The organism is Flavobacterium sp., from assembly GCF_044357305.1.
Taxonomy (GTDB): Bacteria; Bacteroidota; Bacteroidia; order Flavobacteriales; family Flavobacteriaceae; genus Flavobacterium.
The window spans coordinates 1-93,295 of record NZ_JBIKPS010000010.1 but is presented as its reverse complement, the minus strand read 5'-3'; the positions used below and the strand labels follow the sequence as shown (position 1 = coordinate 93,295).

Annotated in this window: 77 protein-coding genes, 1 tRNA gene and 1 riboswitch; of the genes, 40 read left to right on the top strand and 38 right to left on the bottom strand. The window is 33.4% G+C overall.

Annotation, left to right across the window (positions count from 1 at the left end; genetic code table 11):
- Positions 1-2,665: choice-of-anchor L domain-containing protein (locus ACIQ2J_RS08490; RefSeq protein ID WP_396168558.1), on the bottom strand; the 2,665-nt coding region annotated here is incomplete at its 3' end.
- Positions 2,666-3,364: 699 nt separating this feature from the next.
- On the opposite strand from ACIQ2J_RS08490, the gene ACIQ2J_RS08485 reads away from it, so the two are divergent.
- The 3 genes from ACIQ2J_RS08485 to ACIQ2J_RS08475 all read left to right on the top strand — a co-directional run bounded on the left by ACIQ2J_RS08485 (position 3,365) and on the right by ACIQ2J_RS08475 (position 11,394).
- The gene (locus tag ACIQ2J_RS08485; RefSeq protein ID WP_396168556.1) at positions 3,365-4,855 is read left to right on the top strand and encodes a hypothetical protein; all 1,491 of its coding nucleotides are present in this window, start codon (positions 3,365-3,367) and stop codon (positions 4,853-4,855) included.
- 776 nt (positions 4,856-5,631) lie between these two features.
- Positions 5,632-11,151, top strand: a complete 5,520-nt coding sequence (locus ACIQ2J_RS08480) for an HYR domain-containing protein (protein ID WP_396168554.1) — start codon at positions 5,632-5,634, stop codon at positions 11,149-11,151.
- Positions 11,152-11,154: 3 nt separating this feature from the next.
- Entirely contained in the window at positions 11,155-11,394 is a 240-nt protein-coding gene (locus ACIQ2J_RS08475; RefSeq protein ID WP_396168552.1) for a hypothetical protein, read from the top strand.
- Positions 11,395-11,740: 346 nt separating this feature from the next.
- On the opposite strand, the gene ACIQ2J_RS08470 is transcribed toward ACIQ2J_RS08475, so the two are convergent.
- Entirely contained in the window at positions 11,741-12,667 is a 927-nt protein-coding gene (locus ACIQ2J_RS08470) for a bifunctional riboflavin kinase/FAD synthetase (RefSeq protein ID WP_396168550.1), read from the bottom strand.
- A 150-nt stretch (positions 12,668-12,817) separates the two neighbouring features.
- Here ACIQ2J_RS08470 and ACIQ2J_RS08465 point away from each other — a divergent pair, with 150 nt between their 5' ends.
- Entirely contained in the window at positions 12,818-15,154 is a 2,337-nt protein-coding gene (locus tag ACIQ2J_RS08465) for a reprolysin-like metallopeptidase (protein ID WP_396168548.1), read from the top strand.
- Positions 15,155-15,468: 314 nt separating this feature from the next.
- Here the strand turns inward: ACIQ2J_RS08465 and ACIQ2J_RS08460 are convergent, their stop codons facing one another.
- The 4 genes from ACIQ2J_RS08460 to ACIQ2J_RS08445 all read right to left on the bottom strand — a co-directional run bounded on the left by ACIQ2J_RS08460 (position 15,469) and on the right by ACIQ2J_RS08445 (position 17,807).
- Positions 15,469-16,221, bottom strand: coding sequence for a UDP-2,3-diacylglucosamine diphosphatase (locus ACIQ2J_RS08460; RefSeq protein WP_396168545.1), 753 nt, complete (start codon positions 16,219-16,221; stop codon positions 15,469-15,471).
- 17 nt (positions 16,222-16,238) lie between these two features.
- On the bottom strand, positions 16,239-16,691 hold the full coding sequence (locus ACIQ2J_RS08455; protein ID WP_396168543.1) for a 6-pyruvoyl trahydropterin synthase family protein: 453 nt from the start codon (positions 16,689-16,691) through the stop codon (positions 16,239-16,241).
- Between the two features lie 33 nt (positions 16,692-16,724).
- Positions 16,725-16,898, bottom strand: a complete 174-nt coding sequence (locus tag ACIQ2J_RS08450) for a hypothetical protein (RefSeq protein WP_396168541.1) — start codon at positions 16,896-16,898, stop codon at positions 16,725-16,727.
- An 81-nt stretch (positions 16,899-16,979) separates the two neighbouring features.
- A complete protein-coding gene (locus ACIQ2J_RS08445) occupies positions 16,980-17,807 on the bottom strand; it encodes an Omp28-related outer membrane protein (RefSeq protein WP_396168539.1) in 828 nt (275 codons plus the stop codon).
- Between the two features lie 98 nt (positions 17,808-17,905).
- On the opposite strand from ACIQ2J_RS08445, the gene ACIQ2J_RS08440 reads away from it, so the two are divergent.
- Positions 17,906-18,382 (top strand): TlpA family protein disulfide reductase, encoded by a 477-nt coding sequence (locus ACIQ2J_RS08440; protein ID WP_396168537.1) that lies wholly within the window; start codon positions 17,906-17,908, stop codon positions 18,380-18,382.
- Between the two features lie 98 nt (positions 18,383-18,480).
- Positions 18,481-20,157 (top strand): DUF6029 family protein, encoded by a 1,677-nt coding sequence (locus ACIQ2J_RS08435; RefSeq protein WP_396168535.1) that lies wholly within the window; start codon positions 18,481-18,483, stop codon positions 20,155-20,157.
- A gap of 91 nt (positions 20,158-20,248) precedes the next feature.
- On the opposite strand, the gene mgtE is transcribed toward ACIQ2J_RS08435, so the two are convergent.
- The 7 genes from mgtE to serS form a co-directional block, all read right to left on the bottom strand.
- Complete coding sequence (gene mgtE / locus ACIQ2J_RS08430; RefSeq protein WP_396168533.1) at positions 20,249-21,601, bottom strand: magnesium transporter; 1,353 nt, start codon at positions 21,599-21,601, stop codon at positions 20,249-20,251.
- Positions 21,591-22,370, bottom strand: coding sequence for a 16S rRNA (adenine(1518)-N(6)/adenine(1519)-N(6))-dimethyltransferase RsmA (gene rsmA, locus ACIQ2J_RS08425; RefSeq protein ID WP_396168531.1), 780 nt, complete (start codon positions 22,368-22,370; stop codon positions 21,591-21,593). Before rsmA ends, mgtE begins: the two co-directional genes overlap by 11 nt.
- An 84-nt stretch (positions 22,371-22,454) precedes the next feature.
- Positions 22,455-22,775 (bottom strand): hypothetical protein, encoded by a 321-nt coding sequence (locus ACIQ2J_RS08420; protein ID WP_396168529.1) that lies wholly within the window; start codon positions 22,773-22,775, stop codon positions 22,455-22,457.
- A 16-nt stretch (positions 22,776-22,791) separates the two neighbouring features.
- The gene (locus tag ACIQ2J_RS08415) at positions 22,792-22,983 is read right to left on the bottom strand and encodes a hypothetical protein (protein ID WP_396168527.1); all 192 of its coding nucleotides are present in this window, start codon (positions 22,981-22,983) and stop codon (positions 22,792-22,794) included.
- A gap of 6 nt (positions 22,984-22,989) precedes the next feature.
- Positions 22,990-23,313, bottom strand: coding sequence for a DUF4286 family protein (locus ACIQ2J_RS08410; RefSeq protein ID WP_396168525.1), 324 nt, complete (start codon positions 23,311-23,313; stop codon positions 22,990-22,992).
- A 66-nt stretch (positions 23,314-23,379) separates the two neighbouring features.
- Positions 23,380-25,158 carry a tetratricopeptide repeat protein gene (locus ACIQ2J_RS08405; protein WP_396168523.1) on the bottom strand — a complete coding sequence of 593 codons (1,779 nt, stop codon included), beginning with the start codon at positions 25,156-25,158 and terminating at the stop codon, positions 23,380-23,382.
- A 76-nt stretch (positions 25,159-25,234) separates the two neighbouring features.
- Positions 25,235-26,506: a serine--tRNA ligase gene (gene serS, locus ACIQ2J_RS08400; RefSeq protein ID WP_396168521.1), complete on the bottom strand. Its 1,272-nt coding sequence runs from the start codon at positions 26,504-26,506 to the stop codon at positions 25,235-25,237.
- A gap of 179 nt (positions 26,507-26,685) precedes the next feature.
- On the opposite strand from serS, the gene ACIQ2J_RS08395 reads away from it, so the two are divergent.
- From ACIQ2J_RS08395 to ACIQ2J_RS08385, 3 genes are all read left to right on the top strand, one after another.
- Positions 26,686-28,605 (top strand): M1 family aminopeptidase, encoded by a 1,920-nt coding sequence (locus ACIQ2J_RS08395; RefSeq protein WP_396168518.1) that lies wholly within the window; start codon positions 26,686-26,688, stop codon positions 28,603-28,605.
- 77 nt (positions 28,606-28,682) lie between these two features.
- Entirely contained in the window at positions 28,683-30,026 is a 1,344-nt protein-coding gene (rseP, locus tag ACIQ2J_RS08390; RefSeq protein ID WP_396168515.1) for an RIP metalloprotease RseP, read from the top strand.
- A 141-nt stretch (positions 30,027-30,167) separates the two neighbouring features.
- A tRNA-Asn gene (locus ACIQ2J_RS08385) sits at positions 30,168-30,241 on the top strand.
- Positions 30,242-30,302: 61 nt separating this feature from the next.
- Here the strand turns inward: ACIQ2J_RS08385 and ACIQ2J_RS08380 are convergent.
- Positions 30,303-31,247, bottom strand: a complete 945-nt coding sequence (locus ACIQ2J_RS08380) for an alpha/beta hydrolase family esterase (protein WP_396168513.1) — start codon at positions 31,245-31,247, stop codon at positions 30,303-30,305.
- 400 nt (positions 31,248-31,647) lie between these two features.
- Between ACIQ2J_RS08380 and ACIQ2J_RS08375 the strand changes: the two genes are divergently transcribed.
- Together ACIQ2J_RS08375 and ACIQ2J_RS08370 are read left to right on the top strand one after the other, a co-directional pair.
- Positions 31,648-32,007, top strand: a complete 360-nt coding sequence (locus ACIQ2J_RS08375; RefSeq protein WP_396168511.1) for a BlaI/MecI/CopY family transcriptional regulator — start codon at positions 31,648-31,650, stop codon at positions 32,005-32,007.
- A 61-nt stretch (positions 32,008-32,068) separates the two neighbouring features.
- The gene (locus ACIQ2J_RS08370; RefSeq protein ID WP_396168509.1) at positions 32,069-33,739 is read left to right on the top strand and encodes a M56 family metallopeptidase; all 1,671 of its coding nucleotides are present in this window, start codon (positions 32,069-32,071) and stop codon (positions 33,737-33,739) included.
- 299 nt (positions 33,740-34,038) lie between these two features.
- Here ACIQ2J_RS08370 and ACIQ2J_RS08365 read toward each other — a convergent pair whose 3' ends face one another.
- Entirely contained in the window at positions 34,039-35,106 is a 1,068-nt protein-coding gene (locus tag ACIQ2J_RS08365) for a nucleotidyl transferase AbiEii/AbiGii toxin family protein (RefSeq protein WP_396168507.1), read from the bottom strand.
- Positions 35,107-35,130: 24 nt separating this feature from the next.
- Positions 35,131-35,778 carry a DUF6577 family protein gene (locus ACIQ2J_RS08360; protein WP_396168505.1) on the bottom strand — a complete coding sequence of 216 codons (648 nt, stop codon included), beginning with the start codon at positions 35,776-35,778 and terminating at the stop codon, positions 35,131-35,133.
- A 515-nt stretch (positions 35,779-36,293) separates the two neighbouring features.
- Here ACIQ2J_RS08360 and ACIQ2J_RS08355 point away from each other — a divergent pair.
- A complete protein-coding gene (locus tag ACIQ2J_RS08355) occupies positions 36,294-36,887 on the top strand; it encodes an SOUL family heme-binding protein (RefSeq protein ID WP_396168502.1) in 594 nt (197 codons plus the stop codon).
- Between the two features lie 205 nt (positions 36,888-37,092).
- Here ACIQ2J_RS08355 and ACIQ2J_RS08350 read toward each other — a convergent pair whose 3' ends face one another.
- Positions 37,093-37,269 carry a hypothetical protein gene (locus ACIQ2J_RS08350; RefSeq protein ID WP_396168500.1) on the bottom strand — a complete coding sequence of 59 codons (177 nt, stop codon included), beginning with the start codon at positions 37,267-37,269 and terminating at the stop codon, positions 37,093-37,095.
- Positions 37,270-37,552: 283 nt separating this feature from the next.
- Here ACIQ2J_RS08350 and ACIQ2J_RS08345 point away from each other — a divergent pair, with 283 nt between their 5' ends.
- From ACIQ2J_RS08345 to ACIQ2J_RS08300, 10 genes are all read left to right on the top strand, one after another.
- Positions 37,553-40,870, top strand: a complete 3,318-nt coding sequence (locus tag ACIQ2J_RS08345; RefSeq protein WP_396168498.1) for a T9SS type A sorting domain-containing protein — start codon at positions 37,553-37,555, stop codon at positions 40,868-40,870.
- Positions 40,871-41,036: 166 nt separating this feature from the next.
- On the top strand, positions 41,037-41,666 hold the full coding sequence (locus ACIQ2J_RS08340; RefSeq protein WP_396168496.1) for a Crp/Fnr family transcriptional regulator: 630 nt from the start codon (positions 41,037-41,039) through the stop codon (positions 41,664-41,666).
- Positions 41,667-41,764: 98 nt separating this feature from the next.
- A complete protein-coding gene (locus tag ACIQ2J_RS08335; protein WP_396168494.1) occupies positions 41,765-42,340 on the top strand; it encodes a hypothetical protein in 576 nt (191 codons plus the stop codon).
- 56 nt (positions 42,341-42,396) lie between these two features.
- Positions 42,397-42,597 (top strand): hypothetical protein, encoded by a 201-nt coding sequence (locus tag ACIQ2J_RS08330; RefSeq protein ID WP_396168492.1) that lies wholly within the window; start codon positions 42,397-42,399, stop codon positions 42,595-42,597.
- Positions 42,598-42,678: 81 nt separating this feature from the next.
- A complete protein-coding gene (locus ACIQ2J_RS08325) occupies positions 42,679-44,277 on the top strand; it encodes a hypothetical protein (RefSeq protein ID WP_396168490.1) in 1,599 nt (532 codons plus the stop codon).
- 201 nt (positions 44,278-44,478) lie between these two features.
- Entirely contained in the window at positions 44,479-45,789 is a 1,311-nt protein-coding gene (locus ACIQ2J_RS08320; RefSeq protein WP_396168487.1) for a TolC family protein, read from the top strand.
- A 155-nt stretch (positions 45,790-45,944) separates the two neighbouring features.
- On the top strand, positions 45,945-47,033 hold the full coding sequence (locus ACIQ2J_RS08315) for an efflux RND transporter periplasmic adaptor subunit (RefSeq protein ID WP_396168560.1): 1,089 nt from the start codon (positions 45,945-45,947) through the stop codon (positions 47,031-47,033).
- Positions 47,034-47,082: 49 nt separating this feature from the next.
- Entirely contained in the window at positions 47,083-50,316 is a 3,234-nt protein-coding gene (locus ACIQ2J_RS08310; RefSeq protein ID WP_396168485.1) for an efflux RND transporter permease subunit, read from the top strand.
- Positions 50,317-50,320: 4 nt separating this feature from the next.
- Positions 50,321-50,626, top strand: a complete 306-nt coding sequence (locus tag ACIQ2J_RS08305) for a hypothetical protein (RefSeq protein WP_396168482.1) — start codon at positions 50,321-50,323, stop codon at positions 50,624-50,626.
- A gap of 49 nt (positions 50,627-50,675) precedes the next feature.
- Positions 50,676-50,861: a DUF2892 domain-containing protein gene (locus tag ACIQ2J_RS08300; protein ID WP_396168480.1), complete on the top strand. Its 186-nt coding sequence runs from the start codon at positions 50,676-50,678 to the stop codon at positions 50,859-50,861.
- 58 nt (positions 50,862-50,919) lie between these two features.
- On the opposite strand, the gene ACIQ2J_RS08295 is transcribed toward ACIQ2J_RS08300, so the two are convergent.
- The gene (locus tag ACIQ2J_RS08295) at positions 50,920-51,399 is read right to left on the bottom strand and encodes a winged helix-turn-helix transcriptional regulator (protein WP_396168478.1); all 480 of its coding nucleotides are present in this window, start codon (positions 51,397-51,399) and stop codon (positions 50,920-50,922) included.
- Between the two features lie 164 nt (positions 51,400-51,563).
- On the opposite strand from ACIQ2J_RS08295, the gene ACIQ2J_RS08290 reads away from it, so the two are divergent.
- The 4 genes from ACIQ2J_RS08290 (at position 51,564) to ACIQ2J_RS08275 (ending at position 54,601) form a co-directional block, all read left to right on the top strand.
- Positions 51,564-52,034, top strand: a complete 471-nt coding sequence (locus ACIQ2J_RS08290; protein ID WP_396168476.1) for a YybH family protein — start codon at positions 51,564-51,566, stop codon at positions 52,032-52,034.
- A 42-nt stretch (positions 52,035-52,076) separates the two neighbouring features.
- On the top strand, positions 52,077-52,595 hold the full coding sequence (locus ACIQ2J_RS08285) for a nuclear transport factor 2 family protein (RefSeq protein ID WP_396168474.1): 519 nt from the start codon (positions 52,077-52,079) through the stop codon (positions 52,593-52,595).
- 47 nt (positions 52,596-52,642) lie between these two features.
- On the top strand, positions 52,643-53,128 hold the full coding sequence (locus tag ACIQ2J_RS08280) for an ester cyclase (RefSeq protein ID WP_396168472.1): 486 nt from the start codon (positions 52,643-52,645) through the stop codon (positions 53,126-53,128).
- 240 nt (positions 53,129-53,368) lie between these two features.
- A complete protein-coding gene (locus ACIQ2J_RS08275; protein WP_396168470.1) occupies positions 53,369-54,601 on the top strand; it encodes a GDSL-type esterase/lipase family protein in 1,233 nt (410 codons plus the stop codon).
- Positions 54,602-54,766: 165 nt separating this feature from the next.
- Here the strand turns inward: ACIQ2J_RS08275 and ACIQ2J_RS08270 are convergent, their stop codons facing one another.
- From ACIQ2J_RS08270 to ACIQ2J_RS08255, 4 genes are all read right to left on the bottom strand, one after another.
- Complete coding sequence (locus ACIQ2J_RS08270; protein WP_396168468.1) at positions 54,767-55,102, bottom strand: helix-turn-helix transcriptional regulator; 336 nt, start codon at positions 55,100-55,102, stop codon at positions 54,767-54,769.
- A gap of 62 nt (positions 55,103-55,164) precedes the next feature.
- The gene (locus tag ACIQ2J_RS08265) at positions 55,165-55,443 is read right to left on the bottom strand and encodes a type II toxin-antitoxin system RelE/ParE family toxin (protein ID WP_396168465.1); all 279 of its coding nucleotides are present in this window, start codon (positions 55,441-55,443) and stop codon (positions 55,165-55,167) included.
- Between the two features lie 84 nt (positions 55,444-55,527).
- A complete protein-coding gene (locus ACIQ2J_RS08260; RefSeq protein ID WP_396168463.1) occupies positions 55,528-57,006 on the bottom strand; it encodes an MBOAT family O-acyltransferase in 1,479 nt (492 codons plus the stop codon).
- Complete coding sequence (locus ACIQ2J_RS08255) at positions 57,003-58,544, bottom strand: hypothetical protein (protein ID WP_396168461.1); 1,542 nt, start codon at positions 58,542-58,544, stop codon at positions 57,003-57,005. The genes ACIQ2J_RS08260 and ACIQ2J_RS08255 overlap by 4 nt, the downstream gene beginning before the upstream one ends.
- 91 nt (positions 58,545-58,635) lie before the next feature.
- On the opposite strand from ACIQ2J_RS08255, the gene ACIQ2J_RS08250 reads away from it, so the two are divergent.
- The gene (locus ACIQ2J_RS08250) at positions 58,636-58,953 is read left to right on the top strand and encodes a hypothetical protein (RefSeq protein ID WP_396168459.1); all 318 of its coding nucleotides are present in this window, start codon (positions 58,636-58,638) and stop codon (positions 58,951-58,953) included.
- Between the two features lie 317 nt (positions 58,954-59,270).
- Here ACIQ2J_RS08250 and mscL read toward each other — a convergent pair whose 3' ends face one another.
- From mscL to ACIQ2J_RS08225, 5 genes are all read right to left on the bottom strand, one after another.
- The gene (gene mscL, locus ACIQ2J_RS08245; RefSeq protein WP_396168457.1) at positions 59,271-59,669 is read right to left on the bottom strand and encodes a large conductance mechanosensitive channel protein MscL; all 399 of its coding nucleotides are present in this window, start codon (positions 59,667-59,669) and stop codon (positions 59,271-59,273) included.
- An 83-nt stretch (positions 59,670-59,752) separates the two neighbouring features.
- A complete protein-coding gene (locus tag ACIQ2J_RS08240; RefSeq protein WP_396168455.1) occupies positions 59,753-62,197 on the bottom strand; it encodes a bifunctional UDP-N-acetylmuramoyl-tripeptide:D-alanyl-D-alanine ligase/alanine racemase in 2,445 nt (814 codons plus the stop codon).
- A complete protein-coding gene (locus ACIQ2J_RS08235) occupies positions 62,194-62,619 on the bottom strand; it encodes a type II toxin-antitoxin system VapC family toxin (RefSeq protein WP_396168453.1) in 426 nt (141 codons plus the stop codon). The genes ACIQ2J_RS08240 and ACIQ2J_RS08235 overlap by 4 nt, the downstream gene beginning before the upstream one ends.
- Positions 62,619-62,879 (bottom strand): DUF6364 family protein, encoded by a 261-nt coding sequence (locus ACIQ2J_RS08230; RefSeq protein ID WP_396168451.1) that lies wholly within the window; start codon positions 62,877-62,879, stop codon positions 62,619-62,621. The genes ACIQ2J_RS08235 and ACIQ2J_RS08230 overlap by 1 nt, the downstream gene beginning before the upstream one ends.
- A gap of 65 nt (positions 62,880-62,944) precedes the next feature.
- Positions 62,945-63,571, bottom strand: a complete 627-nt coding sequence (locus ACIQ2J_RS08225; RefSeq protein ID WP_396168449.1) for a thymidine kinase — start codon at positions 63,569-63,571, stop codon at positions 62,945-62,947.
- A gap of 246 nt (positions 63,572-63,817) precedes the next feature.
- On the opposite strand from ACIQ2J_RS08225, the gene ACIQ2J_RS08220 reads away from it, so the two are divergent.
- From ACIQ2J_RS08220 to recJ, 3 genes are all read left to right on the top strand, one after another.
- Complete coding sequence (locus ACIQ2J_RS08220; protein ID WP_396168447.1) at positions 63,818-64,732, top strand: hypothetical protein; 915 nt, start codon at positions 63,818-63,820, stop codon at positions 64,730-64,732.
- Positions 64,733-65,434 (top strand): 16S rRNA (cytidine(1402)-2'-O)-methyltransferase, encoded by a 702-nt coding sequence (gene rsmI / locus ACIQ2J_RS08215; RefSeq protein WP_396168445.1) that lies wholly within the window; start codon positions 64,733-64,735, stop codon positions 65,432-65,434.
- A gap of 65 nt (positions 65,435-65,499) precedes the next feature.
- The gene (gene recJ / locus ACIQ2J_RS08210; protein WP_396168442.1) at positions 65,500-67,188 is read left to right on the top strand and encodes a single-stranded-DNA-specific exonuclease RecJ; all 1,689 of its coding nucleotides are present in this window, start codon (positions 65,500-65,502) and stop codon (positions 67,186-67,188) included.
- Between the two features lie 510 nt (positions 67,189-67,698).
- On the opposite strand, the gene pyk is transcribed toward recJ, so the two are convergent.
- The 5 genes from pyk to ACIQ2J_RS08185 all read right to left on the bottom strand — a co-directional run bounded on the left by pyk (position 67,699) and on the right by ACIQ2J_RS08185 (position 72,152).
- Positions 67,699-69,129, bottom strand: a complete 1,431-nt coding sequence (pyk, locus tag ACIQ2J_RS08205) for a pyruvate kinase (RefSeq protein ID WP_396168441.1) — start codon at positions 69,127-69,129, stop codon at positions 67,699-67,701.
- A gap of 5 nt (positions 69,130-69,134) precedes the next feature.
- Positions 69,135-69,623, bottom strand: coding sequence for an IPExxxVDY family protein (locus ACIQ2J_RS08200; RefSeq protein ID WP_396168439.1), 489 nt, complete (start codon positions 69,621-69,623; stop codon positions 69,135-69,137).
- 114 nt (positions 69,624-69,737) lie between these two features.
- The gene (locus ACIQ2J_RS08195) at positions 69,738-70,484 is read right to left on the bottom strand and encodes a ribonuclease III family protein (RefSeq protein ID WP_396168437.1); all 747 of its coding nucleotides are present in this window, start codon (positions 70,482-70,484) and stop codon (positions 69,738-69,740) included.
- A gap of 3 nt (positions 70,485-70,487) precedes the next feature.
- Complete coding sequence (fabF, locus tag ACIQ2J_RS08190; protein WP_396168435.1) at positions 70,488-71,741, bottom strand: beta-ketoacyl-ACP synthase II; 1,254 nt, start codon at positions 71,739-71,741, stop codon at positions 70,488-70,490.
- A 174-nt stretch (positions 71,742-71,915) separates the two neighbouring features.
- A complete protein-coding gene (locus tag ACIQ2J_RS08185; protein WP_007137004.1) occupies positions 71,916-72,152 on the bottom strand; it encodes an acyl carrier protein in 237 nt (78 codons plus the stop codon).
- A 251-nt stretch (positions 72,153-72,403) separates the two neighbouring features.
- Between ACIQ2J_RS08185 and purN the strand changes: the two genes are divergently transcribed.
- Together purN and rnhA are read left to right on the top strand one after the other, a co-directional pair.
- On the top strand, positions 72,404-72,970 hold the full coding sequence (gene purN, locus ACIQ2J_RS08180) for a phosphoribosylglycinamide formyltransferase (RefSeq protein ID WP_396168433.1): 567 nt from the start codon (positions 72,404-72,406) through the stop codon (positions 72,968-72,970).
- A gap of 38 nt (positions 72,971-73,008) precedes the next feature.
- Complete coding sequence (gene rnhA, locus ACIQ2J_RS08175; RefSeq protein ID WP_396168431.1) at positions 73,009-73,488, top strand: ribonuclease HI; 480 nt, start codon at positions 73,009-73,011, stop codon at positions 73,486-73,488.
- Positions 73,489-73,508: 20 nt separating this feature from the next.
- On the opposite strand, the gene ACIQ2J_RS08170 is transcribed toward rnhA, so the two are convergent.
- Positions 73,509-73,838 (bottom strand): hypothetical protein, encoded by a 330-nt coding sequence (locus tag ACIQ2J_RS08170; protein WP_396168429.1) that lies wholly within the window; start codon positions 73,836-73,838, stop codon positions 73,509-73,511.
- Positions 73,839-74,100: 262 nt separating this feature from the next.
- Here ACIQ2J_RS08170 and ACIQ2J_RS08165 point away from each other — a divergent pair, with 262 nt between their 5' ends.
- Both ACIQ2J_RS08165 and ACIQ2J_RS08160 read left to right on the top strand, forming a co-directional pair.
- Positions 74,101-75,024 carry a PfkB family carbohydrate kinase gene (locus tag ACIQ2J_RS08165; protein WP_396168427.1) on the top strand — a complete coding sequence of 308 codons (924 nt, stop codon included), beginning with the start codon at positions 74,101-74,103 and terminating at the stop codon, positions 75,022-75,024.
- 128 nt (positions 75,025-75,152) lie between these two features.
- Entirely contained in the window at positions 75,153-77,051 is a 1,899-nt protein-coding gene (locus tag ACIQ2J_RS08160; protein ID WP_396168425.1) for an amidophosphoribosyltransferase, read from the top strand.
- Between the two features lie 610 nt (positions 77,052-77,661).
- Here the strand turns inward: ACIQ2J_RS08160 and ACIQ2J_RS08155 are convergent.
- Entirely contained in the window at positions 77,662-78,165 is a 504-nt protein-coding gene (locus ACIQ2J_RS08155; RefSeq protein ID WP_396168423.1) for a nuclear transport factor 2 family protein, read from the bottom strand.
- Between the two features lie 75 nt (positions 78,166-78,240).
- Between ACIQ2J_RS08155 and ACIQ2J_RS08150 the strand changes: the two genes are divergently transcribed.
- The gene (locus ACIQ2J_RS08150; RefSeq protein WP_396168422.1) at positions 78,241-79,830 is read left to right on the top strand and encodes a murein L,D-transpeptidase; all 1,590 of its coding nucleotides are present in this window, start codon (positions 78,241-78,243) and stop codon (positions 79,828-79,830) included.
- A gap of 46 nt (positions 79,831-79,876) precedes the next feature.
- Here the strand turns inward: ACIQ2J_RS08150 and ACIQ2J_RS08145 are convergent, their stop codons facing one another.
- The gene (locus ACIQ2J_RS08145; RefSeq protein ID WP_396168420.1) at positions 79,877-80,884 is read right to left on the bottom strand and encodes a serine hydrolase; all 1,008 of its coding nucleotides are present in this window, start codon (positions 80,882-80,884) and stop codon (positions 79,877-79,879) included.
- 231 nt (positions 80,885-81,115) lie between these two features.
- Here ACIQ2J_RS08145 and ACIQ2J_RS08140 point away from each other — a divergent pair, with 231 nt between their 5' ends.
- On the top strand, positions 81,116-81,709 hold the full coding sequence (locus tag ACIQ2J_RS08140) for a 2OG-Fe(II) oxygenase (protein ID WP_396168419.1): 594 nt from the start codon (positions 81,116-81,118) through the stop codon (positions 81,707-81,709).
- A gap of 2 nt (positions 81,710-81,711) precedes the next feature.
- Here the strand turns inward: ACIQ2J_RS08140 and ACIQ2J_RS08135 are convergent, their stop codons facing one another.
- Complete coding sequence (locus ACIQ2J_RS08135) at positions 81,712-82,731, bottom strand: LacI family DNA-binding transcriptional regulator (protein ID WP_396168418.1); 1,020 nt, start codon at positions 82,729-82,731, stop codon at positions 81,712-81,714.
- Positions 82,732-82,919: 188 nt separating this feature from the next.
- Between ACIQ2J_RS08135 and ACIQ2J_RS08130 the strand changes: the two genes are divergently transcribed.
- The 4 genes from ACIQ2J_RS08130 to ACIQ2J_RS08115 all read left to right on the top strand — a co-directional run bounded on the left by ACIQ2J_RS08130 (position 82,920) and on the right by ACIQ2J_RS08115 (position 89,014).
- On the top strand, positions 82,920-85,508 hold the full coding sequence (locus ACIQ2J_RS08130; protein ID WP_396168416.1) for a TonB-dependent receptor domain-containing protein: 2,589 nt from the start codon (positions 82,920-82,922) through the stop codon (positions 85,506-85,508).
- A gap of 89 nt (positions 85,509-85,597) precedes the next feature.
- Positions 85,598-86,911: an MFS transporter gene (locus tag ACIQ2J_RS08125; protein ID WP_396168414.1), complete on the top strand. Its 1,314-nt coding sequence runs from the start codon at positions 85,598-85,600 to the stop codon at positions 86,909-86,911.
- Positions 86,904-88,079, top strand: coding sequence for a glycoside hydrolase 100 family protein (locus ACIQ2J_RS08120; RefSeq protein ID WP_396168411.1), 1,176 nt, complete (start codon positions 86,904-86,906; stop codon positions 88,077-88,079). Before ACIQ2J_RS08125 ends, ACIQ2J_RS08120 begins: the two co-directional genes overlap by 8 nt.
- 2 nt (positions 88,080-88,081) lie before the next feature.
- Entirely contained in the window at positions 88,082-89,014 is a 933-nt protein-coding gene (locus ACIQ2J_RS08115) for a carbohydrate kinase family protein (RefSeq protein WP_396168409.1), read from the top strand.
- A gap of 639 nt (positions 89,015-89,653) precedes the next feature.
- Here ACIQ2J_RS08115 and ACIQ2J_RS08110 read toward each other — a convergent pair.
- Both ACIQ2J_RS08110 and arfB read right to left on the bottom strand, forming a co-directional pair.
- The gene (locus ACIQ2J_RS08110; protein WP_396168407.1) at positions 89,654-91,819 is read right to left on the bottom strand and encodes a TonB-dependent receptor; all 2,166 of its coding nucleotides are present in this window, start codon (positions 91,817-91,819) and stop codon (positions 89,654-89,656) included.
- Positions 91,820-91,904: 85 nt separating this feature from the next.
- Positions 91,905-91,999, bottom strand: a riboswitch (TPP riboswitch).
- Between the two features lie 124 nt (positions 92,000-92,123).
- The gene (gene arfB / locus ACIQ2J_RS08105) at positions 92,124-92,525 is read right to left on the bottom strand and encodes an alternative ribosome rescue aminoacyl-tRNA hydrolase ArfB (RefSeq protein ID WP_396168405.1); all 402 of its coding nucleotides are present in this window, start codon (positions 92,523-92,525) and stop codon (positions 92,124-92,126) included.
- Positions 92,526-93,295 lie beyond the last annotated feature (770 nt).

Genomic DNA, 93,295 nt, shown 5'->3' with positions numbered 1-93,295 from the left:
TAGGTTGTGCTAAAATAGTTGCACTTCCAGAGGCTGCAGAAGTACAACCATTGGAATTAGTAACTGTGAATGTATACGTATTTGGCGCAAGCCCAGAGAAAACAGCGGTTGTTCCAGAATTGGAAATCGTAGCCCCACCCGGAGTTGCAGTTACTGTCCAAATTCCCGAAGCAGGCAAGCCACTTAAGGTGACACTTCCTGTTGCAGTGCTACAAGTAGGTTGGGAAATAGTTCCCACAATAGGAGCAGAAGGCGTAATAGGTTGTGCTAAAATAGTTGCACTTCCAGAGGCTGCAGAAGTACAACCATTGGAATTAGTAACTGTGAATGTATACGTATTTGGCGCAAGCCCAGAGAAAACAGCGGTTGTTCCAGAATTGGAAATCGTAGCCCCACCCGGAGTTGCAGTTACTGTCCAAGTTCCCGAAGTAGGCAAGCCACTTAAGGTGACACTTCCTGTAGCTACATTACATGTTGGTTGGGTTATGGTATTAATTATAAGAGGATTAGGTGTATCGTTAATCGTTACTGTAATAGCAGCTCTAGGGCCTTCACATCCTAAAAGAGTTTGGGAAACATAGTAATTTGTAGAGCCAGCAACTGAAGTACTAGGAGTTGGAGTCGAAGCAGAACCTATACCGCCAGTTACAGTAGTATACCAAAGTAAATTAGAACCCGTAGCAAATAAAGCTGATGCGGTAGCATTCTGACAATACGTAACAGGAGTTACCACGGTAGGAGCTACAGGAGCAGCGTTAATCGTTACTGTAATAGCTGCTCTAGTGCCTTCACATCCTAAAATAGTTTGGGAAACAAAGTAAATTGTAGAGCCAGCAACTGAAGTACTAGGAGTTGGAGCCGAAGCAGAACCCATACCTCCAGTTGCAGCAGTATACCAAAGTAAATTAGAACCCGTAGCAAATAAAGCTGATGCGGTAGCATTCTGACAATACGTAACAGGAGTTACCACGGTAGGAGCTACAGGAGCAGCGTTAATCGTTACTGTAATAGCTGCTCTAGTGCCTTCACATCCTAAAAGAGTTTGGGAGACATAGTAATTTGTAGATCCAGCAACTGAAGTACTTGGAGTTGGAGCCGAAGTAGAACCCATACCTCCAGTTGCAGCAGTATACCAAAGTAAATTAGAACCCGTAGCAAATAAAGCTGATGCGGTAGCATTCTGACAATAAATGACTGGAGAAACAACGATAGGTGCTAAAGGCGTGGCTAGTTGAGCATCATTTGTGAAAGTATTTGATGGGAGTGAAGTGCAAAAAGTATTAGAAGAAGTAATAGTGTAAGATGTGCCAATGGTGGCTCCATTAACTATTCCAGTAGGGCCGATAGTAGGGCCTACAGGGTTAAAAGCATAGGTGTTTGCACCATCATAATTTAAAATTGTTGTTATCCCTGTTGAGGAGCAAGTAGGAGCAAGTGTGCTTAGAATAGGTTTTGGAGCTGTGTCATTTACCGTTATTGTTACTTCAGCATAGCAAGATAAATCAATTGCAGTCCATCTTAGCACATTAATTCCGTTGGATAAGCCTGTAACTCCAGAAGTAGGACTATTACTATTAGAAAATATTGCAGTTCCACTAGTTACTGACCAAGTTCCCGTTAATGGTGAAGTTGCGGCTAGAGTTGTTGAAGTAGTTGAACATAAAGTTTGGTTTGCACCAGCAGAACAATTTTCAGCAGTTGTAAAACTACCGGCTTCTAAATAAACAACACTATCGTATGTAGCATCGTTTACATCGGTAACTATAAGTTTTATATGGTAAGTTTGCCCTGGAATCAATCCAGATTGTGAAGCAGTTAGAATTTTTGTGTTTCCATTTAATTGGGTTCCATCAATATGACCATTATTTAATCCAAATTCTGGAGTTGGGGTGTTTTGTGTCCAATCTCCATTAGCAGCTGTACAATAAGTAGCATTTTGTGAAGAGGCACTTGAGCCAACAACGCCATTATTTACCGAATTAATACTTACTTCAGAACCATTTGCAAGTCTGGCAATATTTTTAGCATTATTACTAAATCCTTGTCCGCCTGTAATACCAGGACCACTAATTAAAAATCCAAATTTATCATTATAAGAGGAACATTGATAATTAATGGCGCCTCCTTGGTCACTATATTCTTCTGAACCGAAAACATATCTAAATTGGACTTTTGTATTTACTGGCACAAAATCAAACTCTAAGATTGCACCGTTGAAATAATTAAAAGCACCGGCTAAAACATCTAAATCTTGTATTATTGTAGGTGGTGGTGAGCCTGTTTGTCTAAGTTCTCCAGGTGTTCCCGAAAGGTAGGCAGTTCCCATTTGTGCCACACTTCCTGGATTTGTACCCAATGTTAAAGGAATTGTTGAGGTGTTTCCTGATGTTATTACTACTCCCGACGTAAATCCCATTTGACTTAAAGTGTTTCCTGCACTACTAAAATACCCAACTTGATAACGATTAGAATTATTATATACTCCTCTAAAAACTACATTTGAAATTGTTGTGCCGCTTCCGGAAGGAACTAAAACTCCATTAACAAGTTGGTTAACAGTATTGCTAGTATTATTAATTGTTATTTGAGCAATTAATTCATTTTGGGAAAGCAACAAGAATTGCATTAAAATTAAACTAAATTTATATATTGTGTTTTTTTTCATAATTATTGGGTAATTTTGACTAAGTTTTATGTTTTTACATCATGTAGATTACATAAATCTAAAAATTAAACTGTATGATAAAATTGATATTAATTTCATAAATCAATGATATAGGATTAACAGGACGGAAGTCTGAGGGATAACAGCCCAATATTAGTCTCCTTCAATAACATTTCTCGTCCCGTTTTTCCATTTTTTTATTTATATTTTTTTTAGTAATTCAAGTAACTAAAACATTTCAATAGGTTTAATTATCCACAAAACACAATTGGAACCTATTAGTAATTTTAATGTTTGTTATTTATCAAAAGCTTTAACGAAATTGTGTCAATTCTCTGGGGGGTTTAAATTATCAGAATCCTATTTTTGAATAATTTTCGGTCTAATAATAAACTTCTCAAGTCCACATAACGTTATGTTGCTTGGAGCAGATAAAATCCGATAAGAACTATAAATTCTTTTTGCAATAATATTAGTAAACGATCATATGTATATTCCTATTTAAAATGACAAAATAGAAATTAAAATTAAATCTAATAAGCATTGATTTTATGCTTAATAATCGTTTTTAAAGGATAAAAAGGTAATTTTTACTCATAAATCATTTAATATTAATAATTATTGATTCCCAAAAGTAAATTTTAAAACCTTTGTTTTTTTATATAAAAAATCGTAATTTTGATTAATCAGAACTAAAAAGTGAAAAACGACAAACTACTATTTGAAGTCATTAAGTCAATGACTATGAATGAGAAGAGGTATTTTAAAGTCTTTTGTAATAGACATATTATAGGAGGTCAGAATAAATACGTCTTATTATTTAACATATTTCAAAAAATCAAATCATTTAATGATAAGTCAATAGTTGAAACCCTAACGGAACATAATTATTCTTTAAAGTTTATCTCATCCGACATGAATTATTTAAAGAAGATGCTTTTGAAATCTTTAAATGAATTTCATTCGGAAAAAACGTTTGATATTAAAATCAAACAACAATTAATATCCATAGAAATTCTTTTTTACAAAGGACTATATCAAGAATGTTTAGAATTAATAAATAAAGCAAAAAAAATAAAATTGTTTAATGAAAGCAATTATCTTATGCTTGAATTGTTAAATTGGGAGAAAAAATGTACTGGATATTCATTAGGATTAATAAAGGCAATAGATGTTAATTGTAGTATTGAAAATTGTTTTAATCAAATAAAAAGCGAAAAAGAAATTACAGATATTTATTATAATAGTTATTTACTCAAAAATAATTTAGGTAAAACAAACAAAGAAAAAATAATTTTTGAATTTGAAAACTTACTAAAAAATAATGTCCTGCTAAAAAATAATCATTTTGATTCAGTTAGGTTAAATGTTTATTGCCAACTTATTTATTCCAATTATTACCATGTTAAGAAAGATTATTTAAGTGAATTAAATTACCTTTATAAGGCTTTATCCTTTTTTGATTTCAATGAAGACTATAAATTTGAGAATCCTTTAGATTATATTTCCATTTCTATTAGAGTTATAGATATAAAAAAAACAGGGTCTAGCGATGAGTTCTATTCCGAACTGAAAAAGCTTAGAGATTTTGACAATATTTTGGATCTTCAAAAAGAGGTTATACAGGAAAGAATTTTTTTATTTACTAATCAAGCCGAGTTAGAACATTTACTTTATGTAAATCAATTTGACGATGCGGCCATTGTGCTAGAAAACATTCTACAGGCAATAAAAACATCCAAATATAATATTGAACCCTATTATTTCATTAAAATTTACTACTTAATTGCTTCTATAAATTGTGTTTTTGGAAATTTCTCAAATGGGTTAAAATATATTAATAAAGTTATTAATGTATTTAAATTTTCCGACAGGCCCAATGTCTTTGTAAGAGCTGAATTCCTAAATATTATAATTCATTATGAATTAAAAAATTACGATTTAGTTCTTAGGGCAATTGGGAACGTTAAACTGAAATACAAAGCTAAATATGAATTTAATTATTTCGAAATAAAAATATTAGAAACAATATATAAAATTTCCGAAAACGCTCATATAATTAAGGAGAAAACAGAATTTCAAAATTTATATTATAGTATAAAAAAGAAGTTTTCTCAAGACGAGGTTGATTTATTAAAGAACAATTATATTAAATACATAATTACTAAGACTAATAACAGTAAGCGGTAAAATACTATATAATCCAACTGAAATTAGTAAATTCTATTTTTAGAAATCCTCACTTCTAAATTAAATCAAGAAGGTTATTTCCAAAATTTCCAAAATATTATCAAAGGCGTAAGGTTATAGTACGTTATTTTTTAATCTGACCTATTATATTTTAGTTATAAATTTACTCAATTGCCAACTATCTATTATTTAATGTTTAAGTATTTTTAAATCTGACACCATATAATTATATTTTTTTTAGATTTTTTTATTGAACTATAATTTTATTTTTGTAAATTATTATTTAAAAATACCCCCACCTACTAATCAAGAATTTAATTAATAAATAAAAAAGACAAAAAATGTTCTTTTTATTTATTAATTATTTACTTGATTTTTTTATATAAATGAAGTTTTAATTCACCATAGAAACCATTTTTTTAAATAATTGCTATTATATGCAGATGCTTCAGTGAAATATTTTTTAGAAAATCTAATAATTATTATATATGAAATTAATTTTACTAACAAAAAAACAATGTTTGAATCTTTTTTGTCCTTTTGGGAATAAATGAAAAAGAAGTAACTAAACAAGGGTATCAGGCACTACTTGGTTAACTTCTACCTGGAGTCTAAAAAGGACCAAGTTTGCTGGTGATAACTTGTTTTTTTAACCTTATTGATCTACTGCTCTTTAAATAGATACAATACCTGCTATGTCATTGATAATAGATATTGTTAATTAGGCAAGACATCAAGAATATAAATTATTATTAAAAAAATTAATACAAAAAATCATGAAAAAAAACTTATTTAAAAATTTAAAACTATTAAGCATTTTGCTTATTGTGTTTTGCTGTACCAATAGTTGGGCAAAAAACATTTATGTAAATAATAATGCAATTGCTGGCGATGTTTATTGTACAGCAATTGGAAACGATTCCAACTCGGGTTTAACACCTGCTTTACCAAAAGCAACACTTAGTGCAGCAATAGGTATTGCTGTAAATGGAGATGTTATTTATATAGATAAAGGGACTTATGCTCAAAATACTATTGCAATAAACAAACAAATTACGATTATTGGAGCCGGAACCGGAAATACTATTTTCGACAATGGAAATGCAGCCCAATTATGGGCAGAAATTACTTCTAGTAATGTTTCTGTAAAAAATTTAACTTTAACAAAGTTTTTCAATGCTAACGGAGCAAAAGGCCAAGTAATAAATATAAACGGTGCATTTACAAATGTAACATTGGATGGAATTTTAATTACTGCTTGTTTAGGAGCTTCTGCAACATTACCTAATATTCATATTGCAGGTGGCGCCAACGTTACTATAAAAAATTCTTTTCTAAAATGCTCTGGCTACAATGGATCAATGGGGGGGGGTATATTAGTTAATAGTGCTACTGTTCTTATAGACAACACCGTGTTTTATCAGAATGAAAGCGCAACAGCAACTGAAAATGGTGGCGGCTTACAAGTAAAAGGGGCTACGGCAAATGTAACTGTAACCAATTGTACTTTTAATGGATGTGTTTCTCTTAAAGGTGGTGCTATAGGTCAAAATGCAGGTACACTTTCTGTTTCTGGTTCTTGTTTTTCTAATAATATTTCAGAAACTGATGACAATACTTCTGGAGGTGGCGCTATTTTTGTTAATGGCACTTCAAACACTACAATTTCTAATTGTAATTTTGATACCAATGCTGCAACAGCTCAAGCAAAAGGAACTACTTCTATAGTTGTTGGAACAGCTACTTCAGCAGATGGAGCTGCAATATGCTTTAAATCCGTAACTGGAACGGCATCCATAACCAACTGTTCTTTTTCAAATAACGGAAAATTATTACAAACTGATGGACAAACACTTGTAAACCCATTTGATGATGGTCAGGATATTTATTATTCGGGTGCTTCATTAAATATTACTATAAGTAATAACACTTTTTCTACTGCAACCACTGGTGAAGTAAATATTTTTGAAGATGCTTCAGGTAACCAAACCATGTCTAACAATGGGATATATACACAAACAGGATCTACGTCAGCAACAACAAACGCTGTTCCAACAAGAACGGATGTGGCTGGTTTTGGCACTTGGACAGACACAAATGTTACAGGCACTACAGTTTTAAATATGCTAAGTGGAATTGTAGCTTTTACACCTACTAGAACTGCGCAAAATGGTTTTACAACATGGACTGATACACAGATAGGAGGAACTACTTCCAATATTAGTATGATTAATAATGCTACAACAAATTATACTCCTACTAGGACTGATGTCTATTCAACTTGTTCAACCGTAGTTTTTGCAGGTTGGGCAGATACTAATATTGGGCAAGGTGGAACTTGTGCAACCGCTATTAACACATCAGGTTGTTTAACACTATTAACTCCAACTTCTTCAACAATTTCACCAACAATTAATTTATCAGCAGGAAGAAGTAAATTTTTATCATTTAGAGCAAGAACTTTTAATGGGACAAATACTACAAAAAATACTATTACGGTTTCAATATCTACCGATAATGGGGCAACATGGTCTGTTTTAGGGACTAGAGTACATATAAATACTACCTTAACCACAATGGCTGAATTTGATTTATCAGCATATAATAGTAATACAGTAAAAATAAAATTTGAGTCATTAGCAGCTGATGGCAGTATTGGTGTCGGAATTGATGATATAACTATTGCAGAGAGAACTATCTCAACTGTTGTTACTCCTACATTAGATTTTACTGGATTTAATACAAAAACATTAAACTTTAAAGCAGCAATAATTTCAAGTGCCGTTGAGGCTAAAAATACGATTACTGTTTCAGCATCTTCTGATAATGGAGTTACTTGGACAGTAGTAGGGACAAGATTTCATACGACCATTACTTCTACAGCAATGGCAGCAATAGATTTATCTGCTTATACTGGTAATACAATAAAATTGAAGTTTGAAACTTTAGCTGCAGATGGAACTATAGGTGCTGCAATTGACGACATTGCGATTACAGGTGAAGCAAAAATTTCTACCACCGTATCGCCTTTAATGGACTTAACAGGTAATGCCGCCCAAGTAGTTTATACACATGCTAATATAGGAACTAATGCAGCCAAAAATACTATTACGGTTTCTGTTTCTACAAATGGTGGTACAACTTGGAGCATATTGGGGACATCAAATACAACCGGAATAAAAACTTTTAGTTTGGATGGGTATATAAGTAATCAAGTGAAAGTAAAGTTTGAAGCACTTTCTGCAGACGGAACAATCGGAGCAAGTATAGACGCTATTGATATTTTAAAAGCTGCTTCAGCTAATGCATTACCTATAGTTTCTTGTGTTTCTCCAAGCTCCATCTCTTCCTGTTCAGTTACCATTAACTGCACAACAGAAAGTATTGCACCGGTAATCATTAGTTGCGTGCCAAATAAAACTTTGCCTTGTCCTGCAACTTTACCCGATTATACTTCAGAAGTAAATGCTTATGATGATTGTTCCTTTACAGTAATACAATCTCCTTTAGCAGGAACATCTTTGCCTTTTGGGAATACTACAGTAACAATGACAGTTACTGATTTAAAAGGTAATTTTAGTACTTGTACTTTTACTGTAACCGTTTCTAGCGGAACTCCAGCAACTAATTTTGGAGATTTTGCTTCTGCAGTTGGGATTTCAACAAATGGTGGAACCTCTGCTTCTTTTTATAACACTTCGGGTTCGGCTGCTAATTTAATTGGCTCTTCTACTTTTACAGCTGCCAATCTAGGTTCTTATAGTCCAAGTTCAGGAACATTAAAATTAACAGGTGCTGAATTAAAAACTTTTAAATCAGGTACAGGGAATGTATGTGGTGGAACTTTATTTTATGTTGTATATACAACTGGTTCTAGACCTGCAGTACCAGTATTCCAAAGTTTTGCTATTCCATTCGCTAATGATTGTTCAGGAGGTACTTTCCCTTCTGGAGGCCCATGTACTACTGGAGATCAAAAATGGAGCACTAGTTTACAATCTATTGATTTGACTGCTTATGCAGCAGGAAGCTACACTATAGAAGCTTATTATGCCTATACTGGTTCAGATACTGGAGGTTGTGGAACAACACAATATTTAAATAATTCATGTAGTAATTATACCGCTACTTTTACCTTGAGCACTTTTTCTCCAATTGATGCTGTTGTAGATACGCCAAGTGTTTTAGCAGGCGGAAGCACACCATCGGTATTAAATAATGACACCTTTAACGGAGTTGCTGCTACAACCTCTAATGTTACCTTATCTGTAGTTACAATTGATTCCCATTTAACATTAAACACAGATGGAACAGTAACCGTAGCTCCTGGAACGCCAGCAGGAAATTATACATTAACGTATTCTATTTGTGATAAAGTAAATCCTTCTAATTGTGATACAGTACAGTCTACTGTAACAGTAACTGACCTGCAAACTGTTGCAGGAACAATTACAGCAGATCAAAATATTTGTAAAGATTCAAATCCTAATGATTTGCTACTTACTGGAAATACAGGAAGTGTAATCAAATGGCAAAAATCTGCGGATTTTGCATTTACAACTCCAATAGATATTCCAAGTACATCAACAACTTTATCTGGATCTTTAATCGGTAGTTTAGCAACTACAACTTATTTTAGAGCAGTAGTTCAAAATGGCACTTCAACAATCGAATATTCAAACGTTGTTACTATTACAGTTCCATCAACAACTTGGAATGGTACTTCTTGGAGTAATGGCGAACCAACTATTACTACTACTGCATATATGACCGGTAACTATTCGCTTTCAACCGATATATTTGCTTGTACACTAACTGTTTCTAATAATGCAATCGTATCTATTCCTTCAGGTTATGATGTTACTTTATATGGTAAATTGACTGTTAATACTGGAAGTAGTTTTACATTAAATAACAATTCTAATTTAATACAACAAACTAATGTAAGTAACACTGGAGATATTACGGTAAAACGAATGACCTCTCCTATTTATAGATTAGATTATACTTTGTGGTCTTCTCCTGTTATTGGTTCGCAAACATTATTTAATTTTTCACCATTAACTTCTAATATAGCACCAACTAATATTCGTTTTTATATTTATAATACATTAACAAATCAATATAATTCAGTGAATCCAGTAACTACAACTTTTAATACTGCAAAAGGTTACTTGATACGAAGCCCAAATAATTGGCTTTCTTATAATTCTAGTTTGTCCCCTGCTCCACAAAAATGGACTGGATCATTTACCGGAGTTCCTAGAAATGGCGATGTAAATTTCACTATGGTAAACACAGGAACCAATACTGCTATTAATGCTACGGGGAATCCATATCCATCTGCAATTTTGTTAGATAATTTTATTAATGACAATAGTAGTAACATAGAAGGTACTTTATGGTTTTGGAGAAAATACAATGATAATGACAATTTGGTTTCCTATTCCACTTGCTCAACTATAGGTTGCGCATTAACAAACAATGCTACTTATACGGATAGTAATCTTATTTCAATAGGCCAAGGATTTATGGTGAAAGCTAAGACAGGACAAACAAATTTAAATTTCACAAATTCTATGCGATCTAGCGAAAATGTTAATCAATTCTTCAAATCATCACCTACTCAAATGGATCGTTATTGGATAAAAATGACAAATTCTACTAATGTAAGCGCAGGTCAAAATTTAATTGCTTATGTGCCAAATGCCACTAATGATTATAATAGCGGATTAGACGGATTGTATTCTAACGATTCTTCTGTAGCGTTTTATTCAAAAGCTGGAACGCAAGATGTGGTTATTAACGCGAGACCTAGTTTTGTAGTTAGTGATGTGCTTCCGTTGATATTTAAAACTAATGTTTCCGACACTTATACCTTTTCATTAAACCAAAGAGAAGGGATATTTAACGGAACCCAAGATGTTTTATTGAGAGATAATTATACTAATTTTGTACAAAATTTATCTCAAGGGGATTATAGTTTTACATCAGCAATAGGCACTTTTAGCAATAGATTTGATATTATTTATCAAAACACTTTAGGTGTTAATAATTCGGAATTTAATTCTAATCAAGTTGTGATTTACAATCAAGATAACATTACACATATTAATTCGGGAAACATAAAAATGAATTCGCTGAAAATATTTGATGTTCAAGGTAGATTATTATTTAATAAATCGGGAATAAATGATACTAAAACTAGTTTAAAACTAGGTTTTGAAAGTCAAATGTTGTTATTCCAAATTACCTCTCAAGACGGAGAGACAGTTACTAAAAAAGTTATAAATTAAAATATGAAAAAGTTATTTAAAATTTTAATATTAATATATTTTCTATTTACAGATTTTATATTATTTGCTCAAATAGGAGGTGGTCCTGGAGACGAGGATGATAATGGAAGTACTGGCTTAGAAGGAGGGGATCCTCCGGCAGCGCCAATTAATGTTAGACTTTGGATTTTTATTATTATAGGAATTGCTTACGCTTTTTTATTATTCAAAAGGATAAATAAAATAAACAAACCAAGGGGATAAAAAAGATAATTAGATTTAATCGATTTTGTTGTTCTCGATAATAATTGATTTCTTTGCGATTCTAAAAATTTATTCTTTGAAAAACAAAGGGTTCTACTTTAATAAATAAGTAGAACCCTTTCCTAATGATTATTGAAGATCTTAAAATTAGTTTTCTTGTTTCTAATACAAATTAAAAAAAGTAGTTTGGTGCTTTCAGTGTTTTTACAAATAGTAATAATTCTAGAATCTATTTGACAAAAACATACTTTATATACTTTTGTAGATTCTTTGGTTGTGGAGTTAAAACAAGATTCAGATCTTCTAAAATTTCGTATTTTTTTCAAACAATAATCTATCATTTACCTTACTTTAAAATAAAAGTAAGTGATTTTTCTTTGTCTTTTTGTATTTGATTTTTTAGAATTTCTAAAGAATCAAATTTTTGCTCTGCTCTAATAAATTCTAGAACTTCTATAGTTAATTGTTGTTCGTAAAGGTCTTCGTTAAAGTCTAAATAATGTACTTCAATGGTTTGGTTTGTACCATTAAGAGTAGGTCGAATACCAATATTCATTATGCCGTAAACAAGATCCCCTTTTATAATGCTCTTAACTAAGTAGACTCCTTTCATCGGTATTAATTTATAATCCTCTTTTGTCAGTATATTTGCAGTAGGAAATCCTATGGTTCTGCCAAGTTGATTTCCTTTAACCACTATGCCAGAAAAACAATAATTATACCCTAGATATTCATTTGCTAAAGAAATAATTCCTTCTGCTAGGGCATTCCTAATTTTTGTGGAACTAACTGCAATATCATCTATTTCTTGTGCCGAAATTTGTTCTACTTCAAATCTATATTTTTTTCCAAAATGTATTAAATCATTAATATCGGCAGTTCTATTTTGCCCAAATCGGTGATCATAACCAATGATTATTTTTTGAATTTGTAGTTTATCTACTAAGATGTTTTTTACAAATTTTTCTGCTGTAAGTTGAGAAAACTCTTTATCAAATGGATGAATAATAAGGTTGTCAATGCCAATTTCTTTCAATAAGCCAATCTTTTCGTCCATGGTATTTAGTAGCTTTACAGTAGAATCTTCTTGCAAAATCATTCGTGGATGCGGAAAAAAAGTTAGCACAAGACTCTCGCAATCGACCTCATGAGCACTTTGTATTATTTTATCCAATATTTTTCTATGTCCAATATGGATACCGTCAAATGTACCGATAGTGATAATTGTTTTTTTTGAACTTAAATAATTATTTATGGAGTGGAATAATTTCACTTAGTTTTTTGGGCAAATTTACTTAAAGAGTAATTAATATAATAATAAAACTTTATTAATATTCTTAAGATTATAGTAGTTAATGTTAATTGTTTTTTAGGATTAAATAAATAATTATATATTTGAAGTCTTAAATAAACAATTACTATAATGAAAAAATCAATACTATTTTTAGCAATTTTATTATCATTTGGTCAAATGATTGCACAAAAAAATTCTGTGTGGAATGCTGTTGGCCAAGACCAAATTTCTAAACTTTTAAAAGTTAGAACTGATTTAAATGAAGAAGGGGGAAAATATTTTTCTTTGAATTTTACTGCATTTAAGCAAACTTTGGTTAATGCTAAAAATAAATTTTCTAAACAACCAGGAGTTGAGGTTGAATTTCCTAATAAAAATGGAGAAATTGAAAAGTTTCTTGTTTGGGAAAATTCCAATATGGAACCTGATTTTCAAGCAAAATTCCCACAAGTTAGGGCGTATGTTGGAAAAAGTATTTCAGATGGTTCCATAATTAACTTTAGTCTTTCACCACAAGGGGTCCAAACAACACTTTTTAGAGCTAACAGCGCAACAGAATTTATTGAGGCTTATGACAAAGAAGCTACAACTTACCTTATTTTCGATTCTTCAAATAGAACAAAAAGCACTTTAAATTGCACTACTACGGATACTCAGTTAAATATAGATGTATTAGACAATAATAATAGCAGCAATAAATCAAATAATTTAAAATATAAGACTATGCAATTGGCTTTGTCATGTACTGCAGAATATTCAAATTATTTTGGAGCTTATAGTAGTGCTGATGTAGCACTTGTTATTGCGGCCATGAATGCAACAATGACTCGTGTAAATGGTATATTTGAAAAGGATTTAGCTGTTCATTTGAACTTGATTGATAATACAAGTGTAATTTATTACAATTCATCAACCGATCCTTATGATTCTTCTGTCACTGGAGCTGCATCGCCGGGCGCTACATGGAATGCTCAATTAATGAATAATTTGCATAATACATTAGGAGATTCAGCATTTGATATTGGTCATTTGTTTGGAGGTGACGGAGGTGGTGGAAATGCAGGGTGTATTGGTTGTGTTTGTACTAATGTTCTGTCTACAGGTGGATCAGCTACTAATAGTTATAAAGGTTCCGGCTTTACCTCACCATCAAATGGAATTCCAGCAGGGGATAGTTTTGATGTGGACTATGTGGCTCATGAAATGGGGCATCAAATGGGAGGAAACCATACTTTTACCCATGGATATGAGGGATCAATTGCTCAAACCGAGCCAGGAAGTGGTTCAACAATTATGGGATATGCAGGAGTTACTAATTATAACGTGCAAGCGCATTCGGATCCTATTTTTTCTTATAAAAGTATTTTGCAAATACAGACTAATTTAAACACTAAATCTTGTCCTATATCTACCACGATGACAGATAACAGACCTGTTGTATCTGCTGGTTTAGATTATACTATTCCTATTGGAACCGCATTTATGCTAACAGGGACAGCTACAGATGCAGATGCTAGTGATGTATTAACTTATCTTTGGGAGCAAAATGATCTTGGAACTAATGCTACAACAAATGCAAATAGTGAAGTAATACAGACCAAAACAGTAGGGCCAAACTTTAGAACCTTTAAACCAAGTACAAATATTTTTAGATATTTTCCTCAAATGGGTAAAATATTAGCTGGCACAATTGCAATAACAACTGCTACTGTGACTAATTGGGAATCTGTATCTTCTGTAGCTAGACCATTAAATTTTACTTTTACAGCTAGAGACAATCAAGCAGGAGCAGGTCAAACAAATACAGATGCTTCTATTATTACTGTTAATGCAACTGGAGGAGCTTTTTCAGTTTCTTCTCAAAGCACTACCGGTCTTTCGTATGCTGGAAATTCTTCTCAAACGGTAACTTGGGTTCCAGGAAGCACTGCATTAACTCCTTTTAACTCTCCTACAGTAGATATTTTAGTTTCTACAAATGTTTCAACAGCTCTTGAAGGATATGTTGCTACGACTCCATCTGTTCCAAATACCACAACTTGGACAACAATAGCTTCTGGGGTGCCAAATAATGGTTCTTACACAGTAACTTTACCAAATGTCCCAGCAACAAAAACAGCTTGTAGATTTATGGTTAAAGCTGTTGGAAATGTTTTTTTAGCAGTAAATTCTAAAAATTTCACTATTACACCTTCATTAGCAAATGAAGAATTTGGATTTACTAATTTCAGTATTTATCCAAATCCTAATAAAGGAAATTTCAATGTGAAGTTTGACTCTTCTACTAGCAATAATATTAGTATTATGGTACACGATATAAGAGGAAGAAATATTTTTGACAAACAATTTTCTAATACTGGAATCTTTTCTCAAAACCTTCAGTTAGAAAATGTTGAATCAGGGGTTTATTTAGTAACCGTAAAAGACGGGGATAAAAAAATTGTAAAAAGAATAGTTATTGAATAAAAACTGATAATCTTATTACTTGGGTATGTCTCCAAATAGTTTATAACTATTGGAGGCATTTCTTTTTTAAACTATTTATAGTATCCAATTAATTGGTCTAAATAACCATCGTTTTTTGCTACATATCAAAAACAGCATTTTATATTTTATACCATTGCAAAGAGAGAACCCTTGATTTAAATGAAAATCTTGACAATTCGATACCGAATAAGTGTGTTGAATAGATTCGTTCCAAGCTATGACAGATTGCTACGTAAAGAGGGAAAGAAGTTTGCTGAAATGCCGAATACTTTCACTATTAAAAATAGAATTTCTTAATCTTTAGAAAAGGTCTTAATTTCAAATTTTTCACCGTCGAAAACGCCATAGGTGAAATACCCAATCCAGTCTCCTAGATTAACGTACTCGGAGTTTTCTCCAACTTTGACTATCATAGGAAGGTGACGGTGGCCAAAAACAAAGTAATTGTAGTGATTCGTTTGTAATTTTCGTTTGGTGTATTGAATCAACCATTCTTTGTCTTCTCCTAAAAAAATGACGTCTTCGGCGCCTGAAATTAATTTGTTTTTTACCGAAAGGTGTTGCGCTAATTTCATGCCAATATCGGGATGCAACCATCTGTAAAGCCATTTTGAGAATGGGTGTACAAAAACTTTTTTCATTCGTTTATAGCCTTTGTCGCCGGGACCTTTGCCGTCGCCATGCCCTATTAAAAAGGTTTTATCGTTGAAGTTAAATTCTTTATTGTCGTGGTAGACTGGGATATTCAATTCTTTTTGGAAATAGTCGTTCATCCACAAATCGTGGTTGCCAACGAAAAAATAAATTGGGATACCGCTATCTTTAATTTCGGCTAATTTCCCGAGAACTCTAACGAATCCTTTGGGAACTACGGTTTTATATTCGAACCAAAAATCGAATAAATCACCTAACAGAAATATGGCTTCGGCATCTTTTTTAACCTCATCCAACCATGCAACAAACTTTTGCTCACGCGGAAAACTTGCTTCTGGTGTAGGAGCTCCAAAATGTTGGTCGGATGCGAAGTAGATTTTTTTGTTGGACATTGGGTAAAAGTACTAAATTACAAATTATCGGAAGCATACCATTCGGCAAAAGAGCTTTCAGTTTCTTGTAATTTTAAAGAATGTAAAAGAATTTCTTTTGGCAATCTATCGCTAATTTTCTTAGCAAAATCTACAACCATGTTTTCACTTGTAGGCTGGTAATCCACTAAAATAACATGATGGCCACGTTTTTTTAATTCTTCGGCCAATTCTACGTGAGGGGTGTTTTTGTTAAAAACAGTTGCATGATCAAATAGATCAACAATTTCTTCTCGAACAATTTTCTTTAAATCGGAGAAATCTATTACCATACCAAACTTCACATTCGATTGGTCTAAAATTGGAGTACCAATAACGGTCACCGAAAGTTTATAACTATGTCCGTGAACATTTTTGCATTTTCCATCATAGCCATAAAGCGCATGACCGGTTTCAAAAGAAAATTGCTTGGTAATTCTGATTTTACTCATGGAAAAATTATTTGATTACAAATTTAGTGAAATTTACTCGTTATCGTTTCTGTTTTTAGCACGATAATACATCCAATAGGCAATTCCTACTAAAATCACAAAAGGCAAGAAGGTTCCAATTACAATTCCTATCTGGTAGGATCCATCTGGCGCATGTTTTACTTTATCAGTAATATTCACTTGTTGAATTAGGGTGTAGATAGTCATCGTATTCAAATTTAAATTAAACTATTACAAAAAAAATAAGGTCTACTGTGAAGTGACCTTATTTATTGTAGTGTTTTCTGCTTATGGATTTAGCTCAAATATTTGATTTTCATTAGCAATAGATGCTCTTGCATTTAAAACTACATTGTCACTTCCTACCAAAAATGCCGCAAAACTTATGTTTGCCGAATTGGCAATGTTTGCAGGTATTGGAATTGTAAAATTTTTTGTAACAGTACTTCCATTCGTGGTTCCAAAAACAACATCACCTAATATGTTAGTTATAGAAGTTCGCAATACATGGTTGTGTTCAAAATTTATTATTGGATTTTCTCCATTAAAATAATTAGTGTAATTGCGTTGGTCGTAAATTAGTTTGTCTTCAAGCAAATAAACTACCAATTTCAAATTTGTATAATCTTGTAAAAATTTCATTTTTACATCTAAATTTATTGTTCCGTTTACTACAGTTGAAGTTAAGGCCAACCCTAAAGAAGTATTATTGCCTGTTAAATCTAAAGCTTGTTGGGTATTAGTAGGTTCTGGAAACGTCCACACAATCATTCTGTTTAATCTAGAGATAGGTAATGAAAGGGCATTATTAGGCAATATCAAATCTTTTAATGGAGCAATTCCATTAAAATGATAAGGATCGTTACCATTATGAATAGCAACAGTTACTGCTTTATCCGTTTGCAGTTTTACTTGATCAATTGCATAAGCAACTCTGGCACAATTACCACACCAAGTACCTGTGTAATCTTCAATCAGTACTCTTTTTTTAAAGTATCCAGAAATAGCAGGAGCATTAGCGCTTTCATCGGGCCTGTTCTCAATGACAACAGTGTCTGCGCAAGAGGAGAACAAAAAAGCTCCAAACAAAAAACTCAGTAAATAAACTTTCTTCATAATAAGTAAATATAATATTCTAACCTAATACAAATTAAACTAAATATATTTTAATCTTATGCTTTTTATTCATTTATTTGTATAACAAATTAAATTTTATGAAAAAATTACTCCTTTTATTGCTTTTTGTAGGATTGCATTCCTTTTCTCAAAAGAATTTACCCGATTTAAATCTTTCAACCTTAGATGGTAAGAAAGTTTCTTTAAAAAATGATTTTGCCGAAAAAGATAAATTATATGTGTTTTCATTTTGGGCTAGTTGGTGTGGACCCTGCATCAATGAATTGGACGAAATGAACGAATTACAAGCAGAATGGAAAAAAACCATAAGCTTTGAAGTTATTGCAGTGGCGACGGATGATTCTAGAACTCAAAAAAGAGTAAAACCATTAGTTAATGGGAAAGAATGGGAATACACTATATTATTAGATACCAATCAAGATTTTAAAAGAGCACTTTCTATAGTTAATATCCCATATACTATTGTGGTGAAAAACAACAAGATTGTACATATTCAAAATGGCTATGTACCTGGTAACGAAGTGGATTTATTTGAAAAATTGAAGACATTATAAGATATGAAATCGCTACAAACAAAAAGTTTGCGTAAGCAAACACCAATAATTAGAAAAGCGATAACATATATGACCACTAAAAAATAACATATACTTATATGAAACTATACCAATTACTTTTAATACTACTTCCTTTTACTGTTACATCTCAGGAAAAAGAAAAAGCCAATGTATTTGGAGGATTTGAATCCAATTCACAATGGTACCTTAACGATACTGGTTTGAAGGACGAATTCAACAACCCAACAGTACATCCTCAAGACCCTATACGCTCTACAAATTATCTTTTTTTAAATTATAAATACAAAAATTGGACGGCTGGAATTCAAGGGGAAGCTTACGAAAAAAATGCTTTATTGAATATGAATCCGAAATATGTAGGAAGAAATGTTGCTACTTATTTTGTGCAATATAAAACCGAAAAAATTGATCTTACCGCAGGTTATTTCTACGAACAATTTGGTAGTGGCTTACTTTACCGCAGTTGGGAAGATAGAGCCTTGGGAATCAACAATGCTTTGCGTGGTGGAAGGGTAATTTTCAAACCAACTAAATACCTAACATTCAAATCTATTTATGGCCAACAACGAACTGGTTTTGATGTGGCAAATAGCAAGATTTATGGCATGGATGCCGAAGTAACGCTTTCGGATTTATTGAAATACAAAACCACCAATGTTACTCTAGGTTTTACTTACGTAGGGAGAGATGAAAAAACGGAAATTGTAAACCCTAAATTCAATAATTTAACCAATGGATTTGCAGGAAGATTAAGTCTTTCACACCATTCTTTTTATCTTTCTACCGAATACGATTACAAATCAAAAGATGCGGTGGTTCAAGTTACCGATCAAATTGACAATAACCTTATTAAACCAGGAAGTGCCGTATTGCTTAACCTTGGATATTCTAAAAAAGGATTTGGTATAGATGGAACTTTTAGAAGATTAGAAAACATGAGTTTCTTCTCAGAACGAGGTGCAAAAGGGAATTCGTATAACGACCGAATTATGAATTTTATTCCTAGTTTAACCAAACAAAACCACTATAACTTAGCCAATATTTATGTGTATCAAGCACAACCTAATATTATTCTTGCCGATAAAGATTTGGTGAAAGCAGGTGAAATTGGCGGACAATTTGACGTTTTTTATGATGTAAAAAAGGGATCTTCTCTTGGAGGTAAAAACGGAATGAAATTGGCATTTAATTTTTCTAATTGGAATGCTTTAGGCGGCACTTTTTACATCTACAATCCACAAGATTATAAAGCTGATTTTCTAGGTTTTGGGAAAAGATATTTTACCGATTATAATTTTGAAGTAACAAAAAAATGGAATTCCAAATGGCAATCAATATTTAGTTATGTCAACCAATATTATAATAAGAAAATGATTCAAGAAACTTACGGAGAAGTAAATACCAATATTTTGGCTGCAGAAGCAACCTATAAATTTGCGACATCCCGTTCTATTAGAGTAGTTGGAGAGCATTTATGGGCAGATCATGATAAGAAAAATTGGGCTAGCGCAACTGCTGAATTGAATTTAAATTCTAAATTGTCATTTTATTTATCCGATATGTATAATTATGGTAATGATGTAGATTATTTGCGAAATCACTATTATAGTGCAGGAGGTTCTTACAGATGGAAAGCCACTAGAATAGCATTAAACTATGGAAGACAAAGAGGCGGTTTAGTATGTGTAGGTGGCGTATGTAGATTCGTTCCTGAAAGTTCGGGATTGTCTTTATCTTTAAACACTTCGTTCTAAACGAAAAGAAACAACTAAAAAAACCGTAGGTATCTAAATCTAGACATCTACGGTTTTATTAATTTAGTAATTAGTAACGGTTTTTTTTTAATTAAAATCCTAGGATTAATTTAGCGATTGAAAAATAAATTAAAATACCACAAATATCGTTACTTGTTGTAATAAATGGTCCAGTTGCAAGAGCTGGATCAATTCCGAATTTATCTAAAATAAGCGGAATGAAGGTACCAATTAATGACGCAATAATTATTACAGAAATTAGTGCTATAGTAACGGTTATTCCAATTTTGATATCGGCATTTAATAAAAAATGACTCCCGAAAAAAAGAATTGTTGCAAGAATGGCGCCGTTTAATAAACTTAATGAAATTTCTTTTAAAAGTCTATTAATAATAGATCCACTGATAGTGTGATTTGCCAATCCCTGCACAATAATTGCGGAAGATTGTACCCCAACATTACCAGCCATTGCGGCAATTAATGGTGTAAAAAAGAAAAGAGAACCATGTTCTTTCATTGCTGGCTCAAAAAGTCCTAACAATTTCACACTAACAAATCCACCAAGAAGTGCTAAAACAAGCCATGGCAAACGTGCCTTTGTAAGTTCAAGGATGCTGTCATCTGCTTCAACATCTTGAGAGATACCTGCTGCTAACTGGTAATCCTTATCGGCTTCTTCTTTTATAACGTCAACAATATCGTCAATGGTAATTCTGCCTACCAATCGTCCCATTTCATCCACTACCGGAATGGCTTCAAGATCGTATTTTTGCATAATTCTTGCCACCTCAACATTAGATGCTGAAACTCTTACCGAATCTACTTTTTTAATATAAACCTCACTTATTGGTGTTTTAGTAGAAGTCGTCAATAAATCTTTAAGAGAAAGTCGGCCTTTTAAACGATTTTCATCGTCTACTACATATATTGAATGAACACGCGTTACATGTTCTGCTTGAATGCGCATTTCTTTAACACACGTTAAAACACTCCAGTTTTCATTTACTTTAACCAACTCTTTTCCCATTAAACCACCTGCCGAATCCTCATCGTAACGTAATAAATCTACAATGTCTTTAGCGTGTTCTAAATCCTCAAGTTCTGAGATAACTTGCTCTTTTTTACTCTGAGAAAGTTCCGAGATAATATCGGCGGCATCATCGGTATCTAATTCATCTATTTCTTCTGCAATTTCCTTGGCAGAAAGTCCGTTTAGAATTTTCTCCCGAACATCCTCTTCTAATTCGGTTAATATTTCGGCAGTGATTTCGCTATCTAATATTTTGAAAATATAAATAGCCTCTTCAATTTCTAGTTCATCAAAAATCTCGGCAATATCAGCATGGTGCAGGTCATTCAATAAAACTTCCAATTCCTGGTCGTTTTTTTGATGAATGAGTTGCTCTATTTGAACTAAAAGTTCTTTGCTGATTTTAAACTGCATTGGCCTCTATTTTTAGGGTGAGTTCTATAAATTGTTCTACCGACAATTGTTCTGGTCGGAGGTCAAAGATAGTGTCTTCTCTTAAATTATCCGACAAATTTAAGGATTTTAAACTATTTCGCATGGTTTTTCTGCGCTGTTGAAAAGCCATTTTTACCACGGTATAAAGCATTTTTTCATTGCAAGGCAACGTGTAATTTTCTTTTCTTCGCATTCGCATCACCCCCGATTTTACTCTTGGTGGTGGAATGAAAACCGTTTCATCTACCGTGAATAAATATTCAACATCGTAAAATGCTTGGGCTAAAACCGAAAGAATTCCGTACACTTTACTTCCTTTTTTGGAGCAAATTCGTTCGGCAACTTCTTTTTGGAACATACCCGAAAATTCCGGAATTTGCGAACGAAATTCTAATGCTCTAAACACAATTTGAGTAGAAATATTATACGGAAAATTGCCTATTATAGCAAATTGTTTTCCTTCAAAAACTTCGTTGATATTGAATCGCAAGAAATCTTTAGAGATAATCTTGTCTTGTAGTTGCGGATAATTTTCGTTCAAATACGTAACCGATTCGGTATCGATTTCAATGGCATAGGTCGTAACTGGTTTTTCCAGAAGGTATTTTGTTAACACTCCCATTCCGGGTCCGATTTCTAATACCGTGTCGTATCCCTCAAGATTTAGTGTGTCGGCAATTGCTTTGGCGATTGATTCGTCTTTTAAGAAATGTTGTCCGAGGTGTTTTTTGGCTTTTACTTTTTCCATATTTTTTGCCGCGAAGGCACTAAGTCACAAAGTTTTTATTTTTTCTCGCGAAGGCGCAAAGGCGCAAAATGAAAATTATTTGTTTTATATCCAAGGATATTTATTATGTTTGGTAACCGTTTCAATAGTATGAATGGACCAAACTAATAATCCTGGCTTACCTATTTTTAACAATCTTTCATCAGAAACATCATTCTTTTTTGCCCATTCAATCCATTTTTTCACAAGAAATCCCCAAGAAATCCATCCAATAACAAAGGAAATTAATATATTCCTAAAGAATGGAAAATCTGTAAATTCGCCTAAACCTCCAAAAACCAAAATCATTATTGTGATGATAGGTAGGTTGACTGTAAGTTGACCTTTTATTAAAATATCAAAATCTGTAAGAATTTTCTTTTCCATAAAACACTCTGTATATTTACTTTTTTCTTTCTGGAATAACTATCCAAAAATTATCTTTCTTACTTTCTATTTTATTTTTTACTGGAAAATGACTCATTCGTTCCATCAATCTCCAAAAACTATATACGCGCTCCACTTTAGACAATTTCAAAAAATCCTCTTGTTGCTGCTTATTGCTTTCTTCTTTGGTTTGAAACCGTACTTCCATGAGTTATTAATTTGATTGAAAAAACTCCGAAACAAATTCCAATTCGGTTCTAAATGCTAATGCTTTATCTCCAAAAAGGGATAATCCTTCGGCTCTAAACTTGGGTGCATCCTCATCATAATAACGCTGCAGGGTTTCCTTGCTATCAGTGGTATATTGCACAGCATAGGTCATTCCGCCCATTTCTTCTTCCACCAAAACTCGAACTAATCGAGCAGAAGTGAATTTACCTGTTGCCAAAATTTCAGGAATGTGTTTTTCTTGCATCCATTGCAACCATTGGTCTTGGATACTTGAATCTATATTGCTAGTAACGTTATATAAAATCATAGTTATGGGGTTTGTGAAATTAATTATAGCACTTAGTTGGTGCTTCTTTTGTAAGAAATTTAACTATTAAATTTCTTTATCGCCACGTAACTTCCTGTACTTTTTCTGAGCAATTACATAGTAAATACTGTCTTCGTGCTTAGTTATCAGTTCTTCGTACAGCGGTTTTGCTTTTTCAATTTCGTTATTTTGGCTATAAATTTCTGCAGAATAAAATAAGGCCTCATCGATGTAAATGCACTCTTTGAAATTGTCCAAAATTAGTTTGTAATTGGCTAATGCCGAAGCCATATTACCTAAACTTTCGTAGATTTTTCCTGTTCGTAAAAGGGTTACAGGTTCAATAGCATCGCCTTTGTTTTCTTTCAAAATTGCTTGAAAGGCAGCCAAAGCATCTTGTTTTTTATCTTGAAACAATAAGAAATCGGCATGCGAAAATTTCTTTAATGCTACTTGGGTAGAATCTTCAACGGTGTTATCCGAAATCAGCAAAAAAAGATCCAAGGCATCATTAGCAATTAATTGTGTGGAAGCCGATTTTAGAACTTCTAACTGGTGGTTTGCCCATTTGAAATCGCCTTTGTAGTAACTCGTTTTGGCTATTTTTAAATTGGCTTCTTGTCCAACAGGGCTATTATTTGCGTCGGATTCTATTTGAGAATAATAAATTAATGCTTGGTTAAATTTTTCTTCAAATAATAAAATGTCGGCCAATTCCATTTTTATTGAAGCAATTTGCTCTCGATTGATGGGCATTTCCAAGGCATTTTTTAAAATAGATTTTCCAGCTTCGGAATCTTTCAAATTAAAAGTAACGAAATGGGCTTTTAATTTCAATAAGGACAAAGTAAAAGGGCTTTCGCCAAATTGTTTCAGCAAGGCATCCAATTCTTGACGGATTGCAAGGTAGTCTTGCGGCGTTGCCTTTTTGATTTTCATTTCCATCAAATAAGCATTCGATTGGATCTTTAAATCTAAATCTTGTGTGTTTTCAAGAACAAAGCCTAAAATTTCCTTAGCAGCTTCGTCGTCATTTTCTTCAATTGCCAATTGCCCAAGGTTTACAATATTAGCAAACGATTCGGGGTTGCGTTTGTAAATTGCTTTTTGTTGGATAAAGGCTTTCCCGTATTCTTTCATTTGCACATAAAACCAACTTAAATACTCATTCCAAAACAAATCTTGTGTTTTTTGAATTCGAATTAAGATTGCTTTTTTCAAAGCCTCATTAAAATTTTCTTTACTGTCTTCGGTTAGAAAACGGGTAAATTGGTTTTGAATTGGAATTAAATTTTGAGGCGTTTTATACGATTCCGTTAAGAACATTTCAATCATATTATCGGTATCGCCTTTTTGCCCATACAGCAACGCCATTTGAAAATTAAAATTGTTTTTAGGCTCTAATGCCACCGCAATTTGATAGGCTTGAAGCGCATAATCTACTAATGATTTTTTTTCAAAAGTAGTTGCAATGGTATAAACTTCGTTAGTGTTTTTTCTAATTTTATCTAAAGCTTGCTCGTAGTATTTTTTGGCTTTATCAGTATTTTTTTGCAACTGAAAATTATACCCTAATTCTACCAATAAATTACCTTGTTTGAATTTGTCTAACCGATCTTCTATTGCTTTGTTGGCTTTTTCAAATTGTTGTAATTGTTGGTAACACACAACTGTTTGCTGGAAGTAATTAGAATTACTGGGTTGCGATTTCAACAATTCTTCATAGGCTATTTGCGCTTTTTCAAACTCTCCTCTATCCATATAATTTTGTGCCAATTGTTCGGATTGCGCCGATACAAAAAGCGTAAATGCTAGAGAGAATAATAAGAAAAGCGTTTTTTTCATCTATTGGTTTTAAATAACAATGTACCAAAGTAGCACATTTTGTGTTAGTTTAGTACATTGTTTGTAAGATTAACTTTTAGTTAATAATATCAAATCCTGTATACTTGCGTAACACTTCTGGAATAACGATTCCTTCTGGCGTTTGATAATTTTCTAAAATTCCGGCAAGAACCCTTGGCAATGCTAACGAACTTCCGTTAAGGGTATGCGCCAATTGGTTTTTCCCGTCTTTATCTTTATAGCGCAATTTTAAACGATTGGCTTGGTAGGTTTCAAAATTAGATACAGAAGATATTTCCAACCAACGATCTTGTGCAGTAGAAAATACTTCAAAATCATAAGTTAAAGCCGAAGCAAAACCCATATCGCCACCACAAAGACGCAATACTCTATAAGGCAATTGCAATTCTCTTAGGATGTCTTTCACGTGTTCTACCATTTCATCCAATGCTTCATACGACTTGTCTGGATGCTCCACGCGCACGATTTCTACTTTATCAAATTGGTGTAAACGATTCAATCCACGAACGTGAGCACCATAAGAACCAGCTTCTCTTCGGAAACATGGTGTGTATCCGGTGCATTTTACTGGCAAATCATTTTCAGTGAATAGCACATCCCGGAAAATATTAGTTACCGGAACTTCTGCTGTCGGAATTAAATATAAATCATCCGTAGCATCGTGGTACATTTGCCCTTCTTTGTCTGGCAATTGTCCAGTTCCATAGGCCGAAGCCTCGTTTACCAAATGAGGAACTTGGTATTCAAGATAACCAGCATCGGTATTTTTATCTAAAAAATAAGTAATTAAAGCACGTTGCAATTTGGCACCTTTCCCTTTATAAACTGGAAATCCTGCACCTGTGATTTTAACTCCTAATTCAAAATCTATAATGTCGTATTTTTTTACCAATTCCCAATGCGGTAAAGCTCCTTCGTGTAGTTTTGGAACATCTCCTTCTTCAAACACATTTAGGTTTTCTTCTGGGGTTTTTCCAACAGGAACAATATCTGCTGGTAAATTAGGAAGCAAATACATTTTTTGCAATAAATCGGCAGCAAGAATTTCTATTTTCTCTGAAATAGCTTTTCCTTGCTCTCGCAAAAGAAGGGTTTTTTGTTTTAAAATTTCCGCTTTTGCTTTTTCTCCATTCTTCATCATTTCCCCAATATCTTTGGATAGCTTGTTGGATTCCGATAAAGTGTTGTCAAGTTCTACTTGGGCAGTTCTGCGATTTTCATCGAGTTGCACAATTTCTTCCACAATGGCTTTAGCATCCATATTTTTTTTGGCTAAAGCAGCAATCACTTTCTCTTGATTTTCCCTAATAACAGCTATTTGTAACATGACTTGATTTTTAATGAGAATGCAAATTTAAGAAATTGCTTTCTATTTAAAGAATAATATAAAAAAGATTGTATTACATGTAACGAATTAAAATACAGTTATTTGAATAAATTTTAACAGAAACCATTTAGTAACCAAAAATATTTGTTTGTACATTAGCAAAAAATTGTATCCTAATTATGAAAATAACTTACTTTGCACTATTACTTTTTACTGTTACTTTTACTTTTGCACAAAAGGAACAAGAAGCATTTAATGAACTTGTAAATTCTGAAATGAAATCTGCATCCAATTTAATGGCAGTTGCGGTAAATCCGAATACTTTAAATTATGATGTAACCTATCATAAATTAGAATTTACTATAAATCCAGCTGCTTATTTTGTGTCGGGCAAAGTGACAACTACCTATACTGCTTTGGCAAATATGAATTCGGTTACTTTCGATTTAGTAACCCAAATGGTAGTGACTTCTGTAAAAAAAGACAACATCAATTTGACATTTGCTCAAAATGCTTCCAACGAATTGGTAATTACGCTTCCTGTAACGCAAGCCATTGGCACATCTGCAACAGTTGAAATAATATATTCTGGCGCCCCTCCAAGTGGTGGATTTGGATCATTTGCTGCAACAACACATAATGGATCTCCTGTTTTATGGACATTATCAGAGCCTTTTGGAGCCAGAGATTGGTGGCCTTGTAAACAAGATCTAAACGACAAAATAAATTCTATTGACGTCTATATTACCGCTCCCTCCCAATACATAGCAGTATCTAATGGATTAGAGCAATCTCAAGTTGTAAATGGCGCAAATAAAACTACTCATTTTCATCATGGTTATCCAATTCCCGCTTATCTAATTTGCATGGCAGCAACTAATTATACTGTTTATACTCAAACTGCTGGAACTGCCCCTAATACGTATCCAATTGTAAATTATGTTTATCCCGAGAACTTCACTAGTACTGTACAAACACAATTAGATCAAACTCCTTTAATCTTAGATTTGTTTAGCAATTTATTTGAGATTTATCCATTTCACAATGAAAAATATGGTCATGCCCAGTTTGGATGGGGTGGAGGAATGGAACACACTACGGTTTCTTTTATGAATAATTTTAGCCGTAGTTTAATTGCACATGAAATGGGGCACCAATGGTTTGGAGATAAAATCACTTGTGGCACATGGAAAGACATTTGGCTTAATGAAGGATTTGCTACTTATTTAGCTTCTTTAGTTATAGAAAATTTTGATGGAAATGCAGCGTTTGTTTTAGACAAAACCAATATGATAAACAGCATTACTTCGCAAACTGGAGGTGCTGTTTACTTAACGGATACAGAAGCGACTAATGTTGGACGAATTTTTAGTTCAAGGTTGACCTACAATAAAGGCGCCATGGTTTTAGAAATGCTTCGTTTTAAAATGGGAGATACTGCGTTTTTTCAAGCTTTAAAAAATTATCTTGCCGACACTTCTTTAGCATTTAAATATGCACTTACGGCTAACTTACAATCGCATTTAGAAACTGTTTATGGCAGTAGTTTAAACGAGTTTTTTAGCGATTGGATTTATAATCAAGGATATCCAAGCTATACCATAACCGCACAAAATTGGGGTACTGGACAAGGTCGTTTTACGATAAATCAAACCCAATCCAATAGTTCGGTGAGTTATTTTGAAATGCCGGTTCCTGTAAGAATATTTGGCAGTAATGGAGAACAGCAGGACTTAGTATTGAACAATACCGTTAACGGCGAAGTTTTTATTCAGCCAGTAAATTTTTCCATTGCAAGCGTTGTATTTGACCCCGATAAACATTTGATTTCCAAAAACAATAACATCTCTTTGGCAAATGAAATTTTTGATTTAGAAAAAGCGATTAGCCTATACCCTAATCCGGCAACCGACTTGCTACACATTCAGTTACCTACTTCTATAATTCTAGAAAAAGTAACAATTTTCAATAATCTCGGACAAGTAGTTTTAGAAAATAATGCTATAGATTTTTCACTATCCTCAATTTCTACGGGGGTTTACGCCGTTCAACTACAAACTTCGGAGGGAATTTTTCATAAAAAAATTATAAAAAATTAGTCCTAATCAATATTATTAGTAAAAAGTAAGGTGAAAACCTTACTTTTGCTTTTTTATAACAATACAGAATCACAAAAATGGAATTTGCAATTAAACTTTCTCAGTTCTTACTGAGCTTATCAATACTTATTGTTCTTCACGAATTAGGCCATTTCATACCAGCCAAATTATTCAAAACTAGAGTAGAAAAATTTTATCTTTTCTTCGATATCAAATATTCTTTATTCAAAAAGAAAATTGGTGGAACCGAATACGGTATCGGATGGTTACCTCTTGGTGGTTATGTAAAAATATCGGGGATGATAGACGAAAGTATGGACAAAGAACAAATGGCATTGCCTGCACAACCATGGGAATTTCGTTCTAAACCAACTTGGCAACGTTTAATCATCATGTTAGGTGGTGTTACTGTAAATTTCATCTTAGCTTTCATTATCTATATTGGGATGACATTTTACTATGGTGAGCAATATATTGCTAACGAAAACGTAAAAGACGGTATTTGGGTAAGCAACCCTATAGTAGAAAAATTAGGTTTTAAAACTGGAGATAAAATTGTTTCGATTGATGGCGTTAAAGTGCAAAAATTTGACGACATCAACAAAGAAATGTTTCTTGCAAAAGAAGTAGCTCTAAACCGGGATGGTAATGAAATCAAAATAAAATTACCCGTGAATTTTATTGATCAATTAATGAAATCGGAAAGAGGAAATATAATAAATCTTCGTATGCCTTTTGTAATTGGTGCTGTCCCGAAAGAATCTCCAAACAAAAACATATTAAAACCAAAAGACATAATCACGAGTTGCAACGGACAAACAGTAACTTATGCGGATGAACTGATAGTATTATTTCAAAATTTGAAAGGAAAAACGGTTCCTGCAATTATCAAAAGAGATGGTAAAGATGTAGCTCTAAATTTATCTATTAATGAAAGTGGCAAGTTGGGAGTGCTTCAAGCATCGCTCCCTTATGATAATTTAGAAAAGTTAGGTTTATATAAAATCAACAAACAAGAATATGGTTTTTTCCAATCGATTCCTGTTGGAATTACAAGAGGATTTAACGAACTTGCTAGCTACGGAAAGCAACTAAAAGCCATCTTTTCGCCTAGTACAGGTGCTTATAAAGGCGTGGGCGGATTTGGAGCTATTTTCAATATTTTCCCATCTACTTGGAGCTGGTTTGTATTCTGGAATATCACCGCTTTACTGTCTATTATGCTTGGTGTTATGAATCTTTTGCCAATTCCTGCCCTAGATGGAGGTCATGTAATCTTTTTATTATACGAAATGGTGTCGGGTAAAAAACCTACCGATAAGTTTTTAGAGAGAGCTCAAATGGTTGGTTTTGTATTACTTATCACGTTGCTTTTATTTGCAAACGGAAACGATATCTACAAAGCAATTGTAGGGAAATAAAAAAAATAAAAAAATTATCGATTTTTGTTTGCAAAAAATAAAAATCGCTTTATATTTGCAACCGCTTAGCCAGTTAACGAGATCCTTGCTAAAAGAGCAAAAGCAACAAAAACGTTCTTAAATAAAGTTACTTATACAGTTTCCTTCTTAGCTCAGTTGGTTAGAGCATCTGACTGTTAATCAGAGGGTCCTTGGTTCGAGCCCAAGAGAGGGAGCAAATGAAAAAGAGGTCTATTAAGACCTCTTTTTTTATGGAATATATCAAAGCTTAATTTCTTATAGTCTTCTAAATCTTTTGAAAAAAGACCAAATTACTTCACAAGCATTCATATCCTGACTCGTCTTGCCAATAATTAATTCATTTAGATACTGATACCCTTGTGGCCAAGTATGTCCACCATTTGTTATAACATAACTTACTACTTCACTTCCGTTTGTAGAATTTGAATATACTCTTTGTTTTATTGTTGTGCCATCGTTTGCAATATCAGGTAAATCTGTTATTACAGGAGTGCTAGAACAACCATTAATAGTTATCCATTTGTCAACTGCTTGAAAATGCGATAAAACCGTTCCTCCTGCAGTTCCACCAGCCGTCATTTGTCCACCAGTAAATGGAACTAAAGGGTCGGAAGTTCCGTGAATATAAATTGCAGGGACTGGTCTGCCGGGATTACAACTTGAAGCAATTGTTGTAGCTTCTATTGTTGCAGCATCTACAGCAATTGCGGCAATTCTATTACTTAATTCACAGCCCAATCGCGAAGACATAAATCCACCATTTGAGATTCCAGTTGCATAAATTTTGGTGCCATCAACAGATAAATTTGCAATCGCATAGTCACACATTTGATTGAAAAAACTAACATCATTAATTCCCAATTGATTTGGAGTAGTTGGTCGTCCATCATTCCAATTATTCTGTATTCCTGCAGGATAAATTAACACTACTTTTTCTCTATCTGAAATAGGTTTGAAATTGGCAATGTTAATCATTCCTTCAGGCGTTCCGCTTCCGCCGTGAATTGCGAAGATTAAAGGCATTTTTCCTGCGTTGTTATAACCAGTGGGTAAATAAACAATAAAACTTCTTGCATTTCCGTCAACTGTTAAATTGATTGTTTTTTGTTCACTTGGTTTGTCAGGGGTTATTGAATTATCTTCTTTGTTACAAGACAATAATGTAATAAAAAGAAGAGAAAAAATTAGCTTGTTTTTCATAACTTATCATTTAATAAATAAGGCATTCATTTTTTTGCTAAAATACAAAAAAATTCAAGACTGGTATTTTCTATAGTTTTAACTATTTGTTTTTCTAATAGTTAAGTAAATTACCATCGCTTTAAAATTGTAACTTTCTCCAAGAGGGGGAGCAAAACAAAGCCCGATACGAAAGTGTCGGATTTTTTGTGTTTAAATGGTTTGCACATAGTTTGTACAAAATTACTTTCAAAGACCATAATTAACCTTATGACAAACATAAAACGATCAAAAACCTTCGTCGATTGATTGTATCAACCCAGTAAAATAAGTTAAAAACTAAAAAAATAGTTAAATAACTATAAAAATAGTTGTATAACTAAAATAATAGTTTTAAGTTTGCCTTATAAAATTTAAAGTCATGATAAAACTAACCAACAAAGAAGAAGAAATAATGCACATCTTATGGAAGCTAAAGAAAGCTTTTGTAAAAGACATTATGGAAAAAATTGTAGAGGAAAAACCTCATTACAATACCCTTTCTACAATTGTAAGAAATCTTGAAGAAAAAGGGTATGTAGGATACAATGCCTATGGAAAAACACACCAATACTTCCCTATTGTATCAATAGAAGATTATCGAAAAGCATTTATGAATACTGCTATTAACCATTATTTTAATAGTTCGTACAAAAATTTAGTTTCCTATTTTGCTGAAGAAGAAAAAATATCAGCTGAGGAACTCCGTGAAATTTTAGCTTTAATCGAAAAAAAGAAATAGTATGGAAAATTTCCTTCTCTATTTTGCAAAGGTGAATGGACTAATTATTCTATTCTATTTATTGTATTTGGTTTTGCTGCGTAAAGAAACTTTTTACGTTTCAAATCGCTGGTATTTATTAATGGGGTTAGTAACTTCAATCATTTTGCCATTAATCACATTTACAAAAACCATATGGATTAATCCTGAACCGATTTCTAAATTCATCGAAGTAGTTCCAATAACTAACGATAAAACAATTAGAACTGTTTCGGAAGCTCCTACAGATTGGTCGCTAATTTTAAGTACAGCCTACGGTTTAATTACCATTGTAATATTACTAAAAGTGGGATTCGAAATTGCCTCATTCTTCTATAAGATAGTCAAATTAAAAAAGGAAAAAAATACAAATTATACTTTGATTTATGCTAACTCGACAGAAAACCCTTTTTCGTTCTTTAAGTACATCGTTATTAATCCTTCTCTTTTTTCAAAAGAGGAATACGAACACATTATAACGCACGAACGCATTCACGCAAAACAATGGCATTCCTTAGATGTATTGTTATCAAAGATATTCGGCGCATTGTTTTGGATTAATCCAATTAGTTGGTTGTATCGAAAAGCCATGTTACAGAATTTAGAATTCATAGCCGATAATCAATCATTGGAACAAATTGAAAGTAAATATGAATATCAAAAAACACTATTAAAGGTAGTTGTTCATCAACAAATAGTAGGAATAACCAATCCATTTTATCAATCATTAATTAAAAAAAGAATCATTATGTTACACAAAAATCAATCACACAAAAGAAACGCTTGGAAGTATGCCGCCATTCTTCCTGCATTAGTTGGCTTTATGTTATTATTTCAAATTGAAACTATTGCACAAGTAAAGGAAGGTAAAATTGAAGAATCAAACTATATAAGTTCTTCTAGTTTTTCTTCTATTTTAACCAAAAACAGTACAGATGATGAGCTAAATAAACTGCAAAAAATCTTTTCTATTAAAAAATACAAACTAAAAATTTCAAAAGTTAAGCGAAATAAAAAAGGAGAAATAATTGAAATAAAACTTGATTTTGACTCAGGGAAAACCTACAATCGAATTCTTGAAAGAAAGTCAACTGACCCAATTAACAACATCAAAATTTTTATTAATTCTGATAAATATGATGATACTACTTGCGGTTTTGAAGAAATTAACGATGCTATTGCAGTTGAAGCAGTTGAAGTAGAAAAGGATACAAATAACTATTCAATTGATAACTTAGTCGAAAATGGCAAAAAGGTGAATTTAATTGTAAACGGAAAGCTCCAAACAGCCACTATTAAAAGTAAAATTCCACTAGACCAAGAAATTGATATATTTGAAGAATTGGACGAAAAACAATTAAAATCCAAATACAACATCGATAAAAAAGAAGGTGAAAAGTATTATGAAATAACTACGAAAAGTGAAAGTGAAAAGCCGAATTCTGAAGCCGCGCATGCAGTATTAGTAGCGGCTGAATATTCTGATGATGAAACTTTTAGCCGCGTAGATAAAATTAAGCATAACAAAACAGTTGATGCTAAAAGAGCTTTAATTATTTTAGATGGAAAAGAAATTGACTATCAAGATTTAGATAAAATTGACCCAAAAACAATTAGTACATATGGAAATATTATAGGTTCTCATGCACAGAAAAAATACGGTAAAAAAGGCGAAAATGGAGTTATCGTCATTAATACCAAAAAAAATGATTAAGATAAAGCAAAAGCTGAAATTGAAAAACTAAAATCAAACAGCAAACAGTAATAAATGTAACGATAAAATCAAATTCTTTATTTTAATTTAGTTAGTTCAGCTCCCTGATTTCTGATTGTTAAATAAATTACCATCGCATTAAATTTGTAACTTTCTCCAAGAGGGGGAGCAACATTGAAAAGACTTCACAGAAATGTGAGGTCTTTTTTGTTTTTGATTTGCATCCAATTTGCATCTGTGTAAGCAATATTTTTTTTAAATCTATAATTTTTCAAACAAACTATTAGATTAGGATAAGATTAAATATTATAAAGAGAGTAAATATGATACCAATAGAAAAATGCTTCTGGATTGGATTTTTTAAGTTTATTCAATTTATTATTTAATGGTTCACCGATAGACCAATCTTTAATTTGAACAGGACTTTCAAATTTCTGTATTACTGAAAGATTATGTTTTAACAAAGTAGCTAGATATGCTGCTTTTGAAGCATGTGTAATTGCTTTTTCAATATGATAATTTTCCGAGAAAATGAAACTACCAATTCTTTGAATTCCATTTTGCAATTCCACAAAGTTACCTTTCCCATCAATTCCCCTAGTTACTATACAAAGTGATGTTTGATAAATATCTTCTAGTACATCTGCTTCATTCATACTATCTGAATTTCGATATGCTAATTCTGTTTTAGCAAAACGAAAAAATGTGCTTCTGATGACACTTAGTTCATTAACAACATCAAAAAGATTTCCAATATCATATAACTGTTTGATAATTTCCATACTCATACTATCTTCTTTTTTAAAGTATGGTATTCCAGTTGTGTTTGGAGCAAAGGCGGTTAATTTATCCCCTAAAATGTCTTCTAAAATAGGAACATTAACCGTTAGAGGTTCATCTATAATTGGAACAAATGTTGATTGAATAGGTAACATAATTATTTTAGAATAATTTGCTTCCTCATATAATATGTCCAGAAGAACGTATTCTTCCACTTTATTAGTTTTATGTAATGGAGTATAGAAAAATTTATAATGTTCTTTTTTAATTTTCGATTTAGCATCCCTATATTGCAACTCTTTCCGTAAAAACCCTTGTTCTAAAGTTAATAAATCTAGGGTTTGTTCTAAATTTTCAATTTCTTGTGGCAATATAATATCAATATCTATTGACAATCGTCTGGTTGAGTTGAAATGTAGCATCAAAGCAGTACCTCCCTTAAATATGAAAGGCACCTTCTGTTTTACTAATCCTTCGAGTAAAAGTAAAGCACGTACAACCTTTTCTACTAGAATTTTGTCAGCATTTTTGTTTTCTTTTGAAACCTTACTGAGCCATTCATTTGTTATTTCTTTTTGATTTATCATACACTATAAATTGGCAGCAAAAAGCTATTGCTGCCGTAAATTTGAAATTGTGTTTGTAAATTCAATTAAATTTTCTTTTTTCCTTCTCCTGTTTGCATAGCGTAGTATTTTACTTTGGTTTACAGTGTATTTAGTAAATGCAGTTTCAAAGATTGTTCGCATTTCAGAACCTTGCTGAGCAGAGAATGTTATTGAATCGCAAAATATATCAACCAGTATTTTTTCAATTGAAGCAGTTGTTATTCCGTTAACTTTAATAAGTGGAGCTTCGGAAATCAAAGGTTTTATTATAATGATTTGTTTATTATCAGGAGTGTATTTTTCAAGTATATCTGTAGTTGGTTCAAGAAAGACTGAAAAATTCAAATCTTTTAAAAAATAGAATATTGAATTCATTGCTTCTTTTTCTATTTCAAGTATATAATAAAACTTGAACGGTTGATGAATCATAAACTCATTAAGCGAAGCCGTATTCCAAATACAAATATCGGTGTAAGGATATTCCTTTTTAACTTTTGAATAAATTGATTTCATAAAAGGTGAAATTTCGGGAAGATAATTTCGTTCTTTACCAAATTTGAACTTTCCTCTACCAACCCGTTGAAGTATTCCATTTTGAATCATAGTATGTATTCGCCAATTGATAGTAGAGAGTTTTAACTCTTTCTCCATTTCATGGAAAAAAAATGCTATTTCTTTAGTTTCAAAAACATTTTTATCTTTGAACTGACTTTTAAATTTGTCAATATTTAATTTTTCTGTAGCGATAATAATTTTATTTTATGCAAATATACTAAAAACTATAATACGGCAGCAAACATAAAAAAGTGCCAATAATTAGTTTTATAAGTAATCCAATTTAAAGTACACTTATTGAGTGGCAAAATGACAATAAATGCTCGTTTTTGCAACAATCCTTAATATCTAAAGTGCTGTAAATCAGTATTAAGGCATGTTCATTTTCACACTGTTAATCAGAGGGTCCTTGGTTCGAGCCCAAGAGAGGGAGCAAAACAAAACCCGATACGAAAGTGTCGGGTTTTTATGTGTGTAAAAGGTTGTGCATAGTTTGTACAAAAAACTAAAAGGTACTAGTCAGAAACTTTGGAAGTATAAATTAAAATAAAAAAATAATCATTCCATGTAAGTTGGTTACATTTGCTAATTATCTTAAAATTTTATTCCAAATGAAAGCAGTAATTATCATTATTATTTCAATTTTTGTATTAATTGCAATAGCGCAAATTTATTTATCAAGAAGCACGAAACAAACAGAACAACACAGTTACAAGGTAATTAAGAAGTTTGACAAATTTGAGATAAGAAAATATGACCCCGCCTTGTTTTCGAGTGTAAAACTCAGCAAGAAAGGCTATAAAGAGAGCTCAAGTGAAGGTTTTGGTATATTGGCTGGGTATATTTTTGGTGATAATGAAGCCAACGAAAAAATCGCTATGACATCACCTGTAGTTATGGAATTAGGAGATACTACTAAAATGATGTTTATGGTTCCAAAAAATTATAATTTGAAAAATTTACCAAACCCAAAAAATAGTAAAATAGTTTTTGAAAAAGAGGAAGAAAAAATTATTGCCGCTATTCGCTTTGATGGATGGGCAGATGATGAAAAGATTGAAAAATATAAGACTATTTTAATGAATGAATTAGTCAAAGAAAAATTAAATTATATCAATAAAATTTCTTTTTTAGGTTACAACCCCCCATATGAAGTTATGAATAGACGAAATGAAGTTGTAGTTGAGTTAATTAACTATAAATAGTAACTCAACAATAATCATTTAAATGTAATAAACCTTTACTTCTTTGATTTTAAGAGAATTGAATAGGCAATCATCGCATCAAATTTGTAACTTTCTCCAATAGGGGGAGCAAAACAAAACCCGATACGAAAGTGTCGGGTTTTTTTGTTTATACACAATTCGAAATTAGCAAAATTTTTTATTGTTAATTTAAAACAAAGGTGTTTTATTTTCTATTTTTAAAGTCGAAAATTGCTCCGATAAAAACACCTATAGCTAATCCCAAACCCGAACCTGCTGCAATATTCCCAGAAATAATTCCATAGGCTGCTCCAAAAACTACTCCAAAACAAGAACCAAGAGCTATCCCGATTCCAGAATTTTTATTCCTATTTTTCTCCATAGTAAATTTTGAATTTAATAGATTTACAAATCTATTAAATGTGGCAATAGAATCAAACTCATTTAAATAAGTTAGTACAATATTTTTCTTAAAGTTAAGTAAATATTCATTTCACTAAAATTGTAACTTTCTCCAATAAGGGGAGCAAAGAAAATCCGACACGAAAGTGTCGATTTTTTTATACATTATATTGGATACACATGATTTTGTTTTGTAAACTACTGAATTGTCGTATATTGCAGCCGTTATTGTTTTAATTTCCCCCAATCTAACTACCATTATCATGAAGAAAATTTTACTTTTTTTATTTTTTATTGGTTTGCAAACGGCTTATGCACAGCCCCAAATTAATACCCCAACCAATTATAACTTATGTGATATAGACAATAATGGTTCGGAAGTTTTTTATTTGACCACCAAAAATTCTGAGATTTTAGGAAACTTATCCCAAAATGTTTATTCGGTAACGTACCATCTTAGTCAAGTAGATGCTGTTACAAATACCAATGCTTTATCAAGTCCGTATTTGTGTTTTTTTTCCGGACAAATAGTATTTGTTAGGGTTACACAAATTACAGATCAAACAAATTTTTCAACTACAACCCTAGGGTTGTATTTTAACCCTGCGCCAATTGCCAATACAATAACAACCACTTTTTGTTACAATCAGCAATGTTGGGATTTAACGCAACTAATTCCAGTTATTACTAATTCAGATCCTAGCTTGTCTGTTACTTTTTATACTATGCAAGCCGATGCGGAGTCTAACTCCAATCCAATAATGAATCCTAGTTGTTTTTTTAGTGCAACAACAATTCCAAATATTAATTTTTATTATTTAGTAACTAATACTCTTTCCAATTGTTCCGCAGTAGGAACTATAAACGCACAAATAATAACAAGTTGTCCTCCTGTAGATTGTATTCCTCCAGTTTTAACAGTAGGAAATGCCACTCAAACTAGTGTTAATGTAACTTACGTCCCTTCAGACCCAAATACAATTACAGAAATTGAAATTGCTGTTTATCCTATGGGAGCTCCAATTCCTACTCAAGGAGTTTTTTATGCTTCTAACAATATTGTTATAATAGGTTTAGATTGCGGTATCGATTTTCAAATAATTGCTAGAAAAATTTGTATTATTAATGGCATGACTGCAATGAGTTCTTGGTCTAATCCTATTGTTTTTACTACTCCTTCTTGCATTCCGCAATTTGGTCAACCTCAAAGTTTTACTACCTGTACCGACACCAACCAGTCTTGTTTTAATTTAACGGATAACAATGACGACATTATTGGAACTATGAATCCGAGTGATTATACTATAACCTATCATAATTCAGGTACGGAAGCAGAGTTCAATATTAATCCATTAAGTTCTCCTTATTGTGCCAATATTGGAAATACACCAATTTACGGCAGAATATCTTATAACAATAATCCAGGGCAATATTTTACCACCGTGTTTTATTTAAATGTAAGTGCTTATGGCTACAATCAAACGCCAATTCAACCACTAGAGCAGTGTGATGATGATGCTAATGGAATGATTACTTTTAATTTAACTTCTGTTCAATCCCAAATCAATACTTCCAACTCATTACAATATTACACTTCATCACAAGATGCAGAAGCTTCACAAAATGCTATTTTTAATCCAAGTGTTTATACTGTAAATGTGCAAGGAAATATAATTCCAATTTTTATTAGAGAAACAATTGTTAATGCTTGCGATTCTATTTATTCTTTTAATTTAAGAACTTTCGCTAATTGCAACAACGCATCGGTTTGTAGTCAGGCAAATTCTTTATGTTCTTCCTTAGGAGTTCCGTTTCCTAATACTACTAATTTGCCTTCAACAGGCACTATGGGTTGTTTAAGCACTACTCCAAACCCTACTTGGTTTGTAATGCCAATTAGCCAAGCTGGGAATATCAATTTAATGATCCAACAAAGTACAGATGTTAATTTTAGCATGTCTAACTTAGATGTAGATTATGTGGTTTTTGGGCCATATTCTAATCCAACAACTCCCTGTAATGGTCAGTTAACTCCAAACTACATTGCAAGTTGCAGTTACTCTCCTAATAATGTGGAGTATCCTATAATTCAAAATGTACAACCTGGACAGTTTTATCTTATTATGGTTACAAATTATAGTAACTCCTCAGGGTATATCAAAATTACGGATTTAGGTGGTACTTCTACCGGAGGAATTAACTGCAGTGGATTGCGTTTAAATGCCTTTTTAGATAGCAACAGTAATGGCGTTAAAGATGGGGGAGAGCAAAATTTTCCTTTAGGACAATTCCATTATGAAATGAATAATAACGGAACGGTTCACAATATTTCAAGCCCTGCTGGAGTTTATAATTTGTATGATATTAATACCAATAATTCCTACAATCTTAGTTATACTATAAATTCTGATTACTTGTCTAATTACAATTTAACAACGGCAACTTACAATACTATTCATGTTACCAACGGAGCAGGAATGTTACTTTATAACTTTCCAATTACCGTTTCACAAAACTATAATGACCTATTAACAGCTATTATTCCAATGAATGCTCCAAGACCAGGATTTATTTATGAAAATAAAATAGTTTACACTAATCTAGGAAGTCAAACAGTAGCGTCAGGAATCCTAACCTTTGTTATGGATAGCAATGTTAGTATTACTAGTGTATCGCAATCTGGAGTAACACTATTGGCAAACGGATTTACCTATAACTTTACCAATCTTGCGCCGTTTGAATCTCGCACTATTTCGGTATGGATGCAGGTGCCAACTATTCCAACAGTTATTGCAGGGCAATTATTAACGAATACTGCTGCTATTACTCCTATAGCTGGGGATATTGTTCCAGCAAATAACAACAGTAGTTTAACACAAATTATAGTAAATTCGTATGATCCAAACGACAAAATGGAATCGCATGGAGAGAAAATAGTATTCAATTCCTTTTCTTCAAATGATTATTTAACGTACACCATTAGATTTGAAAACACAGGATCAGCAAGTGCTTTAAATGTTAGAATAAATGATATTTTAGATGCAAAACTAGATGAAACCTCCTTGAGAACCATTAGTTCAAGTCATCCTTATGTACTAGACAGAATTGACAATAAATTAAATTGGAAATTTGATAATATTCAACTTCCGGTATCTATTGCTAATACATCTACAGGAAAAGGATATGTTACCTTCCAAGTTAAACCAAAACCAGGATATTCCGTAGGCGATAGTATTCCAAATACCGGTTTTATCTATTTTGATTTTAATCCGGCAATTATCACAAACACTTTTAATACAGAGTTTATTGCACTATTAGCAATGCAAGAATTTGCAAACAATAATTTGATTGTTTATCCAAATCCTGCCAAAGAAAAGATAACAATACAAATGACAACTTCTAATTTTATTAAGGACATTAAATTAATTGATATGCTTGGAAGAACCATTAAAGAGGAGCATTTCACTTCTTCTAATTTATCAGAAACACTTCAATTAAAAGAAGTTACTAATGGAACTTATTTTATTGAAGTTACTACCGATTCAAACAAAAAAGAAATTAAGAAAATCATAGTGAATTAGAACTGTTTAAAGCAACGGAGTGGGTCCAATATATTAAGAGCTTTTACAGAAATGTGAAGGCTCTTTTTTTAATAAATTTCGTCCTTTGCATAGGGATTCCAAAATTAAAAAGGAATTAAATACATTTTGGCTTACCTTTATAAATTAGAAAATTAATTATAAACCCATGAAAGACTTACTCCACCAAATCTACGGAACCATATTAGAAGAAGCGCTTCTTAACGAAATTCAACAAGTAGCAATGCTAAAAGAATTCAAAGAAGGAGATGTGATTATTGACTTTGGGGATTATATCAAAAAAATGCCACTCCTTCTTTCAGGAGCCATAAAAATTTTACGCGAAGATTTTGACGAAGGAGAACTGCTACTTTATTTTATTGAAAAAGGAGATACGTGTTCCATGTCGATGGCCTGTTGCCTTGGCGATACTAAAAGCGAAATAAGAGCCGTGGCAGAAACCAATGGTCAAGTGGTCATGATTCCAGTAATGTACATGGAATTATGGCTAGGAAAATATAAATCTTGGCGCAACTACGTCTTTGCTAGTTACAACAATCGTTTAAAGGAAATGCTTACTGCAATTGATAATTTAGCATTCATGAATATGGATAAACGTTTGCTGAATTACCTTTTAGAAAAGTCTAAAATCAACACCACAAAAGAAATTAACACTACCCATCAAGAAATTGCCTACGATTTAAATACGTCTCGAGTAGTTATTTCTAGATTATTGAAAGCCCTAGAAAAAAACGGAAAAATTAAATTACACCGCGCTTATATTGAACTTATAAGTTAAATTCCATTTCTGTTTTTAATTCATTTTCTTCTCTGTAATAGTGTTCCTGTAAAAGGAATTCTACCAACTTATTTTTGTTTCACAATCAGAACTAAATTATGAAGAAGAAAAAACTCTTTTATACCAACGAAACACTTTTGGCTTCCTTTTTAGTCCTAGCCAGGACACCTCTTGTATTTCTAAAAGTAATTGTTGCAAAAAGTATCCGAGAAGAATTTGCAAATAAAAATCGCAGAGAAAACCTACCTCTCTGCCAAAGCAGATTACCAAAATCCTATTTTCCATTTTTTGTAACAAATGTCACATACCATATAAATAATGCCTTGTATTTTTGTAAAATGAAATACTTTGCAATTTTACTGTGTTTTTATTTCAATGCACTTACCATTCTTCCATCGGTTAAGGTACTAAAAATGCAATTTGCTGAAAAACAGCAATCTTCATGCACAAGTTCTACTTCTGATTGTGAACCAACAAAAGGATGTGAAAAAGAAAAATGTTTGTTAAACTACAGTTTGAATAACCCAACTTTTTTAGTTTTTACTTCCACTTATGTTTTCCTGAATAATAGTGTTTTTATTCCTAAAAAAGAACCTGTTTTTTATCACAAAAATTTCATTTCTAATTATATTGTAGCTATTTGGCAACCGCCAGAATCATTTTTTATTTCTTAAATCAATGTAATTTAATAATTACAAAATCACAGTTTAAAAATTTAAAATATACAAAAATGAATAAATTAGTTTCAACATTAGCAACACTAGCTTTATTATTTTCAATGAATGTAAACGCCCAACAAGAGCCAAAACAAAAAAAGAAAAAAGCTAAAACCGAAAAATCTTGCTCAACAGATGAAAAAAAATCTTGTGGAACAGGAGAGAAAAAAGGTGGCTGTTGTGCTTCTAAAAAAGTAGAAGAGAAAAAATCATAAATTTCTATTATAATAGTTAAGTATAGTGTCAGTTTTTAATTGACACTATACAACTATTGTATAATCTTAAAAATAATTAAAATGAAATCACTTTATAAAATTGTATTTCTTTTAATCTCAAGTTTGGCTTTTTCGCAAAATACTTTTGATTATCAAGTACAATTAAATCCGATAACTATTCCTAATTTTCCTGGAATACATTCTTACGCATTTGCACAACACGACGGAAAATGGCTGCTAATTGGTGGAAGAATTGACGGAATTCATGCCCGCCAACCCTTTAACGCATTTCCTGTATCCAGTAATAACACCAACCTCTACGTTGTTGATATTGCCACGAATCAGTTTTGGTCTGCATCGGTAAATTCGCTTTCAACGGCTTTAAAAGAACAACTTCAAGCAACTAATTTCAATTTCTTTCAAGACGACACTACGTTGTATGTAGTTGGTGGTTATGCTTTTTCGGCAACGGCAAACGACCATATTACATTTAATAAATTGACTTCGGTTGATGTCCCTAATTTAATCAATGCGGTAATAAGTGGCGCACCAATTACTAGTTTTTTTAAACAAATGACCGATGAGAATTTAGCAGTAAATGGCGGACATTTAGCTAAAATTGGCAGTACTTTTTATCTAGTTGGTGGACATCGTTTTGACGGAAGATACAACCCAATGAACAACCCAACTTTTGTACAAACCTATACTAACAGTATCAAACAATTTACTATTGATAATTCCGGCACTCAATTGAGTATTTCTAATTATCAAGTCGTTACCGATGCCGTTCATTTACACCGAAGAGATTATAATTTGTTACCGCAAGTTTTCCCAAATGGTGAATTAGGATATACCATTTCATCAGGCGTTTTTCAAATAAATGTCGATTTACCATTTCTATATCCTGTCGATATTAAAGCGTCTGGTTATTTCCCTCAAACTTCTTTTAATCAATATTTGAGCAATTACCACAGTGCGATATCTTGTTTGTATGATGTAACAGATAACAGAATGCACAATTTATTTTTTGGTGGAATTAGCCAATATTACTATAATGGAACAACATTAATTCAAGATATTACCGTTCCATTTGTAAATACAATTAGTAGAACTACTCGCTTTGCCGATGGATCCTTACAAGAATACCAATTGCCAGAAACAATGCCTGCTTTGAAAGGTGCTAGTGCCGAATTCATCCCAAATAAAACGTTACCACATTACTCTAATGAAGTTATAAAGCTTAGTGAAATAACTGCAAACGAGTTTGTTATTGGTCACATAGTTGGTGGTTTGTCTAGTCCTACAACTAGTCCTTTTACTAATAATCAAACCAGTACAACTTCTGCTAATGCAACAATTTATGAAGTAAAATTAATTAGAAATCAACCTTTAGGGGTTCAAGAAATTGATGGGAAAAACCCTTTTTCAATGACCGTTTCGCCAAATCCAACTCAAAACGGCATGGTAAAAATTAATTTCAAAATGGCTTATACAACTTCCATTGATTATTTTGTAACCTCGTCGGATGGTAAAATAATTACCGATGGCGAAATTACCGATGCCAAACAAGGAGATAACGCAATGAATTTTGAACTGGATTCTGTTTCCAATCAAACCATTATAATCACTTTTATTTTTGATAATAAATTCTATGTTTCCCAAAAAGTAATGGTAAAATAAGCATAATTTTTTTGATAAAATAATAGTTAAACATTTAAAGGCTTAATGAAACTTAATGCCTTAATGGTTCAAATTTAAATTAAGTAACTAAAGCATCCAATTTCTTGGATGCTTTTTTTGTGTCAAAATTCACTCTGTAACACTTGTTACTGTGGGAGCAAAAGTAACGTTCTACTTTTGCTTCATAATCAGAACTATATTATGAAAAAACAACTCATTTATATCACCGGAACACTTTTGGTTTCCTTTTTCGGCTTTAGCCAAGACACCTTGTCTATTTCGAAAAGTGAACTATTGCAAAAAATTTCTGAAAAGAATTTGCAAATTAAAATTGCCGAAAAAAACTACCAATCTGCAAAAGCAGATTACAACCAATCGCGCGCTTTGTTTTTACCTAACATTGCCGTTTCCCATACCGGGATTTCAACAACTAATCCCTTGATGGCTTTTGGTTCTAAATTGAATCAAGAAATTTTATCGGCATCCGATTTTAATCCTGCCTTGTTAAATGATCCTACTAAAACTCAAAATTTTGCAACCAAATTTGAAATCCAACAACCATTAATTAATATGGATGGAATATATGGAAGACAAGCTGCTAAAACTAAAATGGAAGCCTTTCAATTGCAAACAGAACGAACCAAAGAATATCTAGAATTAGAAGTTTTTAAATCCTACATGCAATTGCAATTGGCATACAAAGCAGTGAAAGTTTTAGAAAAAGCGAACACCACTGGGAAAGCCAATTTGAAATTAGTTCAGAATTATTTCCAACAAGGATTATTGCAAAAAACCGACTTGTTAAACGTTCAAGTTCGAGTGAATGAAATTGCGAATCAATTGCAATATGCTAAAAGTAATGTTCAAAATGCATCCGATTATTTAGCGTTTCTATTGAATGAGGTCACCAAAGATAAAATATACAAACCTTCCGAAGCTTTAGAGAATACTATTGCAATTGAAACCATCAATGTTTCCTTGTCAGAAAACAGAAAAGACATTCAAGCCATGAATAAATCGACTACTGCTTACCAAAAAATGTATATGTCTAGCAAAATGAACTTTCTACCAAGATTAAACGCTTTTGGAAGTTATGAAATGTACGACAAGAATTTCTTAGGCACTTCTGCCAAAGGCTATTTAGTTGGAGCACAATTGTCTTGGAATGTTTTTGATGGTTATAAAACGATTGGAAAAATGGAAAAAGCCAAAGCTGATTTTCAAAAAGCCGAAGTGGAAACCGAGCAGTACAAAAAACAAAGCCAATTGGAATTAAACAAAACCAATCGCCAGTTGCAAGATTCCGAAAACAAAGTGAATCTTACCCAATTAGCTTTTCAACAATCGCAAGAAGCCTACAGAATTCGACAAAATCGTTTCACACAAGGTCTTGAAAAAACGACTGATTTACTACAATCCGAAACCCAAATGATCCAAAAAGAATTAGAACATTTACAAGCCATTTTCGAATATAATTTCACCAAACAGTATTTACAGTTTTTAACCAGATAAGTGACTAGTGATAAGTCATTAGTAATTAGAAAAAATCAGCATCAACTATTCACGTCTCGGCTCCCCTCTCCTTTGGTGAGGGGCCGGGGGTGAGGAAAAAAAACAAAACCATGAAATCAAAGATTCACGAAATCCAATTATTAAAAAATAGTAACATGAGTAAAATAACACTAATCCTCCTTTCAATTTCAACATTCTTATTTCTATCCTGCGGAAAAGAAACGAAAGAAACAACTACTAATGAACCTGCAATTGCTGTAAAAGTAAGCGGAATTTCTGCAGATACCAATGGCGAATTCGTAACCGCAAGCGGAAAAATTGAAGCCGAAAACAGCGCCAACGTTTCCACCAGAATGATGGGCTACGTAACCAAAGTCCATGTGAAAGTGGGACAAAAAGTTAGTGCTGGGCAATTATTAGTAAGCATCAACAACACCGATTTGCAAGCCAAAAAAGCACAAGTAGATGCCTCTATTTTACAAGCAACCTCTGGATACAATAATGCCAAAAAAGACTACGAAAGATTTACCGCATTATTCAATCAGCAAAGTGCTTCCCAAAAAGAATTAGACGACATGACTTCGCGCTACGAAATGGCAAAAGCCGGTTTGGAAGGTGCTAAACAAATGCGAAATGAAGTAATGGCGCAGTTTTCTTATTCTAATATTACGGCTCCTTTTTCGGGTGAAGTCACGAATACTTTTGTAAAAGAAGGCGACATGGCCAACCCAGGAATGCCTTTAGTAAGTATAGAAGGTGCATCACATTTGCAAGTAACTGCAATGGTTTCAGAAAGCGACATTACTTCCATAAAAAATGGAATGAACGTAAAAGTTTTGGTAAAATCTACCAACCAAGAGTTAGCAGGTAAAGTATCCGAAGTAAGTGGTTCGGCTAAAAATACTGGCGGACAATTTTTAGTAAAAATCAATTTGATAAACGCTGGAAGTAAAGTCCTTTCAGGAATGTTTGCCAATGTTCAATTTCCTATTGCAAATAAACCGCAAACCGCATTAGTTTCTTCTGATAAAGTAGTAGTTCCTGAAACTGCTTTGGTACGCCAAGGACAACTCACCGGAATTTACACCATCGGAAACGGAAACACCGCCATATTAAGATGGTTGCGCATCGGGAAATCCTTCGGAAATCAAGTAGAAGTGCTTTCTGGTTTATCTGCCAACGAGCAATACATCGTTTCAGCAGACGGGAAATTATATAATGGCGCTAAAGTGTCAATTAATTAGATTTTAATAATAAGAATTCTAAAAATCTAACAATCTAAAAATCTAAAAAATGCAAGAAGGTATATCCGGTAAAATAGCACACTTTTTCATCAACTCTAAATTGACCATTCTGTTAATGGTTGGTTTGATGATTATTGGTGTTTACAGTTCGTTTTTAATCCCAAGGGAAGAAGAACCACAAATTAATGTTCCAATGGCCGACGTAATGGTGGGTTATCCTGGTGCAAGTCCGAGTGAAGTGGAAAGTCGCGTGGTAAAACCATTAGAAAAAATACTTTCCAACATCAAAGGCGTAGAACACGTGCACAGTATGGCCATGAACGGCCAAGCGATGTTGATTGTACAATTTTATGTAGGACAAGATGTAGAACGTTCTTATGTAAAATTGTACGACGAGTTGGCGAAACACGAAAATATGTTTCCGCAAGGCGTTTACAAACCCATGGTGAAAACCCGTTCTATTGACGATGTTCCTATGTTGGGATTGACCATTTGGAGTGAAAAATTGAATGATTATGAAATTCGTCAAATTGCTGAAGAAGTTACCTCGGAAGTAGAAAAAGTAAAAGACGTTGCTATTACCCGCGAAATTGGTGGACGAAATCGCCAAGTAAAAGTGGTTTTAGATAAAGATAAAATGGCCGAAAACGGTGTGGACGCTTTAGGAATTATGCAAATGATTCAAGCCAATAACGGCAGTTCACAATCGGGAAGTTTTGTCAATAACGATCAAGAATATTTGGTTACAACCGGACAATTTTTAAAATCATCCGAAGATATTGAGAATTTAGTGGTGGGTGTCAATGCAAATTTGCCAGTGTATTTAAAACAAGTGGCTAAAGTAGAAGACGGACCTTCCACACCAAGCAGTTATGTTTCTTTTGGATATGGCAAAACCAACGAAAAATTCAAAACAGCAAAATCCGAATACCCTGCCGTAACTATTTCTATCGGAAAAGTAAAAGGTGCCGATGCCATGAAAATATCCGAGAAGATATTGGAACGCGTAGAGCAATTGAAGAAAACAATAATTACCAACGATGTTCATGTAGAAGTTACTCGTAATTATGGAGAAACAGCATCGGATAAAGTTGGCGAATTGTTGCTTCACTTAGGAATAGCCATTATCGCCGTTACCTTTTTAGTAATATTAGCCATGGGATGGCGCGGTGGATTGGTAGTGTTTTTCTCCGTTCCGTTAACCTTTGCCTTGACCTTGTTTGCCTATTATTTATTAGGATATACCTTAAATAGAATTACGCTTTTTGCCCTAGTTTTCGTGGTCGGAATTGTGGTAGACGATAGTATTATCATTGCCGAAAACATGCACCGCCATTTCAAAATGAAGCGATTGCCGTTCCAACAAGCAGCGATTTACGCCATTAACGAAGTAGGAAATCCAACCATTCTAGCCACATTTACGGTTATTGCGGCTATTCTTCCTATGGCATTTGTGTCCGGAATGATGGGCCCTTACATGAGTCCGATGCCAATTGGAGCTTCTATTGCGATGTTACTTTCCTTGTTTGTTGCGTTAACGGTAACTCCCTATTTAGGATACCATTTGTTACAAGAAAAAGAAGAACAAAAACACAAAGAAGAACAAGGTTTAGAATCCAATTGGATTTATAAAATTTATAACAAACTGGAACGTCCATTACTAGAAAGCAGTAAAAAACGTCGTCTTTTAGTTGGACTAACTGTAGTGTTATTAATAGGTTCTGTAATGATGTTTTTTACCAAATCGGTAATTGTAAAAATGTTACCTTTTGATAATAAAAACGAATTTCAAGTAGTGGTAGATATGCCCGAAGGAACTACTTTAGAACGCACTGCAGCAGTGACTCAAGAAATTGCGCAATACCTTTCTACCGTTCCAGAAGTGGTGAATTATCAAAACTATATCGGAACATCTGCCCCAATTACCTTCAACGGATTGGTTCGTCATTACGACATGCGTGGCGGTAGCAATATGGCCGATATTCAAGTAAATTTATTACACAAAGAAGAACGCGATATTCAAAGTCACGGAATTGCAAAAGAAGTGCGCCCTGAAATTCAGAAAATTGCTAAAAAATATGGTGCTAATGTAAAAATCATCGAAGTTCCGCCTGGGCCTCCCGTTTTATCAACTTTGGTAGCCGAAATTTATGGACCTAATTATAAAGACCAAATCAAAGTAGCCAATCAGGTGAAAACAATTTTGGAAACTACTTCGGATATTGTGGATGTCGATTGGATGACGGAAGATAATCAAACGGAATACAAACTAGAAGTGGATAAAGAAAAAGCGATGCTCAACGGAATTGCTCCGCAACAAGTGGTTGGAAATTTGACTTATTTGTTAAAAGAATATCCAATTTCTAATTTGTACGATGAAAATTCCAATGACAATGTTGGGATTGTCCTTTCGCTTGACGATAAAGATAAAACGAGTTTGCAAGACATTCAAAATTTGAAAATAAAAGGAAGTCGTGGTACTGTAGTTCCTGTTAGTGATTTGGTTAAAGTGGTTAAAGACACTTTGCAAAAAACCATTTACAGAAAAGACCAAAAACGTGTGGTGTATGTTACGGCAGATATGGCTGGAGCATTAGAAAGTCCGGTGTATGCTATTTTGGGGATGAATGAAAAACTCCAGAAAATGCACTTGCCAAAAGGCTATAAAGTAAACGAATTGTATATGGATCAACCCACAGATGAAAGTGATTTTACCGTAAAATGGGATGGCGAATGGCAAATTACCTTAGAAGTTTTCCGCGATTTGGGAGTGGCATTTATGGTAGTAATTGTAATTATTTACATGCTGATTGTAGGTTGGTTTCAAAATTTCAAAACGCCAATGGTAATGATGATGGCAATTCCACTTTCATTAATCGGAATTGTTTTCGGACACTGGTTATTAGGAGCATTTTTCACTGCAACTTCCTTTATCGGAATGATTGCTTTAGCCGGTGTGATGGTCCGGAACTCGGTATTGCTTATCGACTTTATCGAAATCCGATTGAACGATGGCATTCCATTAAAACAAGCCATTATTGAAGCAGGAGCCGTTCGAACAACGCCAATATTATTAACCACAGGAGCCGTAGTTATTGGAGCCTCCATCATATTATTTGATCCAATATTTCAAGGATTGGCCATCTCGTTAGTATTTGGAGCCATTGTATCCACCGTACTTACTTTATTGGTTGTTCCGATAATTTATTATGTTACCGAAAGAAAAAAATGGGAAACTACCCAAGATTCTGAGGAAAACCAAGACCAAGAACCTAATATTTAATATCATGAAATTACTACTAATAACCGCGATTGAATCCTTTGAAAAGGAAATCAAAATAATGCTTAAAAAAGCAAACGTTACAACCTATAGTTATAAAAAAGTAACTGGTTTTAAAGATATTTCGGAAGAAGCAATTGAAAATAATTGGTTTGCCACAGAAATTAATGAAACCGAATCTATTTTATTTTATGCCTTCGTGCCCAAAGAAAATGTGGATTTATGTTTTGATTTTGTAACCAATTTCAACGCCAAACAGGAAACGTTATCACATATTCATGTGGCAGTTTTAAACATTGAAAAATCAAATTAATAATTAATGCTTTGCGCCTTTGCGTCTTAGCGAGAAATAAAAAAACATTATGAAAAACAGAATCGTAAGAGCAATAGCAGGAACTTTTATCCTAATAAGTGTAATTTTATCTATTTATATAAATCAAAATTGGCTTTGGTTCACCGCATTTGTGGGGGCGAATTTACTACAATCTTCCATAACTAAATGGTGTTTGATGGATGATATTTTGACTAAACTTGGAGTGAAAGACTAAGAAGAATTTAGAAAACTATTTTCAAAACAGCAGTAAGCAATAGTTTACTGCTGTTTTTTCATGCTTTAACAGTTTTCTTTGTTTTGAGATTTTCAACAACTGGTGATTGAAATACATTCAGAAATTCAATATATTTTTCACGTCTAGAATTTATAAATGCTTCTCGATCTTGAAATATTTCAGCCTTTATGGCCATTTGAGACTCATTTAAAATAGCTTCAGAAAGCGATTCTATAGAAAACAAATACAGCTCTACAAGAAGCGGCAGCACACAAATTCCTTTTCGAGTAGCAATAAATGTGGCGCTTTTTTTAGTGCCTTTGGGGTTGAATTTAGAAATGAATCCTGCTTCTTCTAAATAAACCAATCGGTTGGTAAGAATGTTACTTGCAATTTTTTCTTTAGAATTTGAAAATTCTTTAAAAGTAGATTTTCGATGCAACAACATATCACGCAAAATCAACAACGACCATTTATCGCCAAATAAATCAACAGAAACGGCAATTGCGCAGGTAGATCTAAAATTATTGTTTGTCATGAGTTTATTAAAGAAATCGAATCTTTTTCAAAAGTAAATTATGGTGCAAAATTACTTATTAAAAAGTTTTAAAAAGCAAAATTAACAATTTATTAGTTTGTTGCTTGCAAATTAAAAGTAATTGTATATGTTTGCAATGCTATTAATCTTATAATTAAACTACTATGAAAAAAATTATCCTAACTGCACTAGTTGCAACTACTCTTTTTGCTTGCAAGGAAACAGCAACTACAAAACCCGACTTTGATTTAGCAAATGCTAAAAAAGAAATTGAAGCAGCTAACAACGATTTATCTGCTGCAATTGCAAAAGGAGATACTGTTGCTGTTGGAAATTCCTATACAATGGATGCAAAATTTTTAGAATCTAACATTCCAGCCGTTGTAGGACGTGCTAAAATCCAAAACCTTTGGGCAGGATATATCAATATGGGAGCCACCAAATTAAAATTAACTACTTTAGAAGTTTGGGGAAATGAAAATTTAATTACCGAAGAAGGAACTTATGATTTCAAATCTAAAGAAGATAAACCTATTGGAGTAGGAAAATATTTGGTCGTTTGGAAAAAAGAAGATGGGAAATGGAAACTTTATAGAGACATGGCAAATTCTGACTTACCGATATTAAAAGAATAATTCAATTATTAATTCAAATTCAATAACCTAAATCAAACTAAAATGAAAAAAACAATTGCCCTTATCGCCTTAACAGGCCTATTATTTATCTCTTGCAAGAAAGAAAAATCTGCAGCGCCTGACCAAGCAAAAAATCCAGATCAATTTGGAGTAATGGTGGGTAAGTCAGCCAATATTGATATGGTTAAAAAATTAACAGCAATGGCTACTAGTTCTGATTTTGAAAATTTTAAAGCCAACTTTGCCCCAAATGCTGTTATTCATGACAATTTACATGAAATTACTATTGAAGAAAATATTACTATTTTAAAAGACATTAAATCAAAAGGCATGACATTAACATTAGGTAAAGACCCCCTTATTTGGGAAAATATCAATAATGAAGTGGACAAAAAAACGGGTGTAAAAAATTACGTTTTTTCCTATTATTATGCAACATTTACTAGAGGAGGTAAATCGGTTAAAATCAACTACAATATGATTTTTGCAATAAAAGATGGTAAAGTTGTTGAAGAATGGGACATCTATGATTCTGCGCCAATAATGGATCTTTTAAAATAATTAATTTTTAGTTGCAATGCCCTAATTTACAATAAATTTAAATAACCATGAAAACAACAATTGCCCTTATCGCATTAACCTGTACTCTTTTTGTAGGATGCAAAAATGAAAGTGCCGATAAAGAAAAAATTGCTCAAGACAACATTAAATCCTATTCCAAAACTTGGGATTTAGTTATTAATGAAGGAAAAGTGGATGTTTTAGATACCGCTTATGCTGCCGATATCGTATTACACACTAACCCTGAAATTAAAGGTATAGCAAAATCTAAAGCCTATTATGCGAATTTTGTTACTGGATTTTCTAACAGACAATTTATCGTAAAAGATATGTTTGCTCAAGGAGATAAACTAACTAAATACTGGGAGTTCAAAGGAACACATACCGGAGATTTTATGGGGATTCCTGCAACAGGAAAAACCATTGATGTAGAAGGATGTACCATTGCCCGAATGGTAAACGGAAAAATTGTGGAAGAAAGAGATTTCATGGATAATATGGATTTCCTAAAACAATTGGGCTTAATGAAATAAAAGATTATACTAGCCAAAAACCATTAAAGACTGTCCCATAAGACAGTCTTTTTTTGCTTTGAAATGTACAAAGAATTACTAATAATCCGATTCTGCCAATTTTAAAATCACCTGAAAAACCCTGGTTAAATTATAAAAATTATAAAAATTGAGTTTTAACTAACGAGTAATAAATTATATTTGCTATCCTGTAGTGCTTTTGGGTAGTATATTTGGTATCGAATAAGAAAATCTCTTTACATGTTTTCGATTAAATCTTTTTTTGCTTTTGTTTTTGTAGCGCTTTTGGCGGTCCCTTTGCAAGCACAAAAAACAGACGATTGGTCGTTTAAAAAGATAGATTCCTCCGCTTTAAATTGTATCGATTATTCTAAAAACAACCTCGAGAATACCAATTCGATGTTTCCGTTGTTGGCTAAATTGTATAAGATTAAACATTTTAGCAAAGAAAATGCAGTCTTTGTTCATATTGGAGATTCCCACATTCAAGCGGATGTTGCCACTTCGGTAATCCGAAATGAATTGCAAAATTATTTTGGTAACGCTGGCCGCGGATTGGTTTTTCCGTACCAAGTAGGAAAATCGAATGCGCCTTATGATATTGTTTCGAGTTCTAAAAGCAGTTGGAAAAGCAACCGATTGGCGCGAATAGATACGCTTATTACATGTGGTGTTTCGGCATTTGGTTTGCAATCGCAAAGTGTTAATCCGGAATTCAATTTGGAATTGCGATCTATTAACGGAGTTCGGGATAGTTTTGATAAAGTACATTTGTTTATGGGTGGCCCGATATCCGAATTGTATATGGAATACAACGATACCCAAGCCGAAAATGGCTGTTTCCCGTTGGCTCCTGATTATACGGTTTTTAATTTAAAATCGCCTACTTATGGCTTCCGATTGACGTTCCCAACTACCGATTCCATTCGTTTTTATGGGGCATCCCTTGAAAAAAAGGATGCTTGCGGAATTATCTACCACAGTATCGGTGCCAATGGCGCTAAATATTCGGATTATAACAAAACCAAACAGTTTTGGAAACAAATCAACAAGTTGCGTGCCGATTGCTACATTGTTTCCCTAGGAACCAATGAAGCACAAGATCCAAATTTAACTGCCGATGGTTTTCTTAAGGAGGTGAAAATTATGGTTTCTAAATTGCGATTGGTTTCTCCCGAAGCTTCTATTATTCTTACAACGCCTCCAGTTTCGTATTATAAAAAACGGAATCCTAATTTTTCGTTAGAAGTTATTACGAGTGCCTTAATAGAGTATTGCAACGCCAATAATTTGGTCTATTGGGATTTGTTTAATGTCTCTAAAGGATTGGAAGGCGCTAAAATTTGGAAGAAAAAACAACTCCTCCGACAAGATTTAGTGCATTTCTCTAGAGAAGGGTATGTCTTACAAGGAAACCTATTTGTAGATGCTTTCGCAAAAGTGTGGAACGAATTTTTGTGTAAGAATTATTGAGGTTTTCAAATAACAAAAAGTAATTTTATTAGGCTCGAAGTCCTGCAAGATTTTATAAAACCTTGTAGGTATTTATTTCAAGTGTTTTATACCTACAAGGTCAAAAAAGACCTTGCAGGACAAACCTAAAAACAATTGAGTGAATTAAGTTCTGGCTATAAATAGTTATCCCGCAATTTTCACAACACTGTCTAAAAGTTCTACATTAAAATTTACTTTCGCATTTAATGCTTTAAAAACTTTAAGGATGGTTTCGAGAGTAACATTTGTAGTGTTGTTTTCCAGTTTTGAGATTTGCGCTCTTTGAACTCCAATCAGTTTTCCTAAATCTTCTTGCGTCATATTCTTTCCTAAACGCACTTTTTTTATTAGATTTCCTAAGAGTTCCATTTGAAGTTCTTGTTCGTAAAAGGTTCTTTTTACCGTGCCAATTTCCCCAATAAATTCATCTTTGATTTCATCAAAAGAGAATATTTCCAAGTCTGTATCTTTATTTTTCATTTCTCTTATCTTTAAGTTCAAAGTATCTCAATCTAATATTTTCGGCTTTTTCTATTTCTTTTTCAGGAGTTTTTCCAGTTTTTTTTAATTATTCCATGAGTTGCTAGAACCAACGTATTAATTTTCTCTGTTTTGTCCCAAAATGCAAAAATTCGAAAGTAAGTTTTATTGTAGAAAGTTCGAAACTCCCAAATTTCCCCTTTTAATTTTTTGAACAAATCAGTATCATTTTTAATTTTCGATTTGTCAACATTAAAAATAATCTTTTCCCGACTTTTCTCGTCTAATCCAAGAAGAAATTCCCTAGCCTCCGTTAAAAAAAGTACTTTAAATTTATCCATTCAAATACAATTGTTTCCATACAAAGATACAAACAAAATGAAAAGAGGTGAATATTTTATTAAAATATTTTAAGAAACGAAACTCTAAAACTGCAAATAAATTGGCATTACCGGTTGTGCGCTTTTAAAGAACGAGTACAACGCAATGAATACAAACATTCCCACAACGTAGTACACCATAGGAAAACGTTTTTGTCTTTCTATTATATTATCTTGGAAACTGTCTGGAATAAGGTGAAATATATAACCAATTACAATTAGTATAATAACGTATTTGTAATTTTCAACATATTCATAAGCACCATCAAAAGTAAATTGGTACACTATCTGATGGAGGAATTGCAGAGCATTATCCAAATTGCTCGCTTTGAAGAAAATCCAACAAAAACATACAAAATGAAAGGTAATAATAGCAAAGAAAAAATTGCTAACTGCCGATGGGAAAATTTTAATTCTTCCGAAAAGGAACGTCCAAAGTTTGTTAAGCATCAAACCCGTTCCGTGCAGTGCTCCCCAAATGATGAAGTTCCAACTAGCACCATGCCAAAAACCACCAATTAGCATCGTTAAAAATAAATTCAAATTGGTTCTAAATGTACCTTTTCTATTACCTCCCATAGAAATGTACAAATAATCGCGCAACCAACTAGACAACGATATGTGCCATCTGCGCCAAAATTCACTCACCGATTTACTTTGATAAGGCGATAAAAAGTTGGTTGGAATAGTAATCCCCATCCATTTAGAAATTCCTATTGCCACATCGCTATAACCACTAAAGTCACAGTAAATAACAATAGCATAGCCGTACAACGCCACTAAACATTCCAAGCCATTGTGCAGGTGTGGCCCATCAAAAACATAGTTTACTAAGTTCACCGAAATATAATCGGATATGATTAATTTCTTGGTTAATCCAGTAATTATAAGATAAAATCCTTTCGAGAAATCGGTGTCGCTTACAAAATAATCTTTCTTTAACTGCGGAATAAAATCTTTAGCACGAACAATAGGTCCCATTACCAATTTCGGAAAGAACGAAAGAAACAGCATATAATTCACGATTCCTTTTTCGGGTTCTATTTCCCCACGGTAAACATCTATAGTGTAACTTAGATTTTCGAAAGTAAAAAACGAAATCCCTATTGGCAATAAAATATGTAAAGCATCCAATTTTAAGGTGGAAAAATCATTCAAAACCTCTAAAAAGAAATTGGTGTATTTGAAATAAAACAACAACCCGAGATTGAGAAGAACACTTAAAAACAATAAAAATTGTTTGCCGCCTTTCTTCTTCACCTTGAAAATCCAATTGGAAATACCATAGTTAAAAAAGGCTGAAAGAATTACAATTAGCACAAAGCCACCGCTGGCTTTATAGAAAAAATACAACGAAAACAAGGTAAGAACCATTGCTCTGTGCTTGTAGTTTTTTCTGAAAAGATAATAAAACACGATAAACGCCGATAAAAAATACACGAAGAACCCATTGTTAAACAACAACGGACTATGAGCATCATACAGCAACTGCTCTTTTACGCTATTCCAATCTATTTGTATCATATAGAATCGCCTTTTATAACAGGAGGTTTCGGAATTACTTCTTTCGGAACTATTTCTTTTACCACTTTGGGTTTTAGTACTTCCACTTTCGGGGATGCCGGTTTTGGAGTATCTTTTTTAACCTGAATAGTTTCTTTTATAATCGTTTTAGGGACCACCACCGCAGGAACAACAATTGGTTTGCCACCTTTTTTAAGCAGCACTCCTTTTTGGTAATCGTGCAATAGTGCTTTAAAAATGATTTTACTTACTGCTTTAGCCCCTCTAAAATTAAAATGGATATAATCCTTATTAGCATATTGAACGGTGCTATCCGCCCATTTTACAATCGTGCCGCTTCCGCCAATAGATTTGTAGAAATTATAAAAAGGGGTATTAGTATCATACGCCAATCTTGCTTGCGTACGAATCAACGAATCAATACCCACCGCAGTTTTCCATTCGCCATCATAATTAAACGCCCTATCCGAACAACTAAACAATAAAAACTCGGTATTAGGCATGTTGTTCTGAAATTTTTTAAGCACTGGTCGCATACCGCGATAGTAGTAATCGTAGTTAGTGTCGTTGGGTTGGAACATCAAGTTCACCCCATATTGAAACACTATCAAATCATAATAGCCAGACCGGCTAATTTCTGCCAATAAATCACTGTTTATTTTCTTCAATTCCACACCAGAAATCCCTCTAAACGAATAATTATCCAATACAATTCCAGATTGTGGTTCTGAACTTACTCCAAATATCGGAGTTCGCTTTGCCGAAACCGTAAACTTCGCTTTGTTAGAAACTCCACTTCCTACTAATACTCGGTTGAACTCCGAATTGGCCGGGTATTTCCGAACCGAATCGTTTATCTTCACCGAAATAGAATCGCCTTTGCCATAAAGCAACCATTTTTGGGTAATTTGGGAGCTACTTTTCTTCACATTATCCCTAAAATCAACCTCTAAGTTGTTACTATAAAAAGAATATCCCGATAAGAATATCCCGCCATTATGTTCCTGTTTCTTAAAGTTATCCACGTTCACCTCGCCAGTAGTAAAAACTTTGGCAGTTCTTCTAAAGTCCGATGAAACACAAGAAATAGGAACATAACCAACCCCTTTTTGTTGACCAAAATAATTCTGAAGTTGTTCCCTAACGTCTTGCGTAATAAAATCGCCTTCAATCTGGCTATCGCCAAACCAAGCAATTCGTATTTTTACCTTTTTACCTTCGGTTAAAGCAATTAATTTCTCAGTAAGTTTGGGCAGGGCAGGCGCCACGGTATCGGCATTAAAACGAATAAGAGCGTCTTTCTTTTCGTAAGTCTCAAATTCATTTTTAGGCAAACTATCCTCGGATATAGCATTCCCAATTCCTTTCGTTTTAGCAACCCCTTTTTTGGCTTTTTCCTTCACCAAAATATCCGAAAGCAAATTCACATTTTTAAAATACGGATACTGACCAATAAACTCTTTCGAGAATACCGACAACAGCAACTGAATGCTAGAAACTAGTAAAATTAAGGTAATTACTTTTTTGCTCTGGTTCATTAACCTTCGTTTGGGTATAAAGTCCGCGAAACCATTTTTTTATAGTGTTAAGCGAATGTAAAATTCACGGCAAAAGTAAAAAAAAGGAAGCGTGTTTTACACTTTAAACAAAAATAATTTTTTAACACAATTAGAAGCGAAACTTTGGGGCATTTTAGTAAGTGTCTTTCCCGCTTTTCGCACCGCACGGCGGATTGCTTCAATCGGGGCTAAACAGGTTATGTCTTTTGTGAAAATAAAATTTCAAAAGAAACCTTTGCGTAAAGTTGACCTTCTGACCAAAGGAAGAATCCCAATTTTAATCCGCGTTGCTTGCATCCGTTTTATCTGCGTCCAATTTGATCTTGCAATCGTGATGACACGCGGATTTTACGGATATTCTAACGCGGATTATTACGGATTGTTTTAGATGTCATCGACCTATAAAATTATGCCGAAAATTGTATAATTTTTTATAGAATTATGAAAGGTCAGCTTTGTGCAGAGGGGTTTATTTTGAAATTTTATTTTCACAAAAGACATAACCTGTTTAGCCCCGATTGAAGTGAAAATCCTGGCATTGCGCTACCGACAGGTGTTATTTGAATGCTATGTTCCGCGCAAGGACAGATTGTAACGAAAAGCGGGAATGACGTTTACTACAATGTGCAAGCCATTCGCTTCTAAAAAAAACCGCCTCCAAAAGGAAGCGGTTTCTAGTAGGTTATATTTATGGTAGTAGATTGATTATTTTTTTAATAAATCTCTAATTTGAGTAAGCAATTCTTCCTGAGATGGTCCAGATGGTGCAGGAGCTTCAACAGGTTTTCTGATTTTGTTGTAGGATTTTACGATGATAAACATCACAAATCCAACCACTAGTAAACTAATGATAGTGTTAATCCATTTACCAATTGCGATAACGTTCGCTGGAACTTCAGTACCATCGGCTTTTTTGGTAGCTTCGTCTAGCGTGATTGCAATGGAAGAAAAATCCATTCCGCCAGAGAAATGCCCTACGATTGGCATAATAATGTCGCTAACAAAACCAGTAACTACTGCTCCAATTGCGCCGGCCATGATTACCGCAACTGCAAATTCCACAACATTACCCGTCATGATAAAATTCTTGAATTCTTTTAACATACACTTTGTTTTTTTAAGATTAATACTATTTGAATATCAAAGTTAAAAAAATATTTATTAAAATAATAATAATAGGAAAAATATTACTCTCTGTAGAAAACTCTTTTTACGCGTTGGGAGATACTCGTCATTATTTCATAAGGGATGGTTTCTAGTCTTTTAGCCATGTAGGAAACGCTTGGAGATTCTCCGAAAACAATAACTTCGGTGCCTTCTTTGCATTCTATTTCGGTGGTATCTACCATTAGCATGTCCATGCAGATGCTTCCTACAATGGGAGCTTTTTTGTTTTTTATGACTACATAACCTAATTCATTGCCCCAATGGCGGGAAATTCCGTCGGCATAACCTATTGGAATAGTGGCAATTTTGGTAGGTTTATCGGCCACGAATTTTCTTCCGTAACCTACACTTTCGCCAGCATCAATAATGCGTATTTGCGAAATGATGGATTTTAGAGTTCCTACATTTTCTAATAACTTTTGTTCTTCCTCGTCGTTAGAAACACCGTAAAGTCCTATTCCTAAACGAACCATGTCGTATTGTGCTTGATGGAAATTAGAAATTCCAGAGGTGTTAAGTAAGTGTCGAATTGGGTTTATTTGTAATTCTTCCATTACTGTAGAGGACATTTTTTCAAATAGTTTTATTTGCGAAAGCGTGAAATCGATAAACTTCATCTCGTCGCTTGTTGCCAAATGCGATAGAATACTTTTTATTTGTACCGTTTTATTGTCTTTTAGTTTGGCAATTAATTCGGGTAAATTTTCTTCTTCAAATCCCAATCGGTGCATTCCTGTATCCAATTTTATATGGATGGGGAAGTTTTTTAATTTCTTTTGTTCGGCAAGTTTCAAGAAGGAAGTTAATCCTTTCATTGAGTAAATTTCGGGCTCTAGTTGGTGTTGAATTATAGCTGTAAAACTAGTGCTTTCGGGATTCAAAACCATAATTGGCAAATCAATCCCTGCCAATCGAAGGGAGATTCCTTCATCGGCGAAAGCCACACCTAGATAATCTACTTTATGGTGCGAAAGTAATTTGGCTACTTCAAAACCGCCGTTGCCATAGCTAAATGCTTTTACCATTACCATCAATTTGGTGTCTGGGTTCAACTTGGATTTGAAGAAATTCAAATTATGACTGATGGCATTCAGATTGATTTCTAAAACCGTTTCGTGCGTTTTTTCTTCTAAAAGAGAAACGATTTCTTCAAAATGAAAATGTCGTGCTCCTTTTACTAATATGGTTTCGTTTTCAAATGGAATTGTATCGAAACCTTCTAGAAATTTTTCAGTGCTTTCAAATGCTAAGCAATTTGGAAACTTACTTTTGAATCCAGCAATAGTTTTTCCGATGGCAATCACTCGGTTGATTTTATTGGAAACAATTAAATGGGAAACTTTAGAATACAACTCTTCGGTAACTAAACCGGATTGAAAAATATCCGAAAGAATTAAGGTTTTCTTTTTGAATTGTTTTTGACTTTCTAGAAAATCTAAAGCAATTTTTAACGACTGAAAATCGGAACTATAACTGTCATCGATTATGGTTGTGTTGTTGCTTCCGTTTTTAACTTTCAGGCGCATTTCAACCGGATACAACAGCAACATGCGTTGGCGGATAATATCTTGGTCGTATCTAAAATACAACATCACCATCAAGCATTGCAAGGCGTTTTCTATAGACGCTTGATCGGAAAACGGAATGGCAATTGTAAAACAAAGTTTTTGATAGGTGATTTTAAACTCCGTTTTATCAAGGCTTTCTTTTGCAATTACAAAAACATCGGCTTTTCCGTCGTCGGAACTCCAAGTGAAGGTTTTTATTTTCGGATTTAAAAAGGCTTCAACGGTTTGGTTTTTATTCATAATTAAAACTTCTACCGAACTGAAAAGTTTTAATTTTTCTTTAATTTTTTCTCCAGCATCGTGAAAACCTTCATCGTGAGCCGATCCTATGTTGGATAAAATCCCGATTGTTGGTTGGATGATTCTTTGGAGATTAGCCATTTCATTAACCGTTGAAATTCCGGCTTCAAAAATTCCGAGGTTGTGTTTTTCGTTGATTCCTAAAACGGAAAGCGGCACACCCACTTGGGAGTTGTAACTTTTGGGAGATCGAATGATATTATAATCGGGGCTTAACAAGAAATTCAACCATTCTTTGATGATGGTTTTTCCGTTGCTTCCGGTAATTCCGATAACAGGAAAATCAAAATCACTTCGGTAGGCTGCTGCAAAGGTTTGAAGGGCTTGCAAAGTATTTTCTACTACTAAAAAATTGGCTTTGCCTTGTAAGTTGGATGGAACGTAACTCACTACAAAATTCAGTACGCCTTGTTCCAACAATTCGGCAACATAGTGGTGTCCGTCATGATTGGGGCCAAGAAGTGCAAAATACAACGTGCTGCTAGTATTTTGCAACGAACGGCTATCAATAGAGATCGAATCAATAATGGCTATGTCGTTTTTCCCAACAAATTTGGCTTTTAAAATTGGGATTATATTTCGGATGGAGAGTGTCAAGACTTATTTTTTTTATACGAAACAAGAAATTCATTAGGGGTCATCACAGGAATTTTTGAATTTTTAAAATCTTTTTCGTTTCTTGTAATAAGGATATCACATTTAGCATGAATAGCACTATAATACTGAACAGCATCTTCAAAATCATTAAAATCTGAAAATAAACTTTTATCAATTACAAGATCGTCAATAGAAGAAACTTGACAAATTACACGGAATCTTTTTAATGATTCTATTACAAGTTTATTTTCGTTTTTTTTTCTTAGAACATAAAACGCATTAACAAATGAAATAGAAGAAGCAACCAACTTAAATTGATTATCTTCTACCAAAGTAGAAATTTTAGCGATATCATTAAAAAATGGTTTTCTTTTATCAAGGAAATCGATAAGTACGTTGGTGTCAATAAATAACTTTTTCATTATTTATATTTTTCAACTAAATAATTTTGCCGATCTTTTTTATAATCAAAATCTGCAGGGATTTCGCCATTACCAACGGATATACTTTTCACAAATTCTGAAATTTCAATATCGTCAATGGCTTCTTTTTTCTTAACGGAAGTAATTGCTTTCAAATAATTTTCTACAATAAAAGACACGCTAATCTTTTGCTTTGCAGCATATATTTTAGCCTTTTCAATTACGTCTTTGTCCAATTTTAAAGTGAGTTTGGTATCCATAAAAATTAGAATTTAATTGTTATACGTACAAATTTATAAAAAGTTTCCGTACAAATACTTTTTATCTATTTTTTAACATCGCCTTTTAAATGCTCGGCATCTTTAACTTCCAAGTTTTCTCGCATTGCTCTATAATAAGCGGCACGACTTAATGGCTCGTATTCTTCGGTTTCTCCTAATAAAACCAAATTAGTACTATCTGCTTTTCTAAAACTGTAATTGGCTAAATTTCCAGTGCGGGTGCAAACGGCATGCACTTTAGTCACGTATTCGGCAGTAGCCATAAGTGCTGGCATCGGGCCAAAGGGATTTCCTTTAAAGTCCATATCCAATCCTGCAACAATTACTCGAATTCCAGAATTGGCCAAATCGTTACAAATTTTCACTATTTCATCGTCAAAAAACTGTGCTTCGTCAATACCAACCACGTCACAGCCTTGCGCCAAAATTGCAATATTGGCAGCAGCAGGTACTGGTGTAGAACGGATCTCGTTTTTGTTGTGAGAAACCACCATTTCTTCATCGTAACGGGTGTCAATGGCTGGTTTAAAGATTTCTACTTTTTGTTTAGCAAATTGTGCTCGGCGTAACCTACGAATGAGTTCTTCGGTCTTTCCCGAAAACATCGAGCCACAGATTACTTCAATCCAACCAAATTGTTCTTTATGATTTACAGTATTTTCGAGAAACATTTTGTATTTTTAGACCTTTAAAAAGGATTTGTTTTTATTACTTTGTATCGATACAAACCGACATAAATATTTTATACATTTACATCGATTCAAATGTAGAAAAAAATTATCAAATCGAAGATTCAAGAACACTTAATTGCAAAAATAATAACATTGTGAGTATAAGAGTTCCTGGTTTAGTAATTAAAAATTCAAAGAAAAACATTTTTATAAATAAGATAAGTTAGTCACTATAATTTTAAAGTTATGAAAAAAAGATTGGAAGCCGAATTAATAAGCCTTGCGCACCGGGTTTTAAAACTAAAAAATAAATCGGAAATAGATCAATTGTATCTAGAATCTAGAAAATTATACGAAACTTTATCTGTTTTAAAATTCTATGGCGATAATTACGAGCAAGTTAAATCGGAAATTACTCAAGAGGATTTAGAGGAAAAATTATCTGCTATCTCAGAAGATCAAGAAAAAACTCCTAAAGGTATAGAAATAGAACCTGTTGAAGTAATTAGTGAGGAACCTATTTTAGAAGCAACTCCCGAAATAGAAGTTATAGATGAAACCGATTCAGAAACCGAAGAAAATGAAATTGAGGAAGAGGAAGAAATAATTGAAGAAGAGGAAACTGCTGAAGAAGAAGAGGAATTTGTTTCAGAAATTGCAAATGTAGAAGAAGAAGGACTGCCTGAATCTGAACCAGAAACCGAAATAAATTTTGAGCCTTTCTTTGAATTGGCTGCTGAGGCTCCAAAAGAAGTTGTTGTTGAAGAAAAAGTAGAAGATAAAAAACCCGAGGCAAAACAAATTTCTTTTGAAGATTTACTTGGCGCAAATTATAACGAACCCGTTTTTGTAAAACCTAACGACGTGGTTATTCCGCCATCTTTAAAAAGTGTTTTGGACGAAAAACCGATGTCACTTAACGACCAACATTCTAAAGCAATTAATATTGGAATGAACGACAGAATTGCTTTTGTAAAGCATTTGTTTGCCGATAGCGATGAAGATTACAACCGAGTTTTATCGCAATTAAATACCTTCAGTACTCAAGAAGAAGCACTCGATTTTATTGAAGAAATCATCAAGCCCGACTATAATAACTGGAAAGGAAGTGAAGAATATGCAGAGCGATTTATGGAAATTGTAGAGAATAAATTTAATTAAATGTCGAAACTGTATATCGTTCCTACGCCAATTGGAAACTTAGAAGACATGACTTTTAGAGCCATTAGAGTTCTAAAAGAAGCCGATTTAATCTTGGCAGAAGACACACGCACTAGTGGGAAATTGTTGAAACATTACGAAATTTCTACCCACATGCACAGCCACCACATGCATAACGAACACAAAACGGTAGAAAATTTAATCTCCCGATTGAAGGGAGGCGAAACCATTGCTTTAATTAGCGATGCAGGAACCCCAGCCATCTCTGACCCTGGGTTTTTACTCACCCGCGCATGTGTAGAAAACAATATTGAAGTAGATTGTTTACCCGGTGCAACTGCCTTTGTGCCTGCTCTTGTAAACAGCGGTTTGCCTAACGACCGATTTATTTTTGAAGGTTTCTTACCCGAGAAAAAAGGAAGGCAAACCCGTTATTTGTTTCTAGCCGAAGAAACGCGCACGATTATTTTTTATGTATCCCCACATAAATTAGTAAAAACCTTAGCCGAATTTGTACAGTATTTTGGTGCCGATAGACCTGTTTCTATCTCCAGAGAATTATCCAAATTGCATGAAGAAACCATTCGTGGTACTGCAGAAGAAGTCCTTAAACATTACGAAGCAAAATCTCCAAAAGGAGAAATTGTTGCAGTTGTTGGCGGGAAAATCATTAGTAAAGAATTGAGAAAAGAACAGGAATAACATTCAAAAGTTCGCCAAAATACAAGCCAAAAAACATAATTCGTAATTTTTAATTCCTAATTAAAATGCGTTGGACTATAAAAACAAAGCCCGAAAAAGAGAAAGTTCAAAAACTACAAAGTGAACTTCAAATAGACGAACTTATTGCTACCCTATTGCTACAACGTGGGGTAGAAAATTACGACCAAGCCAAAACATTTTTCCGACCATCTCTAGATGATTTGCACAATCCGTATCTGATGAAAGATATGGACAAAGCAGTTGCACGCATTGAAACTGCAATTGAAAAGGGTGAAAATATATTAGTTTTTGGCGATTATGATGTAGACGGAACCACTGCTGTTTCGTTAGTTTCGAGTTATTTAAGAAGTTATTATCCCAATGTTGCCACCTACATTCCCGATAGATACGACGAGGGTTATGGAATTTCCTATAAAGGAATTGACTTTGCCGAAGACAATGAATTTACCTTAATTATCGCTTTAGATTGTGGAATAAAATCCATCGATCATGTTGCTTACGCAAATGCTAGAAACATCGATTTTATCATTTGCGATCACCATAGACCAGGGGATGCATTGCCGAATGCTGTTGCCGTTTTAGATCCAAAACGCGAGGATTGTTTTTACCCTTACGATGAGCTTTGCGGTTGTGGGGTTGGTTTTAAATTAGTGCAAGCCCTTGCCGAACATCGAGGGCAAACTATAGAAGATTTAGTGCTTTATTTGGATTTGGTTGCCACTGCAATAGCTGCGGATATTGTTCCTATAACTGGGGAAAATAGGGTTTTAGCCAAATTTGGTTTGGAAGTTATCAATGCTAATCCTCGGCCTGGAATAAAGGCTTTGATTCAGAATGTAAAAAAACAAGTATTAACAATAACTGATGTCGTTTTTATTATTGCGCCAAGAATTAATGCGGCAGGAAGAATAAAACATGGCAATGAAGCGGTTGCTCTTTTAACCGAATACGATTTAGATCAAGCTGAACAATTTGCTTCAGAAATTGAACAACACAATACTGACCGAAAAGATTTAGACAAACAAATTACAGTGGAAGCCTTAGCCCAAATAGAAGCCAACAACGAAAAAGAAAATTTTACGACAGTTTTATACCAAGAAAACTGGCACAAAGGTGTCATCGGAATTGTGGCTTCCCGATTGACTGAAACCTACTACCGTCCCACGATTGTATTTACTAAAAGTGGCAACAAACTTGCTGCTTCGGCACGATCGGTAAAAGACTTTGACGTGTATAATGCTTTAGAAGCTTGTTCTGAACATTTGGAGCAATTTGGAGGACATAGGTATGCCGCAGGTATGACTTTGAAAGAAGAAAATTATTTGGCCTTCAAAGCAGCATTTGAAAAAGAAGTGCAAGCAACCATTCCGCCCGAATTATTAATTCCAGAAGTAGCGGTAGATGCTGAGATCAACTTTAGTGATATTAATCCGAGGTTTATTAGATTGTTGAGTCAATTTGAGCCTTTTGGACCAGAGAATATGACGCCAACTTTCGTTACCAAAAACATAAAGGATACTGGCTATGCCAAGCCACTTGGGAAAGAGGACGAACATTTAAAATTATTTGTAAAACAAAATAACTCCGAAGGTTTTGGCGCCATTGCTTTTAATCTTGGCACTAAACTAGAAATGGTTACAAACCAAAAAACTTTTGAAGCCGTTTATTGTATCGACGAAAATGAATTTAATGGAAAAGTAACGTTACAATTAAGGGTTAAAGATTTGAAGTAGTAATCAAATAAAATAGCACCAACTATTTTTTATTAGAAGCGAATGTCTTGCGCATTTTAGCAAACATCTTTCCCGCTTTTCGTTACAATCTGCCATTGCGAGGAAAAAGCAATCACACAACACTATTCATTCATCGCAATGCCAGGATTTTCACTTCACTCGGGGCTAGCAAGTAATGGTCTGGAATAGATATAAAATTTCTAAGATACCTTTTCCAAATTGTCATTCTGACGCAGGAAGAATCCCAAACGAACCATAACAAAAACCCACCAAAATCACTTTTGATGACTTCTATTATTTTAATAAGTAAAAACTTCCAAAACTTCCAAAACTTTTGTGCTTTTTGTGGTAAAAAACCTTACTAATCCGCGTTCTACCCAAAGCGAAGCGTTTGTCTTTAATTTACGGAAACTCCAAAGTGATCGACCGAACCCCAATAAAATAAGAAAAAACAAAAAACCTCGTTCCAATTAAGAAACGAGGTTTTGTATATAAAAACAAGTAGTTAAACTATTCTATTTCTGAAATTCTTAAGGTATTTACCATTCCTTTATCTACTACTGGCATTGCTGCAAGATTAATAAGGATATCGCCTTTTTTTACATAACCATTTTCTTTAGCTATGTGGTTGATGTCTTCTACAGTGTCGTCGGTACTTACAAATTTATCGTAGAAAAAAGCATTCACTCCCCAAAGTAAATTCAGTTGGGTTAAAATTCTTTTATTGGAAGTATAAACCAAAATATGTGCTGCTGGTCTCCATGCCGAAATTTGAAAAGCAGTGTAACCACTATTAGTTAAAGTAGAAATTGCTTTGGCTTTTATATCATTAGCCATAGTAGCCGCGTGGTAACAAATGGATTTCGTAATGAAACGTTTGGTACGCACGTGAGGTGGGTTTTGAGGTACTGTAATTAGCGGTGAATCTTCCACAGCTTCAATAATTTGAGTCATTTTTTCAATAACTTGAACTGGATAATTTCCAACAGAAGTTTCTCCTGAAAGCATCACAGCATCTGCACCGTCCATTACCGAGTTGGCAACGTCGTTTACTTCAGCACGTGTTGGTGTTAAGCTAGTAATCATTGTTTCCATCATTTGTGTTGCCACAATTACAGGAATACGAGCCGTTTTAGCTCGGTGTATTAATTTCTTTTGAATTAACGGTACTTCGTGAGCTGGAATTTCAACTCCAAGATCGCCACGAGCCACCATCAAACCATCGCAAAAAGCAACAATTTTATCAATGTTTTCTACTGCTTCTGGTTTTTCAATTTTGGCTATAATTGGAATTTTATGATCGGAATGTTTTGCAATTAAATCTTGTAATTCTTCTAAATCGGCTGGTGTTCTTACAAAAGAAAGCGCAATCCAATCGACATCTTGTTCAATGGCAAAAATGGCATCCTTAATATCTTTTTGTGTTAAAGCCGGAAGTGAAACTTTAGTATTAGGTAAGTTTACTCCTTTTTTAGATTTTAATGGACCGCCTTGAATTACTTTACAAACTACTTCGGTTGTACCGTTAGTTTCTAAAGCTTCAAACATCAGTTTTCCATCGTCTAAAAGAATTTTTTCTCCCGGTTTTACATCTCTAGGAAATTCTTTATAGTTCATGTAAACACGTTCTTTAGTTCCAGGAATGTCTTCGGCAGTTTGAAATGTAATAATATCTCCTGGGTTCACTACTACATCTTCTTTCATTACCCCAACACGAAGTTTCGGACCTTGTAAATCTCCTAAAATTGCGGTTGTGTAACCGAATTCTTGGTTCAATTCGCGAATGATGTCAATACGTTCTTTTACATCGGCATAATCTGCATGCGAAAAATTGATACGGAATACATTTACTCCAGCATCAATCATGTCTTTAATTACTTCTTTTGAACTACAAGCAGGACCTAGCGTTGCAACAATTTTAGTCTTTTTTCTTGTTAGCATTTTTATTAAAAAATTAAATTATTTTTTGATTTTATTTTATTCTTAGCTACACTATATACTAGTTTTACAGCTTCTATTTTACTTATTTGAGCGATAATCTTGTCAATATCAATTTCGTTTGCAGCATTTTCAATTTTCACAAAGAAATCCACTTTTTTATATTCTGGTACGAGATAGGCAGAAGAAGTAAATGAATATACTGTGTTCGAAAATAAATCAGTTATTGCTGTATTTTCTATAGTTTCTATTGCATTTTTATTTTGCACTAAATCCCATTGTATTATTTTTTTTGTGTCTTCAAAAGTGAATCGAACAAAAGAAGTATTCACTTTTTTTACTTGCAAAGGAATGTCAAATTTGCTTTTACATAAACCAATGCCAAGTTTTTTATTCAAAAAATAAGCCAATCGATAATCTTCTAATGAAGTGTGAAGAGCGATTAGATGGTAATCTTCCTCTACAAAATCTTCAATATATATTTTATGAATAGCCATTTATTGCTAAAATAAGTTGTAAATATAGTGTTAATCGAAACTCAAAATACCTCTACAAGGTTAGATTAACGTTATTTTATGAACGATAACGTTATAGTTTTTTAAGAAATTAATTTAAATAGTGTTAATTTTTTCTTGAAATGCAAAATAAGCTCTTTTGGAAGCAATTTCTTCTGCCTTCTTTTTAGAGGTAGCTCTCGATTTGGCAATCACTTTATCGTCAATACTTAATTTTACTCCAAAATAACGTTGCCCGTCTATGCCATTGTCATCATAAACATCATAAAAAAATTGTTTCTTCTCTTTTTGACACCATTCAATCACCAAACTTTTGTAACTAATTACTTTTCCTTCGAGTCGTGCGATATCTACATACGGAAGAATAACCCGTTGTTGAATAAATAATTCGCAACCTACATAACCTTTGTCTAAAAAAATTGCACCTACTAATGCTTCAAAAAGATTGCCGTGAATGTTTTCGCCGAAATGTTGTGGGGGAACTTTACTTTCAACGAAATCTACAAGATTCATATCCCTTCCCAATTCGTTCAAATGTTCTCTACTTACAATTTTAGAACGCATTTTGGTTAAGTATCCCTCATCTCCTGTTGGAACCACTTTATGTAAATGGGCTGCAATAACTGCACTAAGCATGGCATCGCCAAGAAATTCTAATCGTTCGTAGTTTAATGGGAGACCGTCTTCATCTAAAATATTGGAAGACCTATGGGTAAAGGCTTTTTTGTAGTATTTTAGGTTTATTGGCTTAAAGCCAACCATTTTTTGAATGGTAATAAAAAAATTCCCGCCCTCTTTAGGACGGGAATTATTAGAAAATATTTTTTTAAGAATTTGTTTCAAAACTTAATCTACTAGTTTTTTAAATAAAACACAAGCATTATGACCTCCAAATCCGAAAGTGTTACTCATGGCAACATTTATTTCTCTTTTTTGAGGAACATTTAGAGTTAAGTTTAAAGAAGGGTCGATGTTTTCATCCACAACCTTATGGTTAATGGTTGGAGGAACAATACTGTTTTGCATTGCCAAAATAACCGCAATCGATTCAATAGCGCCCGCAGCACCCAATAGGTGACCCGTCATGGATTTAGTTGAATTGATGTTGATGTTTTTAGCATGCGCACCAAACACATGGCTTATTGCTTTTAATTCGGCTACATCTCCAAGAGGAGTTGAAGTTCCATGAGTGTTGATGTGATCTACCATATCTGGTGTCATTCCTGCATCCCGTAAGGTGTTTTCCATAACGGCAATTACACCAATTCCTTCTGGGTGTGGAGCGGTTAAATGGTAAGCATCCGATGACATTCCGCCACCGCCAACTTCACAATAAATCCTAGCACCACGCGCTTTAGCATGTTCGTATTCTTCTAAAACAATAGCACCCGATCCTTCACCAAGAACAAAACCGTCGCGAGTTGCATCGAATGGTCTTGAAGCCGTTTCTGGACTATCATTTCTTGTGGATAAGGCGTGCATGGAATTAAATCCACCCATTCCTGCAATAGTTACTGCGGCTTCCGAACCTCCTGTAATTATTACATCACACATTCCCAATCGGATATAGTTGAAGGCATCAATCATAGCGTTAGCCGAAGATGCACAAGCAGAAACAGTAGTATAATTAGGTCCCATATAGCCATTACGCATCGAAATGTGCGCTGGAGCAATATCGGCAATCATTTTAGGAATAAAGAAAGGATTGAATTTTGGAGTTCCATCCCCTTTAGCATAATACATCACCTCTTCCTGGAACGTTTCTAGACCGCCAATTCCGGCGCCCCAAATCACTCCAACACGGTGTTTGTTTACGTTATCGTGTGTAATTCCAGCATCCTTAATCGCTTCATCGCTAGAAGCAATAGCATACTGAGAGAATTTATCTAGTCTGCGGGATTCTTTACGATCCATATAATCTTCAATGTTGAAGTTTTTCACTTCACAAGCAAATTTTGTTTTATGCTTTTCAGTATCGTAATAGGTTATAGGGGCAGCACCACTTCTTCCATTAATCAATCCATCCCAATATTCTTGGATGGAGTTACCTATAGGAGTTAATGCTCCAAGACCAGTTACAACAACACGCTTTAATTGCATATAATTTTTTTTAAATAGTATTTAAATAAATAATACCCTGTTTTCTTTATGTAAAAGCTTAAAGAGACAAGGGTATTTCAATATTCGGTGATTGAAATTCAATCAAAAATAGTTTAATTTTTTTAATAATAATAAAAACCCGTATACAAATAATGCATACGGGTTTTTTGTTTATTATTTTTTTGCTTCTTCAATATACGAAATAGCTTGACCTACTGTAGCAATGTTTTCTGCTTGGTCGTCTGGAATTTGGATGTCAAATTCTTTTTCGAACTCCATAATAAGCTCAACAGTGTCTAATGAATCTGCTCCTAAATCGTTAGTGAAGCTTGCTTCTGTTACAACTTCATTCTCGTCAACGCCTAATTTGTCTACGATAATCGCTTTAACTCTTGATGCAATGTCTGACATAATCTTTAATTTTAAATTTAAATTGTTGGCAAAAATAAAAAACTTTATCTTAAAACCATCTTTTAGTTAATAAATATGACTACGAAATTAAAAAAATTATTTTACAAAGTCCTCATTTATATTATTTATTATTCTTTTTTTTGCCTCTGTAAAAATTTTGACTGCAAAAATTTAGCATTTTTTGATCGAATTTAGCATACTTTTTAATGATAAAACTTCCGTATTTTTGCACCAACGAATGAATTACAATAATGAAAAAAATAATAGTATTTGCATCAGGATCCGGATCTAATGCCGAGAGAATAATTAGTCATTGTCAAGAAAAAAAAACTAGCGAGGTAGTTCGGGTGTATACCAATAATCCTTCTGCAAAAGTAATTGAACGTGCTAATAGACTATTGGTTCCTGTGGAAATCTTTAATAGAGAAGAATTAAACGATGGAACAATTGCTGCTAAAATAGCGCAAGACAATCCTGATTTAATAGTTCTTGCTGGATTTTTATGGAAATTTCCAGAGTCTATAGTAAAATCCTTCCCAAACAAGATAATAAACATTCATCCAGCACTATTACCAAAATATGGCGGAAAAGGAATGTATGGTAGGAATGTGCACCAAGCTGTTTTAGACAATAAAGAAAAAGAAACCGGAATCACCATTCATTATGTAAACGAACATTATGATGAAGGCGGAATTATTTTTCAAAAATCGGTAACTATTGAAGATTGCGCTACTGCAGAAGCAATTGCCGAAAAAATCCATGTATTAGAACACCAATACTTTCCAAAAGTTATTGAAAAACTTTTACTTAATATTTAATAACTTCGTACCTCGTACTTTTAACCTCGTAAATACTAATGTCTCATCAAGTTCACATTTATACCGATGGTGCTGCAAAAGGAAACCCCGGAAATGGTGGTTATGGAGTTGTTATGGAATTAGTAGGCACCCCTCATAAAAAAGAATTTTATGAAGGCTTTCGATTAACTACTAATAATAGAATGGAGCTTCTGGCCGTTATTGTTGGTTTGGAACAACTAAAAAACCCTAACATGTCGGTGTTAGTAATTTCCGATTCTAAATATGTGGTAGATTCGGTGGAGAAAAAATGGGTACTGGGTTGGGAGAAAAAAGGTTTTGTAGACCGAAAAAACTCCGATTTATGGAAACGTTTTTTAAAAATATACCGTAAACACCATGTTGATTTTAAATGGATAAAAGGACACAACAACCATCCGCAAAATGAACGTTGCGATCAATTAGCAGTATATGCTTCTGGTTTAAAAAATCTTTCGGTAGATATCTTTTATGAAAAAGAAGAGGAGAAATTGCTATAAATAGTATCCCAACTTTTTAATTAATTGCCCTTCTCTTTTAGTAAAGCATTAAATTCTTCTAACAACTGTAAGTATTTATTTTTCCAGTAATCATTAGAATAATCCTCCTCATGTAAATCGGATAATGATTTATTTAGAATTTTTTTCAAAGGATATAAGTCGGCAATTTCTTTGGTGAAATTATGGTGAATAATTTGACCTATTTGTAATATGACGTCCAAAGAAACACTATGGTTTTCGAACATTAAATACACCCATCTTCTACTTTTGCCCATTCGCTTGGCTAATTCCGTGATGGAATAACCAGATTTATAAACAGCATCTTTTATTATTTCTCCTCTATGTTGCATATTGCAAATTTTAGCATTTGGATGTATATGTTTTTTTATAATATTTACGCAAAAATGAGTAAATTAATTTATGATAGTAGGAAAATTGATTAATTGATATAAATATAGTGAATTAATTGTCTAAAAAACAGTAATCAAACTTATTTATTTAGCAAATATTAATTTTGAATTTTGAAATCCAATATTTAAACTTTTAAACCTTTAAACTTTTAAACTTATAAACTAAAACATATCTTTGCGACTTTAACTTCATATTTGTAGAATGAACAAACTTTTAATAGTAGGTACAGTAGCTTTTGATGCTATAGAAACTCCTTTTGGCAAAACAGATAAAATCCTTGGTGGTGCTGCCACTTATATTGGACTTTCTGCTTCTCATTTTAATGTAAAATCTGGAATTGTTTCGGTAGTTGGAGAAGATTTTCCACAAGAATATTTAGATTTACTTACAGCAAGAAATATCGATATTTCTGGAATTGAAATTGTAAAAGGAGGTAAAACTTTCTTTTGGAGTGGGAAATACCATAACGATTTGAATTCTCGCGATACCTTAATTACAGAACTTAATGTTCTTGCTGATTTTAACCCTGTGGTACCTCAAGAATTTAAGGATGCAGAAATAGTTATGTTAGGAAACTTGCACCCTTTGGTTCAAAGTGGAGTCCTAAACCAAATGACTTCTACTCCTAAATTAGTAGTATTAGACACGATGAACTTTTGGATGGATTGCGCTTTGCCAGAATTGCTGGATGTAATAAAACGTGTAGATGTTATTACTATTAACGATGAAGAAGCTCGTCAGTTATCTGGAGAATATTCTTTAGTTAAAGCCGCTGCTAAAATACATGCCATGGGCCCTAAATATGTAGTGATTAAAAAAGGAGAACATGGTGCTTTATTGTTTCATAATAAAGAGGTGTTTTTTGCTCCAGCCCTTCCATTAGAAGAGGTATTTGATCCAACTGGAGCTGGTGACACTTTTGCTGGTGGATTCTCAGGATATATTGCCCAAAGCGAAAACATTTCGTTTAACAATTTGAAAAACGCTATTATTCAAGGTTCTAACTTAGCTTCCTTTTGTGTGGAGAAATTCGGAACCGAAAGAATGGAATCGTTGCAAAAACCAGAAGTTCAAGATAGATTAAAACAATTCAAATCGTTAACGCAATTTGACATAGAATTATAATAAATTTATGCCTCGAAATTTCGGGGCATTTTTATTTTAAAATAGCATTTCCCAAAAATCACTGAATTAACAGGTATTTAAAATCAGTGACTAATAATAAACAAGACAACTAAACAACTACAACAACAATGAGTGACGCAATAAAACACGAATGTGGAATTGCCCTTTTACGATTAAAAAAACCGTTGGAATTTTACAAAGAAAAATACGGTTCGGCTTTTTATGGCATACAGAAAATGTATCTCCTAATGGAAAAGCAACACAACCGTGGTCAAGATGGCGCTGGGTTTGCATCTATTAAATTAGATGTGCAACCTGGTCAAAGATATATAAGTAGGGTTCGATCTAACGATACACAGCCTATTCAAGATGTTTTCGCTCAAATTAATGAGCGCATCAATGAAGAAATGGCTGCGCATCCAGAATATGCCGATAATGTAGCACTTCAAAAATCTAAAATTCCTTATATAGGTGAATTATTCCTAGGACATGTGCGCTATGGAACTTTTGGCAAAAACAATATTGAAAGCGTACATCCTTTTTTACGTCAAAACAATTGGATGCATCGAAATCTTATTGTTGCTGGAAATTTCAATATGACCAATGTTAAGGAACTTTTTAATAGTTTGGTAGAATTAGGGCAACACCCTAAAGAAATGGCCGATACTGTTACGGTAATGGAAAAAATAGGACACTTTCTAGACGATGAGGTAACCGATTTGTATTTAGAATGTAAAAATGATGGACTTTCTAAAAGAGAAGCTTCCCCTGTAATTGCAGAAAAACTACCTGTTGCTAAAATATTAAAAAGAGCTTCTAAAGGATGGGATGGTGGCTATGCCATGGCGGGATTATTTGGTCATGGTGACGCTTTTGTTTTTAGAGATCCTGCTGGAATTCGTCCTGCTTATTTTTATGAAGATGATGAAATTGTCGTTGTTGCCTCCGAAAGACCAGTTATCCAAACAGTTTTCAATGTTCCTTTTGAAAAAGTAAAAGAATTACAACCCGGAAATGCTTTAATAATTAAGAAAAACGGTACGGTTACTGAAGAAGAAATAATTATTCCTACAGTAAAAAAAGCATGTTCTTTTGAACGAATTTATTTTTCAAGAGGAAGTGATGCAGAAATATATCAAGAACGAAAAAATCTCGGTAAATTAATACTTCCTGCAGTTTTGGAAGCTATAGAAAACGACACCGACAATGCTGTTTTTTCTTATATTCCCAATACTGCCGAAACTTCTTTTTATGGGATGATAGAAGCGGCAAACGATTTTTTAAACCAACGAAAAAATCAGTTTATTTTAAATAATCGTAAAACACTTACCAAAGAAAAATTGGAAGAAATTTTATCGGTTAAAATTAGAACTGAAAAAGTTGCTATTAAAGACGCTAAACTGAGAACCTTCATTACCGAAGATAGTAGTCGTGACGATTTAGTTGCTCACGTTTATGATGTAACTTATGGCATCATTAAACCTTCCGATAATTTAGTGATTATTGACGATAGCATTGTGAGAGGAACTACGTTAAAAATGAGTATCCTTAAAATGATGGATCGTTTGCATCCTAAGCGCATAGTAATAGTTTCTTCGGCACCACAAATTAGGTATCCGGATTGTTATGGTATTGACATGGCAAAACTCGAAGGGCTTATAGCTTTTCAAGCTACAATGGCTTTATTAAAAGAACGAAATCTATACCATATTGTTGACGAGGTCTATAGCAAATGCAAAGCGCAAGAAAACAAGGTGGATACAGAACTAGTAAATTATGTTACCGAAATATATGCGCCTTTTACGGATACCGAAATATCCAATAAAATCGCAGAATTATTAATTACAAGCGATATACATGCGGAGGTAAAAATTCTTTTTCAAACCATTGATAATTTGCATCAAGCGTGTCCAAATAATTTGGGCGATTGGTATTTTACCGGTGATTATCCAACGCCAGGAGGAAATCGTGTTGTTAGTCGAGCTTTTATGAATTTTTATGAAGGTAAAGACGCTAGAGCCTATTAAATTTGATTAAAAAGTGCATTTAATCGATTTTTACTGTCGTTCAACAATTTTATTTTGAGATAAGAATCAAGTGCGCATATATTTGTACCACCATGAGATTAGTAGGTTAAATTTATGGTAGATTTGGGGCAAAAAAGGTGAAAGAAATTTCACCTTTTTTATTTTTTATTGGAATCTAGTACTCCTCTTATTTAGTATTCCATTTTCAATTAAGTATGGAATATTACTCCAAACCTTTTATAGCTCCTCTTTAGAAAGTTATAATTTTACTCCACTTAAAATAAATTTAGAAAAACAATACTCGACTTCTAAAATAAAAATGGATTAACCAGTATTCTTTGATTTTCGTCTTTTACTATTTTTATTGTTTCTTTAATTCTAAGGCAAGTATATTTTGTCTAATAAAATTAACTTTTCGACGATATAAAATAGAAAAAGAGCACTTAAATTACCAAAATTGTGTATTTAGTCGATTTTTAGTGTCGTTGAACAATTTTATTTTGAGATAAGAATCTTGCGTGCCTATATTTGTATCACCATGAGATTAGTAGGTTAAGTTTATGGTAGATTTGGGGCAAAAAGGGTGAAAGAAATTTCACCCTTTTTATTTTTATTGCCTCTTTTCTGTATTAGATAAAAGTACACCTTCTATAGGTGATTTAATTTTTACCACTTCATCAGTGTTCTCATTTGGCACTGTCATAGAAAGCACATAATGCTTAATCTTCCAACTATTTTTAATTTTGACAACAACGCCGGATCCTCTGCAAATTTTCATTTGGGTGTCTAATAATTCGTCGAACCAGGCGGTTTTCCCATCTTCTGAAAAATAGATATGGCGTTCTATAGATGTAAAATTCCATGCTTTTCCTTTGTCAAAATAGGGTTTTGCAAATGCTTGAAAGGCAGTTTTATTCCATTTTTCGGTTGCATCAGTTCCAATATAAATAGCATCATCGGTTAAAACCGAAAAATAATCTTTATAATTGGCAACAGCAGCAGCTTTGTGCCAAGTATTTAACATAGTGTTTATTTCTTGTTTCGCTTTTTCTTGTGCCTGAAAATTGCTAACAGCTAGAAGTAGTAATACTACAAAGATTTTTTTTGCATTCATTTTAGTAAATATTTTAGTTTAAAGGACCATTTATTTAAGGTAAATATAGTAACTTTAGGTAAAACTACATTAAAGATGAAAAAAGCAGGTGAAACTTATTTTATATTTTGCTATTTACTATTTTCATTAGGCATTAGCAATGTTTCTTGTCAGAACAAAAAAAGCAATCCTATTGTATTGCGATACGATTCGTTATATAAAGAAAAAACAATTACGTTAACACCATTTGATAGTACTTTGATTGCGGGATTTTACAAAAAATATCCGAATCTGTCGCCCTATAAAAAACAAGCAGTTATTATATACCAACAACAACAGTATAATTATATTTGGTATGATGGTAATGGTATTAAAGAAACCTCGGCTGTGCTTTGGAATAAAATAAACAATCTGCCTGACGAGGGTATTGCTGTTTCGGTACCTTATAAAACTGTGTTTGATAATAAGTATTCCAAAAAAACTACTGCTCCAGATATTGAATTAGAGCTGGGCTTAACGTCCTATTATTTATTTTATGTTGATAAGGTTTTTCATGGCATTGATATTGCAAAATCTAGAGAATTAGGTTGGTATTTGCCAAGAAATAAACCAACCTATTTAAATTATTTAGATTCGCTTTTGGTTGAGAACAAAAGTGAGGACGTTAAACATTTATTGCCACAATATTACAAATTAAGAGACATATTAAAACGGTATCGAGAGTTAGATAAAAAAGGGGGTTGGGATAAGATAGTGGTAGAACCAAAATTTAAGTCTCTTAAACCTGGTGACACTTCTGCTGTTATTATTCAAATTCGCTCTCGATTATTTTTAGAAGGCGATCTTGCTAGAGATTCAAAAGATTCCATTTATGATGAGGAATTAAAAACCGGTTTGTTAAGTTTTGAAAGTCGTAATGGTTTCAAAGAAGATGAGGTGATTCTTCCAAAACATATTGCCGAAATGAATGTTCCTATTGGGGATCGCATCAAAACAATTATGTTAAATATGGAACGTTGCCGATGGATTTCTAACGGGTTAAGTTCTTCTAAAGAGTTTATCGTAATTAATATTCCTTCTTTTCAGCTTACTTTTTTTAAAGACAAAAAACCCGCTTTAGTTTCAAAAGTAGTGGTTGGTAAAGTGATGCACGAAACCGTAATTTTTAGCGGTAGGATGAGTTATATTGTTTTTTGCCCGTATTGGAATGTTCCAAATAGCATCTTGAAAAAGGAGATCCTTCCTGCTTTGCGCAGAAATAAAAATTATCTCCGAAACCACCACATGGAATGGTATAATGGAGGAATTAGACAAAAACCAGGTACAGATAATTCTTTAGGGCTAATAAAGTTTTTATTTCCTAATAGCAATAATATTTATTTGCACGATACCCCTTCTAAAAATTTATTTAAAGAAGAAACTCGTGCCTTTAGTCATGGATGCATCCGTTTAGAAAAACCAGTAGAATTAGCAAACTTGATTTTAAAGAACGATCCTAATTGGAATTCAGAAAAAATTGATCAAGCAATGCATACTTACAAGGAGTCTTGGTATACCTTGAAAACTAAAATACCAGTATATATTGGATATTTCACAGCATGGGTAGACAATCAAGGAAAGATTAATTTTTATAAAGATATTTACAAAAATGATGAAAGATTAATGAATGTATTAGCTAAGGATTAACTAACCAATAAGTAAATAATGCCAAGCGACTCAATTATTTTTACGATTAATTATTTAATTCTTTATAAACCACTCCAGAAATTTCACCAATTAGATTAGAAAGCGCTACGTTGTCTTTGCCCTTAGTCATTACGGTTAATAAATAAGCCTTGTCTTTTAAATATACAATTGCCGTTTCGTGTAATTGTTTTTCTGAAGGGGTTCCAGATTCTCCAAATTTATGTGCTATTTTTACTGATGCTGGAACGCCTTTTCTAATTCCATCATTGAAATTACATTTGCTAAGTAATTCTGCTGCATATTCCGAATTATCTATATTTAAATAGGAAGCATTGTAGACAGCTCGCATAAACAGAGAATATTGTTTTACCGTAAAAAAATATTGTTTTGCACTAATATTAGGAAGCTTAAGATCTAAATCTTTAAATAATTTCAATAATACATCTGATTTTAAATTATTATTTAGCAAAGCAGTTGCATTATTGTCTGAATATTCAATCATATATCTAAGTAATTCTCTTATTGTATAAGTAGTACCTATTTGTATGCTTTTAGATTTAAAAGCAACTATCTTATCGATGTTAAAGTTTTGATTAAAAAGTAATTTTTTATCTAAAAGTCCAGGAGCCTCTTCACTCATTTTTAAATAGGCTATTAAAATAGGCACTTTAAATAGAGATCCGGGCTCGAATTTTTCGTCCTCATTAACCGCCATCCATTCATTTCGCTCGTATTCTTTTAGGTAAACTGATGCGGTTGTTACTCCTTTGTAGGCTTTATAATTTTCAATTACAGAAGTCACATTTTGTTTTATAGTTGCTAATCCATCCCCTTCACATACATCATCTACAAATAATAGGGGTTTAACGAAAGGATATCCTTCTAATCTTTCAATATTAGAAACACAGGCATCACTGGTTTGTTTTAATTCTAATATTTTGTTTGCCTCTTTATCGCTAAAATGAGTAGTTACCAAAAAAGTGGCAACTGAAGCCAGAAAAACAAAACCTAAAGTATAAGGGAGAGATGTCTTTTTTAATAATATGGGATTCATTTAATTTTAAGGTAAAAATATTAATGCACAAATATAATCAATAATTTAGGTAAACATTAATAATTAACATGGTTTTTTCTTATGGTTTTTTGTTAAATCTGCAATCTTCATTTATTCAGTAATTTAACTTGTCAGTTGTGATAAATTAAAGTTACATTCATTAAATACTTGAAATTATTAAGCAATATAGACTACCTTGCCCTACCTTGTCATTTCAAGTTTTAAACTAATATGGAAAATAGTTTTGAGGAATTAATTAGCAGTTTTATTACAAACAAAATAGGAATTTCGGAAGATTTTTTAGGTAAAGAACTCTGCCAAAACTTAGCAATTCATTTATTGCAATTAAATGCTGCCGATGTATTAAAAAATGCTTCCATTGGCAATGATTCAAAGACGGCGCATAATAATTTAATTAGAAGTGATAAAATTCATTGGCTGGATAAATCCCATAACAATGAATTTGAAAATGCGTTTTTTGTTAAAATTGATGCTTTCGTAGCCTACTTAAATAAAAGTTGTTACACTAATATTAGTAGTTATGAATTTCATTATTCTTTATATGAAAAAGGAAGTTTTTATAAACCGCACTTGGATCAATTTGAAAACGATAACCAACGCCAATTTTCGATGGTAAGTTATTTAAACCCCAATTGGCAACCCCAAGATGGTGGGGAATTACAAATTTATCAAACCGACAACAATCAAATGATTTCTCCAACAGAAAGCAAAACAGTTTTCTTTAAAAGTGATGAGCTTAAACATGAGGTTTTAGAAACCAACAAACAACGTCTTAGTGTTACTGGTTGGTTAAAAAGAGGCTAATATTATAGTGAAGATTCTCTCTCTATAATAGTAGTTGTAAGTTCAATGGTTTTTGGCGTAAAGGTCTTCATCTCTTTATTGGCATTCATTTCTTCCAACAATAAGTAGAACGATTGAACTCCCATTTCATAACTTGGTTGGTCTACTGTGCTTAATTTTGGTGTAATTACCTGCGACATAAACCAATTACTAAACCCAATTATTTTAACTTGTTGCGGAACTTTGATGTTGTTTTCATTAAAATAAGCCAACACTCCAACAGCAACTAAATCGGTAATGACAAAAATCCCATCTACATTGGGATGATCGGTAATGATTTGTTCTGCAAATTCTTTTCCTTCTTCAAAAGTTACATTCTTACAGGTATAAACCAATTTGGAATCGAAAGGAATATTGTTTTTTTCTAATGCTTTTTTATAACCCAAAAATCGATCGATAGCATTCTGAGGATTTATTGGTCCACGAATGTGAGCAATTTTCTTACAACCTTTTTGTATTAAATGTTCGGTTGCTTCAAAAGCCGCCTTTTGGTCGTTGATGATTACTTTGGAACTCGGAATTAATTTTGCGATTTTATCAAATTGAACCAACGGAATTTCTCTTCGAATAATCTCTTTTAAATGGAAGTCATCATTAGATTCATTAGAAAGAGAAAGAATAATTCCATCCACTCTTTTATTTATAAGTAATTCCACTTGTTTTTTTTCCAATTCTAAAGATTCATTCGACTGAAGAATAATAACCAAATAACCATTTTTCTCAGCTTCAGCAATAATTCCATTAACCACACTCGAGAAAAAGTGGTGTACTACCTCGGGAATAATCAATCCTATGGTTTTCGATTCTTTGGTTCGAAGGTTGACTGCAAAAGAATTGGGAGTATATTGCAAACTATTAGCAAGATCTAAAACCGATTTTTTAGTCTTTTCGCTAACATCGGGATAATTTTTTAGGGCTTTGGAAACCGTGGTAATAGAAATCCCTAAAGTTTCCGCAATTTGTTTTAAAGTTGTCTCCTTCATGAAACAAATATGATGAAAATAATTTTAATTTCAAAAACGAAAACGTTTTCGGTGTTTTCGAAAACGTTTTCGATAACAATTTGCTAATATTAAGTTAACTAAAAATATAATTTCGAATAATTAAACAACCTTTTTTATTAATCAAACAAAATTCTAAAATGAAAAAAATTACTAATTTTTTGAAAAAAATGATGGTCCTAGCAGCCTTAGTGTTGTGCAATCAATCGTTCGCTCAAAGTGGTGTTTTATCAGGAAAAGTAACCGATAACAATGGTGTTGCAGTTAGCGGCGCTAATGTTTTGGCAGGCTCCAAATCTACTTCAACAAGTGCAGAGGGAACTTATTCTATTTCTGGAATACCAAATGGTACTGTTTCTGTAACGGTATCTTATATTGGACTAAAAACCAGTAAACAAAATGTTTCTGTAAACGGAAACACAACTTTGGATGTAAAACTTCAAGACGACGCTTCTAATTTAGAAGAAGTTGTGGTTACGGGAGTTGTTAATCCTAAAACTAAATTACAATCCAGTGTTTCCATCACTACTTTAGATGTGAAACAAATTGAGCAATCGGCTCCTCGCTCAACCGCCGAGATCTTCAGAACCATTCCAGGTATTCGTTCGGAATCTTCAGGTGGTGAAGGAAACTCCAATATTGCTGTTCGTGGTGTGCCAATTTCCTCTGGTGGATCTAAGTATTTACAAATTCAAGAAGACGGTCTTCCGGTATTATTATTTGGAGATATTTCTTTTGCAACTGCCGATATTTTTACAAGATTTGACGGAAATGTAGCTAAAGTGGAAGCAATCCGTGGAGGTTCTGCTTCAATATTAGCGACTAACTCTCCTGGTGGAATCATCAACTTTATTAGCAAAACTGGTAAAACAGAAGGTGGTAAAGTTGCTACAGGTTTCGGATTGGATTATAGTAATTTCAGAACTGATTTTGACTACGGAACTAAAATTGGAGACGGTTTATACTTTCACACTGGTGGATTTTACAGAACTGGTGAAGGGGTAAGAAAAACAGGATTCACTGCTAATAACGGAGGCCAATTTAAATTTAATCTTACCAAAGAATTTTCTAATGGTTCGGTAACTATTTATGCTAAATTTTTAAATGACAGAGCAGCAGCTTACATGCCAATGCCAGTTCAAGTTTCGGGTACAAATGCTAACCCATCATGGGGAAGTATTGATGGTTTTGACGCTACGCATGGCGCATTACAATCGGTATATTTAAATCATAATGTTGGTTTAGGTCCTGATGGAGAATTAAGAAGAGCAGCCGTTGCCGATGGTATGCACCCAGTTTCTAAATCTATTGGAGCTAGTGCTAATTTTACTCTAGATAATGGATGGAAAATTTCTGAAAATGGAAGATTTTCTTCTAATAATGGAGGATTTATTGCACCTTTTCCAGCAGAAGTTGGATCTGCAGCATCAATTGCATCTTCTTTCGGAACAGGTGCTACTTTAACGTATGCTAATAGTGGTACGCCATTCAATACAGCAAACGGATTGGTAGCAAGAATTCACATGTTTGATACCCAATTGAACAACTTCAATAACTTTATGAACGATTTGAAAATTTCAAAAAAGTTTGATAAAGTAGATGTTACTGCTGGATACTTCAAGTCGCTTCAAAATATTTCAATGTCTTGGTTATGGAATTCTTACTTACAAGAAGTATCGGATGATAACCCAAGATTGTTAAACGTTACTAACGGTAGTGGATCTTTACTTTCTGAAAACGGATTGTACGCTTACGGAACTCCAGCTTGGGGTAACTTAGCTAGAAACTACGATACACAATACAATGTTTCTGCACCTTATGTAAACGTTAATGTAAATGCTACCGACAAACTTTCTATTGAAGCAGGTTTGCGTTACGATATGGGTAAAGTATCTGGATCTTTTGCAGGAGGAACTTCTTCCGCATTTGATGTAAATCACAATGGTGTTATTTCTCCAGCGGAAGCAAACGTATATGCAGTTAATACTGCTAATTCTACTGCTGTTAATTACGATTACCACTATACCTCTTACTCCGTAGGTGCAAACTATTTATTATCTTCTAGTCAATCTATTTTTGCTAGAATGAGTAAAGGTGCTTCTGCTAAAGCAGATAGAATCTTGTTTTCTGGTTTAAACTATATGGATGGAAGCAAAATCAACGCATTGGATTTCTTAACCCAATCGGAAGTTGGTTTCAAACAAAAATTTGCTAAAGGATATTTATATGCTACTGCTTTTCAATCTAAAACAGATGAGCAAGGTGGATATGAAGCTACTACGCAATCTATCATCCAAAATAATTACAAATCACTTGGTTTAGAGATTGAAACAGCTTACAATGTGACCAAAGATTTTAATCTTAGAGGCGCTTTAACATATACTAAAGCAGAAATTACTTCAGGAGATAACAAAGGTAAAGAGGCTAGAAGACAACCAAAATTAATGTATAACTTTATTCCATCTTACAAATTTGGAAAAAACAACAATGCAATTGGTTTCAGTTTTATTGGACAATCTAAAGCATACACACAAGACGAAAACAAGTTAGTTATGAAAGGATTTATGATTGTTAACTCATTTATAGATTTCACAGTAACTAAAGGATTATCTTTAAATTTATCTGGAAACAACTTATTGAACACTTTGGCAATTACCGAAGCAGAAGAAGGAAGTATTACAGAAAATAAAGTAAATTATATTAGAGCTAGACCAATGCCAGGAAGATCGGTATCTATGGCTATTACTTACAGATTCTAAAAGATTTCATGTTTTATTTTGTTAGTTAACAATTCCTGTGCTTAATTTAGCTCAGGAATTGTTTTTTAAACTATTAAATTGTTGTACCAATGAATTTAAAAAAACCGACATTAACTTTTTGGCAAATAATCAACATGAATGTTGGGTTTCTTGGTATCCAATATAGTTTTGGCTTGCAACAAAGTGCCGTAAATCCTATCTATGATTTTTTAGGAGCACATCCCGATCAAATTCCAATTCTAAATTTGGCTGGACCATTAACAGGATTAATCATTCAACCCATTATTGGTGCTTTGAGCGATAAAACTTGGTCTCCAAAATTTGGTGGACGAAGAAAACCTTTTTTCTTAATCGGAGCCTTAATTTGTAGTTTGGCATTGTTCCTTTTTCCTTTCAGTAGTTCCCTTTGGATGGCAGCAGGATTACTTTGGATTTTAGATGTTGGTAACAATACCGCAATGGAGCCATACCGAGCTTTTATTGCAGATAAATTAGACGATGACCAACAACCAACTGGCTTTCAAGCACAAAGTTTTTTTACCGGTTTCGGACAAACCCTAGCCAATGTATCGCTATTCATTTTTCCGCTTTTATTTATTGGCACTATGGGTAAATTACCCACTTGGGTTTTCGCTTCCTTTTTTCTAGGATCTATTTGTTCTATCGCTTCGGTTTGGTGGAGTTCGCACACTACCAAAGAAATCGAGCCTACACAAGAAGAACTGCAAAAAATAAAGTCGGAATCCATAAGTATTATATCGCCATTTGTTGATATTTTTAAAGCGATAACCGAGATGCCAAAAGTGATGTGGCAACTGGCCTTAGTGTATCTTTTTCAATGGTATGCCTTGTTTTGTTATTGGCAAAATTCCTCCAAAAGTATTGCGCTTTCGGTTTGGAATACCACTCCCGAAAAAGACATGAAATTGTATGGAGAAGCAGTAAGTTGGACTGGTCTAGTTAACGGCTGGTACAATATCGTTACCTTTTTATGTGCGTTTAGTTTGGTTTATTTTGCTAGAAAATTTTCTGCTAAAAAAGTACATTTTGGATGTTTAATTCTAGCGGCAATTGGGTTTTTAGTGTTTCCACACATCCACAATAAATATTTATTATTCCCCGCCATTACTGGTTTCGGAATAGGATGGGCAAGCATGATGGGAATTCCGTATCTAATGATAGTAAGTGCCATTCCTAAAGAACGATACGGCGTTTATATGGGAATAATCAATATGATGATTGTAATTCCGATGTTCATTCAAACGATTTCTTTTGGATACATTTTGAAACATTTCCTAAATAACGATCCGCGATTGGCAATCACTTTTGCAGGTGTATTATTGCTCATCAGCGCTATTTGCACCTTATTTATTAAAACAAAAAAAATTGCAGTAAGTGAATAATTCAGCCTACCAAAAAGCAATTGCGTTATTGCACGAAGTTTCTACAGAAAACGGATTTTTAGCCAGTGCCGAAAACACCTCCAACTACAAACGTGTTTGGGCTCGTGATGGCGTAATATGTGGTTTGGCAGCATTAGCCTCTGGCGATGAAAAGTTGATTGCTACTTTTAAAAACACTTTAGAAACTTTAGTACAACACCAGCACAAAATTGGAACCATTCCTTCTAATGTTTTCTTTTCAGAAGATACAATAGAAGTTAGTTATGGCGGTTTAGCCGGAAGAGTAGACGCAGTAACTTGGTTTGTAATAGGCGTTTGTCAATATGTTTATTATACTAAAGATGTTGCCTTTCTAGATAAAAATAAAGTTGCCATAGAAAAATGTTTTGCCCTTTTGGATGCTTGGGAATTCAACAACAAACATCTTTTATACGTTCCCCTTTCCGGAAATTGGGCCGATGAATACATTACCGATGGCTATGTTTTGTACGACCAATTATTGCGAATTTGGGCACTAAGGAGTTATAATCATTTTGCAAATGAAACGCAATTATCCGATAAGATAGAGAATATCAAGAAGCAGGTTGAGGTAAATTTTCAACCGAATACTATTGGAGAAAAATTCCACGAACGTGCTTATAACGAATTGGATTTTAAAGGATACATGCCTTGCTCTTTTTCGCCTTCCGGGTATAAAACTAATTTTGATGCTTTCGCAAATTCGTTAGCGGTTATTTTAAATATCGGAACCAAAGCAATGCAAAGAAATATTCTACAACATGCCACCACCTTAGCATCAGAAACCAAACTAGGATTAGTGCCTGCATTTTGGCCTCCTATTTTTGAAAGTGACGAACATTGGAATTTATTGAAGAACAATTGCAAATACGAATTTAGAAATTTCCCTTATGAATTTCATAATGGCGGAAGTTGGTCTATGGTCAATGGTTTTTTCGGATTGGCCTTACTTTCCAAATCGGAAACCCAAAAAGCAACTACTATTTTGAATAAAATTCAAGATGCCAATGCCCTAGGTAATTATTCCTTTTATGAAAATTTCAATACCAATACCGAAGCTCCTAATGGCGTTTCGTTCTGTGCTTGGAGTGCAGCTGCAGAAGTGATGCTCCAACAAAGCCTAAATACCAATTTTAAACTATTATTATAATTTTGAATAAATCTATCGACATCCTAAGTATTGGAGAAGTACTCATTGATTTTATCGGTCATGAAGTAAATACTTCCATAAATAGAACCAAAGATTACCACCGTTTTCTTGGCGGTTCCCCAACTAATGTTGCAGTAAATGCTTCCCGATTGGGATTAAAATCGGTTTTGGTGGCCTCTTGCGGTCAAGATGGTTTGGGCGATTATATTATCCGAAAATTAAAAGCCAATAAGGTAAATACGGCTCAAATAGGTAAATCGGATACCTTGCCAACTTCGGTAATTTTTGTTTCAAAATCTACAGAAACCCCCGATTTTATTCCCTACCGTCAAGCGGATTGTGAAATATATGAAGAACAATTACCAGATGCGGTACTTGCAGAGGCTAAAATATTTCATACTACTTGTTTTGCTTTAAGCAAAAATCCAGCAAGAACCACTATTTTAAACAGAGCCAAAAGAGCAAAAGAATTGGGTTTACAATTAAGCATTGACATTAATTTTTCCGAACGAATTTGGCCCAACAGAGAAGAAGCCAAACAAGTTATTAAAGAATATTTGTCTTATGATCCGTTGGTGAAACTTAGCGAAGACGATTGCTACCGTTTATTTGCAGTAGTAAAATCGGAAGAATTTATTTTTGATTATTTCCATGTTCTTGGTGCAACTACTATTTGCCTTACCAAAGGAAAAAATGGCGTGGTTGTATCGGATGTTAAGGAAGGTTTGTTGTTTCAAAAAGCAATTCCGTTAGAAGAAATAAAAGACACCACCGGAGCAGGAGATGCTTTTTGGACTGGTTTTCTTTATGCGCAATTACACGAGTATGACTTAAACACAAGTATAACCATTGCACAAAAATTAGCGGCAATAAAACTCCAAAATGTTGGGCGATTACCCGATAATTTGGAAATTAGTAAACTGATTCAGTTTTAAAAAGAGGCCATTTCTAAACTATTGAAATGGCCTCTTTTTTATATTTTAAAGTAACTAGAATTTTAAAGTTAACCCTGCCAAGAATTTTCTACCTGCTTATGGGTAATAATTAGGATAGATGTCCTATCCATCTGTATCCACTCTTCCATCAAGAAATCAATTGTCGGCTGCTTGGATTTCAGTCATCTGAGCAGAAATCAATCGTCGGCAACTTGGATTTCAGTCATCCGACCAGAAATCAATCGTCGGCAGCTTGGATTTCAATCATCCGACCAGAAAATTATTGTCGGCTGCTTGGATTTCAGTCATCCGACCAGAAATCAATCGTCGGCTGCTTGGATTTCAGTCATCTGACCAGAAATCAATCGTCGGCTGCTTGGATTTCAGTCATCTGACCAGAAATCAATCGTCGGCAGCTTGGATTTCAATCATCCGACCAGAAAATTATTGTCGGCTGCTTGGATTTCAGTCATCTGACCAGAAATCAATCGTCGGCAGCTTGGAAATTGTGTATCCGAGCAGAAATCAATCGTCGGCAGCTTGGATACGCTGTTTTAATTAAAAAAAAATAAAACTTTAATAAAAAAGAGGCCCTCTCCTAACTAATGAAATGGCCTCTTTTTTTATATTTGAAATCAACTAGAATTTCAAAGTCATACCTACTAAGAAATTTCTTCCTGCTTGTGGGTAATAATACGGATAGATATCGTACATATACCCATTGGAACTGTATTTTTTACTCAAAATATTGTTGCACAAACCTGTAAAAACAATCGATTTAAATATTGATTTAGGATAAATTTGATAGGATACATTCAAATCATTTACAAAATAATTAGGCAGTTTGGCATCTTTTAATTCGATGTTATTCAAATATTGATCGCCAACAAATTTAGATACTACTGCAATTTGCAATCCGTTAGTAGGTTGGTAAACCAAGATGTTTCCTGCAACTACATTAGGAGAATAGGCAATATTCTTATTTCCGAAACCTACACCATCCACATTCAAATCTACATTTTTGTTCTGACTTAAAGTAACATTCGGGCGGATGCTCACTTGTTTGGAAAGCGAAATGGTAGCATCTACTTCCAAACCTAAACGGTAACTTTTTTCACTGTTAGAGCGAATTGGGTTTCCTACAGCATCCAAATTACCCGTAAGAATTAATTGGTCTTTGTAGGCCATATAATAAATATTGGTATTCCATTTCACTTTTTCCGCCGTAAATCGCCATCCCAATTCGTAATCATTTAGTTTTTCTGGCTTCACAGTGCCACCTTCATAGTCGGTTCTATTCGGTTCTCTGTTGGCTCTTGCATACGAAAAATACAAAATGTTTTTAGCATTAAGCGTATAGTTCAAACCCGCTTTAGGATTGAAAAAATGAAAGGTATCGTTTACCAATCCTGCTGCAACGCCATTGGCTTGGTACTGTACTTGGCGGTATTGCAAATCGCCATACAAACTCCATTTAGTAGTAAGTTGGTAATTGACTTTAGCAAATACATTTCCATCATTTTTGTTACCATAATAATCGTAATAATGATCGCCCAATTCGCTAGTAGAAGCATATCGTGTCCAAATTACTTTTCCAAAATGCTTACCTTTGTATTGGTTGTAAGCACCTCCAAAAATAAAATCTACTTTTTTATCTTTATAATTAGCAGAAAAAGTAGTTCCGTAAAAATCATTATCCAACCATTTTTGACGGATTAAATCGGTAGCGTCAATGGTGGTTCCATTAACAACTATCGGCGTTAAGCCATAATCAGCAAAATTTTGGTTGTTTTGGTATTCTTCGTAATAGCCTTTCCCTTTGGTGTAATGCACTGCCAAATTGGTATTCCACTTGCTAGAAATTTTCTCGTTCCAATGCAATTGGTAATGGTCTTGTTGGTAATTATCGGTTTGATTGTCATAAAAACGAGTGTTTCCAAAAGCATCGGTGTACATTCCGGCATAGTTAAAAGTTCTATCGCCAGCCATGGTTTCCGCATCTACACCATACCACGATTGGTAGGTTTTTTCTTTTCCACCAAAAACCAACGCTTTAATTAAGGTAGTTTTGCCAACATAGGTACCTTGCAAAAAATAGGATTTTAAATTAGACGACGCTCTGTCAATATATCCATCGGAATTAATTTGCGATAAACGCCCAGCAATTTCAAAATGGTCGTTCATCAATCCCGTACTAAATTTCACGGTGCTTTTTCGAGTATTAAAACTCCCTCCCGAATTGGAGATTTCCCCGAAACTTTTCTTAGAATAGGAGTCGGTTAGCATGTTCAAACTTGCGCCAAAAGCACCAGCACCATTGGTAGAAGTTCCTACGCCACGTTGCAACTGCAAACTTTCTACAGACGAAGCAAAATCGGGTAGATTTACAAAATAAGTACCGCTTCCTTCGGCATCGTTATAAGGAATTCCGTTGATGGTTACGTTTACTCGTGTGGCATCGCTTCCGCGGACGCGAATTCCGGTATAGCCCACGCCATTTCCTGCATCGGAAGTAGTAACTACAGACGGCATAAAGTTCATTAAAACAGGAATATCTTGCCCAAGATTTCGAAATTGGAAATCTTTTTTGGTTAGATTACTAAAACTAACTGGTGTTTTAGTTGTGACACGAACTGCCGAAACGAGAACGTCATCGAGTTGGGTGACTTTGGTAGAATCTTTGGGTTTTTCTTGTGAGAAAGAGAGAAAAGAAAAAAGAAAAAAGAGAATAGATAATAGACTTAAAAGTTTAAATCTTCTTGTCTTTGTGCCTTTGTGGCAAAGTTGTTTAAATAAAAATTCCATTCGTAAAATATTTACGAATAAAAAGAGGTAATTATTCTTTGTTAAAATTAAAAAATTGTTTCCTATGACTTTTTTATAGCGTGCACACTATATTTGTCATTTTTCCCTTAGCAGCATTACCTGCCCAGGTTCATTGGGTATAATCTCAGCTCGTAATTTAGAGCACCCCTTTTTGAGACGGGGCAAAGATAGAAAAAGAATGTCAAAAATCAATGGCAATGTCAAAAATCAATTACAATTGCAAAAATCAATAGCAATTTTGAATTTTAACATTGCTATTGCCATTGATTTTTGCCATTGATTTTTAATGCTCCGGTTTTCTCCGGTTTTGCTTAATTGTAGCCATTACCGATTTGTTTTTCAATCGTTTTTCGATAACCGATCTTGGTATTTTGGTTGGCTTTCTTTTTTTAGGAACCACTAAGGCTTTTGTAATTAAATCGATAAATCGCTTGATGACAATTTCTTTATTTTTAAGTTGGCTTCGGTCTTCATCACAATTAATAATCAAAATATTCTCAAGAGTTAATTTGGATTTTAACTTTACAGAAAGCACTTCTTTTTCTTCTTCCGAAAGTGCTTGGGAAGCATTTAAATCATAGGTCAAGACCACCTTAGACGAAACTTTATTGACGTTTTGTCCTCCGGCTCCAGAGCTTCTTACGGCTTTGAATTTTAGTTCGTTTATGATTTTTTCTTTATTCATAGTCATTGCGATGCAAGAAGCAATCTCATTATTTTGTCCCTAAGACACAAAGTTATTTTCTCTGTGAAGGCACAAAGGTAATTATTAATTCTTTGTCTATAATTTTTAGCCACAGATTCCACGGATTAAACTGATTTTTTATTTTCATTAAATAAAAAATCTGTGACCATCCGTGCAATCTGTTTAATCTGTGGCGAAAAGATGTAAATTAATTTGGTGTTTGGTGTGCCGGTTTTAATAGAATGGAATTATTAGTTCTTTGTCTATAATTTATAGCCACAGATTCCACGGATTAAACTGATTTTTTGCTTTCGTTAAATAAAAAATCTGTGACCATCCGTGCAATCTGTTTAATCTGTGGCAAAAAAGATGTAAATTAATTTGTTGTGCCGATTTTAATAGAAGGTAATTATTAATTCTTTGTCTATAGTTTTTAGCCACAGATTGTACGGATTAAACTGATTTTTTGCTTTCGTTAAATAAAAAATCTGTGACCATCCGTGCAATCTGTTTAATCTGTGGCAAAAAAGATATAAATTAATTTGGTGTTTGGTGTGCCGGTTTTAATAGAAGGGAATTATTAGTTCTTTGTCTATAATTTATAGCCACAGATTCCACGGATTAAACTGATTTTTTGCTTTCGTTAAATAAAAAATCTGTGACCATCCGTGCAATCTGTTTAATCTGTGGCAAAAAAGATGTAAATTAATTTGTTGTGCCGATTTTAATAGAAGGTAATTATTAATTCTTTGTCTATAGTTTTTAGCCAC

Bases quoted from the DNA above. Each gene is read 5' to 3' on its own strand.
- ACIQ2J_RS08480 (WP_396168554.1), top strand. From the start codon at position 5,632: ATGAAAAAAAACTTATTTAAAAATTTAAAACTATTAAGCATTTTGCTT.
- ACIQ2J_RS08475 (WP_396168552.1), top strand. From the start codon at position 11,155: ATGAAAAAGTTATTTAAAATTTTAATATTAATATATTTTCTATTTACA.
- ACIQ2J_RS08465 (WP_396168548.1), top strand. From the start codon at position 12,818: ATGAAAAAATCAATACTATTTTTAGCAATTTTATTATCATTTGGTCAA.
- ACIQ2J_RS08460 (WP_396168545.1), bottom strand. From the start codon at position 16,221: ATGTCCAACAAAAAAATCTACTTCGCATCCGACCAACATTTTGGAGCT.
- ACIQ2J_RS08455 (WP_396168543.1), bottom strand. From the start codon at position 16,691: ATGAGTAAAATCAGAATTACCAAGCAATTTTCTTTTGAAACCGGTCAT.
- ACIQ2J_RS08450 (WP_396168541.1), bottom strand. From the start codon at position 16,898: ATGACTATCTACACCCTAATTCAACAAGTGAATATTACTGATAAAGTA.
- ACIQ2J_RS08445 (WP_396168539.1), bottom strand. From the start codon at position 17,807: ATGAAGAAAGTTTATTTACTGAGTTTTTTGTTTGGAGCTTTTTTGTTC.
- ACIQ2J_RS08440 (WP_396168537.1), top strand. From the start codon at position 17,906: ATGAAAAAATTACTCCTTTTATTGCTTTTTGTAGGATTGCATTCCTTT.
- ACIQ2J_RS08435 (WP_396168535.1), top strand. From the start codon at position 18,481: ATGAAACTATACCAATTACTTTTAATACTACTTCCTTTTACTGTTACA.
- mgtE (WP_396168533.1), bottom strand. From the start codon at position 21,601: ATGCAGTTTAAAATCAGCAAAGAACTTTTAGTTCAAATAGAGCAACTC.
- rsmA (WP_396168531.1), bottom strand. From the start codon at position 22,370: ATGGAAAAAGTAAAAGCCAAAAAACACCTCGGACAACATTTCTTAAAA.
- ACIQ2J_RS08420 (WP_396168529.1), bottom strand. From the start codon at position 22,775: ATGGAAAAGAAAATTCTTACAGATTTTGATATTTTAATAAAAGGTCAA.
- ACIQ2J_RS08415 (WP_396168527.1), bottom strand. From the start codon at position 22,983: ATGGAAGTACGGTTTCAAACCAAAGAAGAAAGCAATAAGCAGCAACAA.
- ACIQ2J_RS08410 (WP_396168525.1), bottom strand. From the start codon at position 23,313: ATGATTTTATATAACGTTACTAGCAATATAGATTCAAGTATCCAAGAC.
- ACIQ2J_RS08405 (WP_396168523.1), bottom strand. From the start codon at position 25,158: ATGAAAAAAACGCTTTTCTTATTATTCTCTCTAGCATTTACGCTTTTT.
- serS (WP_396168521.1), bottom strand. From the start codon at position 26,506: ATGTTACAAATAGCTGTTATTAGGGAAAATCAAGAGAAAGTGATTGCT.
- ACIQ2J_RS08395 (WP_396168518.1), top strand. From the start codon at position 26,686: ATGAAAATAACTTACTTTGCACTATTACTTTTTACTGTTACTTTTACT.
- rseP (WP_396168515.1), top strand. From the start codon at position 28,683: ATGGAATTTGCAATTAAACTTTCTCAGTTCTTACTGAGCTTATCAATA.
- ACIQ2J_RS08380 (WP_396168513.1), bottom strand. From the start codon at position 31,247: ATGAAAAACAAGCTAATTTTTTCTCTTCTTTTTATTACATTATTGTCT.
- ACIQ2J_RS08375 (WP_396168511.1), top strand. From the start codon at position 31,648: ATGATAAAACTAACCAACAAAGAAGAAGAAATAATGCACATCTTATGG.
- ACIQ2J_RS08365 (WP_396168507.1), bottom strand. From the start codon at position 35,106: ATGATAAATCAAAAAGAAATAACAAATGAATGGCTCAGTAAGGTTTCA.
- ACIQ2J_RS08360 (WP_396168505.1), bottom strand. From the start codon at position 35,778: ATGGAGAAAGAGTTAAAACTCTCTACTATCAATTGGCGAATACATACT.
- ACIQ2J_RS08355 (WP_396168502.1), top strand. From the start codon at position 36,294: ATGAAAGCAGTAATTATCATTATTATTTCAATTTTTGTATTAATTGCA.
- ACIQ2J_RS08350 (WP_396168500.1), bottom strand. From the start codon at position 37,269: ATGGAGAAAAATAGGAATAAAAATTCTGGAATCGGGATAGCTCTTGGT.
- ACIQ2J_RS08345 (WP_396168498.1), top strand. From the start codon at position 37,553: ATGAAGAAAATTTTACTTTTTTTATTTTTTATTGGTTTGCAAACGGCT.
- ACIQ2J_RS08340 (WP_396168496.1), top strand. From the start codon at position 41,037: ATGAAAGACTTACTCCACCAAATCTACGGAACCATATTAGAAGAAGCG.
- ACIQ2J_RS08335 (WP_396168494.1), top strand. From the start codon at position 41,765: ATGAAGAAGAAAAAACTCTTTTATACCAACGAAACACTTTTGGCTTCC.
- ACIQ2J_RS08330 (WP_396168492.1), top strand. From the start codon at position 42,397: ATGAATAAATTAGTTTCAACATTAGCAACACTAGCTTTATTATTTTCA.
- ACIQ2J_RS08325 (WP_396168490.1), top strand. From the start codon at position 42,679: ATGAAATCACTTTATAAAATTGTATTTCTTTTAATCTCAAGTTTGGCT.
- ACIQ2J_RS08320 (WP_396168487.1), top strand. From the start codon at position 44,479: ATGAAAAAACAACTCATTTATATCACCGGAACACTTTTGGTTTCCTTT.
- ACIQ2J_RS08315 (WP_396168560.1), top strand. From the start codon at position 45,945: ATGAGTAAAATAACACTAATCCTCCTTTCAATTTCAACATTCTTATTT.
- ACIQ2J_RS08310 (WP_396168485.1), top strand. From the start codon at position 47,083: ATGCAAGAAGGTATATCCGGTAAAATAGCACACTTTTTCATCAACTCT.
- ACIQ2J_RS08305 (WP_396168482.1), top strand. From the start codon at position 50,321: ATGAAATTACTACTAATAACCGCGATTGAATCCTTTGAAAAGGAAATC.
- ACIQ2J_RS08300 (WP_396168480.1), top strand. From the start codon at position 50,676: ATGAAAAACAGAATCGTAAGAGCAATAGCAGGAACTTTTATCCTAATA.
- ACIQ2J_RS08295 (WP_396168478.1), bottom strand. From the start codon at position 51,399: ATGACAAACAATAATTTTAGATCTACCTGCGCAATTGCCGTTTCTGTT.
- ACIQ2J_RS08290 (WP_396168476.1), top strand. From the start codon at position 51,564: ATGAAAAAAATTATCCTAACTGCACTAGTTGCAACTACTCTTTTTGCT.
- ACIQ2J_RS08285 (WP_396168474.1), top strand. From the start codon at position 52,077: ATGAAAAAAACAATTGCCCTTATCGCCTTAACAGGCCTATTATTTATC.
- ACIQ2J_RS08280 (WP_396168472.1), top strand. From the start codon at position 52,643: ATGAAAACAACAATTGCCCTTATCGCATTAACCTGTACTCTTTTTGTA.
- ACIQ2J_RS08275 (WP_396168470.1), top strand. From the start codon at position 53,369: ATGTTTTCGATTAAATCTTTTTTTGCTTTTGTTTTTGTAGCGCTTTTG.
- ACIQ2J_RS08270 (WP_396168468.1), bottom strand. From the start codon at position 55,102: ATGAAAAATAAAGATACAGACTTGGAAATATTCTCTTTTGATGAAATC.
- ACIQ2J_RS08265 (WP_396168465.1), bottom strand. From the start codon at position 55,443: ATGGATAAATTTAAAGTACTTTTTTTAACGGAGGCTAGGGAATTTCTT.
- ACIQ2J_RS08260 (WP_396168463.1), bottom strand. From the start codon at position 57,006: ATGATACAAATAGATTGGAATAGCGTAAAAGAGCAGTTGCTGTATGAT.
- ACIQ2J_RS08255 (WP_396168461.1), bottom strand. From the start codon at position 58,544: ATGAACCAGAGCAAAAAAGTAATTACCTTAATTTTACTAGTTTCTAGC.
- mscL (WP_396168457.1), bottom strand. From the start codon at position 59,669: ATGTTAAAAGAATTCAAGAATTTTATCATGACGGGTAATGTTGTGGAA.
- ACIQ2J_RS08235 (WP_396168453.1), bottom strand. From the start codon at position 62,619: ATGAAAAAGTTATTTATTGACACCAACGTACTTATCGATTTCCTTGAT.
- ACIQ2J_RS08230 (WP_396168451.1), bottom strand. From the start codon at position 62,879: ATGGATACCAAACTCACTTTAAAATTGGACAAAGACGTAATTGAAAAG.
- ACIQ2J_RS08225 (WP_396168449.1), bottom strand. From the start codon at position 63,571: ATGTTTCTCGAAAATACTGTAAATCATAAAGAACAATTTGGTTGGATT.
- ACIQ2J_RS08220 (WP_396168447.1), top strand. From the start codon at position 63,818: ATGAAAAAAAGATTGGAAGCCGAATTAATAAGCCTTGCGCACCGGGTT.
- rsmI (WP_396168445.1), top strand. From the start codon at position 64,733: ATGTCGAAACTGTATATCGTTCCTACGCCAATTGGAAACTTAGAAGAC.
- recJ (WP_396168442.1), top strand. From the start codon at position 65,500: ATGCGTTGGACTATAAAAACAAAGCCCGAAAAAGAGAAAGTTCAAAAA.
- pyk (WP_396168441.1), bottom strand. From the start codon at position 69,129: ATGCTAACAAGAAAAAAGACTAAAATTGTTGCAACGCTAGGTCCTGCT.
- ACIQ2J_RS08200 (WP_396168439.1), bottom strand. From the start codon at position 69,623: ATGGCTATTCATAAAATATATATTGAAGATTTTGTAGAGGAAGATTAC.
- fabF (WP_396168435.1), bottom strand. From the start codon at position 71,741: ATGCAATTAAAGCGTGTTGTTGTAACTGGTCTTGGAGCATTAACTCCT.
- ACIQ2J_RS08185 (WP_007137004.1), bottom strand. From the start codon at position 72,152: ATGTCAGACATTGCATCAAGAGTTAAAGCGATTATCGTAGACAAATTA.
- purN (WP_396168433.1), top strand. From the start codon at position 72,404: ATGAAAAAAATAATAGTATTTGCATCAGGATCCGGATCTAATGCCGAG.
- rnhA (WP_396168431.1), top strand. From the start codon at position 73,009: ATGTCTCATCAAGTTCACATTTATACCGATGGTGCTGCAAAAGGAAAC.
- ACIQ2J_RS08170 (WP_396168429.1), bottom strand. From the start codon at position 73,838: ATGCAACATAGAGGAGAAATAATAAAAGATGCTGTTTATAAATCTGGT.
- ACIQ2J_RS08165 (WP_396168427.1), top strand. From the start codon at position 74,101: ATGAACAAACTTTTAATAGTAGGTACAGTAGCTTTTGATGCTATAGAA.
- ACIQ2J_RS08160 (WP_396168425.1), top strand. From the start codon at position 75,153: ATGAGTGACGCAATAAAACACGAATGTGGAATTGCCCTTTTACGATTA.
- ACIQ2J_RS08155 (WP_396168423.1), bottom strand. From the start codon at position 78,165: ATGAATGCAAAAAAAATCTTTGTAGTATTACTACTTCTAGCTGTTAGC.
- ACIQ2J_RS08150 (WP_396168422.1), top strand. From the start codon at position 78,241: ATGAAAAAAGCAGGTGAAACTTATTTTATATTTTGCTATTTACTATTT.
- ACIQ2J_RS08145 (WP_396168420.1), bottom strand. From the start codon at position 80,884: ATGAATCCCATATTATTAAAAAAGACATCTCTCCCTTATACTTTAGGT.
- ACIQ2J_RS08140 (WP_396168419.1), top strand. From the start codon at position 81,116: ATGGAAAATAGTTTTGAGGAATTAATTAGCAGTTTTATTACAAACAAA.
- ACIQ2J_RS08135 (WP_396168418.1), bottom strand. From the start codon at position 82,731: ATGAAGGAGACAACTTTAAAACAAATTGCGGAAACTTTAGGGATTTCT.
- ACIQ2J_RS08130 (WP_396168416.1), top strand. From the start codon at position 82,920: ATGATGGTCCTAGCAGCCTTAGTGTTGTGCAATCAATCGTTCGCTCAA.
- ACIQ2J_RS08125 (WP_396168414.1), top strand. From the start codon at position 85,598: ATGAATTTAAAAAAACCGACATTAACTTTTTGGCAAATAATCAACATG.
- ACIQ2J_RS08110 (WP_396168407.1), bottom strand. From the start codon at position 91,819: ATGGAATTTTTATTTAAACAACTTTGCCACAAAGGCACAAAGACAAGA.
- arfB (WP_396168405.1), bottom strand. From the start codon at position 92,525: ATGAATAAAGAAAAAATCATAAACGAACTAAAATTCAAAGCCGTAAGA.